The sequence below is a fragment of the Streptomyces sp. NPDC107521 genome (assembly GCF_055598485.1).
In genome coordinates, this window is record NZ_JBVKAT010000019.1 from 1 (window position 1) to 115,343 (window position 115,343).

A 115,343-nucleotide genomic window follows, 5' to 3' on the forward strand; every position below is an offset into this window, starting at 1 on the left:
GGCGGACGCGGTGGTGGAGAAGTTCGGCGGCGACAGCGTGGCCGAGACCCGCCGCAACGTGCGCTCCTACCTCGACCACCTGGCCATCCGGTGAGCCGCCGGTGACCCGCTGAGCCCCGCGTCCGCCCGCCGGGAGCCGGGCGGACGACGGGCGGGGGACGGATGGGAACCGGATCGGAGACGGGTGGCGCCGGGTGGGCGCGCACGGCCGGCCCTCTGCGGGCCCGGCCGGACGCCCGCGCCCCGCCGGACGCCCGTGCCCCTCACGGCCGGTCCGCCGCCCCGGCCGTCCGGCCGCCCCCGTCGCCGCCGGACGCCGCCGTTCAGCGCATCCAGGGCAGGTCCGCGCCCGCTCCCCCCGGCTGCAGTCCCTCGGCGAGGATCCGCGTGATCTCGCCGAGGGACTTCTGCTGTTCCGGGGTCAGCCGGTCGAACATGGCCTGCCGCACCGCGTTCACATGGCCGGGCGCGGAACGGCCCAGCACCTCGAAGCCCTCGTCGGTGAGGACGGCGAACTGGCCCCGCTTGTCCGAGGAGCACTCCTCACGGCGGACCCAGCCGTTCTTCTCCAGCCGGGCCACGGCGTGCGAGAGCCGGGAGCGGGTGATCTTCGCGAACTTGGCCAGTTCCGTCATCCGCAGCCGCCGACGCGGCGCCTCCCCGAGCCTGACCAGGAGGATGTAGTAGATGTGCGGCATGCCGGCGTCTCGTTGGAGCTGGCGGTCGAGGTGGTCCTCCAGCAGGGTCGTGGCCTCTATGTAGGAGCGCCACACGCGCTGTTCCTCGTCGGTGAGCCAGCGGGGCTCGTCGGCGGGGGCCGGAATGGGTGCCGTGTTCATGGGACCACTCTACGGAATGACTGTTTGAAAGTTAAACAACGTTGGCGTAGATTGAGTGCGTCCAATCATTTGAAGGTTCAAGCAATTGGATCGAGCCGAGCCGAGGAGCCGCCGTCATGTCCGCCGCACACCAGGAGCGCATGCCCGCCCTCTACCTCAGCCACGGCGCACCGCCGCTCGCCGACGACCCCGTCTGGCCCGGTGAGCTGGCCGCCTGGGCCGCCGGTCTGCCGCGCCCCCGGGCGATCCTCGTCGTCTCCGCCCACTGGGAGGAGGCCCCCCTCGCCCTCGGCGCCGTCCGCACCGTCCCCCTCGTCCACGACTTCTGGGGCTTCCCCGAGCACTACTACCGGGTGCGCTACGGGGCCCCCGGCGCCCCGGACCTCGCGGACTCCGTGCGCAAACTGCTGCGCGCCCCCGGCACCCCCGTGCAGGACGTGCCCGAGCGCGGCCTCGACCACGGCGCCTACGTCCCGTTGGTCGAGATGTACCCCGACGCCGACATCCCCGTCCTCCAGGTCTCCATGCCCACCCTCGACCCCGCCGGGCTCATGGAGATCGGCCGCCGGCTGGCACCGCTGCGCGACGAGGGCGTCCTGATCGTCGGCTCCGGCTTCTTCACCCACAACCTCGCCGCGCTGCGCCACTCCGGCGTCCCCGCCTGGTCCTCCGAGTTCGACGACTGGGGCCGGCGCGCCCTGGACGCCGGGGACGTCGACGCGCTGCTCGACTTCGCCCGTACCTCTCCCTCGGGCGCGCTGGCGCACCCGCGCACCGAGCACTTCGCCCCGCTCTTCGTCACCCTGGGGGCCGCCGACGCCGCCGGTGAGCTGGACCGGGGCCGCTCGGTGATCGACGGCTTCTGGATGGGCCTGGCGAAGCGGTCGGTGCAGTTCGGCTGAGCCCCCGGCGCTCCGCCCGCGCCCCGTACGCCCCGCCCCCGCCCGTGCCCCGCACGCCCCGGTGGCCCGCTCCGTGGCCCCCGGCGATCCGCCCGTGCCGCGTGGCAACCCCCGGCGCGCGGGAGCCGTCCTCTCCAAGGGGAGCGGCCGACGGACGCCGGGGCTGTGAGGGGCGTCACCCTCCGCCCGTGCCGGGGAGGGGCGGAAGGGCCCGGCGGGGGCCGTCGCGGACACCGCCGACCCGGGTCCGACCAGGGGCTCCGCGGGGTCCGGGGACCGCGCTGGTCGTCATGCGCCGGCACAGGGTACTGCATGATCAGAAAAATCGGAGGGCGGGTTGGGAATTCTGTCCGGATTCCAGTCGTTGTTTCCATCGGATGCAGGGCACCCGAAGAGCGTCCGGAGCAGAGTCCGGGCCGGCTCGGAGGATGCCGTACGTCCAAGGACCACCCGCTGATCCACCATCGCAAGGGAGCACGCATGGCAACCCGTGCCGTCGCCCGTCGCAAGTCCGCCTCCCGCGGGACCTCCGACGCGGCAACCAGCGTCCGCGCCAGCGGCGGCGAGCTCGCCGACCGCGATCTGGTCGGCATGTACCTCGACGAGATCGCGCGGACCCCGCTGCTCGACGCCGCCAAGGAGGTCGAGCTGTCCCAGACCATCGAGGCGGGCGTGTTCGCACGGCAGGTACTCGAAGGCTACGAGGAGACCGGGGCGGACGCCACCCGTGAGGAGCTGCGCGCCCTGATCGAGGAGGGCGAGCGGGCGAAGGACGTCTTCATCCGTTCCAACCTCCGCCTGGTCGTCGCGGTCGCCCGCCGGTACCCGCGCAGCGGCCTGCCGCTCCTCGACCTCATCCAGGAGGGCAACGCCGGCCTGGTCCGCGCGGTCGAGAAGTTCGACTACCGCAAGGGCTTCAAGTTCTCGACGTACGCCACCTGGTGGATCCGCCAGGCCATCACCCGGTCGATCGCCGACCAGTCGCGCACCATCCGCCTGCCCGTCCACCTCGTGGAGGAGCTGGGCCGGATACGCCGTGTGCAGCGCGAGTTCAACCGCGAGCACGGCCGCGAGCCGGAGCCCGCCGAGATCGCCGCCGAGCTGGGCTCGACGCCGGAGCGCGTCACCGACGTGCTCGACTGGGCCCGCGACCCGGTCTCGCTGAACATGGCGGTGGACGACGAGGGCGAGACCCAGTTCGGCGACCTCCTGGAGGACACCTCCGCGGTCTCGCCCGAGCAGTCGGTGCTGACCCTGCTGCGCAGCGAGGAGCTGGACGACCTGATCGGCCGCCTCGACCCGCGCACCGCGTCCATCATCAAGATGCGGTACGGCATCGACGACGGCCGCGAGCGCACGCTGACCGAGGTCGGCAAGCAGCACGGGCTCACCCGTGAGCGCATCCGGCAGATCGAGAAGCACGCGCTGCTGGAGCTGAAGAAGCTGGCCCGCGACACCGGCTTCGAGGCGGCGGCGTAACCGACGGACCGGACGGGGGCCGCCCGGCCCCGGCCCCGGCAGGGCGGTAGCGGGACGGCGAGGACCGACGGGGGCGGGCGGCGTCCCCGGGCCCCGGATCCACGGCCCATGGCCCGGTCGGGGGTGCGCGCCGGGGCGTCGGCGCCCCGAGGGCGACGGGCTCCCGGCCCACCGTGCCGCCCGTACCCGGGCTGCCGGGGTGGAGGGCGGATCCGCGGTGTGCCGCGCGGCGTGGAACGGGGGAGCGGCGTCCACCCGAGGTGCCGTGGGACTCGGACGCACCCCGGGGCGTGGCGTGCGCCCGGTGCCCCGGCCCCGCGTGAACACGGCCGCCGACGGTGCTTCAACCCGCGCCTGCCGGGAACAAGAACTCCAGGCCCCGGACGCGGGCCGGGGAGCGGGACTCCACCGCTCCACCGCACGGGCCGGGCAGTGCCCGCCCCCCATGGACCACGTCCCGACGCACTCCCCCCGGTGCCGGGACCTTCCCGAGCCGGGCGCGGCGCCTTCCCCCGGGCGCCGTGGCCCGGCCCTCCGCGTGACGGCCGAAGGGCGGGGCACCCCGGACCTGAACCCCGGGGTGGCCCGCCGGATGACAGATTTTGCCACAGCGGCATAACCTGCCGACGTGAGCACCACCCCGTCGTCCGATCCGCCCGGTTCGGCCCCCCTCTCCCTGACCGAACGGCGCAAGTCCGAGACCCGCGCGGAGATCGCCCGCGCCGCGGCCCGCCTCTTCGTCCAGCACGGCCTGCGGGCCACCCGCGCCGAGGACATCGCCCGCGCCGCCGGGGTCGCCCCGCGCACCTTCTACCGGTACTTCGCGACCAAGGAGGAGGCCGTCGCCCCGCTCTACGCCCTCGGCGCCGAACGCTGGGCCCACGCGGTGCGCACCGCCCCCGGCGAGCTGTCCCCGACCGAGGCCCTGGAACACGCCGCGCGGCACACCCTGACCCCGGGCGCCGGGGTGTCGGCGGTCTCCTGGGAGTGGGCCCGCACCCTCGTCCGGCTGGCCGACGGCAGCCCCGCGCTGCGCAAGGTGTGGGCCGACGTCTGCCACCTCGCCGAGGGACGGCTGACCGAGGCGCTGGCGGCACGGCTCGCCGGGGAACATGGGGCACCGGGGGACGACGTTGCCGCCCGCGCGGCCGCCTCACCCGACCTGCGCTTCGCGGCGGCCGTGGCCGGCACGGCGGTACGGGCCGCCGTGGAGCACTGGGCCGCCGCCGAGGTCGCGCCGGCGTCCGGCGGTCCCGGGGGCCCCCGCGCGCTCGCCCTGCGCAACCTCGCGGTGCTGCGGGGCTTCGACTGGGCGGCCGCGCTGCGCTGACCGGCGCGCCCCGGTCACCACGCGCCGCCCCCGCCCGGTCGTCCCGTCCACCGCCCCGGTCACCACGCGCCGTCCTCGCCCGGTCGTCCCGTCCACCGCCCCGGACACCCGCCGCTCCCCGTCGTCCACCGTCCCCGGCCGTGCGCCGCTGCCCGCCGGGGATGCCGCTCGCTCCCGGTCGCCCTCCGCGGCCGCCCGGCGCCTTCGCTTGTCCGCCCGGACGCTCGTCACCCCCGGGGTTCGCGGGCCCGGCGCCCGCCCGCCTCTCCACCCCCGGTGCGCGCTTCCGGCGCAGGTCACTCCCCCTCCACGGCCCCGGACAGCCGGGCCGCCAGCTCGCGGATCCGGGCCACCAGCTCCGGCGGCTGCCGGACCCGGAAGTCCACCCCCAGCATCGCCAGCCGGACGGCCGTCCAGTCCAGCGAGTCCGACGTGGTCACCCGCAGCACACAGGAACCCCCGTCGCCCTCCGGCTCCGGAACACCGAGCCGGCCCGGCAGCCGGGCCGCCACCGCCTCGGCCGGGGCGGCGAAGGCGACCTCCAGGTCGTAGGCGTCCCCGCGCCGCCGCATCGACCGCCGCAGGAACTCCGCCGCGCTTCCCGTCGGCAGCTCCCTCGGGGCGAACCGCGTCCCCGTCGCCATGGGCTCGCTCACCCGGTCCACCCGGAAGGTCCGCCAGTCCTCGCGGTCGAGGTCGTAGGCGACCAGGTACCAGCGCTGTCCCGTCGACACCAGCCGGTACGGCTCCGTCAGGCGCCGCGAGGCGGTGCCGTCCCCGGCGCGGTAGGCGAACCGCAGCCGCTCCCGGCCGGCCACCGTGGAGGCCATCGTGGTCAGCGTCCCGGGGGCGATGCTCGGCCCGTCACCGCTGGTCAGCGGAGTCGTCGCGGCCTGTAGGGTGGAGACGCGGTGGCGCAGCCGGGCCGGGAGCACCTGCTCCAGCTTGGCCAGCGCCCGTACCGACGCCTCGTCCACGCCCGCCAGCGCGTGCCCCGCACCGGCACGCAGCCCCACGGCGATGGCCACGGCCTCCTCGTCGTCCAGCACCAGCGGCGGCATCGCCTTCCCCGCGACCAGCCGGTATCCGCCGTCGGCCCCCATCGTGGCCCGCACCGGATAACCCAGCTCACGCAGCCGGTCGATGTCCCGGCGGACCGTGCGTCGCGAGACCCCGAGCCGCTCGGCGAGTTCACCGCCGGGCCATTCCCGGGGCGTCTGGAGGAGGGACAGGAGCGTCAGCAGCCGTGCCGGTGTGTCCGTCGTCATGGCGACGAGCATCGCGCACCAGTAGGACCGGATCAGACCTATACGGCCCCTAGGTTTCCCCATGACCTTCCCGGGGGCCCGGAGCCGGCGCGGACCACGCGGGCACCGGCCCCGGAACACGGGGACGGACGGCGGACACGGGACGGACGACGGAGATGACGTACACGGCAGCGACGGGGCCCCCGAGCGGACGGGCCCGGGGGAGCGGACGGTGACGGAGAGCACGGCGGCCGGGAGACCGGCCGCGGGAGAGACGGCGGAGATGGCGGAACCGGCGGAGCCGGCGGAAGCGGGACAGCGGACGGACACCGCGGACGCGGTGGGACCGCGGAGGCCGGCGGTGGAGACGACGGAGGCGACGGGACCAGTGGAGAAGACGGCAGCGGCGGAGGACCCCGGGGTCTCCGGGACGAGGACGCCCCCGACGGCGGGGGCGCGGCCGGCGGGGACGCCCCTGACGACGGGGGCGCGGACGGCGGCGGAGGCGCCCGGAACGGCCGGGACACCGCAGGACACCGGGACCGCGGACGCCGCGCCGCCCGCCGGGGGCGACCGGCGCCGCTGGTTCGCCCTCGCGATCGTGATGACCGCGGCCTTCATGGACCTCGTCGACGTCACCATCGTCAACATCGCGATTCCCTCCATCCAGCGGGACGCCGGTGCCACCTTCGGCCAGATCCAGTGGATCACCGCCGGATACGCCCTCGCCTTCGCCGCCGGTCTGATCACCGGCGGACGGCTCGGTGACATCCACGGCCGCAAGCGCCTCTTCCTCATCGGCATAGGCGGCTTCACCATCGCCTCCGCCCTGTGCGGGTTCGCCGTCGGCCCGGAGATGCTGGTCGTCTCCCGGCTGCTCCAGGGCACCATGGCCGCGCTGATGGTGCCGCAGGTGCTCTCGATCGTGCACGCGACCTTCCCCGCCCACGAGCGCGGCAAGGTCTTCGGACTGTTCGGCGCCGTCGTCGGCCTGGGCGCCGTCTCCGGCCCCCTGTTCGGCGCGCTGCTCACCCAGTGGAACCTCTTCGGGCTCGAATGGCGGCCCATCTTCCTGATCAACCTGCCCGTCGGCATCGCCGGCCTCGTCCTCGGCAGGCGCTTCATCACCGAGTCCAAGGCCCCGCGCGCCCTCAAGCTCGACCTTCCCGGCGTCGCCCTGGTCACCCTCGGCCTGCTGATGCTGCTCTACCCCCTCACCCGGGGCCGCGAGCTGGGCTGGCCCCTGTGGGGATACGCCTCCATGGCCGGCGCCCTGGCCGTCTTCGCCGTGCTGGTGGCCTACGAGCGGCGCAAGGGCGAGCGGGACGGCTCACCGCTGATCGAACTCTCGCTGTTCCGCGTCAAGAGCTTCGCCGCCGGCATCGCCGTCCAGACGGTGTTCGGACTCGGCCTCGGCATCTACTTCCTGGTGTGGACCCTCTACATGCAGCAGGGCCTCGGCTGGAGCGCCCTCAAGGCCGGTCTGACCGGTGTGCCGTTCTCGGTCGCCGTGTCGGCGGCCGCCGGGGTGTCGGTGCAGCTCCTCGTCCCCCGCTTCGGCCGCAAGGTGCTCCAGGCGGGCGCGCTGGTCATGGCGGCCGGAGTGCTCCTCTACCTCTGGGAGGCCGGACGCCACGGCCTCGGCATCGGGGTCTGGCAGATGGTGCCGCCGCTGGTGGTCATGGGCATCGGCATGGGCCTGATCGTCGCCCCGCTGACCGACGCGGTGCTCTCCGAGGTGCCGCGCGAGCACGCCGGAGCCGCGTCCGGACTCATCAACACCGTGCAGCAGATGGGCAACGCCCTCGGCCTCGGCCTGGTCTCCGTGGTCTTCTTCGGCGGCATCGGTGACCGGCTGGCCCCGGCCGACATCGGCCCGGCGTTCGTGAACGGCTTCCAGAACTCGCTCGGCTGGGTCGCCGCCGTCCTCGGCGCCATCTTCCTGCTGATGTTCGCCCTGCCCAAGCGCCCCGCCCAGCACATGGAGGGCGCCGGCGGGGACACTGCCGGAGGAACGCCCGACGGCGACGCCACGGACCGCGACAGCCGGGAGGGCACGAAGGAACCCGCCCTGGTCTGACGACCCGGCGGAACCCGGGGGCGGCGGGCCCCGCACCTCCACGTGCGGGGCCCGCCGCCGTGTCAGGGGACCTGGGCCGCGCGGCGCTCCATCGCCCCGCGCGCCTCCGCCTCGCTGGAGTACACCTCGCACATGTGCCGCCCGTCCGGCGTCGCCGTGTGCTCGACCTCCCACAGGGAGATCTCCCGCCCGTCGAACAGCAGGAACGCGTGCTCGTACAGCGCGTACGGCAGCTCCGCCCGGACCGGACGGCCGAAGGCCTGGGTGATCTGGTGCGCGGACGCCGTGGCCAGCAGCGCGGCCGTGTCCGTGCCGGGACGGTCCGTGTTCTCCGCGCGTCGCAGCAGCCGCCGGGCGTGGTCCGCCGAGCCGCCCCGCACATAGGCGTGCCGGGGCGCCGGGATCGTCGACAGCGGGGCCGGCACCGGCAGCTCGAACTCCGGGGTCTCCGGCGGTAACGCCAGCCGCGAGGTCGCGGCCCGCACCTCGTCCTCGTCCGCGTACACCTCGTGCTGGGCCTCCCCGCCGGGCACCGTGTTGTGGACCAGCTCCCAGAGCGTGACCGCCGTCCCGTCCGCCAGCAGCCATGTGTGCCGATACGTTTCACGGTGCAGCCCCGCGCTGTGGTGCGCGGAGTGCAGCGAGGTGTCGTGCGCCAGCGCGCGGTCCAGCGGCCGTACCGTCTCGTCGGGCAGCTCGAACGAGTTCAGGCTGCGTCCGAGCAGCCGCATGAGATGCTCCTCCGGAGTCTCCGGCGACCCGGAGGGTTCGTCCGCTGCCGTCTCGTACGGAACGCTCAAGGCTTCTCCCGGCGTTGCTGCATGTCACCTAGTGGGTGCATACCGTAGCCCCTCGGTCGGACATCGTGTTCGGGAACCGGGAAAACGTCCGCACGAAAAACGCGCCGCCCGCGCGAGGAGTTCCCGTACGACCCGACGAACCGTCAAAAAAGCCTGGTCAAACGGCACTTGCCGCGTGCCGTTCGTTCCCGGCCATGTTCCACCCGTTCAAGCCGTTCAAACCGTTTCCCGGAAAGACGGTGCCCCGGGAGCCGCCGGTGCCCGTCATCCGGTGTCGTCCCGGCCGTCACCGGGAGTTGGCCCGGCCGTCTCCGGGGCCGAGCCCCCGCCCGATCGCGGATGTCGCCGCGGGGGAGGGTGCAAGAATCGGTGAACACTTCGGGGCGAAGTGTTCACCGATCCCCACACCCCCGCCCCACCCCCTCGGCCCACGAGACCGAGATCCCCTCAACCGGCCCCGTCGGGGCGCGGGAGCCGAGACGGACGACGCCGGAGGCCGACGGTCCGGGTCCCGGTCCGGCCCCGGTGCCGTACGCGCGGTCCGCCTCAGCCCCCGTACAGCTCCCCGTACGACGGCCAGGTGCCACCCGGGCCGGAGACCGGCCCGGCGGCCCGAACGGCGCGCACGATGGCCCGGGTCACCACGTCCGCGCCCACCGCCAGCAGCGCGTTGAGCGCCAGGGGCTCCCCGTCCGGCAGGGCGTGCGCACCGGTCGCCAGGGCGAACACGGTGTCCCCGTCGTTGAGCAGGTGCACCGGCCGCACGGCGCGGGCGATGCCGTCGTGCGCCGTGCCGGCCAGCTTCTGCGCCTGGGCCTTGGACAGGTCGGCGTCCGTGGCGACCACCGCGAGCGTGGTGTTGAGCGGCGGCACGCCGGTCACCGCCTCCGCCTCGGCGATCCGCCGCAGCGCCGCCCCGTGTGTCCGCGCCGTCGGGTACTCCACCCGGCGTCCCTGGAACAGCTCCCCGTACAGCACCCCCGTTCCCGGGTCCACCGCCGAGCCCGCCGCGTTGGCCACCACCAGCGCCGCCACGGTGACGCCCGAGTCCAGCAGGACGCTCGCCGTGCCGACCCCGCCCTTCAGCGGGCCCACCGCGGCCCCCGTGCCCGCCCCGACGCACCCCTCGGCCACCGGCGCCCCGGGCGCACTCGCGTCGGCCGCATCCACCGCCGCCCGCCCGGTGGCCGCGTCCGGCCGGGCCCGGAAGTCACCCCCGCGCCCCAGGTCGAAGACGCAGGCCGCGGGCACCACCGGGACGACCTCGGCCGGACCGGGCCCCACCCGCACCCCGCGCCCCCGCTCCTCCAGCCAGGCCATCACCCCCGACGCGGCGTCCAGCCCGTACGCGCTGCCGCCGGTCAGGACCAGGGCCTCGACCCCGCGCACCACGTTGCGCGGATCGAGCGCGTCGGTCTCCTTGGTGCCGGGGCCCCCGCCGCGCACATCCACCGCGGCGACCGCCCCGCCCTCGGGGGCGAGCACCACCGTCGTGCCGGTCAGCCATCCGTCGCCGGTGCGCGTCGCGTGCCCGACCCGCACCCCGGCCACGTCCGTCAATGCGTCCACTGTCATGACGCCAGTGTCGTCCAGCCCCCGCCGCCCTCCCGGGCACCGCCGCCCGTCCGCCCGCCTATCCCGCCCCCGCCGGCGCGCCCCGGCCCCCGGCGCGGCCGCGCGCGGTCAGCGTCACCCCCGTCGCCACCGCCAGCGCCAGGACGATCCCCGCCCCGAGCACCGCCCACCGCCCGAGGAACGTGCAGCAGATCACCAGCAGCGCCGCCGTCGGCAGTACCGCCTGCTGGGTGACGCCCACCTTGAAGTGCCGCGCGTGCAGCAGCCACACCATCAGCAGGTACAGCGCCGTCGGCAGCGTCACCGCCGCCGCCGCACCCAGCGCGGTCACATGCCCCGCGCCGACCGCCCGCTCCACCGCCACCTCCAGGCCCGCCCCGATCGCGGCGGCCGAGGCGAAGACCAGATAGTGGCCGTAGCCCCACAGGAACGCCCGGCCACTGGAGCGCAGATGCCCGTGGACCGGCACCACGAAGTAGATCCACCACGCGGCGAAGACGATCAGCAGCCCGCCCGCCGCGATCGGCAGCATCTCCCCGAGCGCGTCGTGCTCGTCGATGCCCGACTTCACCGCCACCGTGGCCGCGGCGATGGTCTCGCCCAGCACGATGATCGTGAACAGCCCGTAGCGTTCCGCGATGTGGTGCGGGTGCCACGCCGAGGTCTGGCTGCGCTCCGCGTACGCCGGAACGCACATCTCCAGCAGGGCCATCCCCAGGAACAGCCACATCCGCCCGCCCTGCGGCAGGAGCAGCAGCCCCAGCCAGCCGATCTGGCAGAGCAGCACCCCGAAGGCGTAGCGGCGGGCCATCGAGCGCTCCGCCGGTCCGGAGCCCCGGGCCGCCCGGAGCCACTGCGCCGCCATGGCGATCCGCATGATCGCGTAGCCCAGCCAGACGGCCAGGAAGTCGTGCCGCTCGAACGCCCGCTGCACGCCCGCCGCCAGCACCAGGACGCCCGCGATCTGCACCAGGGTGACGAGCCGGTAGAGCACGTCGTCGTTGTCGTACGCCGACGCGAACCACGTGAAGTTCATCCACGCCCACCAGATGGCGAAGAAGACCATCGCGTAGTTGAGGATGCCCTCGCCCCCGTGCCCCTCGGCCACGGAGCGCACCAGCTCGGCCCCCGCCTGGGCGATGGCCACCACGAAGCACAGGTCGAAGAGGAGCTCCAGCGGGGAGGAGACCCGGTGCTCCTCGTGCGGGGCGCGGGCGGCGAGCCGGCGCACCGGCCGGTGGCCGCCGGGCGGCCCGGAGGGTCCCACTGTGGGGGATGAACTGGACATCATGGACACCAGCAGACCAGACCCGGCCCGGAAGTCCCGGTAACGGGGCGGCTGGTGCCGTGCGGGGGAGCACTCCGCCCGCCGTGTCGGGCACGCCACCGACGGCGACCGCGGCGGGAACGCGACCGCGGCACGGGTGGCGCACCCGGCGGGGAGGACGGACCTGACGGGGACGCGGTGCGGGCAACGGCGGTGCGACGGGCCGGTCGCCCGCAGGCCCTTCCACGACGGCGCGCGCCGGGGCGGGCCGTACTCTGGGGGCATGAGCAGCATCGCCCCCCGTCCCGAGCCGAGCGCGCCCAAGCCCGAGCCGAAGCTGGTCTTCGGCGACCCGCTGGACCAGCAGTCCTCGGACGACACCGACCGGGGATGGGGCGACCGCCCCGAGCCCGACGCCGCCGGGGACCTGAGGCGCTTCCTGGACGAGAAGCCGCCCCACCACCTCTGAGCCGCCCCGGCCGCCGCTGACCGGCCCACCGCCCACCACCGGACCACGAACGGGTCCCGGGACCGTGTCACGTGCCCGGCCCACGGCACGGGCCCTGAGCGCCGCGCCCGCTCGGCGCGCGGCGTCCCGGTGTCGTCGGCGCCGCCGGGCGGCGGCCCGCGACGGGCCGGACCCGGTCGCGCGGGTACCGCGGTTACTCGCGGTCGTGGCCCGAGCCGCGCTGGGCGATCAGGGCGTCGCGGATCTCCTTCAGCACCTCCAGCTCGCTGATCTCCACGACCTCCATCGTGCCTTCCTTGGCCTTGCGCCGGGCCTCCTGGCGGGCCAGGTACTTCGACATGGGCAGGACCATCAGGAAGTAGACGACCGCCGCCGTGATCACGAACGACAGGGTGGCGCCGAGCACCGAGCCCCACAGGATGCGGACGCCGGTCGCGCTGTCGCCGCTGCCCGAGCACGGGCCCTTCAGACACGAGCTGTAGCTGTCCAGGTTCTGCGTCCCGAACGCGCCGACCAGCGGGTTGATGATGCCCTTCACCACCGAGTTCACGATGTTGGTGAAGGCGGCGCCGATGACCACCGCGACGGCCAGATCGACGACGTTTCCGCGCATCAGGAAGGTCTTGAAACCCTGCAGGACGCTCGGTCCCTTGTTGTCGCTCACCTCGGGGGCACTCCTTGTGTGGACGGATCGTGGAACAAATCGCTCCGCAACCTACGCCGAGGTTGGGCCATCCTGTCCAATCGGCTCCCTCGAACGAGGGACTTGACCGCTCTACCACAAGGTCACCGCCAGCGGCGTCAGCGCACCCGTCCCGACCAGGCGGTGCGCGGTGGCCCGCGGCACCGACAGCACGACCAGCGCCCCGGCCCCGTTCTCCCCGGCCCCGATTCCGGCTCCGTCCCGGACCCCGGCACCGGACCCCGGCCCGGCCGCATCCCTGTCCTCCGGCCCCGGCACCCGTGCCACCCGGGCCCCGCGCGCGATCACGGCGATGCCGCCGTCCCCGCTCCCCGCGCCTCCGCCCGGAGCCACCGCACCGACCCCACCCGGCCCGCCGCCCCCGGCGGCCACCACATCGACCCGGTCGCCCGGCCTGAGCAGCCGCACCGTGGCCGCGTCCGCGATCCGCACCGGCGCCGCGACCAGATCCGACGGCGGACGCCGTCCCTCTTCCCCGGCCGCCGGACGGCCCCGCGCCCGCTCCAAGTCCCGCGCGCCGGTGCCCGGCAGCGGCCCGGCGGCCACCAGCGCCGCGGCGGCGACGGCGAGCCCCGCGGCCAGTGCCCGCCGACGGTGGCGCAGCAGCCGGTGCGCCCCGTGGCGGCCGCCGCGCACCCGCACCGGCGCGAACTGCGGCACCTCGCGGACGGGAGGGGCGTCGTGGGAGAGGACGGGGGGAGCGGAGCGGAAGGACACGGGGACCACCACCTGTGACGGGGAACGGCTTGCGCTCCCCACGATGGGGCCTCGCGCCGATCCCCGCCGGAGCCTGTGGGCCACCACGCGGTTGTGGACAACTCCCTCACCCGAACGGGACGTTCCGCCCGCCGGCCCGCCGGCCCGCCGGCCCGCCGCCATCCGTCGGCGCCCCGGAACCGCGCCCCCGACCCCTACGGCAACGTGATCCCCGGATCCATCCCGCCCAGCGCCGCCCCGCAGTCGCAGTCCCGCTCCCCGGTCGCCGGCAGCCCGGCGAGGGTCTCGAACAGCACGCCCCGCAGCCGGTCCACGTTGGCGGCGAAGACCCGCATCACGTCCGCGTGGGAGACCGCCTCACCGCTCTCGGCACCGGCGTCGAGATCGGTGACCAGAGTCAGCGAGGTGTAGCAGAGCTCCAGCTCACGGGCGAGCGCCGCCTCGGGGTGACCGGTCATGCCCACCACCGACCAGCCCTGCGCCCGGTGCCACCGCGACTCCGCCCGGGTCCCGAAGCGCGGGCCCTCCACGACGACCAGGGTGCCGCCGTCCACGGGCTCCCAGTCCCGTGCCCGGGCCGCCCGGAGCACCGCAGCCCGCCCGGTGGGGCAGTAGGGGTCGGCCAGCGACACGTGGACCACGTGCGGCACCGTGCCGTCCGGCAGCGGCAGCCCGTCGAAGTACGTCGAGGAGCGGGTGAGGGTGCGGTCGACGAACTGGTCCGGCACCAGCAGCGTGCCGGGCCCGTACTCGGGGCGCAGCCCGCCCACCGCGCACGGCCCGAGGACCTGGCGCACCCCCAGGGAGCGGAGCGCCCACAGGTTGGCCCGGTAGTTGATCCGGTGCGGCGGCAGATGGTGGCCGCGCCCGTGCCGGGGGAGGAAGGCGACCCGGCGCCCGGCGACCTCGCCGAGGAACAGGGAGTCGCTGGGCGGCCCGTACGGGGTGTCGACCTCGACCTCGGTCACGTCGTCGAGGAAGGAGTAGAAACCGGAGCCGCCGATGACACCGATCTCGGCATTCGCCTTGTTCGCCATGCCCGCACCCTAAGTGCTCGCCCCCCGCCCCGTCCCGGGACGGTGACACGGCGAGGACCCCGTCGTCGCCCGACGACGGGGTCCCGCGGAGAAGAGGTGCCTAGGCGGCGGTGGTGCTGCTGCTGGTGGTGCTGCTGCCGGAGCCCGACGGGGAACCGGAGGACCCGGAGCCCGAGGAGGACGCCGAGCCCGACGACGAGGACGCCGGCGACGAGCCGGAGGACGATCCCGACGAGGACTTGGACGTGGCCGTCGAGCTGCTCGACGAGGAGCCGCGGCTGTCGTTGCGGTAGAAGCCGGAGCCCTTGAAGACGATGCCGACCGCCGAGAACACCTTCTTCAGGCGGCCCTCGCAGTTCGGGCACTCGGTCAGGGCGTCGTCGGTGAACTTCTGCACCGCCTCGAGGCCCTCGCCGCACTCGGTGCACTGGTACTGGTAGGTCGGCACTGTTGATCCTCCTGGCACTCTGACTCGATGAGTGCTAACGACGCTCCATAGTGACGCATTCCCCGGCGTCAGTCCACTGCGGCGGGCGCGCGGTGACCGACACCACGTGCGACCGTACGCCCCCCGGACGGGGCCGCCAGACGCGAGCGCAGCGCCACCAGCACCGCCAGGGCGAGCACCGTGGCGCCCATCGGCACCAGGAACCCGGCGCCGTCCCAGAGCCGGTCCTCCAGCTGTCCGGCGACGGTGACCGCCATCGCCTGGCCCAGCGCGACGGCACCGGTCAGCCAGGTGAACGCCTCGGTGCGGGCCCCGGCCGGGACCAGGTCGTCGACCAGGGTGTAACCGGTGACCAGGGCGGGGGCTACGGCCATGCCGACGAGCAGTCCGAGCCCTGCCAGGAGCGGCGCCGAGTGCGCGGCCCACAGCCCGGAGGCGGTGAGCGCGAGGGCGGCGTAGCCGACGAGGAGGCGCTGCCGGGGGGCGGCCCGCCAGGCGACGGCCCCGCAGACGAGGCCGGAGATCATGTTGCCCGCGGCGAAGACCCCGTACAGGGCGCCGTTCAGCCCCGGCCGGCCGATGGACTCGGTGAAGGCGGCCAGCGAGACCTGCATGCCGCCGAAGACGGCGCCGATGCCGAGGAAGGTCACGATCAGCACCCGCACTCCGGGCACCCGCAGCGCCGGGGGGTGCTCCTCGCGCGCGGGGCCGCCGTCCCGCCGGAGCCCGGCGGGCGGCTCGGTGCCGCGCTGGGCGGCGAAGAGCAGACCGCCCACCAGGGTCAGCCCCGACTCGGTGAGCAGACCGGCGGCCGGGGCGACGCCCGTGCACAGGGCGGTGGCCAGCAGCGGGCCGAGGACGAAGGTCAGCTCGTCCGTGACGGACTCGAAGGCCGCGGCGGTGCTCATCAGGGGGGAGCCCTTGAGCTTCACGCCCCAGCGGGCGCGCACCATGGGCCCGATCTGCGGGACCGAGGCGCCGGTCGGCACGGCCGCCGCGAACAGCACCCAGAGGGGTGCGTCGGAGAGCGCCAGGAAGGTCAGGGCCAGACCGGACAGGGTGTGCACGAGGACGCCGGGCAGCAGGACGGCCCGTTGCCCGTGGCGGTCCGCGAGGCGCCCGGCGAAGGGGGCGAACAGGGCCATGGAGACGCCGGTGACGGCCGCGACGGCCCCGGCGGCGCCGTAGGAGCCGGTGGTGTGCTGCACCAGCAGCACGAGGGAGAGCGTCAGCATCGCGAAGGGCTGGCGCGCGGCGAAGCCGGGGAGCAGGAACGTCCAGGCGCCGCGGGTGCGCAGCAGTTGCCCGTATCCGGGCCGGTCGGCGGTGCGCCGCGGGCCCCGCGGGGGCTTCGCCGAAGGGGTGACCGTGGATGCCACGGCCCGTGCCTTTCCGCCGCCTGGTGGCCCCGTCCCGCCGGACCGGCCGGGGCCGGGCATGGTGGCGGGCAGCGCCGAGAGCTGTCCTCTTGCGCGGACTGCGGTAGATACCGGCGCCCTACGCGATGGGAGGCGTTCCGGCCGCCATACGGTCGCGCCAGCTCTGCTTCAGGCAGAGTTGGTTCGATCAGGTTGCCGCCCCCATCGTACAGGCGCGACGGGTTCCCGCCCGCTGTGAGAGGGAGCACCGCGGCACCCGGGGGAGGGCCGCGGACCAGGCGACGGGAACCGGTTCCGGGGCCGCGGGGCCCCGCCCCGCCGAAGCCCCCGGCCTCCCGCCGGAACTCCCCGCGGCCCCGCCGAGCCCCGGCCTCCCGCCAGAGTCCCCCGTGGCCCCGCCGAATCCCCGGCGCCCGCCGAATCCCCCGCGCCCCGCCGAAGCCCCCGCCCCCGCCGAGGGCCGCCTCCGCCGGAAGCCCCCTCACCCCCGCGTACGGCCCGCCCGGGTGCCCCCTCTGCCGGGCCTGCCGCCCCGCTCACCGCCCCCGGCACCGGCGCCGGGGGCCGCCCCCTGTCCGGCCCCCGGCTCCGCCCCCGTGCCCAGCCATCCGGCGAGCTTGCCGCCGCGGCCGACGGCCCGCAGCCGCGCCTCGGCGGAGTCCCGGACGGGGTCCGTGGCCACGACGAGGAGTTCGTCCCCCCGGCGCAGCTCCGTCGACGGCAGCGGGACGAACGACGTGCCCTCGCGCACGATCAGCGTGACCGCCGATCCCGCGGGCAGCCGCAGTTCGCTGATCTCGACGCCGTGCATCCGGGAGTTCCCGGGGACCGTCACGGACAGCAGGTGCCCGCGCAGCCGCTCCAGGGGGGCCGATTCGACGCCCAGGTCGGCGGTCTCCTCGCCCTTGCCGAGGCGCAGCTTGTGGGCCAGCCACGGCAGGGTCGGCCCCTGGAGCAGGGTGTAGACGATGACCAGGACGAAGACGATGTTGAAGATCCGGCGGCTGCCCTCCACGCCCTGCACCATCGGGATGGTCGCCAGGATGATGGGCACGGCCCCGCGCAGCCCCGCCCAGGACATCAGCGCCTGCTCCCGCCACGGCACCCGGAACGGCGTCTGGCACAGCACCACGCTCAGCGGACGCGCCACCATCGTCAGGACCAGCCCGATGACCAGGGCGGGGACGATGTCGTCGCCCAGTTCGTGCGGGGTGACCAGGAGGCCGAGCAGCACGAACATGCCGATCTGGGCGATCCAGCCGAGCCCGTCGGCGAAGCCCCGGGTGGCCGGCCAGTGCGGCAGCCGGGCGTTGCCCATCACCATGGCGGCCAGGTAGACGGCGAGGAAGCCGCTGCCGTGCGCCATGGCGCCGGTCGCGTAGGCGGTGACGGCGATGGCCATGACGGCGATCGGGTAGAGGCCGGAGGCGGGCAGCGCCACGTGCCGCAGCCCCCAGGAGCCGAGCCAGCCCACCGTGAGGCCGATGGCCGCGCCGATGGCCAGCTCCAGGGCGATCTCGCCGAGCAGCACGTACCAGTGGTCGATCGGCCCGGCCGCGGAGAACGCGACGACGAGGATGACCACCGGGGCGTCGTTGAAGCCGGACTCGGCCTCCAGAGTGCCGGTGATGCGCGCGGGCAGCGGGATGCGGCGCAGGACGGAGAAGACCGCCGCGGCGTCCGTGGAGGACACCACCGCCCCCACGATCAGCGCCTGGCGCCACTCCAGCCCGATCAGGTAGTGCGCGCCGGTGGCCGTGACGCCGACGCTCACCGCCACCCCGGCCAGCGCCAGGACGGCGGCCGACGGGAGGACGGGCCTGATCTCCTTCCACTTCGTGCCCAGGCCGCCCTCGGCCAGGATCACGACCAGGGCCGCGTACCCGATGACCTGGACCAGTTCGGCGCTGTCGAACTTGATGTGGCCGATCCCGTCCTGGCCCATGGCGATGCCTATCGCCAGGTACACGAGCAGGCTGGGCAGCCCGCTGCGCGAGGAGATCCGGACCGCGGCGACGGCGATCAGCAGGACCAGTGAGCAGACGAGCAGAAGCTGGTTGAGGTGGTGGACGGTCAGCGGCCCTTCCCTTCTCCCCGGCACAGCGCGCGCACCTCCCCCGTGGGAGCGCGCTTCCATGGCACACGAGCCGCGGGACCCCGCGGCCGACTACTTCGTTACCTTACCTAACTCTTGACGCTTTCTTGACGCCGTTCAGGCCAGGATCGAACGGCCGTGCGCGCCGGGAGGCGACTCCGCGTCAAGGGGGACCGGGCCCTGCGCCTAGAGTTGGCCCAGCGTTGAGTACGAAGCACAGCCCGCCCCTGCCGCTCGTGTTAGGACAGCAAGGACAGCGATGCCCCCCACCACAACCGCCACCCAGGCACCGCAGACCGGCACGTCCGGCAGGAGGAGGGGACGCAAGCTGCGTCTGCTCGTCCTCGTGCTGGTCCTGGCCGTCATCGGCGGCCTCGTCTACGGGGCGTACTGGTCCGTCAGCACGGTGCGGGCGTCGTTCCCGCAGACCAAGGGGTCGATCACGCTGCGGGGCCTGTCCGGCCCGGTCGACGTCAAGCGCGACGGCTACGGCGTCCCGCAGGTCTACGCCTCCTCCGAGGAGGACCTGTTCATGGCGCAGGGCTACGTCCAGGCGCAGGACCGGTTCTACGAGATGGACGTGCGCCGCCACATGACGGCCGGGCGCCTGTCGGAGATGTTCGGCAGGAGCCAGGTGAAGAACGACGGCTTCCTGCGCACCCTCGGCTGGCACCGGGTGGCGCAGAAGGAGTACGACGAGAAGCTGTCGGCGTCCACGAAGAAGTACCTCCAGGCGTACGCCAAGGGCGTCAACGCCTATCTGGACGGCCGCGAGGCGGAGGAGATCTCCCTGGAGTACGCCGCCCTCGGCTTCACCAACGACTACCGGCCCGCCCCCTGGACGCCGGTCGACTCGGTCGCCTGGCTCAAGGCCATGGCCTGGGACCTGCGCGGCAACATGCAGGACGAGGTCGACCGGGCGCTGATGACCAGCCGCCTGGGACCGAAGCAGATCGCGGACCTGTACCCCCAGTACCCGTACGACCGGAACCGGGCCATCGTCCAGGAGGGCCAGTACGACGAGCTGACCGGCACCTTCGACGGGGGCGGCGGCCCGGACGGCGGCACGGACGGCACCGGTGACGGGACCGGCACCGGAACCGGTCTCGACGGCACGGGAACCGGTACGGGCACGGGCCTCGACGGGACCGGCACGGGCACGGGGGTCGGCGCGGGAACCGGGACCGGCACGGGTGCCGGGGACGCGCTCCAGAGCCAGCTCATGGGCCTCCAGGACGCCCTGGCCGACCTGCCCACCGCCGTCGGCGTCAACGGCAACGGCATCGGCTCCAACTCGTGGGTCGTCTCCGGCGAGCACACCATCACCGGCAAGCCGCTGCTCGCCAACGACCCGCACCTGTCCCCGGCGCTGCCCTCGGTCTGGTACCAGATGGGCCTGCACTGCCGAAGCCTCTCCGCGACCTGCCAGTACGACGTCAGCGGCTACACCTTCGCGGGCATGCCCGGCGTCGTCATCGGCCACAACAAGAACATCGCCTGGGGCCTGACCAACTCCGGCGTCGACGTCACCGACCTGTACCTGGAGAAGATCACCGGCGAGGGGTACCAGTACGGCGGCAAGGTCCGGCCGTTCACCACCCGCGAGGAGACCATCAAGGTGGCCGGCGGCCGGTCGAAGAAGATCGTCGTCCGCGAGACCGGCAACGGCCCCCTGATCTCCGACCGCGACAGCGAACTCGTCAAGGTCGGCAAGAAGGCCACCGTCAACACCGCCGCCCCCGACCGCGGCGACGGCTACGCCGTCTCCCTGCGCTGGACCGCGCTGGACCCCGGCACCACCATGGACGCCGTCTTCGCCATCGACCGCGCCAAGGACTGGGACGGCTTCCGCGAGGCCGCCGCCCTGTTCGAGGTGCCCTCCCAGAACCTCGTCTACGCCGACACCGAGGGCAACATCGGCTACACCCTGCCCGGCCGCATCCCGGTCCGCGCCGAGGGCCACGACGGCTCCGTGCCCGCCCCGGGCTGGGACCCCGGGTACCGCTGGACCGGCAAGTACATCGGCGACGACGAACTGCCCTACGAGTACGACCCAGACCGCGGCTACATCGTCACCGCCAACCAGGCCGTGGTCGACAAGGCCGCCTACCCCCACACCCTGACCACCGACTGGGGCTACGGCACCCGCAGCCAGCGCATCACCTCCCTGATCGAGCAGAAGATCAAGGACGGCGGCAAGATCTCCACGGACGACATGCGCCAGATGCAGCTCGACAACAGCAGCGAGATGGCCAAGCTGATCGTGCCCCAGCTGCTGAAGATCGACGTCGCCGACAAGGACGTCCGCCAGGCGCAGAAGCTGCTGGAGGGCTGGGACTACACCCAGGAGGCCGACTCGGCCGCCGCGGCCTACTTCAACGCCGTCTGGCGCAACATCCTCAAGCTCGGCTTCGGCAACAAGCTCCCCAAGGAGCTGCGGGTCAAGGGCCAGTGCCTGTGGGTCGACCCGGTCAACACCACCGGCCCCGCCGACGAGGCCGTCAAGGTCCTCGAATGCGGCCAGCGCGACGCCGATCAGGCCCAGCCCGACGGCGGCGACCGCTGGTTCGAGGTCGTGCGCACCCAGCTGGAGAACCCGAAGAGCGACTGGTGGACCACGCCCGCGCGCGGCACCCGCAAGGGCGCCGACCACAACCGGGACGACCTGTTCAAGCGCGCCATGATCGAGGCCCGCTGGGAGCTGACCGCCAAGCTCGGCAAGGACATCGACACCTGGAGCTGGGGCCGGCTGCACCGCCTGTTCCTGAAGAACCAGACCCTCGGCACCGCCGGACCCGGCTTCCTGAAGTACGCCCTCAACCGCGGTCCCTGGGAGCTGAGCGGCGGCGAGGCGGCCGTCAACGCCACCGGCTGGAACGCGGCCGGCGGCTACGAGGTGGTCTGGGTGCCCTCCATGCGGATGGTCGTGAACCTCGCGGACTTCGACAAGTCCCGCTGGATCAACCTCACCGGCGCCTCCGGGCACGCCTTCAGCGCCCACTACACCGACCAGACCGACAAGTGGGCCGCCGGTGAGCTGCTGCCCTGGTCCTTCACCGCGAAGGCGGTCGACGAGGGCACCGGCGACACCCTGGTCCTCAGACCGTGACCGCACGCCGCACCGCGTGAGAACGGCCTCCCCGCGCACGCGGGGAGGCCGTTCCCGTGTCCGGGGGAGCGCCCCGGCGGCCACCGGGCCGGGCCCCGGCTCAGCGGAACGCGCGCACCCCCGACGGCGTCACCACCGCGTCCACCGGCCGGTCGTGCGGCTCCGCCGGCACCCGCGCGACGACCTCCCCGTCGTACAGCAGCACCAGCAGCGCCGGACGGGCCCCCGCCCGCTCCAGCCGCGCCAGCACCCGGTCGTATGAGCCCCCGCCGCGGCCCAGCCGCATGCCGCGCCCGTCGACCGCCAGCCCCGGCAGCAGCACCACGTCCGCCTCCGCCACCGCCTCCGGCCCCAGCCGCCCGCCCGAGGGCTCGGACAGCTCCATCCGCCCGCCGTGCCGCACGCGGACGAGCGAAGCGGCCCCGGCGTACACCCCCCAGTCGAGGTCGTCGTCGGGCAGCAGGACCGGCAGCAGCACCCGCACCCCCCGCGCGCGCAGTGCGTCCAGGAGCGCGAGGGTGCCCGGTTCGGCGCCCACCGAGACGTAGGCCGCCACCGTGCGCGCCCCCGCCACGGCCGGCAGCCCGAGGGCCCGGCCGGCCAGCGCGGCGGACGATTCCCGCAGCTCATCGGCGGTCAGCGCGGCCCGTGCCGCGAGCAACTCGCGCCGCAGCGCCCGCTTGTCCGGCTCCGCCGGGGGTCCGTCGTGCGTCAAGGATCGCTCCTGTCCTGTTCTCGTACGCTCATATGAGAGTCGGCTCCCCACGTCACGGATTCTCCCCAAAGGCACCGGATAGGGTGGCGGTCATGACTCAGTCCCACCCAAGGATCAGCAAGGCTGTCATCCCCGCAGCCGGGCTTGGTACCCGGTTCCTGCCGGCCACCAAAGCCACTCCCAAGGAGATGCTGCCGGTCGTCGACAAGCCGGCGATCCAGTACGTGGTCGAAGAGGCCGTCGCCGCGGGTCTCGGAGACGTCCTCATGGTCACGGGCCGCAACAAGCGCCCCCTGGAGGACCACTTCGACCGCAACTACGAGCTGGAGTCCGCCCTCCAGAAGAAGGGCGACGCCGGCCGGCTGGCCAAGGTCCAGGAGTCCAGCGACCTCGCCATGATCCACTACGTCCGCCAGGGCGACCCCAAGGGCCTCGGCCACGCCGTGCTGTGCGCCGCCCCGCACGTGGGCGACGAGCCCTTCGCGGTCCTGCTCGGCGACGACCTGATCGACCCGCGCGACCCCCTGCTCCAGCGCATGATCGACGTCCAGGAGCAGTACGGCGGCAGCGTCGTCGCCCTCATGGAGGTCGCGCCCGAGCAGATCCACCTCTACGGCTGCGCCGCCGTCGAGCCCACCGGGGACAGCGACGTCGTCAAGGTCGGCGGCCTCGTCGAGAAGCCCGACGCGGCCGAGGCCCCCTCCAACTACGCCATCATCGGCCGCTACGTCCTCGACCCGCACATCTTCGGCATACTGCGCACCACCGAGCCCGGCCGCGGCGGCGAGATCCAGCTCACCGACGCCCTCCAGCAGCTCGCCGAGGACGAGAGCGTCGGCGGACCCGTGCACGGCGTCGTCTTCAAGGGCCGCCGCTATGACACCGGAGACCGCGGCGACTACCTGCGTGCCATTGTCCGGCTCGCATGCGAACGTGAGGACCTGGGCCCGGACTTCCGGACCTGGCTCCGCAGTTACGTAGCCGAGGAGATGTAGCCCCTTGAGCAGCGCCGCGCCCCGCGACCTCGGCCGCGACCGCCCCGGTCACGGCCCCGCCGGTGACGACAGCCGCCTGTGGTCGGTCCAGGACCACCTGGAGGACGTCCTCACCACCGTCCGCCCCCTCGAACCCATCGAGCTGAACCTCCTCGACGCCCAGGGCTGCGTCCTCGTCGAGGACATCACGGTGCCGGTCTCCCTGCCGCCGTTCGACAACAGCTCCATGGACGGGTACGCGGTACGGGTCGCGGACGTCGCGGGCGCGAGCGAGGAGTTCCCCGCCGTCCTGGAGGTCGTCGGGGACGTGGCGGCCGGCCCGTCCGACCCGCCCGAGGTGGGCCCGGGCCGGGCCGCCCGCATCATGACCGGCGCCCCGCTGCCGCCCGGCGCCGAGACCGTGGTGCCCGTCGAGTGGACCGACGGCGGCCTCGGCGAGGGCCCCGTCACCGGGATGCGCGCCCGCAGCCTCGGCCCCGAGGGCGCCGAGGGCGAGGTCCGCGTCCACCGGCCGGCCGGGCCCCGCGCCCATGTGCGCGCGGCGGGCAGCGACGTCCGGGCCGGCGACCGCGCCCTGGAGGCCGGCACCGTCCTCGGCCCCCCGCAGATCGCCCTGCTCGCCGCCATCGGCCGCGGCCGGGTCCGGGTGCGCCCGCGCCCGCGCGTGGTGGTCGTCTCCACCGGCAGCGAACTCGTCCAGCCCGACGAGAAGCTGGCCCACGGTCAGATCTACGACTCCAACAGCTTCGCCCTGACCGCCGCCGCCCGGGACGCCGGAGCCATCGCCTACCGGGTCGGCGCCGTCGAGGACGACGCGGAGACCCTGCGCTCCACCATCGAGGACCAACTGGTCCGCGCCGACCTGATGGTCACCACCGGCGGCGTGAGCGTCGGGGCGTACGACGTGGTCAAGGAGGCGCTGGCGCACGTCGGCGACGAGGACGAGCCCGGCGGCGGCGTCGACTTCCGCACGCTCGCCATGCAGCCCGGCAAGCCCCAGGGCTTCGGCTCCATCGGCCCCGACCACACCCCGATCCTCGCCCTGCCGGGCAACCCGGTGTCGTCCTACGTCTCCTTCGAGCTGTTCGTCCGCCCCGCCATCCGCACCCTGATGGGCCTCCCGGACGTCCACCGGCCCACCGTCACCGCCACCCTGGTCACGGAGAAGGCGCTGACCTCGCCCAAAGGGCGCCGCCAGTTCCTGCGCGCCACCTGCGACGGCGGCTCCGTCCGCCCCGTCGGGGGCTCCGGCTCCCACCTGGTGGCCGCCCTCGCCCACGCCGACGCGCTGATCGTGGTGCCCGAGGAGACCGAGTCCGTCGAACCCGGCGCCGAGGTCCGGGTGCTCCTGCTCCGCTGACCGGGCCCCGCCCGCGATACCGTGTCGCGCACAGCAGGCCCGCGCGCCGCACCGCGCCGGGCCCGGACCGGGAGCGCCACACAGCATGAGCACGCAGGACCGACCCACACCGGACACGCCGGACACAACGGACGGGCAGGCCGCGCGGGCCACCCCGGCACGGCTGACGCACCTCGACGACGCGGGCGCCGCCCGGATGGTCGACGTCACCGGCAAGGACGTGACCGCCCGCACCGCCCGCGCCACCGGCCGGGTCCTCGTCGCCCCCCGGGTGGTCGAACTGCTGCGCGGCGAGGGCGTCCCCAAGGGCGACGCGCTGGCCACCGCGCGGATCGCGGGCATCATGGGCGCCAAGCGCACCCCCGACCTCGTCCCGCTCTGCCACCCGCTGGCCCTCTCCGGTGTGACACTGGACCTGTCGGTCGCGGACGACGCGGTGGAGATCACCGCCACGGTCCGCACGACGGACCGCACGGGCGTCGAGATGGAGGCCCTCACCGCGGTCTCCGTCGCCGCGCTCACCGTGGTCGACATGGTCAAGGCGGTCGACAAGGGGGCGGTCATCACGGACGTGCGGGTGGAGGAGAAGAGCGGCGGCGCGTCGGGCGACTGGAGCCGGGCATGACAGAGCCGACCACACCCGGGGCCGCCCTCTCCGCGCCCTACGCGGCCCTCGTCGTCACCGCCTCCCACCGCGCCGCCGCCGGCGTCTACGAGGACAGGAGCGGCCCCCTGCTGGCCGACGGGCTGCGGCGCCTCGGCTTCGCCGTCGACGGCCCCCTGGTCGTCGACGACGGCGCCCCCGTCGAGGAGGCCCTGCGCGCGGGCACCGCCGCCGGGTACGACGTGATCGTCACCACCGGCGGCACCGGACTCTCGCCCACCGACCGCACCCCCGAGGCCACCCGCGCGGTCATCGGCCACGAGGTTCCCGGCATCGCGGAGGCCATCCGCGCCCGGGGCCGGGAGAAGGTCGCCACCGCGGCGCTCTCCCGGGGCCTGGCGGGCGTCGCCGACGGCACCCTGATCGTCAACCTGCCGGGTTCCACCGGCGGGGTGAAGGACGGCCTGGCGGTCCTGGAGCCGCTGCTCCGGCACGCCGTGGACCAGCTCCGCGGCGGTGACCACCCCAGGCCCGGCGTCGACGGGGGTGCGCGCTGAACGGCCCCTCCTGGCCCGCCGAACTGGTGGACGGCGACCTCGTCCTCCGGCCGATAAGGCTGCGCGACCAGCGCGCCTGGCGCGAGGTCAACCGCCGCAACCGCGACTGGCTGCGCCCCTGGGAGGCGACCATCCCGCCGCCCGCGCCCGGCGCCCCCGCCGGTCACCGGCCGACCTACCGCCAGATGGTCCGTCACCTGCGCTCGGAGGCGGGCGCGGGCCGGATGCTGCCGTTCGTCATCGAGCACCGGGGCGAACTGGCCGGGCAGTTGACGGTGGCCGGGATCACCTGGGGCTCCATGTGCTCCGGGCACATCGGCTACTGGGTGGACGAGGCGCTGGCCGGCCGGGGGGTCGTGCCGACGGCCGTGGCGATGACCGTCGACCACTGCTTCCGCACCGTCGGGCTGCACCGCGTCGAGGTCTGCATCCGTCCCGAGAACCGGCCCAGCCGCCGGGTGGTGGAGAAACTCGGTTTCCGCGAGGAGGGACTGAGGCCGCGTTACCTCCACATCGACGGGGGATGGCGCGACCACCTGGTCTTCGCGCTCACCGCGGAGGAGGTCCCCGAGGGGCTGCTCCGCCGCTGGCAGCGGACACGGAGCCGGAGCGCGCGCAACCCGGGGAATCCGACCCGTCCGGGAACCGGAATGGAATAGGTGTTCGATATAAAAGCCAATCCAGCGGTCTTCTGATCACATCAGTCATAAAAAAAGTGAGAAATATCAGCCAGATCGTGCGACACACCGGCTCAATTGGCGGATGGCCTCGTGCGAACCCCTCTACCGTGTGAGGCGTGAGCAGCAGCGGCCTCATCTACGCAGTCATTGTCGGGGCCTGGGCCGCCTACTTGGTGCCGATGTGGCTCCGTAGGCAGGACGAGCTGAACGAGGCCCGTCCGACGGAACGCTTCAGCACGGCCATCCGGTTGCTGTCCGGACGGGCGGGGATGGAGCGCCGGTACGCCAAGGACCTGCGGTCACGCCCGGCCTCCGAGGCGGAGCCGGACGCCGACGCGCCGGACGCCGCCACCGATTCGGTGGACGTCCGGGCGTTCGCCGTGTCCAGGACCGGACGCCAGTCCCGGGCCGAGGCGCGGCCGTCCGCGCCCGAGCGGTCCGCGGCACCGCCGCCGGCCGAGCGCCCCGGGGCCCGGCCCGCCGCCGGACGCCCCTCGGATCGGCCTTCGCAGGAGCGGTCCTCGGATCGCCCCTCGGATCAGCCCTCGCCGGAGCGGTCCGGGCCGGAGCGGTCCGGGCCGGAGCGGTCCGCGCCGGAGCGCCGACGGGGGCCCGCCGCCCGGCCCGCCCCCGGTTCCCCGGAGGCCGCGGCCCGCGCCCGGCGCTCCCAGGTACTGGCGCGCCGCCGGCGCACCACCGTGGTCCTCTTCCTGGCCTTCACGCTCGGCTCGGGCGTCGCGGCCGTCGGCGGGCTGGCGTTCCTCTGGGCCCCCGCAGTGCCCGCGGTGCTGCTCAGCGCGTACATCGCCCATCTGCGCTCCCAGGAGCGGCGCCGGTTCACCTTCCAGATGGACCGCCGTCAGGCCGAGGCCGCGGCGCAGCGCCTGCGGGACCGCGACGGGCGGACGCGGCGCCGCGCCCCCGCCGACCTCCCGGGCGACCCCGGCGCCGACGAACCGGACGACGCGCCCGAGGCGGAGGCCGACTCCGGGCTCTCGGCCCTGGCCGCCGACCGCCGGGCCCTGGTGGAGCAGACCGACCACGCCGAGTGGGTCGACCAGCAGCGCGAACGGCAGCGGCGGCCCGGCCGCGGAGAGAGCTGGGACCCGGTCCCGGTGCCGCTGCCCACCTACGTCACCGCGCCGGTGGCCCCCCGCGCCACCCCGGACATCGACCTCGGGGCGCCGGACGCCTGGAGCTCGGCCCGCTCCAGCGCGATGACCCCGGACCGCGAGACCCCGGCGGTCCCGTCCCCCGCCGGTCCCTCCCCGGCGTCCGGCGCGGGCTCCGCCTCCGGTTCCGAGGGGCGCGGCGCCCACCAGGACCGCCCGTCCCCCGGGGCCGAGGAGCGCCCCGAGGCGCCCCGGCGCAGCGGTGCCCGCCGGGCCGCCTCCGCCCGCCGCTCCCGCGAGCGCGGCCGGACCCCGCTCTTCGACCAGTACGAGGACGGCGACCGTCCCCGCGCGGCCAACGAGTAGCCGGCCCCGCACGGCCCCTCGCGGGACCCTCCCGGGCGGCACCGGGAAGTGATTTTTGAGCAGGCCGGTCGGGGTGCTAAAGTTTCACTCGTTGCAAGGGCCTGTGGCGCAGTCTGGTAGCGCACCTCGTTCGCATCGAGGGGGTCTGGGGTTCAAATCCCCACAGGTCCACGCACATTGTTTCTGAGGAATCCTCAGAAGCGTTGACGAGATCCCGTCCGATCACATGATCGGGCGGGATCTTCGTCGTTCCGGGGAGTTTTCGGCGGGCGTCCGGGCCGATGCCGTCGTCCTTCCGGTCCGGCGGGGGCCGCCGGGGAAGTCGCGTGCTCCGCCGGGGTCGGGAGCGGCCCTGCTCGCCCGGGTCCCGGCGGCGGCTCCTCCCGGAGTGATCCGGCGAACTTAGGCTAGCCTAAGTTCATGTCGGTTGCTGTCAGTCGCACGCGCGCCGCGGACGTCCTCCGCTGGACCGAGCCCTTCCCGGGCGGTGCCCTGGTGGTCGAGCCCTATCTGCTGACCACGGCGGTCCTCGGCGGACCGGAGGCGGCCGCGTTCTCCGGCGGGGCGCACACCCACGCCGACGCCCTGCTGGCCTGGCCGCACCTCGGGCCGATGACGGTGCACACCCCCGACGCGGTGCGGCACCTCGTCCCGGGCCAGGGCCTGTGGCTGCCGCCCGGGACCCCGCACGCCTGCCGGCCCGAGGCGGACAGCGTGAGCTGCTTCACGTACGTCACCCGGAAGGCGATCCCGCCGCACCGCACCTTCCCGCACAGGGTGCGGGTCGGCCGCGCCCTGCAGGAGATGCTGCTCCACCTCGACGCCACCGCCATGCCCGACGGTCTGCGGCTGCGCACCCAGCGCGTGGTCCTCGACATGCTGGAGGAGGACCCGGGCACGGTGATCGAGGTCCCGGTGCCGGAGGACCGGCGCATCCGCGCGCTGGCCGAGGACGTCATGCGCGATCCGGAGAGCGGCCTCTCGCTGGAGCAGTGGGCCGCGCGGCACGCGCTGAGCGTGCGCACGGTCACGCGGGCCTTCGTCCAGGACGTCGGCATGCCCTTCGCCCGGTGGCGCTCACTGGTGCGGATGTCCCTGGCCACCGGCCTGCTCGCCCGGGGGCACGGGGTGAACCTGGTCGCCCACCGCTGCGGCTACACCACCACCAGTGCCTTCTCCGCGGCCTTCCGCCGGGTGACCGGCGTCAGCCCGACCGAGTACCTGCGGCGGCACGCGGCCGCGGTCCCCGCCCGCGACTGACGGACGGGCACGGCCCGCACCCGCGACTGACGGACGGCACGGTCCCCGCCCGCGGCTGACGGACGGGCACGGCCCGCACCGGGGCCGACGCGCGCGGCGGGGTCCCGCGCCCCGTCCGGCGTTCCCGGCACCACCCCGGTATCCCTGGCGCCCCCCGCCCCCCGCCCCGCGCCGAGCCCCGTGCACCCCGGCCGGCCCGTCACCCGTCACCCGTCCCGTGGCCGCCCGTCGCCCCGTCCCGTCGTCGCCCGCCGCCGCGTACCGGGGCGGCCGCCCTCCCGCGCGCCGTGGCTCCATCGCCCCTCATCGCCGTCTCCGTGGCTGATCCGCGACGCGGTCTGGCCGGATCGCGCCCCTCGCCTCCGTCGGTGCCCCATAGCTTTCACTCAAGTGAGGGTTACCTAACCAGCGCGGCGGGGGCCTCCGTGCGCCCGTCCGCCGGGCCACCGTGCGGGACCGCGCGGGCCCTCGCCCCGCCCCGTCCCGGGCATCGCCCCGCACGCCCCCGCCCCGATCCAAGGAGAATCATGTCCACATCCCTCCCGGCACGACGCGGAGCGGGACCCCTGGTCCGCGTCCTCGCGCTCACGATCGCCGCCGTCGTGCTCCTCGCGGGCTGCGGCTCCGGGACCGGGAAGGCCCCGGAGGCCGGTGCCGGGAAGGGCGGGAGCGGGGCCGCCGCGAGCTTCCCGGTGACCATCGAGCACGCCCACGGACGCACGACGGTCAAGGAGAAGCCCCGTCGCGTCGTGGCGATGAGCTGGATGTCGCTGGACGTCGTCGCCGCCCTGGGCACCGTCCCCGTCGGCGTCGACGAGCAGTGGGGCGGCGACAAGGAGGGCCACACCCCCTGGTTCCGCGACGCGGTGGAGGAACTCGGCGGCCCGATGCCCGAGATCCTGCGCTACGGAGAGTCCGGGGAGATCGACTTCGAGCAGATCCTCGCCCTGGAGCCCGACCTGATCATCGGCCTCTACTCCGGCATCACGGACGTCGACTACCAGCGCCTCACCGAGATCGCCCCCACCCTCCCGTACCTGAAGAAGCCCTGGGACGGCGGGACCTGGCAGGAGATGACCCGCACCATCGGCAGGGCGATGGGCGAGGACGCCAGGGCCCGGGAGCTGGTCACGGACGTGCAGGGGCGGCTCGCCGCCGTCGGCGAGAGCCACCCGGAGTTCAAGGGCACCACCTTCGCCTACGGGGTGGCGCTCTCGTCCGGCTCCACCGAGGTCGGCCTGTACCTCGACTACGACGCGCGGGTACGGCTGCTGACCGAGCTGGGCTTCGAGAACACCCCCTCGATGGAGCGGATCGCCTCCACCGCCAAGGGCACCAACTGGTACGGCGGGGTCAGCCTGGAGAAGCTCGACACGATCGACGCCGACATCTTCGTCGCCTGGGCCAACGGGCCCGAGGACGTCAAGCACTCCCTCGACGACCCGCTGTTCCGGCGCTGGAAGCCGATCGCCGGCAAGCGCTACGCCTTCGTCCAGGACCCGACCCTGGGCATGGCCACCAGCGGCCCCTCGGTGCTCTCCATCCCCTGGGCGATCGAACGCTACGTGCCGATGCTCGCCGCCGCCGTCGCGGGCCGGGGCACCACCGGCGCGGGCGCCTGACCACCGGCTCCCGCCCCGGTGACACCCCCGAGGACCCCCATGAAGACCGCACCGCCCCCGCCCGCCGCCCGCGCGGCGCGTGACGAGCCGGGCCCGCCCGCCGCCGCGGGCCGGGCCCGGCGGGACCGGCTCCGCCCGCTGGTCCTGCTCGCCGCCCTCGCGCTGCTGCTCGCCGCCGCCGTGCTCAGCGTCATGACCGGCGCCCGCCCGCTCGCCCCCGGCACGGTGTGGGACGCGCTGTTCCACCACGACGATTCCGCCGCCCACGCGACCGTGCGCGAACTGCGGCTGCCGCGCACGGTGATCGGACTCGTCACCGGCGCGGCCCTCGGCCTGAGCGGGGCGCTGATCCAGGCGTTCACCCGCAACCCGCTGGCCGACCCCGGCATCCTCGGCGTCAACGCGGGCGCGAGCCTCGCCGTGACCTTCGCGGTCGCCGTCCTCGGGATCACCTCCCCGGGCCGGTTCATCTGGTTCGCCCTGGCCGGGGCGTTCGTCCTGACCGTGCTCGTCTACGTCCTCGGCTCGATCGGCGCCGACCGCGGCTCCCCGGTCAAACTCACCCTGGCGGGCGTCGCGTTCGGCGCCGTGTGCGGCGGGATCACCTCCGCCATGGTGCTCCGGAGCACGACCACCCTCGACGTCATGCGGTTCTGGGCGGTGGGGTCCATCGGCGGCCGGTCGCTCGACGTCCTCGCGGTCGCCCTGCCCCTGGTCGGCGCGGGCCTGGCCCTGGGCCTGCTCAGCGCCGGACCGCTGAACGCCCTCGCGCTCGGCGACGACGCCGCCCGGGCGCTCGGCACCCGCCCGGCGGCGACCCGGCTGGCCGTCGTCCTCGCGGTCACGCTGCTCGCGGGCACCTCCGTCGCCGTCGCCGGGCCCATCTCCTTCGTCGGGCTGATGGTGCCCCACGCGGTCCGCTGGTGCGTCGGCCCCGACCAGCGGTGGATCCTCCCCGTCACCGTCCTCGCCGCGCCCGCCTTCCTGCTCGTCGCCGATGTCGTCGGGCGCGTGGTGCTGCCCTCCGGGGAGCTGCGGGTCGGCCTGGTCACCTCGCTGGTCGGCGCCCCCGTCCTGGTCGCGCTGGTCCGCCGCCGGAAGGCGAGCGCCCTGTGACCGCCGAGCCCCGCGCGCACCCCGAGCCCCGCGCGCACTCCGAGCCCCGCGGGTCCGCGGGCCGGGTGGACTTCGGGCGCGCCGTGTGGGTCCGGCGCACCGGTCCGCTGGCCCTGCTCGTGGACCGGCGGTCCGTGCTGGTCTGCGCCGCCCTGGCGGCCGCGGTGGCCGTGCTCGGCGTGCTCACCCTCGGCTCCGGCTCCCTCCCGCTCACCCCCGCGCAGGTGCTCTCCGCCCTCCTCGACCCGGACGCCGACCACCGCGTGCGGCTCGTCGTCGTCCACTGGCGGCTGCCCCGGCTGCTGCTCGCGCTGCTCTGCGGGGCGGCCCTGGCCGTCAGCGGGGCGATCTTCCAGTCGCTGACCCGCAATCCGCTCGGGTCGCCCGACGTGATCGGCTTCACCTCCGGCTCGTACGCGGGCGCCAGCGTCGTCCTGCTGCTGCTCGGCACCGCCGACCACCTCGCCGTGGCGTCGGGGTCCCTGACCGGCGGGGCGGTGACCGCCCTCGCGGTGTACCTGCTGGCCCACCGGGGCGGAACGGACCCCTTCCGCCTCATCATCGTCGGCATCGCCGTCGGCGCCTTCCTGTCCTCCCTCACCTCGATGCTGCTGCTGTCGGTCAGCCCGCAGCAGGCGATGCTGGCGGCCACCTGGGGCGCCGGGTCGCTCAGCGGGCTCGGCTTCGCCCAGCTCGGCCCCGCCGCGGCCGTCCTGGCCGTCCTGCTGGTCTGCTCCGGCGCCGTGGTACGGCCCCTGGTCCATCTGGAGGCGGGCGACGACACCGCCGTGGCACTGGGCGTCCACGCGCGGCGCACCCGGCTCCTCGCCACCCTCACCGGCGTCGCGCTCACCGCGCTGGTGACCGCGGTCGTCGGCCCGATCGCCTTCGTCGCGCTGGCGGCGCCGCAGATCGCCCGGCGCCTCACCCGGAGCTGCACCACGCTGCGGATCGTCCCGGCGGCCCTGACCGGCGCCGCGCTGCTGGTCGCGGCCGACCTCGTCGCCCAGCGGGTCGAGGTCCCGGTCGGCGTCGTGACGGTCTCCGTCGGCGGGCTCTACCTCGCCTGGCTCCTGGCCCTCCAGTACAGCGGACGGCGCCGATGACCCCGGCCCCGCCGCCCCCGCCGTTCCGCCCGACCGCCGCCCCGTGCCGCCCGCCGGCACCGGACCCCGACCCGACAGGAGCCCCCGTGACCGCCCGCACCGCCCGGCCCGCCCGGGAAGAGCCCGCCCCGGCCCGGCCGGAGGCGACCGACGCCGCCCCCGGCCACGCCCGGCGGACCGTCCCGGAGCACCCGGAGCACCCGGAGCACCCGGAGCACCCGGAGCACCTGGTGCACCTGGTGCACCCGGACCCCACCGATCCGCACGGTTCCCCCGTCGCGGTGCCGCACGACCGGAGCCGGGCCGCGCGCCCCGCCGGCCGACCCGTCGCCCCGCGCGCCGGCCTGGTCGTCGCCGGCGGCGCCCCCTGGGAGGCCGTCACCGCCGAACGGGTGGAAGAGGTGTGCGGGCCGCCCTGCGGGACCGTCCCCGGCCCGGCCGTCCCGGCGTCCGCGGCCGTCCCGGCGTCCGCGGCCGTCCCGGCGTCCGCGGCCGTCCCGGCGTCCGCGGCCGTCCCGCAGGCCCGTCCCCGGAGCACCCGGTGACCCGGGGCGGGACCGGCGTCCGCGACGAGGGGTCCGTCCCCGCGCTGTTCCGCGTCGCGCTGCTGAGCGGGGGGCGGGCCCGGCTGCTGGTGCTGACCACGCTCGGGTTCATGCTGCACCAACTCTGCGAGGCCCTGGTGCCGGTCCTGATCGGCGTCGTCATCGACCGGGCCCTGGCCCCGGGGGACCGCACCGCCCTGCTCGGCTGGCTCGCCGTCCTCGCCGGGGTGTTCGCCGTCCTCTCCCTGTCCTACCAGCGGGCCGCCGCCGCCATGGTGACCGTCTACGGTCACGGCGAACACGCCCTGCGCCAGCGCGCCGTGGAACGGCTGCTGGACCCGCGCGGACTGCGCGGCGCCCCGGGGACCGGCGAGGCGCTCGCCCTGGTCTCGTCGGACACCTACCGGGTGGCGGGCGTCTCCTGGAGCGTCGTCCAGCAGGCGTCCACCCTCACGGCGATCCTCACCGCCTCCACCGCCCTGCTGATCGTCTCGGTGCCGCTGGGCCTCGGCGTCATCGTCGGCACCGTACTGATGCTGGCCCTGATGCGCCGTCTGTCGGCGCCGCTGGAGGCACGGGGCCTGGCCGAGCAGGGATCGGCGGCGCGGGCCGGCGAGGTGGCCACCGACATGATCACCGGACTGCGGGTGGTGATCGGCATGAACGCCCGCGCCGAGGCCGCCCGCCGCTACCGCGCCGCCAGCCGGGACTCCCGGGACGGCGCCGTCGCCGCCGCCCGCGCCGTCCTCGCCTACGGCGGCCTCAGCAGGCTCCTGTCGGGGGTGTTCCTCGCGGCCCTCGCCACCGCCGCCGGACTGCTCGCGCTCGACGGGCGGCTGACCATCGGCCGGCTCGTGACCGTGCTGGGCCTCGCCCAGTACCTTCAGGGCGCCCTCGCCCACGTCGGCACCTTCGCCTCCAACTGGGCGCACAAACGGGCCTCCGCCCGCCGGCTCGGCGCCCTGATCGGACGGCCGCCCCTGATCGCCGCCGTCCCCGGCACGGTCCCCGGCACCCCACCGGACCCGCCCCGGGAGTCCGTCCCCGGCGCCCCGCTGCTGCGCTGGCACCCGCCCGGCACCACCGGGCCCGTGGACGTCCGCCCCGGCGAACGCGTCGGCGTCGTCCCGCGCGACGCCGCGCACGCCCGGGAGCTCTCCGACCGCCTCGGCCACCGGATGCCGCTGGACCGCGGCGAACTCCTGCTGGACGGCGCCGACGCGGTCGACCTCGGACCGGACCGGGTCCGGGCCCGGATCGTCGCCGCCCCCCACCACGGGACGGTGTTCTCCGGCACCCTGCGCTCCAACGTCGTCCCCCCGGGCCGCGACCCCGATCCCGCCGTGTTCCGGGCCGCCCTGCTCGACGACGTCCTCGACCACGTCGGCGGCGACCTGGCCGAGGTCGGCGAGCGGGGCCGCAGGCTCTCCGGCGGACAGCGCCAGCGCCTGCTCCTCGCCCGCGCCCTGCACACCGGCGCCGACCTCGTCGTCCTCGACGAACCCACCACCGCCGTCGACCCCTCCACCGAGCGGCGCATCGCCCGGGGCTTGCGCGAGCTGCCCGGCACCATCCTGCTGATCACCACGAGCCCCCTCCTGCTCGCCGCCTGCGACCGGGTGGTCGACCTCGGCGGGCCGGACCACGAACCGGAAGGAACACCCCGGTGAGCGCCTGGAACGACACCCCGGTCGGCGACGGGGAGGACACCCCGGTGGGCGACGGGGAGGACACCCCGGTGGGCGACGGGGGAGACACCCCGGTGGAGGCCGGGGAGGACGCCCGCGCGAGTGCCGGGAAGGTGACCCAGGCGGGCACCGGGAAGGACGCCCCGTCCGGTGCCCGTCCGCCCCGCGCCCTGCCGGTCGCCGGTCCGCGCCGCACCCGGCGCGAGGTGCGGCGACGGCTCGGAGCGCACCGGGGGCGGCTCGCCGCGGCCCTGCTCACCCTGGTCGCCGGCACGGCGGTCACACTCACCACCCCGCCGCTGCTCGGCGCCGTCGTGGACGCGGTCGTCGACCGGGCCGCGCCGGGCCGGTTCCTCGTCCTCGGTCTGCTCCTGGTGCTCGCCGCGGCGGCCGGGGCGCTGTCGGCCCTCGTGGGCGGGCGGATGCTGGCCGCGCTGGTGCAGGACGTGCTGGCGGAGCTGCGCGAGGACGTCTTCCGGACCGCCGTCCACCTGCCCGCCGACCTGGTGGAGTCCTCCGGCAGCGGCGACGTCGTCTCCCGGGTCACCCGGGACGTCGAGGCGGTCTCCGAGGCCGCCTCCGACGTGCTGCCCGACGTCACCGCCGCCGGACTCACCGTCGCCCTGAGCGTGGTCGGGCTGGCGGTCCTCGATCCCCGGCTGGCCCTGGCCGGACTCGTCTGCCTGCCCGTCCACGTCCTCGCCACCCGGCGGTTCCTGGCCCGTTCGCACGCGGTGTACGGGGACGTCCGCCGCCTGGAGTCGGAACGCGGGCAGTCCGTCGTGGAGTCCGTGCAGGGCGCCGAGACGGTGCGGGCCCACCGGGAGCAGGACCGGCGGCTGGCGGAACTGGCCCGGCGCAGCCTGCGGGCGGTCGAACGGCAGCGGGACGGGGCGCGGCTGCGGAACCGCTTCACCGGTCTGCTCAACGCGGCGGAGTTCCTCGGCCTCGCGGCGGTGCTCACCACCGGCTTCGCGCTGGTGCGCTCGGGACAGGTCTCGCTGGGCGCCGCGACCGCCGCCGCCCTCTACTTCCACCGGCTCTTCGACCCGATCGGCGCGCTGCTGCGCAGCCTCGACGACATCCAGCGGGCCACGGTGGGCCTGGCCCGCCTGGTCGGGATCACCGATCTGGGCGTCCTGGGCGTCCCGGGCGACGGGGACCCGGGCGACGGGGACCCGGCGGCGCCCCGGGAGGCGGTGCCGGGCACGGGGATAGGGGTGGAGGACGTCTCGTACACGTACGACGGGGTGCGTCCGGTGCTCCGCGGCATCCGGCTGGAGGTGCCGGCGGGCACCAGCCTCGCCCTCGTCGGGGCCAGCGGCTCGGGCAAGAGCACCCTGGCCCGCCTGATCGCGGGGCTGGACGAACCCACCCGGGGCCGGATCACGGCCGGCGGCGGTGCCCGCTACCTGGTCACCCAGGAGACCCATCTGTTCGGCGGCACCCTCGCCGACAACCTGCGGCTGGCCCGGCCCGGCGCCACCGACGCCGAACTCGCCGACGCCCTGCGCGAGGTGGGGGCCGACTGGGCGCTGACGGGGGAGTACGGGCTCGGCACGGTGCTCGGTCCCGGCGGGGCGCCCCTGGACGACGGCGCCGTGCAGCACCTCGCGCTGGCCCGGGTGCTGCTCGCCGATCCGCCCGTCGTCGTCCTCGACGAGGCCACCGCCGAGTCCGGGCCCCGCACCCAGGCGCTGCTGCGGTCCGCCCTCGCCCGGGCCGTCCGGGGCCGCACCGCCGTGATCGTGGCCCACCGCCTGGAGCAGGCCAGGGACGCGGACCGGGTCCTCGTCCTGGACCGGGGCGAGACCGCCGGGTACGGCAGCCACGCCGAACTCCTCGCCCGGCCGGGCGAGTACGCGGCCCTGTGGGAGGCGTACACCTCCACCGGAGCCGTCCCCGGGCCCCGTCCGCCGGGGGGTGCGGGGGGTGCGCCTTCCGGGACCGTCGACGGGACTCCCGGTCCCGGCGACGCGCCTTCCGGTCCCGGCGGGGCGCGGCCGGGCTCGGACGCCGCCGGTACCGGGTCGGGCGACGCGCACCCCGGCTCCGGTGACGCCGGGACCGGGGCCGGGGAGTCCCGTACGGGGTCCGGAGGGTCCTGTACGGGTTCCGGTGGCGCCCGGCCCGGAGCGGGGGAGGCCCGGACCGGGGTGGTCGACGTCCGCCCCGTGCCCGGTGGCGCCCGCCGCCGGTCCGAGGAGGCGCCTGCCGGGTCGGCCGACGCGCCTTCCGGGCCCGGCGGCGTGCCCCGCGCGCCCGGACCCGTCCACCCGCCGTCCGCACCGTCCGCAGGACCGGGGGCGAGAGGCCCCCGTACGAAGGAGCAGCACCCATGACCATCCACCGCGCCGTCGTCTCCCGCGTCCGGCGGGTCTCCCCGGCCATGGCCCGGGTCACCCTGCACGGAGAGGGCCTCGCCGGCTTCGTCTCGACGGGGATCGGCGACGAGTACGTACGCCTCTTCCTCCCGCACGGCCCCGACCACCGTGACGTCTCCCTGCCCGAGGCCACCGGGGACGGCGGCTGGCGGAACCCCGAGGGACGGCCCGCCGCCCCGATGCGCACCTACACCGTGCGGGCGGTCCGCCCGGAGGCCGGGGAGATCGACATCGACTTCGTGCTGCACGACCACGGGGTGGCGTCCGGCTGGGCCGCGGCGGCCCGCCCCGGGGACGTGCTCGGCCTCACCTCCCCCACCGGGCTCTACGATCCCCCCGCCGACCTCGCCTGGCAGGTCCTGGTCACCGACCTGACGGGCCTGCCCGCCGCGGCCCGGATCGTCGAGCAGACACCGGCGGGGATCAGGACCCGGGCGGTCGTCGAGGTGCCCGACCCGTCCTGCGCGCAGCCGCTCCCGGACCGCCCGCATTTGCGGACGACCTGGGTGTACGGGGGCAACGGCCACGGACCGAGCCGACTGGCCGAGCTGGCCGCCGCGGCGGTCCCGCCGGGCACCGACCCGACCGGCGGGTACGTGTGGGCCGCCGGGCAGACGACGGCCTGCCGGGGCGTACGGCGCCATCTGCGGCGGGATCTCGGGCTGCCCGCGGAACGGTTCAAGGTGGTCGGCTACTGGATGCCGGGGGCCGAGACCTGGACCGAGCGGTACGGGGCGCTGCCCGCCCTTGTCCGCGCGGAGCTGGAGGCCCTCTGGGACGACCCGGCCCGGGAACCGGAGGACATCGCCGTGGAGTACGAGTCCCGCCTCGGCGCGCACGGCCTGTGAACGGCGGGGGCGGAGGCCCCCGCGGCGGAGGCTCCGGTGGGGGAGGGGGCCGTACGCCGTGGGTACGGGGCGGGTGTCCCGGAGTCCGGGAGCGGGCGGGTCCGCGCCGGGGGAGCGGTGCCGTCGGCACGTCCTGGCCTTCGTCGGACCTTCGTCGGGCCTTCGACCGGGCATGCCCGCCCGCGTCCTCGGGTGACGCGCCCCGGCCGTGAGCCCCGTACCCGGCCCCGGCTCCGAGCCGAGGGACGGGGGCGACCGTGAGCCGACGTCTCCCCGGCCCTGATGTCCCCGGCCCCGGTTCCAGGCGCCGGGGTGGGGCCGGGGTTCGAGGTGGCCGGGGGCCAAGGGGCCTGGGTTCGAGGCGGCCGGAGGCCGCCGTGAAGCCCGGCCCGCGCCCCGCCCGGCTACAGCGCCTTCGCGTAGCAGAGGCTCTCGTCGTGGAAGCGGTAGTAGCCGAACTTCTCGCAGGGCGCGTAGCCGCTGGAGGCGTACAGGGACACGGCCTCGGGCTGCTTGGTGCCGGTCTCCAGCACCATGCGGACGCGGCCGGCCGCGCGGGCGTCCTCCTCCAGGAGGGCCAGCACGCGCCGGGCCAGGCCCCGGCCGCGCGCCCGCTCGACCACGAACATCCGCTTCAGCTCGGCGTCCCCGTCCCGGTTGCCCTCCTCGTTGGTGTCCCTGCGGCGCCAGCCGCCGGAGGCGACCGGGACGTCGTCCTCGTCGTACACGAGCAGGTACAGGCCGTTCGGCACCGCGAAGTCGGCCGCGTCGAGGTGGGTGGCGTCCCCGCCGTCGCCGTAGCGGACGTCGTACTCGGCCTGGACCTCGTCGTTGAGCTTCATGGCGTCGGGGTGGTCGAAGGGAACCCGGCGGATATTCATGCTTTCTACCGTATTTCAATGCATCGTGACACGGGACATCGTCCAGTGTGCCGGTATGGTGCCCTGTTGTTCACCGTGACCTTCGTCAAGGTCCGGGGTGCGGGTGTGAGGGCAGGGAGAGTGCGTTGCTGACAGTGACCTCCGTCAACGTGAACGGTCTGCGTGCCGCCGCGAAGAAGGGCTTCGTGGAGTGGCTGGCGGGCACCTCGGCCGACGTGCTGTGCCTCCAGGAGGTGCGCGCCGAGCCGGAGCAGCTCCCCGGGCACGTCCGCGCCCCCGAGGGCTGGCACGTGACGCACGCCCCCGCCGCCGCCAAGGGCCGCGCGGGCGTCTCCCTCTACAGCCGCCGCGAGCCGGACGCGGTGCGGATCGGCTTCGGGTCGTCCGAGTTCGACACCAGTGGGCGGTACGTCGAGGCCGACCTGCCGGGGGTGACGGTCGCCTCGCTCTACCTGCCGTCCGGCGAGGTCGGCACCGAGCGGCAGGACGAGAAGATCCGCTTCATGGACGCCTTCCTCGCCCATCTCAAGGAACTGCGCGAACGGGCCGCCGCCGAGGGCCGCGAGGTCGTGGTCTGCGGCGACTGGAACATCGCCCACCAGCGGGCCGACCTGAAGAACTGGCGCGGCAACACCAGGAACTCCGGCTTCCTGCCCGAGGAGCGCGACTGGCTCACCCGGGTCCTCGACCCGGCCGAGGGCGGCTACGCCGACGTGGTGCGCGCCCTGCACCCGGACGTGGAGGGCCCGTACTCGTGGTGGTCGTACCGGGGGCGTGCCTTCGACAACGACACGGGCTGGCGCATCGACTACCACATCGCGACGCCCGGCCTGGCGGCGAAGGCGGTCAAGGCCACGGTGGAGCGCGCCGCGACCCACGCGGACCGCTGGTCCGACCACGCCCCGGTGACGGTGGTCTACGACCACTAGCGGCCAACACCCGCCGCGTCCGCGTCCGCGTCCACGGCACGACGCGAAAGGAAGCCCTGGCCAAGCTCACCGAGAAGATCGCCGCCAGCAACCGCGGTCTCCCCATCCCTCTGCGCAGGGCAGCCTGGCCGCATACCTGACGTACTGGCTGGAGAACGTCGCCGTCTCCCAGCTCCGCGAGAACACCCACACGCGATACGCCGCCTGCGTCGACCGGTACCTGATTCCCGGCCTGGGTAAGAAGAAGCTCACCGTCAAGGACATCTGTACCTGGCTCAACCAGCTCCGCACCACCTGTCAGTGATGCACGCGCGGCATCGACGCCCGGCGTGAACAGTCCCGCTGCTGGGCCGCTGGCCGGTGCGGAGCCAAGCTGCTCTCCCCGCTGACGCTCACCTACCTCCATTCCGTGCTCAAGTCCGCCTTGGAGCACGCCGTCCGCGAGGAGGAGACCCCGCGCAACGTCGCCCGCAACGTCCGCACCGGCACCCCACGGCCCCGGCGCTTCGAACCCCTCACCGTCGACGAAGCCCGCCAGTTCCTCACAGCCGCGCGCAGACACCGGCTCCATGCCCTGTTCGAACTCGCCCTCCACACCGGACTCCGTAAAGGCGAACTCCTTGGCCTTCACTGGGAAGACCTCCATCTCAACGGTGGAACCGCCACCATCCACCGCTCCCGCCAGCGCACCTGCAGCCAGGGCCTGACCGTCCTGAAAGCCAAGAACCTCGCCTTCGCACGCCGCATCGCCCTCCCCGCCGCATGCATCAGCTCCCTCAAGATCCACCAGGAACGGCAACAGGAAGAGCGCAGGCCGCCGGAACGGACTGGGCGGACAATGGGCTCCTCTTCACCACCCCGAAGGGCAGGCCGCTCGACCCCACCAACCTCACCCGCCACTTCCGCCGCCTCATCCACAGCGCAGGACTCCGGACGATCCGCTTCCACGACCTTCAACACTCGACCGCCACCCTGCTCCTGGAACAGGGCGTCGACCTCGTCGTCATCAAGGAACTCTTCGGCCACGCCCACATCGGCGTCACCGCCACTGTCTACGCCCACGTCCGACTCCGCCTCCAACGCGACGCTATCGATATCCTCGGCCACGCCCTCCGCAACCCAGCCGAGAGTGCAGGCCAGCCCGACTGCGGTGACGACCCACCGCTCTGCGCAGCCCCCGTCCGCTGACGTTGCCGTCAACTACTGCCGTCAGACCGTGCTGAAGCCCCGCCAGGACATACCTGACGGGGCTTCAAATTCCCATCTGCGTGCGGGCTCTATCGCCCCCAGGCAGACTCACGGAACCGCCGCACCTGAGAGGTGCTCGTCGACCACTCAGAGATCCGGTTTCCATCCTCGTCGACCGACGATCGAGCCTCTACGTACCGCCACGGCTCCTGCGGGTTGAACTGCTCGCTGAGTTCGTCCAGGAAGATGATCGAGTTCTGCACGTAGACCTCTTCCCCGTCCCGATACATCGGCCAACAGGAGATGAAGTTACTGGCCGCCGGATCGGTGATTGAGGCGATGAGGCAGGAGGTTGAATTATCGGCCTCTTCTAGCTTCCTCAGCGCACCATTCCAGCTTCGGCGATAGTCATCCACCGTCCAGAAACTCAGGTCCATCAGGAACGTCTCCGTGAACTCGCCGACCCTGATCCTGCCGACCGCCTCAGAGGGCAGCGAACTCGTACCCTCTGAGGTCGGGCAATCGATCACCTCGATCACGAAGTTGTCATTCCTTGAGGTAGTTGAGATCTGGGTCATAGGTTCCGATCCGTTGTCCCTTGCGATTGAACATCTTCCAGCCATCCGACACGTTATGCCCGTCGACATCAGGCGTGATGTAGTTCTTTCCGTTAGAGAAGACCACCTGACCGTGCGAATTGAACGGTGCCTTCTGTGCGGGAATTCTTGTTCTATACCCGAGCGCACCTGCCCGATCGGCCACGGTCCCAGCGTATAGCTCTCGACTCTGCCGACTACGCTCAGCCACCGTATCCGGATGGTAGGGGTCACCCTTGAGCGCGGGGGAAGAGGTATACCCCTCCGGGAGGTCACAGTTGCTGTTGTGAACCAGGACCGGAGTCTCACCCGCCAGCACGTAGTACGTGTGCAGGTCATCGACCGTGAGGTTGTAGGTGCGGGCGTGGTCCGTGTAGGGGCGGTTTCCGGTGACGATGACCGTTTCGCCGGTGTCCGTGCGCAGGGTCATGCCCGGCTTGAGCCTGCCCGCGGGGATCCAGTCGCTTTCCGAGGGGGACCAGAACGGGTGCTCGTGGGTCGCGGTGAGTTTGTCGATGCCGTCCGGGGTGGCGATGGACAGCTCGTTGAACTGCTTGTCGTCCTCGGTGATGATCAGGTGCGTGACCTGCCGGGCCGCGGTTTCGCCGGTCTTCGGGTCGGTGGCGAGGACCTTGTCCCCGACCCTGACGTCCTCGATGTCCTTGGTGCTGCCGTCAGCCATCAGAACATCCGTTCCTGCGAGGAAGCACCTGTTGCACTTCTTATTGCTCTTGATCAGGTCGTCGACCCAGTTGGTTCCCTTCTTGACAGCGGAGTCCGGAATGAACTTCAAGGGCTTGGCCATGGGCAGATCCATGGCGGAGTTCACGCAGTGCTTCGTCCCGTCGCCGGAGATGCACCGGTACCATTCCCGGGGGTCGGGGAGCAGCAGCGAGGTGACTACTCCTGTGGCCTTCTTCTCCGTTTTGAAGTTGTAGGGCTTGAACTTCGTCTTCCCGCTACCGGACGGCTGGTCCGGCCCCTCCCTTACGACGCTGTGAAGGTCGCCCCCCGCAGTGAAGTTGTAGCTGGTGTATTCGTAGTGGGGCTTCCAGGTGCCGTTGGCCGAGGGTGTCAGCCAGTCGCGATACGTGTAACTCCCGTCCTGGCACCCGTACTCGCACAGGCCGATGGGTCGCAGCCCGTCGGGGTCGCTCATGCTGACCGGGCTGTTGTTGGCGTAGCTGTACCCGTTCATCGACTCCGGCTGTTCCGGACTCAGGACGGGGTCGACGCTGATGAACTGGCCGATGGACGGGTCGTACTGGCGGGCGCCGATGTGGGTGAGGCCGGTGGTGGCGTCACGGGTCTTGCCGAGGAAGCCCTTGTCGTCGGGCCACGGGCCGAACTGGGGTGTGCCGCGGTCCGCGCCGAAGGGGGTGGAGTAGCGCTTGGTGAACTGCTGGTCGAGCCGCTCGATGGCGAGGCTGGAGGTGCCGTGGTGGTCGCCGGTGAGGAAGGTGATCTTCTCGGTGCCGGTCTGGTTGGTGCGCAGCCCGGCGGTGATCCCGTCGGCGGCGTAGTAGCGCTGGGCCCAGGTGGTGCCGTTGGCGCGCAGGTGCAGTTCCGTGCTGCCGGCGTAGAGGACGCGTTCGCCGTTCTGGGTGGCGCGGATCAGCAGGTTGCCGTCGGCGCCGTAGAGGTAGTCGGTGGACTTGCCGCCCTCGGTGAGACGGCTGAGGCGGCCCTCATCGGACCAGGTCAGGCTTTGGGTGCTGCCGCTCGCGACGCCGGGGCGCTTCGTGGTGTTGCCCGTGGTGTCGTAGGTGTAGGTGCGCTGGGGACTGGCGCAACTGCTGCCGGTGGTGGTGCCGGTCAGGGTGTGCGGCTGGGCGGTGCTGGTGTAGCAGTAGGTGGTCTGGGTGTTTCCCGTGCCGGTGTGCTGGGTCTCGGTGGTGCGCTGGCCCGCGGTGTTGTAGGTGTAGCTGGTCCAGTAGGGGGCCGGGCCCGAGAGCGCGGTGGCGCTGCGGGCGTCGGCGCACTTCCTGGAGGAGGGGGTCCACGCCTCGGTCAGACGCTGGTGGGCGTCGTAGGCGAAGCACTGGGTCTCGGCGCTGCTGGTGCCGCCCAGGGTCGTGGGGTCGCCGATCGAGGTGACGTTGCCGGTCTGGTCGTAGCTGTAGTTCAGGTCCTGCAACTGGTAGGGGTGGGTGAGGTCCTGGGTGTAGCTGCGGGTGAGGCGGCCCGTGCCCTCCTCGAAGGTGTTGGCCACGTAGACGCGGGCCGCGCCGGTGCCCCTGGTGAGCATCTGCGGCTGGCCCAGGGCCGAGTAGTCGATCGCCGAGAGGTAGACGCCGATCTCGGTGAGGTTGCCCAGGCCGTCGTACTCCAGGCCGAGGATCTCGGAGGCCAGCCCGCCCAGTGCCGGGGCCTTGGTCTGCTGCACCTGGCCCGGGATGTTGTAGTGCGTCTCGAACGCCAGCGTGGCCGGCTGTCCGGCGACCACGAACGGGTCGCTCGCGGGCAGCCGCAGCTCGCTCTTGATGGCGCGGCTCATGCTGTCGTAGGCGGTGACGGCCTGGGTGTAGGCGGCGCCGTTCTTCCCGCCGACGTAGCGGGTGGACGTGGTGGGCAGGCCCTTGAGCAGGGTGTCGTAGGTGAAGCCGGTGAGCTGGTTGGCGTCGGTGCGGGAACCGGCCCAGGTGCCGGTGACGCGGTCGGCCTCGTCGTAGGCGCTCAGGACCGTCTTGCCGCGCGAGTCGGTGGTCCCGGTGACCCGGTCCAGGGTGTCGTACTGGGTCGTCGACGTCCCGGTGTCCGGGTCCTGGGCGCTGGTCCGCCGGCCGAACAGGTCGTAGCCGTAGGCCCACTGGGCGCCGTCCGGGCCGGTGATGCCCTTCTGCCTGCCGTCGACGGCGTAGGTGAACTTCGTCGCCCGGTGGGAGACGCCGGGCCCGGTGCCGAAGTCGGCGTCGGCCGGGTTCACGCCCGCGTAGGAGCGGGTCTCCACGGTCCGGCCGCGGATGTCGGTGACCGTGCGCTGAGCCGAGCCGCCGGTCAGGCCGGTGGTGGCGGTGGAGTCACCGGTGTGGCTGGTGGTGGTCGACCACTTCTTCGTGCCGTTCACGTAGAGCGTGCTGACGGTCGGCCGCCCGGCGCCGTCGAAGACCGTCTCCGCCTGCCGGGGCGCGCGGCCGTACTCGGCGCGGGTGTAGGTGCCGTTGGGCGTCTTGGTGTTGTCGAAGATGTCCGCGTAGGTCTCGTGGGCGAGGCCGCGGGTGTCGTACCGGGTGTCCGTCAGCAGCCTGCCGCCCTGGGGGGTGGGTGACTGGGTCTGCAACGGTCTGAACAGCGAGTCGTAGATCGCGTAGCTGGTGTTGAAGGTCTCGCCGTCGTTCTTCAGGGTGCCGGTCGACACCCAGGAGGGACCGGTCTTCCTCAGCAGGTAGCCGAACTTGAGGTTCGGGGTCTGGACCCCGGCGGACCGGTTCGGCAGCCACACGTCGGTGACCCGGCCGAGCGCGTCGTACTGCTGCTCGGTCTTCTTCAGATTGGGGTCGTAGACGCGCAGGGGGAGTCCGCGCCGCGGGTCGATGTAGCTGACCGTGCGGAACTCCTTGGGGTCGGTCGTGATCGTCCTCGTCAGCGGCCCCGCGTCCTCGGGGGTGTAGGCGGTGGACGTGGTGCGGCCGGCCGTGTCGGTGACGGTCAACGGGCGCCCGAGGGTGTCGTACGTGGTGGTCGAGACCGTCTGCCAGCCGGAGGCCGCGCGCCGCCCGTCGGTCCCGGCGGTCGCCGCGTAGCCGGTGGCACGGCCGGCCCAGGTGACGTGGCCCTTGGTCGGAGTCTGGGTGGCGGACCAGGCCGTGGCGGTGGGGCTGTCGTACACGGAGGCCGTGTCGGACAGGACGTCTCCCGCGGAGCCGCTGCCGGTGGGCAGGTTCAGGCTCGCCTCCGCCGTCGAGCACTGCTTGGCGACGGTGCGGGTGCGGGAGACGAGGGAGGTGATGCCGAGGGCGGGGTTGCGGGCGTACCAGGTCAGCGTGCAGGACTCGTCGCCGCTCAGACCGCGCTGGCCGAAGTCGTCGGCGGAGACGACCATGCCGAGGTCGTCGTAGCTCTGACTGGTCACGGCCGTTCGCCAGCTCTGGGAGCCGGTCAGGTACGTGCTCGTGTACACCGAGGACGGGCGGACCCACAGCGCCGGCTGGGCGGCCGCGCCCGGAACGGTCTGGGTGGCGGTGTTCTTGTAGGTGTAGTTGTGGAAGACGCTCTCGATGGGCTGGCTGCCGTTGTAGGTGAGCTGCTGGCGCAGAGCCCCCTTGTAACGGTCGCTGTCGGTCACGGAGACGAAGTCGACGTCCGTGTCGAGCAAGGGCGCGACGGAGACGGACTTGGTGGTGCCGTCCTTGTTCTTGTCGCCGTGCATGCCCTGCAGATAGAGCGAGACGGTCTTGGAGCGGGTGCCCCCGGCCGCTCCGGTGTACGCGGTGACCTGACGGTAGCCGCGCCAGTCGGACCAGGTCCGTTCGTCGCTCGGTACGAACGGTTCGTCGTTGTGGTGCCAGGCCGCGCCGCTGTAGGAGTAGGCGTACTCCACGGCCGGGTTCGTGGCGGCGGCGTCGTGGACGCCGACGGCGGTGACGCGGTACTTGTGGAACCAGTCGATCGCGGCGTCCTGCGCGCCGTTGATGTTCCAGAACTGCGGGTAGCAGGAGCGGGTGTTGCTGTCCGGCGCGGCTCCCAGGACCTCGCTGCGCCGGCACTCCGGGGCCGACAGGGTGACCTCGGTGACGGCGCCGGTCTCCGAGGTGATGGTGGAGACGCGCGGACGGGTCAGGGGGAGGATGTCGTCGGTGCCGTCGACCCGGTTGGGCCGCAACTGGTAGGTGAAGGCGATCGGTTCGAGGGCGATGCTGGTGTCGCCCGCCTTGGCGGTGCGCTTGAGCGACTTCAGGGTGAGGACCTGGTCGGAGCTGTCCCCGATGTCACCGCCGTCCAGGAACGCCTCGGTCAGCGACCAGGAGTCGACCGGGTCGTAGGCGCTCGTCGTGGCGTTCAGGGAGAAGGTGCTGATGCCGGTCAGCCGCTTGCGGGAGAAGAACGAGGGGCCCGCGCTGTCGCACGTGTCCGCGTCCTTGGCGCAGATCGCGTCGAACGGCACGTCCGGCCAGTTCTCCGAGGTGGCCTTGGTGAGGCTCGTGCAGTCGGCGGCGGTGCAGCGCTCGGCGTGGGTGAAGGTGACCTTCGCGTCGGCCTGGTCGGTGAACAGGGCGCCCTTGCGCAGTCCGTACTCGATGCGGGCCAGATAGCCGCCTCGGGTGTAGGAGGCGCTCGCCTTGGCCGACTTGTTCTTCTTGTAGTAGTTCGATTCCTTGGTGTACCAGTACGTGGCCGCGTTGCCGCCGGTGTCCTCCACGTAGTCGAGGTTCCAGCGCCAGGCCTGGGTCAGGGAGCGGTTGGCGAAGGCGCTTCCGGCGGAGTAGCCGGGTTCGCCGGAGTCGTCGCCGAAGACCGGCACGGTCCAGGTGGAGTTGGTGCGCTGGTCCGCGGCGCCGTCCAGCTTGTTCCGGCCGAAGACGTACGTGGTGCCGTCCCCGGTGACGACGGTCCAGTACTCGCCGTCGTCGTCGCCGTTGACCGCGCCCGTGGACCGGGTCACGGTGGAGGCGTCGTCGTTCTCCAGGTGCCAGACACCGCTGGTGTTGTCCTTGATCAGGCGGGTGGACCGGCCGTTGAGGACCAGGCGCGCGTTGTCGTACTTCCAGCACTTGTCGAAGACGTCGGCGTGGCCGTCGTCGTCGCAGGACTGGTAGGTGCGCTCGATGTAGGACTCGGTGAGCCCGAAGCCCTCGCCCACCGTGGTGGTCTGGTTGTTGCTGGTGGCGGTGCGGCCGTCGACGCCGCCCGAGTCGTACGACAGGGTCAGCGGGGGCACGGGGCCGGCCGCCGGGGGAGGCATCGTGAAGTCGTACGACCAGGTGAAGGAACCGGAACTGCTGCCGGCCTGCCAGGAGGAGGACTCCGCCAGCTTCGTCGCGGAGTAGTCACCCGTGCCCTTGGGGGACTGGCCGCCGCCGGCCGGGGCGGCCGTCACCGCCAGGACCGTCGCGCCGGAGGCGGTGTCCGCGCCGCCGGTGAGCCGGGCGGTGGAGGCGCCCGGTGCCGCGCCGAGGGGGACGGTCGCCGAGACGGTCCGCCCGGCGAGGCTGTTGTCGGACGCCAGGGGGGTCTGCTCGCGGCACTCCGCTCTGCCCGGCGTCGTCAGGGCGCAGTCGGGCAGTCGCACCAGCCGCAGCCGCTGCGACCAGCCGCCGCCCACGGCCGAGGCGAAGCCGCCGTAGTTCACGCGGACCCGGGCGGTGCCCGGGGACCCGGCCGCGGCGGTCAGCAGCACGCCGGTGATCCCGGCGGCGCGGGCGGCCCTCTGGTCCAGGACGGTGACGCGGGCCTCGCCCGCCGCCGCGGGGGCCGCCGCGGCACGGGACGCGGGAGCCGCTGCCGGGACCAGGGAGACCGGGAGGCCGCCCGGCTCCGCCCCGCGGTGTGCGCCGGGCTTCAGCGTCACGGTGGCGCTGCCGCCGCCCGGCCAGCCCGCCCGGCGCTCCTTCCCCGCCCGCTCGGCCTGCCGCTCGTTGGCCGCGCGCTCCTTGTCGGCCCTGGCCCGCGCCGCGTTCGCGCCGGTGGTGTCGAAGGCCCTGACCTTCGTCACCGGGGACGCGGGGATCCCGGGACGGTCCAGACCCTCCGGTTCCGCTGCCCGCGCCACCTGGGCCAGCCCGGTCGGCACCACGAGTGCCAGGACGAGGGACTGCGCCAGGAGGCGGCCCCTGCCGCGCCGGGCGGCGTGCCATCGTCTCCTGCCCGCCTGTGATGTGTATATGCCAAATGACATGGTTATGTCCCCATCCTTCGATCGAAGAACACGCACACGCCGGTCCGTCGGCGCCGGCTTCCGTTCATCCGTTCATCCGTTCCGGCGGGGCGGCCGTCGGCACGGCCGCCCCGCCGGAACGCCGTCAGTCGCCCACTGTCTCGGCGACCTGTTCATGGGTCGCCATGGCACCGGCCCACAGCCGTGCCTCGCTGATCCGGGCGGGCAGGAAGTGCTGCCAGGACCCCGCGGTGAACCCCTTGCCGACGGCGAGGTCCCCCGTGCCGGCCTTCGCGGTGAAGACCCGCGGGGCCCCGTCGCGGACACTGCTGAGATAGAGGCTGACCGTTTCCTCCCGGGCGTCGAGTACGCCGGTCAGCCGGACCGTGCCGTCCATCGCCGCCTCCTCCACGGAGGACGCCGCGCTGAACGTGCCGTTGGCGTTGAGGCGTCCGAAGCGCCAGAAGCCCTTGGCGACGCTCTTCTCCGTCAGCGTCTGCTCGTCGAACACGGTCGCGCTGCCCGTCCGCTCGTACCAGATCCCCCACGCCGAGCCGTCCGCGGTCCGCTGCCCGATGACCTGCCCGGTGTACCCGACCGGCTTGGCGAGGAGCTTGTCGCCGTCCAGCGCCGCCAGCGCGGTGACCGTGAACGGGCCGGTGTCGTCCACCACCGGCCCGGAGGCGGTCGCCGCGTCGTTCACGCCGTCGAGGACGATCGACTCGCCGTCCAGCGCGGCGCCGCCCGCCAGCGTCAGCGACCTGCCGTAGCCGGAGGTGGTGTCCGCGACGGTGGTGCCGCTGCCCCGGTCGGCCGACCAGTCCGCCACCAGCTCCACGGCCGCCCGGCTGGGCGAGTTCAGCGGCTGGGCCTCGTCGGCGATCAGGTCGTCGGTGAGGGCCTGCTGCCAGGCGGTGACCTCGTCGATCGACCCGGCGAAGTGGTCCGTGTAGCCGCCGCGCCACAGCACCCGGCCGATCTGCAGCGGCCCCTCGGCCGCCCAGGCCGCGGCGACCGTGGTGGCGCCCTGCTTCCGGCCGTTGACGTACAGACGGATCTGCTTGGCCGGCGCGTCGTACACGGCGGCCAGATGGGTCCAGACCCCGCGCGCGGCGGGCTGGGTGGCCGTCACCTTCTGCGCGCTGATGTTGCCGCCGGTGTCGTCACTGGGCGACGTGCTGAGCGACCAGGTCTGGTCCGCCTCCCGGTAGGTGAGGTAGAAGCCGCTGTAGAAGGACCCGTTCTGGCCCAGGACGGTCTGGTTGGCCGCGACCCCGGGCTTGAGCAGCGCCCAGGCGGAGACCGTGTAGGAGGCGCGGGTGTCCAGCACCGGGCCGCCGGTGGCGGCGTAGGCGGTGGTGCCGTTCAGGGCCAGGCCCTTGTCGGTCACCGGGACCGCCAGCTCGGTGTCGTCCGGCTTGTGGGTGATCACCCCGCGTCGGCCCCGGCCGTCCCGGGTCGCCCCGCCGGTCAGCGTGGCGTCGTCGCTGCCGTCGACGGTGGCGGAGTCGAGCGCGGCCCCCGACGCCTCGTCGAAGTGGTACAGGCCGACCGGCCCGTCACCCGAGTCGACCATGAAGTCGGTGACGGACTGCGCGCCCCAGCCCAGTGAGTCCTTGGCCCGCACGTAGACACGGTGCAGACCGCCGCGGGTGGGCGTGATCCTCGCCGTGGCCGTCGCCCCCGTCAGCTCCGCCGACCAGGCGGCACCCGAGGACAGCTTGTACTGGTACGCGCTGTTGACGTCCCCCGTGGCGGGCTTGAAGGTGAAGGTGCTCGGCACCCCCGGTCCCCCGTGCGGGGCGCAGGCGTTGGTGGTGCACTCGGTGTACGGGCTGCCGACGGTGACCTTCGGCGGCTTCGGCGGCTGGGAGTCCACCCGGAAGTAGCAGTAGCCGTCGGAGACCTCGCTGTCCAGGTGGCTGGAGCCGTAGTACGACCAGGTCCACGCGTGGTACCGGTACAGCTTGCCGTCCGTCAGCGGTGACCAGGTCAGCGACAGGGCACGCCCGTTGGCCACGTATCCCGTCGACGGGCCGAGCGAACCGGCGGCCGGAGGGGTGACGTCCGACCAGGACGCGTCGGCGTTCCGCACGTCCACGTCGAAGTAGACGCGCAACTGGGCACCGGACTCGCCGCCCGGCTTGGTCCGGGCCGTGGCCTTCAGCGTGGGCGTGGGGTCGGAGACGATCGCCGGGTCGGCGGCGCTGCGCTCGCACACCGGGGTCGTGCTGCTTCCCCCGCCCTGGAGGCCGAGGCCGGTGGGCTTGTCCGGGAGCCCGACGAACGAGACGGAGAGCACGGCGTCGTTCTTGAACCGCTTCCACGCCGAGGTGTCCGTCTCGTCGTGCGCGCGGATCTCCAGGGTGAGCCGGGAGAACTTGCCCGCCGCGAAGTCCCGCACGGTCGGGGTCAGGTTCTCGTCCGGCTCCTCCGGGTTGTCCTTGAACTCGATCGGGGCGTCCGGGGAGTCGGGGTCGCACAGCGAACCGCGTCCGGCCGACACGTACCGGTCGCCCATCCAGTCCAGTTCCTTGGGCCGGGAGGCCCAGGTCGTGGCGGCGGAGATGTTGTTGGTGCGGACCAGGTCCACCCAGCGCGGCGCGCACTGGAACGCCCACGGCTCCGTGACCCGGAACACGGCGTCCAGCACCTTCTTGCCCTTCAGCGTGGCGGGCGAGAACTCGAAGTAGAGCCGCTGCACATAGCCCGGACCGCAGTAGTAGCCGGACCACGTGCCGCACTTGCCCGCGCCCTTGCCCTGGCCGTCGTCGCCGTTGCCCCAGGCGTAGGACTCGTAGCCGTCGCTGCGCAGGAGGGTGCGCTCCGCGCTTCCCCAGCCGACCGGCGGGTCGATGAACAGCGGGAAGGCGTCGGGGGCGGTGGAGGCGAGCATGTCCGCGTCCGGGACCAGCGAGAGCGAGGCCGGCGCGACCTCGACGCGCATGCGGGCCACGGTGTCGCCCTGGCCCGGCTCCAGCCCGGAACCGGACGGCGCGCCCTCCGCCGGGTCGCCGGGCGCGTCCGCCGGAGGACCGGCCGTCGTGCCCCGTGCGGCGGGCTCCCCGGGCACCGGGGCGCCCGCCGTGGCCCGCCCCGCCGAGTCCCACATCCGGGCGGGCGGCGCCCTGAACACCGTGGTGCCGTTGCCGTCGACGGCGGCCAGACCGCCGCCTGCGTTCTCCCGGACCGCCAGGTTCTCGGTCTCCAGGGCGAAGGTGAGCCTCTTCAGCTCCTCGCTCGCCGCCGCGGCGGGGGTCTTGACGACCAGGACGTGCTGGACGCTCTCCGGAGTGGCGGTCAGCCGCAGGTCGACGTCCGGCAGCACCTCCGGGTAGACGGCGGTCGGGCCGTCCAGGACCGGGGCGGGCAGGATGCCCGGCCAGTCCAGCGCCAGCGACGCGCCCTCGTTCCCGATCCGGGCCAGCGGCACGCCGGCACCGCCGCCGGAGAACACCATCCGCACGGCGGCGCCCTTCGGGCCCACCGTGCCGTCGGCCCGCCGGACGAGGGTCGCGTCCGGTGCCTGCCAGCCGCCCTCCGGCGTCCTGGCCCGCACCGGGACCGCCGACTCCTCCAGGGTGAACGTCTCACCGTCCGGGTTGGCGAACACGGTGGTCCGCTCCGTGCGCTCCCCGGTCACCTCCACCCGCTGCCCGGACTCCCGGGCCTCTCCCAGGGCCCGCTGACCTTCCGTCAGCGGCGTCGGCGGCGGTGCCGTGTCGTCGGCCGCCGCCACCGTCCCCGGGACGAGGGCCGCGAGCAGCGCCGCGCAGAGCACCGCCACGGTGCCCGCGGCCCGCGGGCCGCCCCGTCCGCCCGCACCTCTCCCCGGGACGGGCCTCCGCCCGGTCCGCCCGTCCCCCCGCCGGGTCCACATCTCCACCACACCTCGTTCATCAGATTCTCATCTTGTTGCCCTCGGTAACTAACTCTGTACGGAGGGGCGAGGTCAACGGGAATAAAACGGTCACAGGGGAGATGGGTTCCGAGACGGACTGTGAAGAAGTCGACGTTTGGGCGAGGTTGCACTCCACGTGATCACGTTTTGGTCACATGATCGACTTGGCGGGGTCGTCGCCCTCCCTCGCGATGCCCGGCTCCCGAGGTTCCTGGGTCCCCGGCCGCCGAACTCCGGTGCCCTTCGCGGGCGTTCTTCGCGGGGCGCCGCTCACGGGGTGTCGTGGCCGGTGGTGCGCAGGCGGCGGTCCAGGGCCAGGGAGAGTTCCGCCTCGACCACGCTGCGGGCCAGCGGGCGCAGGCGGCCCGGGTCCCGCTCGGGGGCGTGGCGGAGGATCAGGTCGGCGAAGAGGGCGGCCAGGGCCTCGGCGTGGTCGCGGACGCGGCCGCCGGCTTCGAGGACCTCGGTGAGCGGGACGCCCTCGCGGACCAGTGCCGAGGAGGCGTCCAGCAGGCGGCGGCTGATGTGGACGAGTTCGTCGCCGTCGGTGCCCAGGTATCCGAGGCGCATCGCCGCGGCGAGGTTCTCCGGGGTGACCCCGCCCTCGAAGCGGGCGGCCAGCTCCTCGGGGGTGAGGCGGACCGGGGTCTCCTCGGTCGGCTCGCCCATGCCCAGCAGGTCGCCCACGTCGCGGCCCTGCTCGAAGGCGTCGGCCAGCTCCGCGATGCCGCTCAGGGTGTGCCCGCGCTCCAGCAGTGCCGCGATGGTGCGCAGCCGGGCCAGATGGCGGTCGTCGTACCAGGCGACGCGGCCCTCGCGGCGGGGCGGCGGGAGCAGCCTGCGCTCCCGGTAGAAGCGCAGGGTGCGCACCGTGACGCCGGCCAGCCGGGCCAGCTCCTCCATGCGGTACTCGCGCTTCTCGGTCACGCCCCGACCTTAGAACGTACCGGCGGTAACTTTCGCCGGACGGACCCCTACCCATCGGTACGGGGCTGCCCTACGCTCCCATTGTGCCAGTATTCACTGGCAAGGTTCTGGGAGACCCCGGGAGGCTTCGGAATGGCCGAGCACGCACAGGTCCACGGACATGTGAGGGTGGCGGTGATCGGCTCCGGCTTCGGCGGCCTCGGAGCCGCCGTCCGCCTGCGCCGCGAGGGGATCACCGACTTCGTCGTCCTCGAACGGGCCGACGCCGTCGGCGGCACCTGGCGGGACAACACCTACCCCGGATGCGCCTGCGACGTACCGTCCCACCTGTACTCCTTCTCCTTCGCGCCGCACCCCGACTGGCCGCGCTCCTTCTCCGGGCAGCGGCACATCCGCGCCTACCTGGAACGCGTCGCCGACACCTTCGGCCTCCGCCCCCACCTCCGCCTCGGCACCGACGTCCGCCGCCTGGCCTGGGACGCCGCACACCTGCGGTGGGAGATCGACACCTCCCGCGGCGGCCTCACCGCCGACGTCGTCGTCTCCGCCACCGGACCGCTCTCCGACCCCCGCGTCCCCGACATCCCCGGCCTCGGCACCTTCCCCGGCAAGGTGTTCCACTCCGCCCGCTGGGACCACGGCTACGACCTCACCGGCAAACGCGTCGCCATGGTCGGCACCGGCGCCTCCGCCATCCAGATCGTGCCCGCGATCCAGCCCGACGTCGCCCGCCTCACCCTCTTCCAGCGCACACCCCCCTGGGTCATGCCCCGCGCCGACCGGGCCATCGGCGGCGCCGAACGCGCCCTGCACCGCGCCCTGCCCGCCACCGCCCGGCTGCGCCGCGGCCTGCTCTGGGGCATCCGCGAACTCCAGGTCCAGGCCTTCACCAGACACCCCGGCCAGCTCGGCCTCGTCGAACGCGTCGCCCGGCGCAACATCGCCGCCGCCATCGACGACCCGGCGCTGCGCGCCCGGCTCACCCCCCGCTACCGCATCGGCTGCAAGCGCATCCTGCTCTCCAGCACCTACTATCCGGCGCTCGCCCGGCCCAACGTCGACGTGGTCGCCGGGCTCGCCGAGGTGCGCGGCTCCACCGCCGTCGCCGCCGACGGCACCAGCGCCGAGGTCGACGCCATCATCCTCGGCACCGGCTTCCACGTCACCGACCTGCCCATCGCCGAGCGGGTCACCGGCGCCGACGGGCACACCCTCGCCGAGAGCTGGAAGGACGGGATGGAGTCCCTGCGCGGCGCCTGCGCCGCCGGCTTCCCCAACTTCCTGACCGTCATCGGGCCCAACACCGGCCTCGGCAACTCCTCCATGATCCTCATGATCGAGTCCCAGCTGAACTACCTCGCCGACTACCTGCGCCAACTCGACGTCCTGGGCGGCCGGGTCGCCCTCGACGCCCGCCCCGCCGCCGTCCGCCGCTGGAACGAGCGGGTCCAGCGGCGCATGGAGCGCACCGTCTGGAACACCGGCGGCTGCACCAGCTGGTACCTCGACGCGAACGGCCGCAACACCACCGTCTGGCCCGGCACCACCAGCGAGTTCCGGCGCGCCACCCGCCGGGTCGACCTCGCCGAGTACCGGGTGCTGCGCGCCCCGGCCGGAGCCGCCCCCGCACCGCGCACCGCCCCGCCCGCCGCGCAGGACGACGCCGGGGTGAGCGCGTGAACCGCCCGCCCTCACCCGCGCCCGGCCCGCGTGTCCCCGGCCCGTACGCCCCGCCCGCGCCCGCCCGAGAGCTGACCGCCCTCTCCTTTGGCGGCGCCCGCCTCCACGTCGAGGTCCACGGCCCCGACCGCGCCCCCGCCGTCGTCCTCGCCCACGGCTGGACCTGCTCCACCGCCTTCTGGGCCGCGCAGATCCGCGCCCTCGCCCCCGCCCACCGCGTCATCGCCTACGACCAGCGCGGCCACGGCCGCAGCCCCGCCCACCCCGTCACCGGCCCCGGAGCCCTCGCCGACGACCTCGAAGCCGTCCTCGCCGCCGCCCTCGCCCCCGGCGAACGCGCCGTGATCGCCGGGCACTCCATGGGCGGCATGACCCTCATGGCCGCCGCCGGCCGCCCCGCCCTGCGCGAGCACGCCGCCGCCGTCCTGCTGTGCAGCACCGGCAGCTCCCGCCTGGTGGAGACGGCGACCGTGGTGCCCCTGCGGGAGGGCCGCGTCCGCACCCGGCTGACCCGGGGCCTCCTCGGTTCCCGCGCGCCCCTCGGCCCGGTCACCCCCCTGTCCCGGCGCCTCCTCAAGTACGCCACCATGGGCCCCGGTTCGCCCCCGCATCTCGTCGACGTCTGCGCCCGCATCGTCCACGCCTGCCCGCGCGGGGCCCGGCACGCCTGGTCCCGCATGTTCGACGGGCTCGACCTCGACCGGGGCGCGGGGGAGTTGACGATGCCCGCCGAGGTCCTCGTCGGCACCGCCGACCGGATGACCCCGCCCGCCCTCGCCCGCGCCCTGGCCGCCACCCTGCCCCACTGCGCGGGCCTCACCGAACTGCCCGGCACGGGCCACATGACCCCCGTCGAGGCCCCGGAGGCGGTCACCGGGCGCATCCGCGCCCTCGCCGCGGCCCATCTGCCGGGCGCGCCCCGGCCGGACGGCGACCCGGGCCCCGCCCCCGGACACCCCGCCCCCGGACACCCCGCCGCGCCGGGCCCCACCCCCGGGGCCGGTCCCGCACCCGCCGAGGAGAGTGCCCCATGAGCAGGAACAGCCTGGACGGACGGGTTGCCGTCGTCACCGGTGCCGCACGGGGCGTGGGCGAGCTGCTGGCCCGCAGACTCTCCGCGCGCGGCGCGACCGTGGCGCTCGTCGGCCTCGAACCGGACGCCCTCGCGGAGACCGCCGCCCGCCTCCACGGCCACGGCGGCCACTGGCACGCCGACGTCACCGACCACGACGCGATGACCCGCGTCGCCCGCGAGGTCGCCGAACGCTTCGGCCGGGTCGACGTCGTCGTCGCCAACGCGGGCGTCGCCGTCGGCGGCCCCTTCGCCGACTCCGACCCCGACTCCTGGCGGCGGGTGATCGAGGTCAACCTCATCGGCTCCGCCGTCACCGCCCGCGCCTTCCTGCCCGCCCTCACCGGGAGCCGCGGCTACCTGCTCCAGATCGCCTCCCTCGCCGCCATCACCCCCGCCCCGATGATGACCGCCTACTGCGCCTCCAAGTCCGGCGTCGAGGCGTACGCGCACAGCCTGCGCGCCGAGGTCCGGCACCTGGGGGTCGGCGTCGGCGTCGGCTATCTCTCGTGGACCGACACGGACATGGTGCGCGGGGCCGACCGGGACGAGGTGATGCGGGAGCTGCGGCGACGGCTGCCCTGGCCCGCCAACCGCACCTACCCGCCGGGCCCCGCCGTCGACCGGCTCGTCGAGGGCATCGAACGCCGCTCCGCCCATGTCTACGGGCAGTGGTGGCTGCGCGGCGTGCAGGGCGTGCGCGGCGCGCTGCCGGCCCTCGTCGGCACCGTCGGCCCGCGTGAGGTGCGCCGCTTCGGGGACCGGCTGTCCGGCGTGCGCACCGGCCTGGTCGGCGCGGGCGGAACCGCCGACGAGCGGCACCGCTCGGGGTCCGCCACGGTGCGTGACTGATCGACGTGCGGGCGGTCACCGGCCGTGTGAGTCTGATCGGGCCAGGCCGCTCCGGCCGGGCCCGACACCCCCACAGAGGTGAACCCGCATGGGCATCAGGGAACAGTTCCAGGACAAGGCCGAGCGGCTCCAGCAGCAGGGGCGGCAGCGCGCGGAGCAGGCCCGCGACCAGTCCCGGGACCAGGCGCGCGACCGCGCCCGCCGCCGCGACGAGGACGAGGGCGAGCAGCCGTCCGGCCGTGACGCCGAGGACCGGTTGAACAGCGACTACGACGCCTGACGCGCTCGTCCCGGGGGCGCCCTCCCGCCAGCGGAGGGCGCCCTTCCCCATGCCCGGGGGCCCGGCGGCGGGAGCGGCGCGGGCCGGACCGGCCGGTGAGCGGAACGCCGGGGAGCGGAGCCGCGGGGGAGCGGACCGTGAGACGGCGGAGCGCGAGACGGCGGAGCGCAGGGGAGCGCGGGCCGGAGGACGCCGACGCCGGACCGTGGCCGGCCCGGACCCGTCGCCGCCGGTCCCCGGCGTGCCCCGGCGGACATCGGCGCATCCCGGCGGACCCCGGTGGCTCGGCTCCCCGGGGCGCGGGGGGAGAGGCGCCCGGGCGAGCGGGTCCCGGGCCCCTCACCCCCTGGGCGGCAGCGGCGGGCGGGAGCGGTCCGGCACGTCCCCGTAGTCCGGGGGCGTCGCCGGCGGACGCGTCTCCAGCAGCTCCAGGGCCAGCCGCACCGCCTCGTCCAGCACCGGATAGCGCCCCTCCGCCCAGTCGAGCGGGGTGCGCAGCACCTCCACGTCCGGGGCGACCCCGTGGTTCTCCACGGACCAGCCGTACGCGTCGAACCAGGCCGCGTTCATCGGCACCGTGATCACCGTGTCGTCGCCCAGCCGGTGCCGCCCGGTCATCCCGACCACACCGCCCCAGGTGCGCTGCCCCACCACCGGCCCCAGCTCCAGCAGCCGGAACGCCGCCGTGATCATGTCGCCGTCGGAGGAGGTCGCCTCGTCCGCCAGCGCCACCACCGGCCCGCGCGGGGCGTTGGAGGCGTACGACTCGGGCTGGGCGTCCCGCGTCAGGTCCCAGCCCAGGATGGTGCGGGTCAGCTTCTCGACCACCAGCTCGCTGATGTGGCCGCCCGCGTTGCCCCGCACGTCGACGATCAGCGCGGGGCGGGACACCTCGCGGCGCAGATCCCGGTTGAACTGGGCCCAGCCCGAGCCGCCCATGTCGGGGATGTGCAGATAGCCGCACCGGCCGCCGCTCAGCTCCCGTACCACCGCCCGCCGTCTGGCCACCCAGTCCTGGTAGCGCAGCGGACGCTCGTCGGTCAGCGGGACGACCGCCACCCGCCGGGAGGGGCCCGGCCCGCCCTCCGCCGGGGCGAAGGTCAGCTCCACCGTGGTCCCCCCGGCACCGGCCAGCAGTGGGGCGGGCCCCGCCACCGGACCGACCGGGCGGCCGTCCACCTCGGTGAGGACGGCCCCCTCGCGGATGCCCGTGCCCGCCAGCGGCGAACGCGCCCGGGAGTCCGAGGAGTCGCCCGGCAGGATCCGGCGCACCACCCAGCGCCCGTCCCGGCAGACGAAGTCGGCCCCCAGCAGCCCCTGCGGGCGCTGGTAGTGCACGGGGCCCTCGTTGCGCCGGGCGGCGGTGACATAGGCGTGCGAGGTGCCCAGCTCGCCCAGCACCTCGCGCAGCAGATCCGCGAACTCGTCCGGCGAGGCCACCCGTTCGACCAGCGGGCGGTACTGCGCCAGCACCCCGTCCCAGTCGATCCCGCACATCCCCGGGTCCCAGAAGTAGGCGCGGGTCAGCCGCCCCGCCTCCGCGAACGCCTGGCGCCACTCCGCCGCCGGATCGGTCTCGTGCAGGACGCGGCGCAGATCGATCCAGGTGGTGGAGTCCCCGTCGGCGGGCTCCGCCGCGGGCACCGCCCGCAGGTCGCCCTCGTCCAGCACGACCAGCCGGGTGCCGTCACCGCTGACCCGGAACCAGTCCAGGTGGTCGACCAGTTCGGACTTGCGCGCCGTGGCGAGGCCGAAGTGCTCCAGGGTGGGCCGCTCGCTCGGGTCGGCCGGATTGGCGAAGGTCTCCCCGAGCGCCCCCGAGATCGGCCAGCGCAGCCAGACCAGCCCGCCGCCGGCCACCGGGTGCAGCGCCGAGTACTTGGAGGCCGTCACCGGGAACGGGGTCACCCTGCTCTCCAGCCCCTCCACCTCGACCGTCACCGCACCCCCCTCGCCGGGCCCCTCCTCCAGCGGGTCCAGCCCCCCGGCCGCCGGCCGCCCCTCGGGGTTCAGCGCGAACGGGGACGGTGTCGCCGACGACAGCGGCACCAGATAGGGGCGGCAGCCCAGCGGGAAGGACAGGTCGCCGGTGTGCACGTCGTAGACCGGGTCGAAGCCGCGCCAGGACAGGAAGGCCAGATAGCGGCCGTCACGGGTGAACACCGGGTTCTCGTCCTCGAACCGGCCGTCGGTCACATCCACGACGAGGGGACCCGCGGGATCGTTCAGCCGGGCCATCCGGATCTGCCGCAGCGACCGCCCGATCCCGGGATGGGACCACGTCAGCCAGGCCCCGTCCGGGGAGAACGCCAGGTCCCGCACCGGCCCGTTCGCCGACCGGACCAGCTCGACGACCTCCCCGCCCGCGTCCCCCCGGGGCGCGCCCGGCGCCCCCGGGTCCGTCGGCTCCGTCGGACGGCCCGTGGCCACCGCGTCCAGCGCCTCCGCGACCTCCGCGTCGCCCTCCGACACGTCGAGCAGCAGCAGCCGCCCGTCGTGCGAGGCCACCGCCAGCCGCTCGCCCTCCGGGTCCGACACCATCTCCAGCACCCGGCCCAGCCGCCCCGACGCCGTCCGCCGGGGCGCCCGCCCGCCGGTCGCCCGGGGCAGACCGGCGATCTCCACGGCGTCCTCCCCGTCCGCGTCCGTCACGTACGCCACCCGTCCGCTCGCCCCGAGCATCTCCGGCAGCCTGACCCGTACGCCGGGGGTGTCGGCGATGGCGCGCGCCGGACCGTCGCGGTGGGTGAGCCAGTACAGGCTGCCCCGCACGACGACGGCGCTCGCCCGGCCCGTCTCGTCCACCGAGACACCGCCCACGTGCCGCGCGGCGGGCACCTGGTAGGTGCGGCGTCCCGCGCGCGGTCCGCTCAGCCGGACCTCCAGGCGGCGCGGCCGGGCGTCCGGCGCGAGGTCGTCCACGAGCCACAGGTCGCCCGCGCACTGGTACACCACCCTGGTGCCGTCGCTCGCCGCGTGCCGGGCGTAGAAGGCGTCGTGATCGGTGTGCCGGCGCAGACTGGAACCGTCGTGGGCGCAGGAGTAGAGGTTGCCGACGCCCTCGTGGTCGGAGAGGAAGGCGATCCGGTCGCCGACGAACATCGGGGCCTCCAGATGCCCGCCGAGGTCCGCCAGCAGCCGCCGCCCGTGCAGCCAGAGCCTGCCGGTGGCGCCGCCCCGGTAGCGCTTCCAGGCCGCCGGTTCGTGCGGCGGGGTGCCGGTGAGCAGCAGGGTGCGGCGCTCGCCGCCGAGGTCCGCGGTCTGGATGTCGGTGACCGGGCCCCAGGGCAGCCGGCAGCCCGGCCCCGCGCCGGGGACCAGCTTGTACGCCCGGGTCAGATGGGAGAACGGCTCCCCCTGCGAGGCCACCGCGAGCACGGCGCCGTCCCCGGGGCCCGGTCCGGGCGGCGACCAGCCGCAGACCCGGGTGTCCGGGGTGCCCCAGTGGGTGAGCTGCTGCCCGGGACCGCCGTCCACCGGTACCAGACGGACCTCCGGGGCCGGGCCGCGCCAACTCGTGTACGCGATGTGGCGGCCGTCGGGGGAGAAGCGGGGCGGGCCCGTCCTGGCCCGGTCGACCGTCAGCCGCCAGGCGCGGCCGGAGCCGTCGAGCGGGGCGAGCCAGAGGTCGTCCTCGGCCACGAAGCACAACCGGTCGCCGCTGAGGTGCGGAAGGCGCAGATAGCTCACCCGTCCCATGCTTTGCCGGGGCGGTGGCCCCGGCAACTCCGGAGTACTTACGGGTAGCCGACAACCGTGACCCAGAACACGTACGAAACCGTTTCGTTTCGCTTGGGGGCTGGGATACATTACTCCTGTGCGCGACGGAACCGTCCGCACACGAGCCGGACACGGAGGGGAGAACCGGATGGCCGAGGCCACGACCGCACGCCGCACCCGGATCACCCCCGAGCGCGAGGCCGAACTCTACGAAGCCGTGCTCGACCTGCTCCGCGAGGTCGGCTACGACGCCCTGACCATGGACGCCGTCGCCGCCCGCACCCGCTCCAGCAAGGCCACGCTCTACCGCCAGTGGGGCGGCAAGGCCGAACTGGTCGTCAGAGCCATCCGGCACAACAAACCCGGCGAGATCAGCGAGGTCGACACCGGCTCGCTCCGCGGCGACCTGCACGGCCTGATGGCCCGCGAGGACGACTGCACCATGGCCCGCAACTCCGCGCTCATGCGGGGCGTGGCCATGGCCCTCCACCAGAACCCGGACCTGCGCCAGGCGTTCCGGGAACAACTGGTCGAACCCGAGATGGCCGAGTTCCGGCGGCTGCTGCAACGCGCCGTCGACCGCGGCGAGATCAGAGCGGACTGTCCCGCCCTGGACTTCCTCGTGCCCATGCTGGTCGGCGGTTTCGCCACCCGCACCCTGCTTGAGGACCAGCCGCCGACCCGCGCCTTCCTGGCCTCCTACATCGACGCCGTGATCCTCCCCGCCCTCGGCGTCCGCACCCTCTGACCCACCCCCAGCTCAGCCCCACCTGACGCCCATCTGACGCCACCGCTCACGTCGTCGGGCCGATCCCCCCTGCCCCGAACCTCACGACCTGACCGGGAGATCGCCTCCGTGGCCACGTTCCTCTACAAACTCGGCCGGCTCGCCTTCCGGCGACGGCACTTCGTCGCCCTCCTCTGGGTGGCGCTGCTGACCCTCGCCGGAGTCGGCGCCGCCAGTGCCCCGCCCGCCGGCTCCACCTCCTTCTCCATCCCCGGAACGGAGGCCCAGAAGGCCTTCGACCTGCTGGAACAGCGCTTCCCCGGCATGAACGCCGACGGCGCCACCGCCCGCGTCGTCTTCAAGGCACCCGCCGACGGGAAGATCACCGACCCCGGACACCGGGCCACCGTCGAGAAGACCGTCGGCGAACTCACCAAGGGCGCCGAGGTCACCTCCGTCGCCGACCCCTACACCGGTGACGCCGTCAGCCAGGACGGCACCATCGCCTACGCCTCCGTCAAGTACGACGTCTCCGGCATGGAACTGGAGGAGTCCACCAAGGACGCCCTCCAGGACGCGGCCCAGCACGCCCGCGACACCGGGCTGACCGTCGAGATCGGCGGCGACGCCCTCCAGGCCGTCCCCGAGACCGGCGCCACCGAGGTCATCGGCATCGCCGTCGCCGCCGTCGTCCTCGTCATCACCTTCGGCTCCCTCGTCTCCGCCGGGCTGCCTCTGCTCACCGCCCTCATCGGCGTCGGCATCGGCGTCTCCACCATCACCGCGCTCGCCGGGGTCCTGGAACTGGGCTCCACCACCTCCATCCTGGCCATGATGATCGGCCTCGCCGTCGGCATCGACTACGCCCTGTTCATCGTCTCCCGCTACCGCGCCGAACTGGCCGAGGGCCGCGAACGCGAGGAGGCCGCCGGGCGCGCCGTCGGCACCGCGGGCTCCGCCGTCGTCTTCGCCGGCCTCACCGTGGTCATCGCCCTGGTCGGCCTGGCCGTCGTCAACATCCCGATGCTCACCAAGATGGGCGTCGCCGCGGCCGGCACCGTCGCCATCGCGGTCCTGATCGCCCTCACCATGATCCCGGCGCTGCTCGGCTACGCGGGCCGCCGCGTCAAGCCGGCCGGTGACGGGATCCGGCTGCTCCGTCGCCGGGGTACGACACCCGACGCGTCCGCGCGGCCGGCCAGGGCCAACATGGGCACCCGCTGGGCCCGCTTCGTGGTCCGCCGTCCGGTCGCCGTCCTCCTGCTCGGCGTCGTCGGCCTCGGCGCCGCCGCGGTCCCGGCCGCCTCCCTCGAACTCGGCCTCCCCGACGACGGCTCCCAGCCCGTCTCCACCACCCAGCGCCGCGCCTACGACCTGCTCTCCCAGGGTTTCGGCCCCGGCTTCAACGGCCCCCTCATGGTGGTCACCGACGCCGAGGCCAGCGACGATCCCGAGGCCGCGTTCGCCGACGTGTCCGCCGCGATCAAGGACATCAAGGGTGTCGCCGCGGTCACCCCCGCCCAGCCCAACAAGTCCGGCGACACCGCGATCATCACGGTCGTCCCCGACTCCAAGCCCTCCTCCGTCCAGACCGAGGAACTCGTCCACGCCATCCGCGGCGCGGGCGGCGACATCACGGCGCAGAACGGCTCCGAGGTCCTGGTCACCGGCGCGACCGCCATGAGCATCGACGTCAGCCAGAAGCTCAACGACGCGCTCGTGCCGTACCTCGTCCTCGTGGTCGGACTCGCCTTCCTCCTGCTGATCGTGGTGTTCCGCTCGGTCCTCGTCCCCCTGAAGGCGGCCCTCGGCTTCCTGCTCTCCGTGCTCGCCGCCCTCGGCGCGGTCGTCGCGGTCTTCCAGTGGGGCTGGCTGTCCGGCCTGATGAACGTCGAGGAGACCGGCCCCGTCATGTCGATGATGCCGATCTTCATGGTGGGCGTCGTCTTCGGACTCGCCATGGACTACGAGGTCTTCCTCGTCACCCGCATGCGGGAGGCGTACGTCCACGGTGAGAAGCCCGGCGAGGCCATCGTCACCGGCTTCCAGCACGGCGCCCGGGTCGTCACCGCCGCGGCGGTCATCATGATGGCGGTCTTCGCCGGCTTCATCGGCTCCAGCGAGTCCATGGTCAAGATGATCGGCTTCGGCCTCGCGATCGCCGTCTTCTTCGACGCGTTCATCGTGCGGATGGCCATCGTCCCCGCCGTACTCGCCCTGCTGGGCAAGCGGGCCTGGTGGCTGCCGAAGTGGCTCGACCGCGCCCTGCCGAACGTGGACGTCGAGGGCGAGGCGCTGGCCAAGGACAGCGGCGAGAAGCGGGAACTGGTCGACGCGTGATCTGACGCGCGAGGCCGTCCACCGTCGCGGGTGGGTGCGGGCCGCTCCCGGTCACCGGGGGTGGCCCGTGCCCGGTTTCCGGACCTTGGGGGTTTTCCGCACCGTACGGGTTTTCCGCACCGTACGGGGTTTTGCCGGGTCGGTGGCTTCGGGGGTGGTCGTGGGGGGCCGCCCGCTTCCCTGCCAGGGTCGTGCTTCCGCGGGCCGCGTCAAGGGCGCTGCGCGTCGCCTGCGGCGATGGGCCTACGGCCCACCCTTGACCCGGCCCGCTCCAGCACGGGGAAGAAGCGAGCGGGCGGCCCGGGGAAACGGGTGTCCCACCGCCGGCCACCCCCGGCCCCGGTCACAGGGCACCGGCGACACGGGACGCGACCGCGCCTCGCCAGCACGCCACGCCGTCTCAGCGACTCCCCACCAGTGACAGCACCGGTCACACCCCCGTGAGCAGCGGTCAGGAACCATCGGCTGGAGGGTCCGCCGGCCGGGAGTCCGCAGATGGCTCCTGGCCGGGTTCACCGGTCGTGAGCCATGGACGGCCCCGTCCTCCGGACCCTGGCCATACGGCCCTCCACGGCCCTTCGGTCCCTTCGGGGGATCGTCCCGGAGAGGAGTTGGCCGAGGGGTGCTGAGGGGCTCGGCCTTCGGGGGCCGTGCGAGCGAGGACACTGGGGGCTGCGGCAGGTGTCTGAAATCGGTGAACACTCGGGGGCAAAGTGTTCACCGATTTTTCCCACCCCCTCCCCGCGCCCCCTCACTCTCCCCGCCGCGCCCTTCCCGAATTGCAGGAAGGCCGGGCCAACGGACTCTCCGGGACCGGACCATCTCGCGGCTCCACGGCTCCACGGCTCCACAGCCCCGTAGCCCCACAGCCCCGTAGCCCCACAGCCCTGGGACTCCGCTCCCCGCCTGAAGAAGGGCATAGAGGTTCGGGGCCGGTGGGGTGTCGCTGAGACGGCGTGGCGTGCTGGCGAGGCGCGGTCGCGTCCCGTGTCGCCGGTGCCCTGTGACCGGGGCCAGGGGTGGCCGGCGGTGGGACACCCGTTTCCCCGGGCCGCCCGCTCGCTTCTTCCCCGTGCTGGAGCGGGCCGGGTCAAGGGTGGGCCGTAGGCCCATCGCCGCAGGCGACGCGCAGCGCCCTTGACACGGCCCGCGGAAGCACGACCCTGGCAGGGAAGCGGGCGGCCCCCACGACCACCCCCGAAGCCACCGACCCGGCAAAACCCCGTACGCCCACCTTGCAATCTCCCATGTCGCCATCTCCCACCACTCCATCTCCCTCCCGCCTCGCCGCCTCCCTCTCCACCCCCCTTCTCCGTCCACTCGTCCACCCGTCGCCCACCCCCGCCCCGCCAACCCGCTCGCCCACCCCCGCCACCCCCGCTACCGTGCCCGGCATGACGACCACGAACGACGGCACCGACGTCCACCCCCGCTTCGCCGAAGCCCTCCGCGGACTGGGGCTCGACGGACTGACCGGGCAGGTGCGGCGCTTCCCGGAGGCCACGCGGACCGCCGCCGAGGCCGCCGCCGCGATCGGCTGCGAGCTGAGCCAGATCTGCAAGTCCCTGATCTTCGCGGCGGACGGCGTCCCCGTCCTGGTCCTCATGGACGGCGCCTCCCGTGTCGACCTGGACCGGGTCCGCGAGGAACTGGGCGCGGCCCAGGTCACGCGGGCCAGGGCCGAGACGGTGCGGGAGACCACGGGGTACGCCATCGGCGGCGTGCCTCCCTTCGGCCACCTGACCAGGACCCGTGTCCTGGCGGACCGCTCGCTGCTGGCGCACGACCTCGTGTGGGCCGCCGCGGGGACTCCGCACACCGTCTTCCCGATGGCCCCCGAGGAACTGATCACCCACGCGGGCGCCGACCTCGTGGATGTGCGCGAGCACACCGGGTGACCTCCGCGCCCGTCCCGGCCGGGCACCGCCCCGTGTGGGTGCGTGCGGCGGGCGACGGGCGCACCCTGGAAGCAGGAGTTGTGGAGGTGAAACGCCATGATGCACACCGCAGTGGGGTGGCATGTGGAGCTGGAGTTCACGGAGGACGACCGGCACACACGGGCGGCCGCGATGGTCCGCCTGCCCGACGGCACCGAGGTACGCGCGCACGGACGCGCCACGCGCCACACGGTCGACACCAACCAGCCGAGAGTCGGCGAGGAGGTCGCCGCGGCACGGGCGTTGAACGAGTTGGCGATGACACTGCTGACCAAGGCGCACGGTGAGATCGACGAGGCGTCGGGGAGGGTGTCCCACCCGATCCATGCCTGACCCGTGCCCGGTCCGCGTCCGTACCGCGTCCGTACCGCGTCCGGTCCGCGCCCGGCCCGCGTCGGCGCCACACGGCCCCCGCGGTGCGTCTACCGTGCCGCGAGGGCCGCGCGCACCGCCCGGATCAGCGCCTGCGGGCGCGGGTCCGCGGTCACCGACCTGCGGAAACCGTTGGTGACATAGCCGAAGGCGATGCCCGACTCGGGGTCGGCGAAGCCGAGGGAGCCGCCGCGGCCGGGGTGTCCGAAGGAACCGGGGCCGAGCAGCGGTGACGCGGCGCCGTGCAGCATGTAGCCGAGACCGAAGCGGGTGGGGACGATCAGGACGCGGTCCGGGCCCGCCGATTCCCCGGCGCGGGCGGCGGCCAGGGTCGCGGGGGTGAAGAGGCGGACGCCGTCGACCTCGCCGATGAGCGCCGCGTAGAAGCGGGCCAGTCCGTCGGCCGTCGCGACGCCGTTCGCGGCGGGCTGGGCCACCGCCCGGTACGCGGGGTCGTTCTGGTCGGGGGCGGGACTGGTCGCGGCGAAGGCCCGGCGGGTCAGGGACCCCGGGTCCTTGTAGGCCGCGCTGATGGACGGCTTGGGGCGCAGCCGCGGACCGGTGGCCGGTGCCGGGTCGTCCGGGAGATCGCCGACGCGGCCCGCCCGGCCCGCCGTCTCCTCCGCGGCCGGCAGCCCCAGCCACAGATCGAGGCCCAGGGGCCGGGCGATCTCGTCGGCGGCCCACGCGCCGGTCCCGGTGCCGCCGGTGACGCGGCGGACCAGGCCGTCGACCAGCCAGCCGTACGTCAGGGCGTGGTAGCCGTGGTCGGTGCCCGGCTCCCAGGCGGGGGCCTGGGCGGCGACGGCCTCGGGACCGCGCAGCGGGTCGAGGGACTCCTCGGGGGTGAGGGGGGTGTCGAGGACGGGGAGTCCGGCCCGGTGGCCGAGGATGTGCCGGACCAGCAGACGTTCCTTGCCGTGGGCCTTGAACTCGGGCCAGTGGGTGCCGACGGGAGCGTCGAGGTCGAGTTCCCCGCGCTGGTGCAGCAGCAGCGCGACGGCCGCGGCCACCCCCTTGGAGACGGAGCGCACCACCTGGGCGGTGCCCCGCTGCCAGGGCTCGGTGCCGTCGACGTCCCTGGTGCCGGCCCACAGGTCGACGACCCGGTGTCCGTCGCGGTAGACGGTGACCGCCGCTCCCCGGTCGCCCAGCGCGGTGAAGTTCCGGGCGAACGCGTCCCGGACCGGCTCGAAGCCGTCGGCGACCGTGCCGTGCACGTCCACCGTCCTGTCGGTGCCCACCCTGGTACGCCTCTCCTCGGATCCCGGCCTGCGACAGTGGGTGCAACAACCGCCCCGTGCCGGGGATTCCTCATGCCCGGGTGGCCACCGCCCGCGGGTCGAAGCCGAAGGGGAGCTCCAGGCGGTGCGCGCGCATCAGCTCCGCGTCGGAGAGGAGGTCGCCGGTGGGGCCGTCGGCGGCGATGACGCCGTCGCTGAGGACCAGGGCGCGGGGGCACAGCTCCAGGGCGTAGGGCAGGTCGTGGGTGACCATCAGGACGGTGACGTCGAGGGAGCGCAGGATGTCGGCCAGTTCGCGGCGGGAGGCGGGGTCGAGGTTGGAGGAGGGTTCGTCGAGGACGAGGATCTCCGGTTCCATGGCGAGGACCGTGGCCACGGCGACCCGGCGGCGCTGGCCGAAGGAGAGGTGGTGCGGGGGCCGGTCCTTGAAGCCGTCCATGCCGACGAGGGCGAGGGCGCGGTCGACGCGTGCCTCCAGCGCGGCGCCCCGGAGTCCGGCGGCGGCCGGGCCGAAGGCGACGTCCTCGCGCACGGTCGGCATGAACAACTGGTCGTCGGGGTCCTGGAAGACGATGCCGACCCGGCGCCGGATCTCCGCCATGTCCCGTCGGCCGACCGGCAGTCCGGCGACGGTGACGGTGCCGGCCCCGGCGGTGAGGATGCCGTTGAGGTGGAGCACGAGGGTGGTCTTGCCGGCGCCGTTGGGGCCGAGCAGGGCGACGCGTTCGCCGCGGCCGACGCGGAAGTCCACGCCGAAGAGGGCCTGGTGGCCGTCGGGGTAGGCGAAGGCGAGGCCGGAGACCTCCAGGGAGGCGGGGGCGTCCGGCGGATCGGTCAGGGGTTCGGTCACAGGGTCCATCCCAGCAGACGGACGGCCAGGGCCGCGCCCGGCAGGGCCATGGCGTACGACCACTGGGCGCGGGAGGCGGTCACTTCGTCGATCACCGGCATGGCACCGGCGTAGCCGCGGCTGATCATGGCCAGGTGGACACGTTCGCCGCGCTCGTAGGAGCGGATGAACAGGGCTCCGGCGGACTGGGCGAGGACGCCCCAGTGGCGGACGCCCCGGGCCTCGAAGCCGCGGGACTCGCGGGCGATCCGCATCCGGCGCATCTCGTCCGTGATCAGGTCGCCGTAGCGGATCATGAAGGAGGCGATCTGCACCAGCAGGGACGGCAGCCGCAGGCGCTGCAGGCCGAGCAGGAGTTCGCGCAGTTCGGTGGTGGCGGCGAGGAGCACGGAGGCGGCGACGCCCAGGGTGCCCTTGGCGAGGACGTTCCAGGCGCCCCAGAGGCCGTTGACGCTGAGGGAGAGGCCGAGGACCTCGGTGCGCTCGCCCTGGGCGACGAACGGCATGAGGACGGCGAACGCCACGAACGGGATCTCGATCAGCAGCCGGGTGAGGAGGAAGCCGGGCGGGACGCGGGCCGCCGCTGCCGCCGACGCGAGCAGGAGGGCGTACAGGCCGAAGGCCCACATGGCCTCGCGCGGGGTGGAGACCACCACCACGACGAAGGCGAAGACCGCGGCGAGCTTGGTGTGCGGGGGCAGCCGGTGCACCCGGGAGTGCCCGTGCCGGTAGAGCCTGTGCGCGTGCCCGGCCCCCATCTCAGTCGCCCGCGGTGCCGGTGGGGGCGGCCGCGGTGGCGTCCGTCGGGGAGGTGGCGGCCGGGGAGGTGTCGGCCGTGCGGCGCCGGCGCACGGACCAGAAGACGGCGGTGCCCGCGACGACGGTGGCGCCGACGCCGATGATCCCGGCGAGGCCGCCGGAGACGCGGGCGTCGGCGATGTCCTTGACGCCGTAGTCCGCGAGGGGGGAGTCGGCGGTGGCGTGCTCCCGGGCCTTCTCGTCGATGCCCTTGTCGGCGGCGACCTTCTCCAGCCCGTCGGGGCTGGCGGAGGCGTAGAAGCTGACGAAGCCGGCGAGGACCAGGGAGGTGACGACGCCGGCGATCCAGAGGGGGCGGTGCGATCCGGCGGGGGCGGCCGGGGCGGGCTCGGTCTCCCGGGCGTCGACGAGTTCCCCGCCGACCCGCAGCCGCAGGCGCCGGCGGAGCCCGCGGGCCCCGTGCACCAGGTCCGGACGGACGGCGAGCACGGCGCCGACGGTCAGGGCGGTGATGGCGGCCTCGCCGATGCCGATCAGGAGGTGCACCCCGATCATCGCGGTGGCGACCCTGCCGATGGCGACGTCGGTGGTGCCGCCGATCCAGTACAGGAGGGTGAAGGCCGCGGCGGCGGCCGGGACGGAGAGCAGCGCGGCGGCGAAGGAGGCGGCGGTGACCGACCGGCGGGTCCCCGGCAGCACCGCCACCAGTCCCCGGAAGAGCACGTGGGCGACGACGGTGGTGACGACCGCCATGACGCTGATGTTGACGCCGAGCGCGGTCAGGCCGCCGTCGGCGAAGAGGACGCCCTGCATCAGCAGGACGACGGAGACGCACAGGACCCCGGTGAAGGGCCCGACGAGGATCGCGGCGAGCGCGCCGCCGAGCAGATGCCCGCTGGTGCCCGCGGCGACCGGGAAGTTGAGCATCTGCACCGCGAAGATGAACGCCGCGACCAGCCCCGCGAGGGGTGCCGTCCGCTCGTCCAGTTCGCGCCGCGCGCCGCGCAGGCTGACCGCGATGGCGGCGGCCGCGACCACTCCGGTCGCGGCGGACGTCGGGGCGTCGATGAATCCGTCAGGTACATGCACAGTCCGCATCGTGGTCTTCTTGCGAAGGCTGCGCAAGAGCGAGTGCTTGGTTATCTCATGAATGAGATAACAGCCGCCCGGAATGTGTAGCTCCGGGAATTGCGGACACCCTGGAGTGCCAGGGGGCGGAACGCAGGGCTTCCGCACCGGTGGCAGAGCGTAAGGGGCGATCCGATGTCCGTAGTCGAGCAGCACGCGCGGGCCCGTGTCCTCACGGACGCCGATCTCCCCGGCGAGGACGGCGGCGGTTCCCTGCCGGTCGTCTTGCGCTACGACCCCGACGCCGACCCCCGCGCCGTGCGGATCGGCTTCCCCGGCCGCGGCCCGGCCCCCGGCCCGCGCGAGTGGACCTTCTCCCGGTCGCTGCTGGAGCGGGGCCTCAGGTCACCCGCGGGCAGCGGCGACGTGCGGGTCTGGCCGTGCGGGCGGGTGCAGGCCGTCATCGAACTGCACTCCGCCCAGGGCACGTCGGTGGTCCAGGTCGAGAGCAGGGCCCTCACCCGCTTCCTGCGCCGCACCTACCGCGCCGCGGCGGCCGGGCCGGTGCCCGGACCGGGCGCGGCCGGGCCGCCGCGCGGCGAGACCGTCGCGCACGGGGGCGGAGGCTGAGCCTCCCCGTGGCGTGTTGTCGACCCTGCCCGACCGGGGCCGTTGACCGGGTGAGCGGCGGGGCGGTTTGCTCTGCTGCGCGCGCGGCGGGCGCCCGGGTCCGGGCGGGCCGCGACGGCGCGCGTCGGTGCGGAGCAAGGGGAGGACGGCCATGGCCGGTGGAGCGTTACGGGGGACGGACGGGGACGCGGGCGGCGGCCGGGCGCGGGCCCGGCGGGCGGCGCGCGGCGGCGGGGTGCTGGCGGCGGCGGCCCTGGTGGGCGCGGTGACGGTGCTGCCCGCGGCGGCTGATCCGGGGGCGGCCGCAGGGGCGGCGGAGGGCGTGGCGACGGTGCCGGGGATCACCCGGCAGGTGTCCTACGGGCCGGGCGGCAGCCCGCTCGACGCCCCGTCGCGGGGCGGCGGTGTGAGCCGGGACGGACGGTTCGTACTGTTCTTCTCGGCGGCGGACGACCTGGTGCCCGGGGACACCAACGGCATCGAGGACGGGTTCGTGCGGGACACCTGGACCGGGCGCGTCCAGCGGGTCACCCTCGGGGACCGCGGCAGACAGCTCACCGCCGACGGTTTCGGCAGCGCCTCGCTGAGCGCCGACGGACGCTACGTCGCCTTCGACTCGGACGAGCCGGGCCTGGTGGACGAGGACACGGACACCCGGAGCGACGTCTTCGTCCTCGACCGGCGCACCGGCCGCACCGTACGGGTCACCCCGGGTCCCGAGGGCGGTGGGTCCGACCCGGCGATCAGCGGGGACGGCCGCTACGTCGCCTACTCCTCCGCCCGCAGGCTGCCGGAGCTGCCGGGGGGCGAGAAGAGCCGCCAGCACGTCTTCGTCCTCGACCGCACGACCGGCGTCACCCGTCTGGCCAGCCGCGGTGCGGACGGATCGGTCGGCAACCAGCCCTCCCGGGCGGCCTCCATCAGCGACGACGGGCAGCGCGTCGCCTTCGTCTCCCGGGCCGGCAACCTGGTCGGCGGCGGCGATGAGGAGCCCGGGGACGGCACCGGGGAGGACCCGGGCGGGGACGCCGGGGAGGGCGGGGCCTCCATCCTCAAGCCGCGGCTGTACCCCTTGTTCGTCTACGACCTGCGCACCGACCGGGTCGTGGGCGGAAGCGTCGGACCGGAACGGCTCCTGGGGGTGTCCGACGGCCGGATCACGCCGGACGGACGGCACGTCGCCTTCATCGGCTGGGAGATCGACCGGCGGCCCGAGGCGCCCTCCGGCGGCCTGCTCCCGCACCGCTACATCGCCTACGTCCACGACCTGCGGTCCGGGCGGACGACCCAGGTGGGCCTGACCGCCGACGGCGAGGACGGCAACGGCCAGGACACGTGGATCACCACCAGCGGCGACGGCCGCTGGGTCTACTTCGCGTCCTCCTCGGACGGCCTGGTCCCCGGTGACACCGACCGGCGGTACGACCTCTTCCGCCACGACCTGCGCACCGGGCGCACCGGGATGCTCTTCGACCTCGGCGACGACGCGCGGAACGAGGTCGGCGCCGTCACCGGTGTCGACCGCCTCGGCACCACGCTGGTCGTCACGGGGCCGGACGGCGCCTTCGGCCACCCCGGGGACACCAACGGGTACGACGACGTGTTCGTGCGCCGCGTGCTCCCCTGGTGACCCCCGGACCGCCCGCGCGGGGCGGGCGCCCCGCGCGGGCGGTCCGGCGTCAGCCGCCGGCCCGCAGCACGTCCGCCACGATCGGGCCGGCCGCGTCGCCCCCGTGGCCGCCGCCCTCGGTCATGGCCGCCGCCGCGACGTCGTTGCGGAAGCCGGTGAACCAGCTGTTGGCGACGGACTGCCCGTCGACCTCCGCCGACCCGGTCTTGGCGCCGATGTCGCCGCCGAGCCCGGCCATCGCCCGCTGGGCGGTGCCCTGGGTGGCGGTCAGCCGCATCATCTCCTTGAGCTGGGCCGCGGTCCCCGGCGGCAGCCCCTGCGCGGTGGCCCGCGGCCGGTCGTCCAGGCCGTCCGGGACCAGATGGGGCTGGCGGAAGGCGCCGGTGATCGCGGTCGCCGTCACGGACGCCATGTTCAGCGGGTTCATCTGCACCTGGCCCTGCCCGATGGCGCCCGCCGCCCGGTCCGGTCCCCCGGCCACGGGCACCGTGCCGTCGGCGGAGACGATGCCCGTCCGCCAGTCCTTGCCCAGCCCGAACCGGTCCTCGGCCTCCCGCGCCAGCGAGGCGTCGGTGAGCGGCTCCTCGTCGACGAGCTTGATGAAGCCCGTGTTGCAGGAGCGCAGGAAGGTGTTGGCGAGGGTGGCGTTCTCGTTGGGCTCCATGCCCCGCAGGTTGTGGAAGGTCTGGCCCTGCCACACGGCCTCCGCGGGACAGGGCGCCGGGCCGTTCATCGAGGTCACGCCGTTGTCGATGAGCATGGCCGCGGTGACGATCTTCATGGTGGAGCCGGGGGCCACCTTGCCCTGGAAGGCCGCGTCGAAGCCGTCCGCGCGGTTGTTCGCGACGGCCAGCACCTCGCCGGTGCTCGGCCTCACCGCCACCACCGAGGACTCGCCGAACCGCCGCACCGCCCGCTCCGCCGCCGCCTGCACCGGGGCGCTGAGCGTGGTGCGCAGCCTGCCGGGCCGGCCCTCGGACAGCACCAGCAGCGGGGTGTCGGCGGTGTTCGCGGCGGCGTGCCGGACGGCCAGCTCGACGCCGGGGGTGCCGCCCGTCTTCTCGCCGTAGCGCTCGCGCAGGGTGTCGAGGACGGGGCCGAGGGAGGGGTATTCCTTCCGCGTCAGCACGGTGCCGTCGCGGTCGACCGCCTCGATCCGCGGGGCGGCGGACTCCCCGGTGACCAGGGTGTCGCCGTCGCGCAGCTCCGGATGGACGACGGACGGGCTCCAGTCCACCAGGGCCCGCCCGTCCTCCGCCCCGCGCACCACCCGCAGTTCGCCGCGGTACGCCAGTGCCTCGGACTTCCCGTCGTACGACACCGTCGCGCGCACCGAGAACGGCACGGTCGTCCCGGCCGGGGTGCCGGGCGTGATCCGGGCGGTGATCCCGGCCTCCCCGGCGTAGGACTCCAGCAGACCGGCGGCGGCCCCGCTGTCGGTCGTGTAGGAGGCGGCCGTGGCGGCGTCGCCCTCCGCCCAGGCCGTGAGGAACTTCCGCGAGGTCTCCGCCACCTCGTCGGCCTCCGGCGGCCCGGTCCTCCGCTCCGGCTCGGCCCGCGACGAGGTGCGCGTGCCCTCGGTCAGTGCCGAGGCGATGTTGTAGACGCCGTAGCCGCAGCCGCCCACCATCACGGCGAACACCCCGCCGATGACGCCGAGTTTGACCCCCCTGCTCATGGTGAGTCCCCTCCCCGTGGTCCCCGTTGCCCCCGCCCGCGCTCTTGAACGCGTTCAGAAGTAGATGTGCGGTGCAGCCTATGCGGGGAGGGTGGCCGGTGGCGCGGATGTGTCCGGATGTTGGCCGAATGGAGACCGGCCCCGTCCGGCCCCCGAACCGGGACCGGAAGAGGCCGGAAGAGGCGCCCGCCCGGCTAGACCCAGGTGTCCAGCCACATGCGGGCGCGCCAGTCGTCCATGGGGATGGTGGTGCCGGTGTAGAGGGGCCAGAAGTAGATGAAGTTCCAGGCGATCAGCAGGACCAGCACGCCCGCCGCGGTGGCCCCCGCCGTGCGGCGGGTTTCGCCGGAGCCGGGCCGGCCCACCACCGCCCCCAGCATCATCGCCACCGCCAGGCACAGGAACGGCAGGAAGACCACGGCGTAGAAGAGGAAGATCGTCCGCTCCTGGTAGAGGAACCACGGCAGATAGCCGGCGAGCAGCCCGCACGCGATCGCCCCGGCCCGCCAGTCCCGGCGGAACAGCCACCGCCAGAGGACGTACAACAGCGCGAAGCAGCCCGCCCACCACAGCAGCGGGGTGCCGAGGGCCAGCACCTCGCGGGCGCACTTGTCGCCCACGGCCGCCGTGCAGCCCCGGGTGCCGGGCACCGGCGACTCGTAGAAGTAGGAGACCGGGCGGCCCAGGACGATCCAGCTCCAGGGGCTGGACTGGTAGGTGTGCGGCGACGTGAGGTGGGTGTGGAACTCGTACACCTGCGACTCGTAGTGCCACAGGCTGCGCAGCCAGTCGGGGAACAGCCAGCTCCAGGAGCTGCCCCGGCCGTCGTTCGCCGCCCAGTTGCGGTAGTAGCCGCCGGTGCCGTCGGACGGGGAGAGGATCCAGCCCAGCCAGGACAGGACGTAGGTGGCGACGGCCACCGGCACGGTCGCCAGGAACGCCCAGCCCAGGTCGTGGCGGAGCACCGCCCGGCGCGGGTGGCGGGCGCCGGCGACCCGGCGCGTGCCCACGTCCCAGAGGACCGCCATCACGCAGAACGCCGCCAGGATGTACAGGCCGTTCCACTTGGTGCCGATGGCCAGGCCCAGCATCAGCCCCGCCGCCCAGCGCCACGGCCGCGGGCCCAGCCGGGCCGTCCGGGCGGTCTCCGCGTCCGGGCGGACCCGCCCGTCGCCGTCCACCGGCAGCGCGGCGGCCAGTCTGGCGCGGGCCCGGTCGCGGTCGACGACCAGGCAGCCGAAGGCGGCCAGCACGAAGAACATCAGCACGCTGTCCAGCAGCGCGGTGCGGCTCATCACGAAGTGCAGCCCGTCCAGCGCCATCAGCGCGCCCGCCAGGCAGCCCAGGAGCGTCGAGCGGAACAGCCGCCGCCCGATCCGGCACAGCAGCAGCACCGAGAGGGTGCCGAGCAGGGCGGTCATGAACCGCCAGCCGAACGGGTCGAAGCCGAACATCAGCTCGCCCAGCCCGATGACGTACTTCCCGACCGGCGGGTGCACCACGTACGCGGCGTCGGTGGGGATGGGGACGTCGCCGCCGGACTGGAGGACCAGATCGTTGGCGTTCTTGTCCCAGTTGACCTCGAAGCCGCGGTGGACCAGCGCCCACGCGTCCTTCGCGTAGTACGTCTCGTCGAATATCACCGCCTTCGGGCTGCCCAGGTTCCAGAACCGCATCACGCCCGCCATCAGCGTCACCAGCAGCGGCCCGCCCCAGGCGGACCAGCGCACGATCCGCTCCGCGAGGTGGGCCGGCACCCCGAGGAAGGCCCACAGCCGGGGGGCGGGACGGGCGTACGGCGGCACCAGCCGGTCCCGCACGTCGTCCGCGGGCCGCCCCGCCGTATAGCCGAATCCGCGCAGCCGTTGCCCCCAGGTGGGCGCCTGGTCGCGCGGGGCCTGGTCCTGCCGGTTGTCCGTGGACGCGGTACTGGTCACCGCGCCATCGTAGGGAACCGTTCTGTGCGCGTCCCGCGCATGGCCCCTACCGGTCCGGTTGCGTCCCGGTCCGTCCGCCCCTGGGAGGATGGGAGGGTGACTGGAACCCTTGTACTGGCGGGCACCCCCATCGGCGACGTCCGGGACGCCCCGCCCCGGCTCGCGGAGGAACTGGCCGGCGCCGACGTGATCGCCGCCGAGGACACCCGGCGGCTGCGCCGCCTCACCCAGGCGCTCGGCGTCACCCCTCGGGGCCGGGTGGTGTCGTACTTCGAGGGCAACGAGTCCGCCCGGACCCCGGAGCTGGTCGAGGAGCTGGCCGGCGGGGCGCGGGTGCTGCTGGTCACCGACGCCGGGATGCCGTCGGTGTCCGACCCGGGCTACCGGCTGGTCGCCGCCGCCGTCGAGCGGGACGTCCGGGTCACCGCCGTGCCCGGCCCGTCGGCGGTGCTGACCGCGCTGGCCCTGTCGGGACTGCCGGTCGACCGGTTCTGCTTCGAGGGGTTCCTGCCCCGCAAGGCGGGCGAGCGGCTGTCCCGGCTGCGCGAGGTCGCCGGGGAGCGCCGGACCCTCGTCTACTTCGAGGCCCCGCACCGCCTCGACGACACCCTCGCCGCGATGGCCGAGGTGTTCGGAGCGGAGCGGCGGGCGGCCGTCTGCCGGGAGCTGACCAAGACGTACGAGGAGGTCCGGCGCGGCGGGCTGGGAGAGCTGGCGGCCTGGGCCGCGGAGGGGGTGCGCGGCGAGATCACCGTCGTCGTCGACGGCGCCCCGGAGGCGGTGCCCGGGGACGTGGGCCCCGAGGAGCTGGTGCGCCGGGTCCGGGTGCGCGAGGAGGCGGGGGAGCGGCGCAAGGAGGCCATCGCCGCCGTGGCCGCCGAGGCGGGGCTGCCCAAGCGGGAGGTGTTCGACGCGGTGGTGGCCGCGAAGCACTCCGGCGCGTGAGCCGGCGGCCCCCCGGACCATGGGCGGGCAAACGCGCCCGCCCGCCGGGTAAAGAGCGGACCGGCCCGGGGGCGGGTTCGGCAAGGACGGACCAAAACAGGCCCAATACTCGGCAGAAAACGTGCTTTCGCTCCGGCCGAGGAGTCCACTGGAAGAAGGAAGGGGACGCCTCCCCGCGCCCCTTCCGCCCTCGTCCAGCGGACATCGGGAGCCGGCATGAGTGAGGCCATCCGTTCGACCGGCCCGGGGGGCGGCGGCATAGCCGTCGTCCACGAGTCGTATTCCTTCGCCTGTATGCGCTGCGGGTACGGCTGGGAGCAGTCGTACGAGATCGAGCACTACCGGGGCGCGGACGGCCGTGCCTTCGTGCGCTACGTGGCCGACGGGCTGCCGGTGCCGTCGCCGCTGACCCGGCCCACCTGCCCGAGCTGCGACCACCACGTCGTACGGATCATGGGCGCGGGGCGGGTCGCCTCCGTCCGCGGTACTCCGCACGGGGTGCACCGGGTGCCGTCGGCCGGGCCGGTCGAGGTGCCCGGGGTCCCGGAGGCGGCGGACCGGCGCCCGGACCACGGGGTCCGGCACTGGCACCTGTCCGATCTGCTGCGGGTCCTCCGTCTGCGGCACCGGGTGGGCTGAGCGAACGGGTTTTCCGAAAGCGTGAACACTTCGGCCCGAAGTGTTCACGCTTTCGGAAACCTCCCCACCTGCCCCGGCCCCCCGCGCCCCGTCCCCGGCCGGGCGGCCTTCCGTAGGATCGGCGCATGTCTTCGAACGCCTCCGGCCGGTCCGGCAGGAACGAGCCACCGCCGCCGCCCGTCCCCCTGCGGGTACCGGTCGCGGACTCCCACACCCACCTCGACATGCAGGAGGGCACCGTCGAGGACGCCCTCGCCAAGGCCGCCTCCGTCGGGGTCACCACCGTCGTGCAGGTCGGCTGCGACCTCGCGGGGTCGCGCTGGGCGGCCGAGACGGCGGCGGCGCACGACGCCGTCCACGCCGCCGTCGCCCTGCACCCCAACGAGGCGCCGCGCATCGTGCACGGCGACCCCGACGGCTGGTCGCGCCAGGGAGCCAGGACCCCGGGCGGCGACGCGGCCCTGGACGAGGCGCTCGCCGGGATCGACCGGCTGGCCGCGCTGCCCCACGTCAGGGGCGTCGGCGAGACCGGCCTCGACCACTTCCGCACCGGACCGGAGGGCATGCGGGCGCAGGAGCGGTCCTTCCGCGCCCACATCGAGATCGCCAAGCGGCACGGCAAGACCCTCGTCATCCACGACCGCGACGCCCACGCCGACGTGCTGCGCGTCCTCGGTGAGGAGGGGGCGCCCGAGCGCACCGTCTTCCACTGCTACTCCGGCGACGCGGCCATGGCCGAGGTGTGCGCCCGCGCCGGGTACTACCTCTCCTTCGCGGGCAACGTCACCTTCAAGAACGCCCGGAACCTCCGCGACGCCCTCGCGGTCGCGCCGCTTGACCGGGTCCTGGTCGAGACCGACGCGCCGTTCCTGACCCCGGCGCCGTACCGGGGGCGGCCGAACGCCCCCTATCTGGTGCCCGTGACGGTCCGGGCGATGGCCGCCGTCCGGGGCATCGGGGAGGACGAGATGGCCACCGCCCTCGCGGCGAACACGGCCCGCGCCTTCGACTACTGACCTAGCCGGGGTGCCGGGGTGCCGGGGTGCCGGGGCGATGACAGGGGGGCGAGGGCGACGGGGGCCCGGCGGCCCCGGATACCCTTGCGGAGTGAGTAGCCCCGCCCCCCAAGACGCCCTGCTGGGCCCCGCCGACATCCGTGAACTCGCGGACGCGCTCGGTGTCCGCCCCACCAAGCAGCGCGGCCAGAACTTCGTGATCGACGCGAACACGGTCCGCCGCATCGTCCGCACCGCCGAGGTGCGCCCCGACGACGTGGTGGTCGAGGTGGGACCCGGGCTCGGCTCGCTCACCCTGGCCCTGCTGGAGGCGGCCGACCGGGTCACCGCCGTCGAGATCGACGACGTCCTGGCCGCCGCCCTGCCCGCCACCGTCGCCGCCCGCATGCCCGCGCGCGCCGACCGCTTCACCCTCGTCCACTCCGACGCGATGCGGGTGACCGAACTGCCGGGCCCCGCCCCGACCGCGCTGGTCGCGAACCTCCCGTACAACGTCGCCGTACCGGTGCTGCTGCACATGCTCGAGACCTTCCCGAGCATCGAGCGCACCCTCGTGATGGTGCAGGCCGAGGTGGCCGACCGGCTCGCCGCCGGCCCCGGCTCCCGGGTCTACGGGGTGCCCTCCGTGAAGGCCGGCTGGTACGCCGAGGTCAAGCGGGCCGGTGCCATCGGGCGCAACGTCTTCTGGCCCGCGCCCAACGTGGACAGCGGCCTCGTCTCCCTCGTCCGGCGGACCGGGCCGCCGGCGACCACCGCCTCGCGGCGCGAGGTCTTCGCCGTCGTCGACGCCGCCTTCGCCCAGCGCCGCAAGACCCTGCGGGCCGCCCTCGCCGGGTGGGCCGGATCGGCGGCGGCGGCCGAGGCCGCCCTCGTCGCGGCGGGAGTGTCGCCGCAGGCGCGTGGCGAGGCGCTCACCGTGGAAGAGTTCGCGCGTATCGCCGAACACAAGGAGTGACAGACACGTGAGAGCCACGGTCCGCGTCCCCGCCAAGGTCAACGTCCAGCTCGCCGTCGGCGCCGCCCGCCCCGACGGCTACCACGACCTGGCCAACGTCTTCCTCGCGGTCTCCCTGTACGACGAGGTCACCGCCACCCCGGCCGCCGGGCTCCGGGTCACCTGCGAGGGCCCCGACGCCGACCGGGTCCCGCTGGACCGCACCAACCTCGCGGCGCGCGCCGCCCTGGCCCTGGCCGGGCGCCACGGCCGCGCCCCCGACGTGCACCTGCACATCGTCAAGGACATCCCCGTCGCCGGGGGCATGGCGGGCGGCAGCGCGGACGGCGCCGCGGCGCTGCTGGCCTGCGACGCCCTCTGGGGCACCGGCGCCTCCCGGGCGGAGCTGCTGGAGATCTGCGCCGAACTGGGCAGCGACGTGCCGTTCAGCCTGGTCGGCGGCGCGGCGCTGGGCACCGGGCGGGGCGAGCGGCTGACGGAGCTGGAGGTGGGCGGCGACTTCCACTGGGTCTTCGCCCTGGCCGGGCGCGGGCTGTCGACCCCGGCGGTGTTCCGGGAGTTCGACCGGCTGGCCGAGGGCCGGGAGATCCCCGTGCCCGCCGCCGACCGGCCGGTCCTGGACGCGCTGGCCAAGGGGGACCCGGCGGGGCTCGCCGTCGCCCTCACCAACGACCTCCAGCCCGCGGCGCTGTCCCTCTTCCCGGAGCTGGCCGACACCCTCGCGGCGGGCAGGGCGGCGGGCGCGCTCGCCGCCCTCGTCTCCGGCTCGGGCCCCACCACGGCGTTCCTGGCCACCGACGCCCGCTCCGCCTCCGACATCGCCGGTGTCCTGCGCGCCTCCGGCACCTGCCGCGACGTCCGCACCGCCACCTCCCCGGCGGAGGGGGCGACCCTCCTCTGACCGGGGCGCCCGGCGCGGGCGCCGCCGACGGGGGCGACGGCCGTCCGCCGCGCGGGGCGGTCGCCCGGAGGGCCTACGCTGGAACGCTGAGCGATCCCCCAGGCAGGAGAGAAATGGCCGTCAATCTGGTCAATGTCGAGAACATCAGCAAGGTGTACGGCACCCGTGCGCTGCTGGACGGTGTGTCGCTCGGCGTGTCCGAGGGGGACCGGATCGGGGTCGTCGGACGCAACGGCGACGGCAAGACCACCATGATCCGGATGCTGGCCAGACTGGAGGAGCCGGACACCGGACGGGTCACCCACTCCGGCGGGCTGCGGCTCGGGGTGCTCACCCAGCACGACTCGCTGGACCCGGCGGCCACCGTCCGCCACGAGGTGATCGGTGATCTCGCCGACCACGAGTGGGCGGGCAACGCCAAGATCCGGGACGTGCTGACCGGGCTGTTCGGCGGGCTGGACCTGCCCGGCTTCCCGCAGGGCCTGGACACCGTCATCGGGCCGCTCTCCGGCGGCGAGCGGCGCCGCATCGCGCTGGCCAAGCTGCTCATCGAGGAGCAGGACCTGATCGTCCTCGACGAGCCGACCAACCACCTCGACGTCGAGGGCATCTCCTGGCTGGCCCAGCACCTGCGCGAGCGCCGCTCCGCCCTGGTCTGCGTCACCCACGACCGCTGGTTCCTCGACCAGGTCTGCACCCGGATGTGGGACGTCCAGCGCGGCACCGTCCACGAGTACGAGGGCGGCTACTCCGACTACGTGTTCGCCCGCGCCGAGCGCGAGCGGATCGCCGCGACGGAGGAGGCCAAGCGGCAGAACCTGATCCGCAAGGAGCTGGCCTGGCTGCGGCGCGGCGCCCCCGCCCGCACCTCCAAGCCCCGCTTCCGCGTCGAGGCGGCCAACGAGCTGATCGCGGACGTGCCCCCGCCCCGGGACAGCGGCGAGCTGATGAAGTTCGCCTCCTCCCGGCTCGGCAGGACCGTCTTCGACCTGGAGGACGTGACCGTCCAGGCCGGTCCCAAGGTGCTGATCGAGCACCTCACCTGGCAGCTCGGCCCCGGCGACCGCATCGGTCTGGTCGGCGTCAACGGCGCCGGGAAGACCTCCCTGCTGCGGGCCCTGGCGGACGCCGCGTTCAGCGAGGGCGAGCAGCAGCCCGTCGCCGGGCGGGTGAAGGTCGGCCGGACCGTCAAACTCGCCTACCTCTCCCAGGAGGTGGCCGAACTCGACCCCTCCTGGCGGGTGCTGGAGGCCGTGCAGCAGGTCCGCGAGCGCGTCGACCTGGGCAAGGGGCGCGAGCTGACCGCCGGGCAGCTCTGCGAGACGTTCGGCTTCGGCAAGGAGAAGCAGTGGACGCCGGTCGGGGACCTCTCCGGCGGTGAGCGCCGCCGCCTCCAGCTGCTCCGGCTGCTGATGGACGAGCCCAACGTGCTCTTCCTCGACGAGCCGACCAACGACCTCGACATCGAGACCCTGACCCAGCTCGAGGACGTCCTCGACGGCTGGCCCGGTTCGATGATCGTCATCTCCCACGACCGGTTCTTCGTCGAGCGCACCACCGACCGGGTCTTCGCCCTGCTCGGCGACGGCGCCCTGCGGATGCTGCCGCGCGGCATCGACGAGTACCTGGAGCGCCGCCGCCGGATGGAGGAGGCCGCCGCCGCGAGCACCCCGGCCCCGGCCGCCGCCGCGGCCCCCGCGACGTCCGAGCGGAGCGCCGCCGACGTGCGCGCGGCCAAGAAGGAACTCCAGCGGATCGAGCGCCAGTTGGACAAGGTCTCGGAGAAGGAGACCGCCCTGCACGCCCGTATCGCCGAGAACGCGACGGACTTCGCGAAGGTCGCCGAGCTGGACGCCGAGCTGCGCGCGCTGGCCGGGCAGCGGGAGGAACTGGAGCTTCGCTGGCTGGAACTGGCCGAGGACGCCTGACCCCCGCGGACGCCTCCCGCACACCCCCCGCGCGCCTCCCGCGCAGGGGGAGGGAGGGTGGCGTGAAGGCGGCGTGAAGACGCGTAACAGAGGCATCACGGGCCGGTCCGCCCTTGGGAACAGGGGTGGACGCGGCCCGCTGTGCGGTCCGGACCGGGTGATAGAAAGGCCGTCCGAGAACTGTCCGAACGACCGCCCGAAGAGGCTCCGGGGCCGCGCGCACATCCCGGGACGTGGCGAAAAATCAGTGAACGAGGGGGGACGCGCTGATGAGCCAGCCGCCCAGTCAGCCACCGCAGCCGGGGGGCTTCGGAGCACCGCAGGACCCGCCGCCCGGAGGCGGTTTCGGAGCGCCCCAGCCCCCGCCGGCCGGTGGCTTCGGGGCACCCCAGCCCCCGTCGGCGGGCGGTTTCGGAGCGCCGCAGGGCCCGCCGCCCCCGCAGGGCCCGCCCTCGTCGCCCCCGCAGCCCGGCTACGGCCACCCGCAGCAGCCCGGCCCCTACGGGCAGCCGGGTCCGTACGGTTCCGGCCCCTACGGACAGCAGCCGGGCCCGTACGGGCCGCCCGGACAGCCTCCGACCCAGCCACAGTTCCCCGCCGGTCCGCCGCCCGGCGGCCCCGGCTCCCGCAACCCCTTCAAGGGCAGGCCCGTCCTGGCCGCCGTCGCGGGGGCCGCGGCCCTCCTGCTGGTCGGCGGCGGGGTGTACGCGGTGGCCGCCGGGGGCGACGACGACGGCGGGAAGGAGCCCGTGGCCCGGCGGAGCGAGGCGCCCGAGCCCTCCGCGTCCGGCGGCAGCGCCCCCGTCCGGCCGGTGGACCCGGTCGACCCCGGTGACGGCAAGGGCGACCGCGGCGACGACCCCGAGGATCTCAACGAGGGCCGCAAGCCCGGCGAGTCCAGGGTGCTCTGGTACAAGGAGGCGCCCGACGCCCCCGGTTCCGGCGCCGACGCCGAGGGCATGTGGATCACCGACCGGTCCGCGGTGAAGGCCGCGTACAAGCAGGTCGTCGCCTACGACGTCGACGGCGGCAGGCCCAGCTGGGAGCCGGTCGTCTTCCCGCAGAAGATCTGCGCGACGACCCCCGTGAAGAGCGCCGAGGACACCGTCGTCGTGGCGTACATGAGCGGCACCAGCGACCGCGCCAAGTGCAACCGGCTCCAGCAGATCGACCTCGCCACCGGGAAGAAGGGCTGGGAGGCCAAGGTCGCCGACGGCGAACTCTTCGACTCCGTCCTCTCCGTCGAGCTGAGCATCGCCGGGAACACCCTGATGGTCGGCCGCTCCCAGTCCGGCACCGCCTACGACGTGCGCACCGGCAAGCAGATCTACGACAAGAAGCGCTACGGCGACACCTGCTTCCCCGCGGGCTTCGCCGGGGGCACCCGGCTGGTCCAGGTCGCCTCCTGCGGCGCGGGCGGCGCCAACGCCCACGACGAGGTGCAGGGTCTCGACCCGGGGACCGGCCGCGTCCTGTGGACCCACAAGTACGGCAAGGGCTGGCGCGTCGCCCGGACCTACTCCGTCGACCCGCTGGTCGTCTACGCCACCAACGAGGACAAGAAGGCCTGGAACATCGCCTCCTTCTCCGACACCGGCGCCCTGCGCGCCCAGGTGTCGGTCGACGAGGACTTCGCCCCCGACTGCGGCTGGGCCATCCTCGAACGCGACCTCCAGGGCTGCTCGGGCGTCGCCGTCGCCGACGACACCCTGTTCCTGCCGACCAAGGCCGCCTCCGGGCCCAACGAGATCGTCGCCGTCAGCCTCGCCACCGGTGGCGAGAAGTGGCGGGTGAAGTCCCCCACCGGCAAGTCCATGGTCCCGGTCAGGGCCGGGGACGGCGCGCTCGTCGCCTATGTCCGGCCGTCGTACGACGCGGGCGGCCAGATCATCTCCATCCCCATCGCCGGAACCTCCCACAGCCCCGCGAAGCTGCTCCAGAACCCGCAGGGCACCGCGTCCATCGAGAACGGTTTCTTCTCCAAGGAGATCGACTGGGTCGACGGCCGCTTCTACATCTCCACCACCCGTCTGACCGGCAACGACGAGTCGAGGGAGAAGCTGATGCTCGCCTACGGCAAGTGATCCCGCCGCCCGCGTCATCCGCCCGCGCCGTCCGCGCGCCCGCCCGTCCCCGCCGGCTTCCGCTTCACGAGGTACTCACGCCATGACCCAGCCGCCCCCGCCGCCCCACCAGCCGCCGCCGGGCGGTGGCTTCGGACCGCCCGAGGACCCGCCGCCGCAGCCGCCGTCCGCCCCGCAGGGCGGCACGCCCGACCTCGGCAAGGGACCGCGGCCGGAGCCCGGCTACGGCTATCCGCAGGCGCCGCCCGCCGGGCCCCCGGCCCCGCCCCCGGGCGCGCCGCAGGCCGGCTACGGCCACCCGCAGCCCCCGCAGCCGCCCCAGCCCGGCTACGGCTACCCGGGGCAGGCCCAGCCCGGCCCCTACGGGCAGCAGCAGCCCGGCCCCTACGGCCAGCCGCAGCAGCCGTACGGGCAGCAGCAGCCGGGGCCCTACGGCCAGCCGCAGCAGGCGTACGGCCAGCCGCAGCCGGGCCCCTACGGGCAGCCGCAGCAGCCCTACGGGCCGGGCACCGTGCCCATGGCCGTCCAGCCGGGCGGCCCCGGCGGCGGCCGGAAGAAGGTCAACTCCCAGGTCGCGATCATCGTCGCGGCCGTCGCCGCCATCGCGCTGATCATCGGCGCCGGGGTCTGGTACGCGGGTTCCGGCAAGGACGACGACAAGCAGACCACCGCCGACGGCGGCAAGGGCGGCAAGGGCGACGAGCGGGACGGCGGCAAGGAGAGCAAGGGCGGCGCCGGGGAGACCGGCGGGGAGGGCGGCGACGACGGCGACGGCGGCGCGTCCCCCGGCGGCAGCCGGGAGAAGGCGCCCGGCGACCCCGCCTCCCGGGTCCTCTTCCAGGTACCGCAGCCCGCCGTGGGCAAGGACGCCCGCAGCGTCGTCGTCGCCGGCTCCTGGCTCACCGACTCGGTCTACGCCAAGAGCGGCATCGCCGAGATCGTCGGCTACGACCCGGTCAAGGGCGGCAAGCTGTGGACGATCAAGCTGGACGGCCCGGTCTGCGCCGCCTCCCGGCACGTCACCGCCGACGGCAGGACCGTCATCGCCCACCAGCCCGCCATGCCCACCAAGGCCGAGCCCTCGCGCGGGTGCACCCAGGTCGCCGTGATCGACCTCGCCGCGGGCAAGAAGGTCTGGACGAAGACCGGCACCGCCGGTGACCGGCCCATCTCCTTCAACAACGTCACCCTCAGCGGGGAGACCGTCGCGGCCGGCAGCACCGAGGGCGGCGTCGCCTTCGACCTGGCCGACGGCAGCGTCCGCTGGTCCCCCAAGCGGACCGACAGCTGCTACGACGCCGGATACGGCGGCGGCCCCAAGCTCGTCGCGGTCCGCAAGTGCGGCAGCTACGGGGCCCGCCAGCTCAACATCCAGACCATCGACCCGAAGACCGGCAAGGTGCTCTCCGAGTACCGGATGGCCAAGGGCATCGAGTACGCGGGCGTCGTCTCCACCGACCCGCTGGTCGTCGCCGCCGACGTCGGCGACTCCGCCAAGGACGGCAGCGGCATCTCCGACTTCTTCTCCATCGACAACAGGACGGGTGAGCTGCGCACCCGCATCTCCGCGCCGGGCAAGCAGTTCGCCGCGAGCTGCGACTCCATCACCAAGCCCGAGCAGTGCCAGGGACTCGCCGTCGGCAACGACCGCCTCTACATCCCGACCGAGGAGCACGAGGGCGGCGGCGAGGGCTACAGCCGGACCAACGAGGTCGTCGCCTTCGACCTCGGCACCGGCCGGCAGACCGGGCAGCGCGCCGACGCCGGCGAGAACTACCGGATCACCCCGCTGCGCATGGACGGCGGCAACGTGATCGCCTACAAGCGCCCGCCCTACGACAAGGGCGGCCAGGTCGTCAGCATCGACGGGCAGACGTTCAAGCAGACCGTCCTGCTGGAGAACCCGGCGACCGAGGGGGTGCGGGACGCCGAGGCCCGCATGTCCCCCCAGTACTCCGAGATCATCTACTCCCAGGGCCGCCTGTACATGTCGCAGGTGTTCGCGAGCGAGCTGATCAGCAAGAACCGCAAGGAGTACCTGGTGATCGCGTTCGGCCGGGGGGACTGACGGTCCCGTCCCGCGCCGCGGCCGCCGACGGCCCCGCCCCTCTTCCCGGGGGGCGGGGCCGTCGCCGTCGCGCGGGGCCTTCCGGGGACGGCGGCGGGGCCGGGAGGCGGTCATCCGGTGTCCGGCGCGGTCGTGGTTCCCTCCGTGTTCCGGCCGGACGTTCCGCGCGGTGCGGCGTTCTTGCCGGTAGGGGGAGCGCGGGGTGGGGCGAGCGTGTAGCTTCCCCGCATGGAGGACGGGGGCGGTGGCCGGGGGCGGCCGGGGGAGTGGGGGCGAGCTGTGGGAGTACGGCTGATGGTGGTCGACGACCACCGGCTGCTGGCCGAGGCGCTGGCGTCGGCGCTGAAGCTGCGGGGGCACCGGGTGCTCGCCGCGGCGGCGCCGACGGCGGGGGCGGCGGAGCTGGTGATCAGCCGGGCGCCGGAGGTGTGCGTACTGGGGACGGCCGTCCCGGCGGAGCCGGGGATCTTCGATCCCGTGGTCCGGATCAAGCGGGAGCGGCCCCAGGTGGCGGTGGTGGTGCTCGGGCCGGTGCCGAGCCCGCGCGGGATCGCCGCGGCCTTCGCGGCGGGGGCGTCGGGGTACGTGCGGCACGACGAGCGCATCGAGGGGGTGGAGCGGGCGATCGTCAAGGCGCGGGCCGGGGAGGCGGCGGTGGCGCCGGGGCTGTTGCAGGGGGCGTTCGGGGAGCTGCTGAACCCCGCCGCGCAACCGGACGACGAGGGGCAGCGGCTGCTGCGGCTGCTCACGCCGCGGGAGGTCGAGGTGCTGATGCGGGTCGCGGACGGGCAGGACACGCGGGTGATCGCGGCGGGGATGGGGATCGCGCCGTCGACGGCGCGGACGCATGTGCAGCGGGTGCTGATGAAGCTGGGGGTGGGGTCGCGGCTGGAGGCGGCGGCCCTGGCGGCGCGGACGGGGTTGCTGGACGCGGCCGGGGGGTGAACGGCGGGGGCGCCGTGCCCGCGGTGTGGCGGCGCCTTGCCCGCGGTGCGGGGGTGCCGTGGGTGCGGTGCGGGGGCGCCGTGCCTGCGGTGCCGTGGGGGGCTGCGGTACCGGCCAGGGGGGTGCCTCGGTGACGGGGCCGGTGCCGGTGGGGGGTGTGCGGGGGATGTCCGGCGGTCTGCTTCCGTGGGTGGGGGGTGTGCCTGCGGTGCAGGTGGCGGGTGGTTGTGGGGGTGCCTGCGGCGCATCTCTTGGTTGGTGGGGGTGTGTGTTGCGCCTTGTCCTGGTGGGGGGTTGGGGCCGGGGCGGGGGTGGTCGTCCTCGGAACGGCGCGGAATGGGGTGGCGATGGGGCGCAGCCCGTTGACGCGCCAACCTCTGCGGGCGACCACCCCCGCCCCGTCCCCTTCCCGCCGTGTGCGGGTGCGGGGCCACGCCCACTCTCCTGTGCCGGATTCCGCCGTGTGCGGCTGCGGGTATCCGCCCGCTCTCCTGCGCCGGGTTCCACCGTGTGCGGCTGCGGGCAGCCGGCCACCCTTGCCTCCCGGTTCCCGCCGGGGGCGGGTGCGGGTTCCGGCCACCCTTGCCTTTCGGTTCCCGCCGTGCGCGGGTGCCCGCCCTCTTCCGCCCGCACTCGCCGTCGCGGGTGCGGGGCCACGGGGATCGTCGTCGGGTGTGGTTACCGGTCGGGGTCGGTCGGGGGTGGGGGCGGCGGTGGGGTGGGGCTCAGTCTCAGCCAGATCAGGAAGAAGAGGCCGAGCAGGAGCATGGCGAGGCCCGTCCACAGGTTGATGTTGACGCCCTGCGCCTTGGCGATGTCCTCGTCGGACGCCAGGATGCCCGCGGTCGTCACGATGACGCCGTAGACCACGAAGAGCCCGCCGATGATGCGGCGGATGTCGAAGAGGCGCGCGGCCGTCGTGGATCTGCTCTCCAGTTCGGAGACCTCGCGCTGGATGTCGTGCTCGGACATGTCTCTCCTTCCGTACCGGTCAGAGTGAGAACGGGAGGTAGCAGGCCGCGGCCAGGAGCACCGCGCCCCAGCCCAGCAGCGCCGGCCGGCGGTACCAGGCGTCGTCGCCCTCGGCCGGCGGTTCGGGCCTGCCGGGGGAGCGGGTGCCGTGGACCAGGCCCTGGAGTTCGGCGGCGGGCCGGGGCGCCGTGAAGAGGGAGACGGCGACCATGACGACCCCGCCCGCCACGAACCCGGCGATGGCGGAGACGAAGTTGGCGCCCTGGTCGGTGGGGATCGCGACGACGCCCTGCCGGTAGAGGACGAAGTAGTTGACCATCGCCGCCGTGGTGCCCGCGAGCAGGCCCCAGAAACCGGACTTCACGGAGGCGCGCGGCCAGAACATGCCGATGACGAAGACCACGAACATCGGCACGTTGAAGAAGGAGAACAGGGCCTGGAGGTAGGCCATGATGTTCGAGAAGGACGACGCGAGGAACGCCGTGCCGATGGAGGCGAGGACGCCCGCCGCGGTGATCAGGCGGCCGAAGCGGACGTAGTAGGCGTCCTCGCGGCCCCGGACCGCGTACTTCGCCCAGATGTCCGTGGTGAGCACGGTGTTGAAGGACGAGATGTTCGCCGCCATGCCCGCCATGAACGCCGCGAGCAGTCCGGTCACGGCGATGCCCAGGACGCCGTTGGGCAGCAGCTCCCGCATCAGATAGGGGATGGCGTCGTTGTACTGGAGGTCCGAGCCGGGGGTGCCGATCGCGGGGACCAGGGCGGCGGCGACCAGTCCCGGGACCATCACCAGGAAGACGATGAAGATCTTCGGGAACGCGGCGATCAGCGGGGTGCGCCGGGCAGCGGAGAGGTTCTTCGCGGACAGCGCCCGCTGCACCTCGGCGAAGTTCGTCGTCCAGTAGCCGAAGGACAGGACGAAGCCGAGGCCGAGCACGATGGTCAGCCAGTTGGCGCCGAGCGGGTTGGGGCTGCTGATGCCGGTGCCGCCCCAGGCGGTCATGAAGTCGGGGCCGCGGGTGCGGGTGAGGCTGTCGGAGAGGCCGTCCCAGCCGCCGGCCCTCCTGAGGCCGAGGAAGGCGATCGGGACGAGGGCCGCCAGGATCACGAAGAACTGGAGGACCTCGTTGTAGATGGCGGAGGAGAGGCCGCCCAGGGTGATGTAGGCGAGGACGAAGAAGCCCGCGACGACGATGGCGACCCATTCGGGCCAGCCGAGGAGCGCCTCGACGACGATGGCGAGGGCGTAGAGGTTGACGCCGGCGATCAGGACCGCCGCGAGGGCGAACAGGACCGAGCTGAGCAGGTGCGCCGCCCGGTCGAAGCGGAGCAGCAGGAACTCGGGGACCGAGCGGACCTTGGAGCCGTAGTAGAACGGCATCATCACCAGGCCGAGGAAGACCATCGCCGGGATCGCGCCGATCCAGTACCAGTGGGTGGTGTAGACGCCGTACTGGGCGCTGTTGGCGGCCATGCCGAGGATCTCGGTGGCGCCCAGGTTGGCCGCGATGAAGGCGAGCCCGGTCACCCAGGCGGGCAGGGAGCGGCCGGAGAGGAAGAAGTCCAGGCTGGTGCGGACCGAGCGGCGGGCGGCCAGTCCGATGCCGAGGACGACGGCGAAGTAGATGCCGAGGATCGTGTAGTCGAGCCAGTTGGTGGGGAGGCGGAGTCCGGCGGCCAGCGGTGTGGGGGTGTGCATACGCCTCGCTTCGTTGCGTGGACCGGTCTGAGCGGAACCTACGCCGCGTGGGCGCCGCCGGAACGCACCCCGACGGAGTTCTTCGGTGAGCGACGAGGCACTGGGGGTGGTGGGTTGTGCCGTGTAATGTTTGATTCTGTTGTGACGTTGGGGGTGCGCGGTGACGGCGTGCCTCCCGGGGGCGGAGGAGCGCGTCGGTGAGGAAGACCTCGACCCGGCTGGCCGACGGCCGTGAGCTGGTCTACTACGACCTGGACGACGCCGTCGTGCGGGACGCCGTGGACCGCCGGCCGCTGGAGCCCACCGTCACCGCCTCGGAGATCCGCCGGGACCCGCTGCTCGGGGACGCGGTCGCCGTCGCCTCCCACCGCCAGGGCCGCACCTACCACCCGCCGGCCGACTCCTGCCCGCTGTGCCCCTCGCGGGACGGGCGGCCGAGCGAGATCCCGGACTCCTCGTACGACGTGGCCGTCTTCGAGAACCGCTTCCCCTCGCTGGCCGGCGACTCCGGCCGCTGCGAGGTGGTCTGCTTCACCCCGGACCACGACGCCTCGTTCGCCACGCTGACCCCGGAGCGGGCCCGGCTGGTGCTCGACGTCTGGACGGACCGCACCGCGGAGCTGTCCCGGCTGCCCCGCGTGGAGCAGGTGTTCTGCTTCGAGAACCGGGGCGCCGAGATCGGCGTCACCCTGGGCCATCCGCACGGCCAGATCTACGCCTACCCCTTCGTCACCCCGCGCACCGCCCGCATGCTGCGCTCGGTCGCCGCGCACCGCCGGGCCACCGGGGAGAACCTCTTCGACGCCGTCCTGGCGGGGGAACTGGCGGACGAAAGGGTCGTCCTGGAGGGTGAGCACTGGGCGGCCTTCGTGCCCCGCGCGGCGCACTGGCCGTACGAGGTCCACCTGTACCCGAGGCGCCGGGTGCCCGACCTGACGGCGCTGGACGGGGCGGCGCGCGCCGAGTTTCCTCGCGTCTACCTGGACCTGCTGCGGCGCTTCGACCGGATCTTCGGCCCGGACGAGCCCCCGACCCCGTACGTCTCCGCCTGGCACCAGGCGCCCCGGGGCCCGCTGGCGGAGGCGGGCGGGGTGACGCGCGAGGACTTCGCGCTGCACCTGGAGCTTTTCACCATCCGCCGGACATCCGGCAAGCTGAAGTTCCTCGCGGGTTCGGAGTCCGGCATGGACGTCTTCGTCAACGACGTGCCGCCCGAACGCGCGGCCGGGCGACTGCGGGAGGTAGCGGGTTCATGAGCGGCACGTATCTGGTGACGGGCGGCGCGGGTTATGTCGGCGGGGTCGTCGCCCGGCACCTGCTGGAGGCCGGGCACGAGGTCGTCGTCCTCGACAACCTCTCCACGGGCTTCCGCGAGGGCGTGCCGGAGGGCGCCGAGTTCATCGAGGGCGACATCCGCGACGCCGCCCGCTGGCTCGGCCCGTCCTTCGACGGCGTGCTGCACTTCGCCGCCTTCTCGCAGGTCGGGGAGTCGGTGGCGAAGCCGGAGAAGTACTGGGAGAACAACGTCGGCGGCACCATGGCGCTGCTGGCGGCGATGCGCGGGGCGGGCGTGCGGCGGCTCGTCTTCTCCTCCACGGCCGCCGTCTACGGCGAACCGGCCGGGATCCCCGTCGCGGAGGACGCGCCGACCGCGCCCACCAACCCGTACGGCGCCTCCAAGCTCGCCGTCGACCACATGATCCGCGGTGAGGCGGCGGCCCACGGGCTCGGCGCGGTCTCCCTGCGGTACTTCAACGTCGCCGGGGCGTACGGCGCGCACGGGGAGCGGCACGACCCCGAGTCCCATCTGATCCCGCTGGTGCTCCAGGTGGCCCAGGGGCGGCGCGAGGCCCTCTCCGTCCACGGCGACGACTACCCGACGCCGGACGGCACCTGCGTCCGCGACTACATCCACGTCGCCGACCTGGCCGAGGCCCATCTGCTGGCCCTCGACGCCGCCGTCCCCGGCGAGCACCTCGTCTGCAACCTGGGCAACGGCAGCGGCTTCTCGGTCCGCGAGGTGGTCCGGACGGTGCGCCGGGTGACGGGCCGTCCGGTCCCCGAGGTGACGGCGCCGCGCCGGGCCGGTGACCCGGCGGTCCTGGTGGCATCCGCCCGCGCCGCCCGGGAGCGGCTCGGCTGGCGTCCCTCCCGCCCGGATCTGGAGGGCATCGTCGCCGACGCGTGGGAGTTCGCGCAGCGCCGCGAGGCGGAGCGCGCGGCGGAGTGCGCGGCGGAGCGCGCGGCGGAGTGCGCGGCGGAGCGGGAGGAGGACCGCGGGACGGAGCGCGCGGCGGGGGACGTGCCGGCCGGGCAGGGGGCCGCGCGGTGAGCGCGGGCGTCGCCGAGCGGTTCCGGGAGCTGTACGGGGCGGGGCCCCGGGGGGTGTGGGCGGCGCCCGGCCGGGTCAACCTCATCGGGGAGCACACCGACTACAACGACGGCTTCGTGATGCCCTTCGCCCTGCCGCAGAGCGCGCTCGCGGCCGTCTCGCCCCGTGACGACGGGATGCTGCGGCTGCACTCGGCGGAGGTCGGCGGCGACCCCGTCGTGCTGCGGGTGGACGCTCTGGTGCCGGGGGAGGACCGGGCCTGGACGGCGTACCCGGCGGGCGTGGTGTGGGCGCTGCGCGAGGCGGGCCACCGGATCACCGGCGCCGACGTGCATCTGGCGTCGGAGGTGCCGCCGGGCGCGGGGCTGTCCTCGTCGGCGGCGCTGGAGGTCGTGACCGCCCTCGCCCTGAACGACCTGTTCGGCCTGGGCCTGACCGGCGCCGGGCTGGCCCGGCTGTGCCGCCGCGCGGAGAACGCCTACGTCGGCGCCCCCGTCGGGATCATGGACCAGACGGCCGCCGCCTGCTGCGAGGCCGGGCACGCCCTCTTCCTCGACACCCGCGACCTCTCCCGGCGGCAGATCCCGTTCGACCCGGCCTCCGGGGGGCTGCGGGTCCTCGTCGTCGACACCCGGGTCGCGCACGCGCACAGCGCCGGTGAGTACGGCAGGCGGCGGGCCGGGTGTGAGCGGGGCGCCGCCCTGCTCGGCGCGGCCGCGCTGCGGGACGTCCGGTACGGGGACCTGGACGCCGCGCTGGAGCGGCTGGACGGCGAGCCGGAGGTGCGCCGCCTGGTCCGGCACGTCGTCACCGAGAACCGGAGGGTGGAGCGGGCGGCGGCGCTGCTGGAGTCGGGCGACCTCCGGGCGGTCGGGCCGGTGCTGACCGAGGGGCACGCGTCCCTCCGGGACGACTTCGGGGTGTCCTGCCCGGAGCTGGACCTCGTGGTGGACACGGCGCTGGCCGCCGGTGCCCTGGGCGCCCGGATGACCGGCGGCGGTTTCGGCGGCTCGGCGGTCGTGCTGGCCGGGGAGGACGCGGCGGAGGGCATCGCCGGGGCGGTCCGGGAGGCGTTCGCCGGGGCTGGGTTCCGCGCGCCCGGTGTCTTCGGGGCGCTGCCGTCGGCGGGGGCGCGGCGGGTGGCGTAGGGCGCGGTCGGGGGCGGGTCCGCGTGGGCCCGGAGGCTCCGGGAGGCTCCCGACGGGCGGGGCGCGCGACCGGGACACGGGGGCGGGTGCCCCCGCGGCGCCGGGTGAGCGGGGTACGGCCAGGTGCCGGATGAGCGGGGTACGGGCGGGCGGGGTGCCCCCGTGGCGCCGGGCGGACGGGGTGCCCCTGCGGCGCCGGGCGGCGGCGGGGTACGGGCGGAGGGGTGCCCCCGTGGTGGCGGGCGGGGTCGCGCCCGGTGGTGCGCGGGTGGGCGCCCGGGGGTCAGGCCAGGCGCTTGGTCAGGGTGTACTCCGTGATGCCCGGCGGGTAGTCGGGGATCACGCTCACCACGTCGTAGCCCCGCCCCCGGTAGAAGTCCGGCGCCTGGAAGTCCCAGGTCTCGACCCGGGCCGCGGCGCAGTCCCGCTCCTCGCGGGCCACCCGCTCCGCCCGGTCCAGCAGCGCGGTGCCCAGGCCGGTGCCCCGGTGGGGATCGTCCACCCACAGGTAGGTGACGTGCAGCCAGGACGCCCAGGTGTGGCCGACCAGCCCGCCCGCCAGGGCTCCGCTTTCCCCCAACGCCCAGATGTGCAGCGGGTGTTCGCGTTCCTGCGGGGTGCCGCGCAGGGCACGCAGCACCGGGGAGAGGGCGGTGTTGGTGTTCCGCAGCCGGACGCGCAGTTCGTCGCGCCGTGCCTTGTCCACTTCTGTCACCAGACGAAACATGCGGCTCACGATAAACGCCCGGGACTGTCAGTTCCGCAAACCGCCTTCCGCATCCGGCGGCCGTCCGTACTCTGATGAACAGCACCGGTGGGGGCCGGTGCCGATCAGGGGCGGGACGGCCGGGTACGGCGCCCGGAGCGGGTAGCGGTTACTGCACGGCGGCGACCGCGCCGGGCCGGCGACCGCCCCGTTCCCCAGGTGCCGGGGCGCGCGGACGAACGAGGGGTTCCGGGCGCCGTCACCCTGCCCGTGCCGTCTTCCGACGATGACTGTTCCCCTGCTCCTCGGGAGCCTGGGGGAGGGGGGTTCCGTGGTGCGTGTCCGAGTCCTGGTCGTCGACGACCACCGCATCTTCGCCGAGTCGCTGGCCGCCGCGCTGGCCGCCGAACCCGACGTGGAGGTCACCGCCGCGGGCAGCGGGCCCGCGGGGCTGCGCTGTCTGGACCGGGGGGCCGCCGAGGGGCGGCGCTTCGACGTGGCGCTCGTCGACTCCGACCTCGGCGGCCGGGCGCCCGGCGCCCGCCCCGCGGTGCCGGTGCGCGAGGGGCAGGAGGAGGGGCTGGTCGACGGGATATCGCTGGTCGCGGGCATCCGGGCGGCCCATCCCGCGGTGCGGATCGTGGTGCTCGCGGAGCGGGACGACCCGCGCCGGGCCGCTCTCGCGCTGGGGGCCGGGGCCTGCGGCTGGGTGGCCAAGGACTGCTCCCTGTCGCGGCTGCTGGGCGTCATCCGGGGGGTGCTGCGCGACGAGACGCACCTGCCGCCCGCCCTGCTCACCGGAGTGCTGCGGGAGCTGACCGCCGCCCGCAGGCACCGCACCGAGAGCGAGCGGCTGGTGGAGTCGCTGACGCCGAGGGAGCGGGAGGTGCTGCGCTGCATGGTCGCGGGGCTGGGCCGCAAGGCCGTCGCCGAGCGGCTGTTCCTGTCCCCGCACACCGTGCGCACCCATATGCAGAACGTCCTGGGCAAGCTGGGCGTCCACTCCACCCTGGCGGCGGTGGCCCTGGCCCGGCGCGCCGGGATCGGCCCCGCCGAGCTGGAGCCCGTCGTCTGGAGCCGGGCCCAGGGCGGCGGCAGCGCCTGACCGGGGCGGCGGCGCGCCCGGCCGGAGGGGGTGCGGAGCCCGCCCCGGAGGCGTTCGGGCACCGGGAGCGGTCCGGTGGCCGCTCGGCGCCGTCCGGTCGTCCCCGGCGGGCGTGCGGCGACGGCCGGGGGGCGCCCTGCGGTGTCGCCGGAACCTCCGGACCCAGGCCGGCCCCGTGCGGAACCCGGCCGTACCGCCGCCCGGCGGCATCCCGCCGTGCCGCCGCGATCCGCCGCCCGGCGGCATCCCGCCGTCCTCCCGCGCACCACCGCCCTACGGCGCCCCGCGTCCGGCGCCGCACCACCGGCCCCCCGGCCCCCGGCCCTCCCGGTCCACCGGGACCCCGGAGCGGCCCTCAGCCCGGGACGTTGTCGAACGGTGCCGTCAACTGCCGCAGCAGCGCCGCCAGTTCGGCCCGCTGGGCGTGGGACAGCTCCCCGAGGATCGCCCGCTCCTGGGCCAGCAGCCCGGCCAGGGACTGGTCGGCCCGGTCCCGGCCCTCGTCGGTGAGCCGGACCAGCACGCCCCGCCGGTCGCTCGGGTCGGGCAGCCGCTCCACCAGGCCCTTCTTGGTCAGGCGGTCGATGCGGTTGGTCATCGTGCCCGAGGTGACCAGGGTCTGGGTGAGGAGCTGGCCGGGGGAGAGCTGGTACGGGCTGCCCGCGCGTCGCAGCGCGGTCAGGACGTCGAACTCCCACGGCTCCAGGTGGTGTTCCGAGAAGGCCAGCCGGCGTGCGCGGTCGAGGTGCCGGGCGAGCCGGCTGACCCGGCTGAGCACCTCGAGCGGTTCCACGTCGAGGTCCGGGCGCTCCCGGCGCCACGCTGCGACCAGTCGATCGACCTCGTCCTCCATGACGATCAGTGTAGTGGTTGTGTCGACGTGAAGTCTCTTGAAGTCAATTATCTTGACATGGAGATAACGCGGGGCGAGGCTGAGGGGGAGGCGACCACCACCGACACCGGAGGCGCCATGCCGACCGATCCTCCCACGGCGGGCCCGCCCGCTCCGGGTGCCCGCTGGGACCCCGCCCAATACCTGCGCCACGCGGACCACCGAGCCCGCCCCTTCACCGACCTGCTCGCCCGGGTCCCCGCCCTGCCCGGCCGCCCGCCCCGCGTCGCGGACCTCGGCTGCGGCCCCGGCACCCTGACCGCCCTGCTCGCCGCCCGCTGGCCCGGCGCCCGTGTCACCGGCTACGACAACTCCCCCGAGATGCTGGCCCGCGCCGCCCGCCACGCCGGTCCCACGCCGGGCAGCGGCCACCTCGGCTTCGCCCGCGCCGACGCCCGCACCTGGACGCCCGCCGGGCCGTACGACCTGATCGTCAGCAACGCCGCGCTCCAGTGGGTCCCCGGCCACCTCGGCCTGCTGCCCGGCTGGATCGCCGCCCTCGCCCCCGGCGGCACCCTCGCCCTCCAGGTACCGGGCAACTTCGACGCCCCCAGCCACCGCCTGCTGCGCGAGCTCGCGGAGGGGCCCCGGTGGCGCTCCCGCCTCGCGGGCGTCCTGCGCCACGGCGACGCCGTCCACGCCCCCGCCGCCTATCTGGACCTGCTGACCGCCGAGGGGTGCGCCGCCGACGTCTGGGAGACCACCTACCTGCACCTGCTGGCCGGCGAGGACCCCGTCCTCGACTGGGTCGCGGGGACCGCGCTGCGGCCCGTGCTCACCGCGCTGGAGGACGACCCCGGGGCCCGCGACGCCTTCGTCGCCGCCTACCGCGCGGCCCTGCGCGCCGCCTATCCGGCGGGCCCGCACGGCACGGTCCTCCCCTTCCGGCGCGTCTTCGCCGTGGCCGTCAGGGACGGCGGCGGGGCGGCGGGCGCGGGGGAGGACGGAGCCGGGTAGCGGCGGGCCCCGGGGAGATCCGGGCCGGGCCCGGGGAGGAACGCGCCCCGGGGCGGACCCGGCCGGGAGGCGCGCGGCGGGGAGCGGGCGCCGGGCGCGGGCGCCGGAGGCGCCGGGCCGGGTGCCCGCCCGCGCGGCAGGACCGGCGCCCCGGCGACCCGGCCCGGCGGCGCGGCCGGCTACGCCTTGCGGTGGCCGATCAGGCGCGGCCGGGGCTCCAGCCCGTCCAGGCCGTGCCAGGCCAGGTTCACCAGATGCGCCGCCACCTCCGCCTTCTTCGGGCGGCGCACGTCCAGCCACCACTGCCCGGTCAGCGCGACCATGCCGACCAGCGCCTGGGCGTACAGCGGGGCGAGCTTGGCGTCGAAGCCGCGGTTCTTGAACTCGCGGCCGAGGATGTCCTCCACCTGGGTGGCGATGTCGGAGATCAGCGAGGCGAAGCTCCCCGTCGACTGGGGGATGGGCGAGTCCCGGACGAGGATGCGGAAGCCGTCCGTGTACTCCTCGATGTAGTCCAGCAGCGCGAACGCCGCCTGCTCGCACAGCTCCCGGGGGTGCCCCGCCGTCAGCGAGCCGGTCACCATGTCCAGCAGCCGGCGCATCTCGCGGTCCACCACCACCGCGTACAGCCCCTCCTTGCCGCCGAAGTGCTCGTACACCACCGGCTTGGAGACCCCGGCACGGGCCGCGATCTCCTCCACCGAGGTGCCCTCGAAGCCCTTGGCGGCGAAGAGGGTCCGACCGATCTCCAGCAACTGCTGGCGCCGCTCCGCACCGGTCATCCGGGTGCGGCGCGCACGCCGCGGCTTCTCATTGCTCGGGGTGCTGGAGTCGGTCGCCACAGCGCCCATCATGCCGCCTCGACGGTTTCCTTCCGGCGGCGGGCGCCGTCTTCCTCCGTCCTGCGGCGGGAATCGATACGCGAGCGTGACGGCCAGCGCACGTCGTACGCCCAGCCGAACGCCTCGAACCAGCGGATCAGCCGCGCCGAGGAGTCCACCTGCCCGCGCATCACCCCGTGCCGCGCCGAGGTCGGGTCGGCGTGGTGGAGGTTGTGCCAGGACTCGCCGCAGGAGAGCACCGCCAGCCACCACACGTTGCCCGAGCGGTCGCGCGACTTGAACGGGCGCTTGCCGACGGCGTGGCAGATCGAGTTGATCGACCAGGTCACGTGGTGCAGCAACGCCACCCGGACGAGTGACCCCCAGAAGAAGCCGGTGAAGGCACCCCACCAGGACATCGTGACCAGACCGCCGATCACGCCGGGCAGCGCCAGCGAGACCACCGTCCAGAGGACGAACTGGCGGGAGATCCGGCGCAGCGCCGGGTCCTTGATCAGATCGGGCGCGTACTTCTCCTGCGGGGTCTGCTCCTCGTCGAACATCCAGGCGATGTGCGCCCACCACAGGCCCTTGATCAGGGCCGGCACCGTCTCGCCGTACCGCCAGGGGGAGTGCGGGTCGCCCTCGGCGTCGGAGAACTTGTGGTGCTTGCGGTGGTCGGCGACCCAGCGGACCAGCGGCCCCTCGACGGCCATCGAGCCCGCGATGGCCAGCGCGATCCTCAGCGGGCGCTTCGCCTTGAAGGAGCCGTGGGTGAAGTAGCGGTGGTAGCCGATCGTGATGCCGTGGCAGCCCAGGTAGTAGAAGAACACGAGCAGGCCGAGGTCCAGCCAGCTCACGCCCCATCCCCAGGCCAGCGGCACCGCCGCCGCCAGTGCCAGGAACGGGACGATGATGAACAGCAGCAGCGTGATCTGTTCGATCGACCGCTTCCGCTCACCCCCCAGGGTCGCGGAGGGTGTGGAGGCGTCCGGTGCCTCTGGGGCGTCCGGAACCACGTCGGAACTGGAGGTCATGCGTGTCCCCTGGGGGGTCGAGGGTCTGGGGCGGTGCCGGGTCGCGGAGCCGCCCGCACTTTCCTACGGGTCCGTAACCTACGGCGACGTAAGTATGGCAGCGCGCCCCCCCGCGGCAAGAGCCCCAGAGCCTGCGCGTCCCGGCCGACACCTATCCTGGAGACCGGTCGGACAGCGCGGTCCGCTCTGAATACTTCCCGGACGTCCCGCCCCGTATGCGGTGCCCGCCGCGCGAGACGCCGTCCGGGTCCCCTCCCAGACGAGCTTCACCACTGCAAGGAGCCGCACCTGTGAGCAGTGCCGACGACCAGACCACCACGACGGCCAGCAGCGAACTGCGCGCCGACATCCGACGGCTGGGCGATCTCCTCGGAGAGACCCTGGTCCGTCAGGAGGGCCCCGAGCTGCTGGAACTCGTCGAGAAGGTGCGCCGCCTCACCCGCGAGGACGGCGAGGCAGCCGCCGAGCTGCTGCGCGGCACCGAGCTGGAGACCGCGGCCAAGCTGGTCCGCGCCTTCTCCACGTACTTCCACCTCGCCAACGTCACCGAGCAGGTGCACCGCGGCCGTGAACTGCGCGCCCGCCGCGCGGCCGAGGGCGGGCTGCTGGCCCGTACGGCCGACCGGCTCAAGGACGCCGATCCCGAGCACCTGCGCGAGACCGTCCGCAACCTGAACGTGCGGCCGGTCTTCACCGCGCACCCCACGGAGGCCGCCCGCCGCTCCGTCCTCAACAAGCTGCGCCGGATCGCCGCCCTGCTCGACACCCCGGTCATCGAGTCGGACCGGCGCCGCCACGACATCCGCCTCGCGGAGAACATCGACCTCGTCTGGCAGACCGACGAGCTGCGCGTGGTGCGCCCCGAGCCCGCCGACGAGGCCCGCAACGCCATCTACTACCTGGACGAGCTGCACGCGGGCGCCGTCGGCGACGTCCTGGAGGACCTCACCGCCGAGCTGGAGCGCGCCGGGGTCCGGCTCCCCGACGACACCCGGCCGCTGACCTTCGGCACCTGGATCGGCGGCGACCGCGACGGCAACCCCAACGTCACCCCCCAGGTCACCTGGGACGTCCTGATCCTCCAGCACGAGCACGGCATCAACGACGCCCTGGAGATGATCGACGAGCTGCGCGGCTTCCTCTCCAACTCCATCCGCTACGCCGGGGCCACCGGGGAACTCCTCGACTCCCTGAGCGCCGACCTGGAGAACCTCCCGGAGATCAGCCCCCGCTACAAGCGGCTCAACGCCGAGGAGCCCTACCGGCTCAAGGCCACCTGCGTGCGCCAGAAGCTGGAGAACACCAAGCAGCGCCTCGCCAAGGGCACCCCCCACGAGGACGGCCGGGACTACCTCGGCACCGGCGAGCTCCTCGCCGACCTGCGCATCGTGCAGACCTCGCTGCGCGAGCACCGCGGCGGGCTCTTCGCCGACGGCCGCCTGGCCCGCACCATCCGCACCCTGGCCGCCTTCGGCCTGCAGCTCGCCACCATGGACGTCCGCGAGCACGCCGACGCCCACCACCACGCCCTCGGCCAGCTCTTCGACCGGCTCGGCGAGGAGTCCTGGCGCTACGCCGACATGCCCCGCGAGTACCGGGCCAAGCTGCTCGCCAAGGAGCTGCGCTCCCGCCGGCCGCTGGCCCCCACCCCGGCCCCGGTGGACGCCGCCGCGGAGAAGACCCTCGGCGTCTTCCAGACCGTGCGCCGGGCCCTGGAGGTCTTCGGCCCCGAGGTCATCGAGTCCTACATCATCTCCATGTGCCAGGGCGCCGACGACGTGTTCGCCGCCGCCGTCCTCGCCCGCGAGGCCGGCCTGGTCGACCTGCACGCCGGCTGGGCGAAGATCGGCATCGTGCCGCTGCTGGAGACCACCGACGAGCTGAAGGCCGCCGACACCATCCTGGAGGACCTCCTCTCGGACCCGTCCTACCGGCGCCTGGTCGCGCTGCGCGGCGACGTCCAGGAGGTCATGCTCGGCTACTCCGACTCCTCCAAGTTCGGCGGCATCACCACCTCCCAGTGGGAGATCCACCGCGCCCAGCGCCGGCTGCGCGACGTGGCCCACCGCTACGGCGTGCGGCTGCGCCTCTTCCACGGCCGCGGCGGCACCGTCGGCCGCGGCGGCGGCCCCACCCACGACGCGATCCTCGCCCAGCCCTGGGGCACCCTGGAGGGCGAGATCAAGGTCACCGAGCAGGGCGAGGTCATCTCCGACAAGTACCTCATCCCGGCGCTGGCCCGGGAGAACCTGGAACTGACCGTCGCGGCCACCCTCCAGGCCTCCGCCCTGCACACCGCGCCCCGCCAGTCGGGCGAGGCGCTGGCCCGCTGGGACGCCGCCATGGACCTCGTCTCCGACGCGGCCCACTCCTCCTACCGCAAGCTGGTGGAGGACCCCGACCTGCCGGCGTACTTCTTCGCCTCCACCCCCGTCGACCAGCTCGGCAACCTGCACCTCGGCTCCCGGCCGTCCCGCCGCCCCGACTCCGACGCGGGCCTCGACGGACTGCGCGCCATCCCGTGGGTGTTCGGCTGGACCCAGTCCCGGCAGATCGTGCCCGGCTGGTACGGCGTGGGCTCCGGCCTGAAGGCGCTGCGCGAGGCCGGCCTGGACACCGTCCTGGACGAGATGCACCAGCAGTGGCACTTCTTCCGCAACTTCATCTCCAACGTCGAGATGACGCTGGCCAAGACGGACCTGCGGATCGCCCAGCACTACGTCGACACCCTGGTGCCGGACGAGCTGAAGCACGTCTTCGACGCCATCAGGACCGAGCACGAGCTGACCGTCGCCGAGGTCCTGCGGGTCACCGGCGAGACGGAACTGCTGGACGCCGACCCCGTCCTGCGCCAGACCTTCACCATCCGCGACGCCTACCTCGACCCGATCTCCTACCTCCAGGTCGCCCTGCTCGGCCGCCAGCGGGAGGCCGCCGCGGCCGGCCGGGAAGCCGACCCGCTGCTCGCCCGGGCCCTGCTGCTCACCGTCAACGGCGTCGCCGCCGGCCTGCGCAACACCGGCTGACCGGCCCGCCCCGCACACGGCGGTGCCCCCGCGCTCCCGGTGGGCGCGGGGGCACCGCCGTGTCGTGGGCCGGTGCGGGGCTCAGAGCGCGAGGAAGGCCGCCGTCAGCAGGAGCGCCCCGGCCCCGGCCAGCACCTGGGCCGCCCGGGTGCGGCGCAGGCCGCCCGCCACCACCACCGACGCCAGCAGCAGCGCCCCGCCCAGCGGCACCCAGGCGTGGAGCACCCCGGCCGGGCCCGAGCGGACCACCTGATCGCTGCCCGGCTTGACGACGACCGAGTACGTCCGGTCCGGCGCCACCGCCACCGAGTCCTCGATGACCACGGCCGACCGCTCCCGCGAGCCCGCCGACACGGGCGTGTAGCGGCCGCTGCACACGCCGTCGACGCACCGGGTCACCTCGACGGTGCCGTGCTCGCGGCCCTTGGTCAGCATCACGTGCTGCGCCGTCCCCCACGACGCCCACACCCCGGCGACCAGGATCAGCGCCGTGACCACCGCCATCGACGCGACCCGGCCGAACCGCAGCGCGGCCCGCGAGACCCGGACCGCCCGGCGCGGCGCGGCCCGGCGGGTGCGGTGCGCCGCCCGGCGGGGACGGGGGACGGCGGCGGACGGGGAGGGCGGGGGCATGGCCGGGATCATTGGCCATGCCCCCGCGCCCGGTCAACCCGCGCGGGGCGACCGGAACGCACCGTCAGGAGTTGTACGCGCTCTGCGCCCGCTCCAGCCCCTCGGTCACCAGGCACTCCACCGCGTCGGCCGCCCGGTCGACGAAGTAGTCCAGCTCCTTGCGCTCGGCCGCCGCGAAGTCCTTCAGGACGAAGTCGGCCACCTGCATCCGCCCCGGCGGGCGGCCGATGCCGAACCGGACCCGGTGGTACTCCGGGCCCATCGTCTTCGTCATCGACTTCAGACCGTTGTGCCCGTTGTCGCCGCCGCCCAGCTTCAGCCGCAGCACGCCGTAGTCGATGTCCAGTTCGTCGTGGACCGCCACGATGCGCGCCACCGGGACCTTGTAGAAGTCCCGCAGCGCGTTCACCGGGCCGCCCGACAGGTTCATGTACGACATCGGCTTGGCCAGGACCACCCGGCGTCCGGCGGGTCCGGGCGGGCCGATCCGCCCCTCCACCACCTGGGCCTGTGCCTTGCCGTGCCGCTTGAACCGGGCCCCGAGCCGCTCGGCCAGCAGGTCCGCCACCATGAAGCCGACGTTGTGCCGGTTCATCGCGTAGTCCGGGCCCGGGTTGCCGAGTCCGGCCACCAGCCAGGGGCCGTCCGCGTCCGTCGTCACGTCCATGTCTCCTTCACACAGCAGGTCGGCCGCTGCCCTCGCGCGAGAACAGCGGCCGACCGAACGGTGAGCGCGGGCGGATCAGGCCTCGTCGCCCTCGGCGTCGGCGGAGGACTCCTCGGCCTGCGCGGCCAGGACCTGGAGGACGACCTCGTCGCCGTCGACGGCCAGGGTCACGCCGGCGGGCAGCTCGATGTCCTTGGCCTGGATCGCGGCACCGGCCTCCAGACCCGCCACCGACACCGTGAGGTAGTCGGGGATGCGGGTGGCCTCGGCCTCGACCGGCAGCGCGGAGAGCACGTGCTCCAGCAGGTTGCCGCCGGGGGCCAGCTCGCCCTCGGCCTGGACCGGGATCTCGACCTGGACCTTCTCGCCGCGCTTGACCATGAGCAGGTCGACGTGCTCCAGGAAGCCCTTCAGCGGGTCGCGCTGCACGGCCTTGGGGATGACGAGCTGGCTGCGCTCGCCGTCGATGATCAGCTCGATCAGGACGTTCGGGGTGCGCAGCGCCAGCGCCAGCTCGTGGCCCGGCAGGGACACGTGCAGCGGCTCCAGGCCGAACTCGTAGACGACACCCGGGACCCTGTTCTCGCGGCGGACGCGGCGGGCGGCGCCCTTGCCGAACTCGCTGCGGGTCTCGACGGCGATCTTCACCTCGGACATGTTCACTCCTCGTGGAAAGCGGAACGGACGTGGTCACCCGGCCACGAACGGCCTGCTACGAAGAGCGCGTCGATAACGGACCGCCGCCCCCGCCGGAATCCTCCGGAACGGGTACGGCCTCCCTCGCCGAGCAACTGGGGCAGTCTACTCGGAGAGGGAGGCCGTACCCAAAACGATCACGGGCCGCAGCAGAACCCTTACTGCTCGTCGAACAGGCTCGTCACCGAACCGTCCTCGAAGACCTCGCGCACGGCGCGGGCGATCGTCGGCGCGATCGACAGCACGGTGATCTTGTCCAGCTCCAGCTCGTTCGGAGTCGGCAGGGTGTCCGTGAACACGAACTCGCTCACCTTGGAGTTCTTCAGCCGGTCCGCCGCCGGACCGGACAGCACGCCGTGCGTCGCGGTCACGATGACGTCCTCGGCGCCGTGCGCGAACAGGGCGTCCGCCGCCGCGCAGATGGTGCCGCCGGTGTCGATCATGTCGTCGACCAGCACGCAGATCCGGCCCTCGACGTGGCCGACGACCTCGTGCACCGTCACCCGGTTCGCCACGTCCTTGTCGCGCCGCTTGTGCACGATCGCCAGCGGCGCGCCCAGCCGGTCGCACCAGCGGTCCGCCACCCGCACCCGGCCGGCATCCGGGGAGACCACGGTCAGCTTGGCGCGGTCCACCTTGGCGCCCACGTAGTCCGCCAGCAGCGGCAGCGCGAACAGGTGGTCCACCGGACCGTCGAAGAAGCCCTGGATCTGGTCCGTGTGCAGGTCCACGGTCAGGATGCGGTCCGCGCCCGCCGTCTTCATCAGGTCCGCGATCAGACGCGCCGAGATCGGTTCGCGTCCGCGGTGCTTCTTGTCCTGGCGCGCGTACCCGTAGAACGGCACGATCACGGTGATGGAGCGGGCCGACGCGCGCTTCAGCGCGTCGATCATGATGAGCTGCTCCATGATCCACTTGTTGATCGGCGCCGTGTGGCTCTGGATCAGGAAGCAGTCCGCGCCGCGCGCCGACTCCTGATACCGCACGTAGATCTCACCGTTGGCGAAATCGAAGGCCTTCGTCGGTACGACCCCGACACCAAGCTGGTGGGCGACCTCCTCGGCAAGCTCGGGGTGGGCGCGGCCGGAGAAGAACATCATTTTCTTCTGGCCGGTCGTCTTGATCCCGGTCACAGCACTTTCTCCTCAGAGGTGGGTGGGGGGTGCGGGTGTGCACATATCACGGTACGCCCCGATCGGGACGACCGTTTCCGGTCAGCTCTCGCCGGCCGGCTCCCGGGACGCCGCCTCGGCCGCCTTCGCCGCCGCGCTCCCGGGACGTTTGCGGGCCACCCAGCCGTCGATGTTGCGCTGCTGACCACGGGCCACGGCCAGGGAGCCGGGCGGAACGTCCTTCGTGATCACCGATCCGGCGGCGGTGTAGGCGCCGTCCCCGACCGTGATGGGCGCCACGAACATGTTGTCCGAGCCCGTCTTGCAGTGCGACCCGATGGTCGTGTGGTGCTTGCTCTCCCCGTCGTAGTTCACGAACACGCTCGCCGCGCCGATGTTGGTGTGGTCACCGATCGTCGCGTCCCCCACGTAGGAGAGGTGCGGGACCTTCGTCCCCTCCCCGATCGAGGCGTTCTTCGTCTCGACGTACGTGCCGATCTTCGCCCCCGCGCCCAGCCGGGTGCCGGGCCGCAGATAGGCGAACGGCCCCACCGACGCCCCCGGGCCGACCTCGGCGTCCAGCGCCACCGTGTTGTCCACGCGGGCGCCCGCGCCCACCGCGGTGCCGGTCAGCCGGGTGTTCGGCCCGACCTCGGCGCCCTCGGCCAGCCGCGTCTCCCCGAGGAGCTGGGTGCCCGGGTGGACCACCACGTCCTGCTCGAAGGCGACCGTCACGTCGACCCAGGTGGTCGCCGGGTCCACGACGGTCACGCCGGCCAGCATCGCCCGCTCCAGCAGCCGGTCGTTGAGGGCCCGGCGGGCCTCGGCGAGCTGCACCCGGTTGTTGATGCCGGCGATCTCCCGGTGGTCGGCGGCCACGCAGGCGCCCGCGCGGTGGCCCGCCTCGCGCAGGATGCCGAGCACGTCGGTGAGGTACTCCTCGCCCTGGCTGTTGTCGGTGCGCACCTTGCCCAGCGCCTCCGCGAGCAGCCGCCCGTCGAAGGCGAACACCCCCGAGTTGATCTCGCGGACGGCGCGCTGCGTCTCCGAGGCGTCCTTGTGCTCCACGATCGCGGTCACCGCGCCCGAGGCCCCGTCGCGCACGATCCGGCCGTAGCCCGTCGCGTCCGGCACCTCGGCGGTCAGCACGGTCACCGCGTTGCCGTCGGCGGTGTGGACGTCCGCGAGGGCGCGCAGGGTCCCGCCGGTCAGCAGCGGGGTGTCGCCGCAGACCACGACCACGGTGCCGTCGACGGTGCCGCCGAGCGACTCCAGGGCCGTCCGCACGGCGTGCCCGGTGCCGTTCTGGGTCTCCTGCACGGCGGTGCGCGCGGCGGGGTGGGCCGCGGCGAGGTGCGCGGTGACCTGCTCACGGGCGTGACCGACGACGACGACCAGGTGCTCCGGCTCCAGTTCGTCCGCGGCGGCGAGCACGTGTCCGACGAGGGACCGGCCGCACAGCTCGTGGAGGACCTTGGGTGTGGCCGATTTCATGCGGGTGCCCCCACCCGCTGCGAGAACGACGACGGCTGCCGGGCGATTGGCGCTCACGGGATGCCCTTCGGCTTCGGGGGGAGGGGTCGGACATCCGCAGGATACCGGGGTGGTCCGGGCCGGGTACGCGTGCGGGCCCCGGGCGGCGCGGGGCGCCGCCCGGGGCCCGGACGGGGAAGGGGTGTGCGGTGGCTCCCCCGCAAGGATTCGAACCTTGTCCTGCTGGTACCAAAAACCAGTGTGCTGCCAGTTACACCACGGGGGACGGCGCCTCAGACCTTACCGGAGTCGCGCCCGCGTGTATGTCACGATTCCCGCCCCCGCGCACCCGCCTCCCGGGCCGCCCCGGGAGGTGCCCGCGGGGTCCCCGCGACGGCGGTGGCCGGTTCGCGGGCTATCGCGTCGTATCGCTTCGGGAAAGTCATCGGAAAGCGGTGGGGAGCGCCCGTAGGGTGGGTGTATGACCACGACGGGGGAACACCACGCACCGGCCCGTGGCGGGCCCTGCTGGTGGGGCAGGCGGCGCGCGGCGGCACTGGATCTGTGCCTGGGGGCCGCGTCCGCCCTGGAGTGCGGGTGGCAGGGGGTCTCCTTCGCGCGGGACGCCGGGATCCCGGTGGCGGCGGGGGTCGCCTTCGGCGCGCTGGCCGGGTCGGCGCTGGTGCTGCGGCGCAGATGGCCGATCGCGGTGGTGCTGGTGGCCATCGCCATCACCCCGGCCGAGATGGGCTTCCTGCTGGCCGTCGTCGGCCTCTACACCCTGGCGGCCTCGGAGCTGCCGCGCCGGATCATCGGCTCGCTGGCGGGGATGTCGCTGCTGGGCACGCTGATCGTGACGTTCGTGCGGGTGCGGCAGGACATGGCGCACGAGGGCCTGGACATCGGCGACTGGTTCGTCCCGTTCGCCTCGATCACCACCTCGCTGGGGCTGACCGCCCCGCCGCTGCTGCTCGGCATGTACGTGGGGGCGCGGCGGCGGCTGATGGAGAGCCTGCGGGAGCGCGCCGACAGCCTGGAGCGGGAGCTGCAACTGCTCGCGGAGCGGGCCGAGGAGCGGGCGCAGTGGGCCCGCAACGAGGAGCGGACGCGGATCGCGCGCGAGATGCACGACGTGGTCGCCCACCGGGTGAGCCTGATGGTGGTGCACGCGGCGGCGCTCCAGGCGGTGGCCCGCAAGGACCCGGAGAAGGCGGTGCGCAACGCGGCCCTGGTGGGGGACATGGGGCGGCAGGCGCTGACGGAGCTGCGGGAGATGCTCGGGGTGCTGCGCAGCGGCGGGGACGGTGTGCGCGCCGAACGCCCGGCGGTGCCGCTGGCCGCGGTGGGCGCGGCGGCCGCCGCCGCGGCGTCCCGGGCGGCGGGCGGCGGCGCCCCCGCCGACGGGCCGTCGCTGGCGGAGCTGGAGGAGCTGGTCGGGCAGTCGGCGGCCACGGGGATGGTGGTCGCCCTGTCGGTGGAGGGGGCGCAGCGCCCCTACGCGCCGGAGGTCGAGCAGACCGCGTTCCGGGTGGTGCAGGAGGCCCTGACCAACGTGCACAAGCACGCGGGGGGCGCGAGGACGTACGTCCGGCTGGCGCACCGGGTGTCGGAGATCGCCATGCAGGTGGAGAACGAGCCCCCGCCGGACGGCGCGTCCCCCTCGGCCGGGCTGCCCTCGGGCGGCAACGGGCTGGTGGGCATGAAGGAGCGGGTGGCCGCGCTGGGCGGTGTCTTCGTGTCGGGCCCGACCGACGCGGGGGGCTTCCGGGTGTCGGCGGTGATCCCGGCGTCGACGATCCCGGCGTCGGCGCCGTAGCCCGGCCGGCGGCTTGCGCGGCTTGCCCGGCGTGCGCGGGTCCCGGGAGCCGCGGTGCGGGGCCGGTGCGGGTCCGGGCCGGTCGTCCGGCGCCGGGTCAGGCCGTGGTGAGGCGGGTGGGCCGGGCCCCGGCCACCAGGGCGGTCAGGGCGGTGTCGATGTCGGGGCCGAGGTACCAGTCGCCGGTGTGGTCGAGGGCGTAGACCCGGCCCTCCCCGTCGACGGCGAGGAGGGTCCCGCTGCCGGGCTCGGCGCCCAGCGGGCACGTCTGCGTGCCGAGCGCGCGCCCGAGGTCCCCGAGGGTGCGCGCCATGTGCAGGCCGTGCAGGGGGTCCAGGTCGAGTTCGGCGGGGGCGATCCGCCGGCCGGGCCCCGTGGGGGTGAGGCGCAGCCCGCCGAACTCGGCCCACGCCTCCACCGCGGCGGGGAACACCGCGTGGCGGTGCCCGGCGGGCGAGGTGTGGTCGCGCAGGGTGTCGGCCCAGACCTCGGCCTGCTTGATGTCCCAGCGGCCGGGCTGCCATCCCGCGTCGCGCAGCGCGGCGTCGACGGGGACGGGGAAACGGGTGGTGGAGGTGCGGTCGGCGTGCATCTGCCCTGGTTCGTCAGAGGTGGTGGGGGGAGGCGGCGGGGGCCCGGGGCCCGGTCGGTCAGCCGGCGCCGTCGGCCGGGTCGACGACGCGGACGCCGAAGTGGTCGCTGAGCGCGGTGCAGGCGCGGCAGGGGGAGGCGAAGGCGCCGTGCAGGGGGTCGCCGTCCTCGCGGATGCGGCGGGTGGTGAGCTTGGCGTGCTTGAGCGCCTTGCGGGCCTCGCCGTTGGTCATCGGCTTGCGCGAGGCGCGCTTGCTGCGGGCGGCGTCGGCGGTGGCCAGGTGCCGGGAGATCAGCACCGTCTCGGCGCAGCGCCCGGTGGAGCGGTCGCGCTGCCCGCTGCTGAGGGCGTCCAGGAAGTCCTGCACCAGGTGGTGCAGGACGGGCGGCGCGTCGGCGCGGGAGGCGGTGCCGGTGAGGGTGGTGCCCCGCACCGAGAGGGCGGCGGCGACCGTGGGGAGGATGCCGTCGCGGCGGTGGCGCAGGACGGGCGCGGGCGGGACCTCGGGAGCGCTCCAGCCGATGCGGGGGTCACCGGTTCGAGGGTCGTCGGCCCTGCCGGTGTGTGGTCCCGTCTGCGTCGCACTCATGGTCGTCTTCCCCTCCTGGGCATCCCCCCGGACCGTCCAGGGTGCCAAATCGCGGGGCCGGTGGGGAAGCTGGGGCGGGGCGACACGCCACCAAGGGGGCGGTCCGTCACGACAGGGTGACGGCTGGTCACGGTGGCGGCGGGGCGGTCCCCGGCCGGGTCGGCCGGTGCCGGTGACCGGCTCCGCCGTACCGCTTAGGCTGTCGTCACCGCCCCTTGGTGCGGCGGTGACGACCAGTGCAGACAGACAGACGCCGCAGGGGGCAACCGCCATGACGACAGGTCGGCCCGGGGGACGAGCCGCGCCGCCGAACGCGGCCTACGCCGGACAGGTGGTCCACTTCCCGGACCCGGTGCGGGCGGCCCGCCACCCCCGAGGGGTGCGGGTGGACGAGGGCGGCCACCCCGGGTTCTCGCCGTACGCCCGCGCGGTGGCGGAGATCGCCGAGCCGCCGGAGGGCTTCGGCGTCGACGAACTGCGGCTGACGGACTACGTGTCGGCGAACGCCGCGCTGTCGGCCTCGGGCCACGAGCTGTGGGCCACGGTCCCGGCGGTGGCGACGCCGCACGGCTGGACCTGGCACCACGTGGCCGGGACCCGGCGGCTGGAGCTGGTCCCGGTCGAGGTCAAGGCGCTGCTGCGGCACCACGGCGGGATCGCGACGACAGCGGTGGACCACGGCAAGCGGGGCACCCGCCCGCTCCAGGACACCCGTCCCGCGCACTTCGGACTGCCGAAGTCGGGGGTGGCGGTGACGGAGCAGCAGGTCCAGGGGGTCGAGGAGGACCTCGGCTACCGGCTGCCCGGCGCCTACCGGTCCTTCCTCAAGGCGGCCGGCGGCTGCGCCCCGGTGGGCACCGCCCTCGACGCCGAGCTGGGGCTCCTGGTGGACCAGCCGTTCTTCACGGTGCGCGAGGAGGCGGCGGTCAACGACCTGGTGTACGTCAACAAGTGCCTGCGGGACCACCTGACCAAGGACTACCTGGGCGTCGCGTTCGTCCAGGGCGGGCTGCTCGCCGTGAAGGTGAAGGGCGAGCGGACCGGTTCGGTGTGGTTCTGCGCCTACGACGACGCGCGGGACGTGGACCCCTCGTGGCCCCCGGCGGAGCGGGTGGAGCGGCTGCTGCTGCCGTGCGGTGACGACTTCGACGCCTTCCTGTCCCGGCTGGCGGGCTCCCCGCCCGAGCTGGAGACGGTGGCGAACCTGATGGTGGACGGCGGATTCGCGCGTGTGGTGCCCATGGCGTCGCCCGTGGGGGAGTGAGCTGACGATGGTGACGTTCGCGCAGGCGCAGGAGCGCGCCGAGGAGTGGGTCAACGGCGACGTGCCCGCGTACCAGCACCGCGAGGTGCGGGTGCGGGAGTTCGGCCTGGGGTTCGTGGTGTGGGCCGAGGACCGGCCCGAGGGGCCGCGTTCCGACGGGGGCCTGCAGCGGCTGGTGATCGCGCGGGACAGCGGCGAGGCCACGCTGTGGCCGGCCCTGCCGGTGGGCGAGGTGATCCGCCGGTACGAGGAGGAGTACGGCCGTGCCGAGGAGGCCGGGGAACCGGCTCCGGCACCGGTGGCCCGGATGGACCTCAACCAGACGTCGTTCCTGCTGAGCCCCCCGGAGTGGCTCCAGGAGGCGGCGGACAAGCTGGGCATCCCGGACCGCGGGCGCGGGGACCGCGACACCCGGGACGACGCCCGGGACGACGGCACCGGGGACCGCGGCGCCGGGGAGCGCACCGGCGGGACCCCGGGCGGCGACGCCCCCGGCGGCGCGGATCCCGGTCTCGCCGAGACCCTGGCGGGCGTGCCCATGGGCGGCACCCCTGCTCCCGGCACCCCTGCTCCGGGCACCCCGGCTCCCGGCGCGCCGGAGAGCGGCTCGGCCTGGCCGTCCGCCGCACCGGCCGCCGACGGCGGCGCGGACACCGGGGCCCCGGGCGCCCCGGCGGTTCCGGGCGCCCCGGGGGTGCCCGCCGGGGCGACGCCCTGGGCCGGGACGGACACCACCACCGCCGACGCCGGTGAGGACCGCTCGGTGCCGCTGCCCGAGACGGTGTTCTCGCCGCCGCTGTCGGTGCTCGGCCCGCAGGACACCCCGCCGCCGGGGTCGGAGGCCAGGACGACGCTGATGTCGGGCGGCAGCGGGCTCCCGGCGACGGCCCTGTCGCCCGCGCTGGACGACCCCGACGCGCCGGGAGCACCGGGTGCGCCGGGCACGTCCGGAGCGCCGGGTGCCGGCACCGGTGCCGTGGGCGGGGGCGCCGTGCCGTCCGTGCCCGCCGCGCCGGGCACCCCGCCGCCGGGCCCCGTGCCCGGGTCCGCGGCGCCCCCGCCGGTCGCCCCCGCGGTGCCCGGCACCCCGCCGCCCGGGGCCGGACAGGACCCCGCCGCCCGTCACCCGGCGCCGAACGCCGGGGACATCGCCGACGCCGCGACCAGCAGGGCGGCGCCCCCGCCGCGCCGCCCCTCGGGCGTCCCGCATCCGCCGGGCGCCCCGGGCGTTCCGGGCGCGCGGCCGGACGGCACCCCGCCCCCGGCGCCCGGCGCGCCGGCCGGCGGCTACGCGCCGACCCAGCTCGTCTCCTCCCTCGGCCCCGGCGGACCGGGCACGCCCCCGCAGGGCACCCCGCCGCCGGGCGCGCCCCGGCCCCCGGCCGCCCCCGGCACCCCGCCGCCCCCCGGGGCTACCCCGCCGGGCGGGGCGCACCACGCCGCCACGATGCTCGCCGACCCGGGCCGCCCCGGCGGCGTGCCCGCGCCGCCCGGCCGCCCGGCCGCGCCCGGCGCCTCCGCGGGCGGTGCGGGAGGTGCCGTGCACCACGCGGAGACGATGCTCGCCGCGCCCCCCGTCCCCGGGCCCGCCGTGCCGCCGCCGCCCCCGGCCCCCGGGGTCCCGGCGGGCGCCGTCCCGCACGGGGCGCCGCGGCCCGCGCCGCCCGGCGCGGTGCCGCCGGGCTACGGCTACCCGCAGCCGCCGCCCGGCCTGCCGATCGTCGGCCCCGGGTACCAGGCGGTGCTGCGCTACCGCGCCCAGGACGGGTCCGAGCAGCAGCTCATCCGGCGCTCGGCGCCGGGCACACCGCACCCGGAGTGGCAGATCTTCCACGAGCTGCGCGCCATGAACGTGCCGCCGGACCAGGTGCTGGAGCTGCACACGGAGCTGGAGTCCTGCGAACTGCCGGGCGCCTACTGCGCGCGGATGATCCGGGAGCAGTGGCCGCAGGCGCGGATCACCTCCATCGCCCCGTACGGCACCGACCACGCGAGCCGTCAGCAGGGCATGGCGCAGCTCCTGGCCCACCAGGGCGAGCTGCACCAGGTGGCCGACGGACCGGCCCGCCCGGCGCCGGTGCGCGCGCCGCTGCCCCCGGTGCAGCCGGCGCCGCCGGTCCCGCCGGAGGGCATCGGGCAGGAGCTGGCGGGTGCCTTCGGGCCGGGTGTCTTCCGGTTCGAGCAGGCCGCCGTCTCCCGCCAGGGGGTGCCGCCGGTGGTGGCGCACACGCTGGTCGCGGCGGGGCTGCCGATGGACATGGGCCCCTTCTTCTGGGCCCAGGCCCAGCCGGGCCGCCCGGTGCCGACGCTGGCGGAGCTGGCGGCCGAGCGCGGGGTGCAGCCCGCCCCGGACGCGGGCTCCTACCTGGTCGTCGGCAGCGACTTCGGCCGGGCGGTGTGCGTGCAGTACGGCACGGCGAACATCGTGGCGGTGCCGGTGGAGGCGGGGCCGGGCGGAGCGCCCGTGCCGCCGCAGTTCGTGAACACCGGGCTGCCGGAGTTCGCGCGCTGCCTGGCGCTGCTGGGCCGGATGTGGCGGCTCCGGTTCGGGCTGAACCAGGAGCAGGCGGGCCGCTGGACGGTGGACTTCCAGGCGCAACTGGCCTCGCTGGACCCGGCGGCGCTGGGCTCGCCGGAGAGCTGGTGGTCGGTGCTGCTGGAGCAGATGTGGGACGGACTGCTCTGACCCGCCCCCGCTGACACCCCGACGGGGCCGGTCCCGGCCACTCCTCCGGCAGGAGACCCGGGCCCGTCCCCGTCCCCGTCCCTTCTCCTCCGGCCCCGGCCGTTTTCCGCCCCCCCGGCCGTTTCCGGCACCCCGGTCCCGTCCTCTTCTTCCCGGGGTTCCCGCCGCGCCCCCCGCAGGGATGCCGTCGCAGGGCCGGCCGCCCACCGCCCTCGTGCGGGCCGTCCCTCACGGCTCCCCGTGGGGGGCCACTCCCGCGGCGGTACGGCTCCCCGTAGGGCCACCCCCGCGGCGGTCCCCCGTACGGCCGGGCCTGTCCTCCCTCCGGGCGACGGCCCCCGCGGTGCCGTCCCGCCCCGCCCGTACGGGGTGTCCCCGGCGGGTCCGGCGCCCCCTCCGGGAGGGGGCCGGGGCGGTGTGCCGACCGCGCGCGGGTTCCGTGCGCCCCGTCGTGCTCCGCCTTCCGCGCTTCCTCGCGCCCCTCTCACCCGGAGTGTCGGATTATGCGTGCTTGATCCGCTCCGCCAAGATATCCGCTGATTGTCATGGAATCGGGTGAGGCAGTAGTCGCGACGGGCGGAACAGGGGTACCGGCATGAGCAGCGCATCGGCGTCGCCGCACGGATTCACGGCCGTACGGGGGCGCGGTTACCGGCCCGACCGGGTCGACGCCCGCTTCGGGGAGATGTCCCTGGCGCGGGACGCCGCCTGGGAGCGGGCCGCCCGGCTGACGGTGCTGGCCCGGGAGATGGGCGAGGAGCTGGACGGGCTGCGGGAGACGGTCGCCGGACTCGCCCCGCAGACGTACGAGGGGCTGGGGGAGCGGGCGCGGCGCCTGCTCGCCCTGGCCGAGGAGGAGGCGGAGGCGCTGCGCGAGGACGCCCGCCGTGCCGCGCGCGAGGCGCGGGAGGAGGCCGGGGCGTACGCCGACGCCGTGCTCGGGGCGGCGGAGGCGGACGCCGCCGCGGAGCGGACCCGGGCCGACGAGTGGGCCCGGCAGCGACTGCTCGCGGCGCGGACCGAGGCCGACGCGCTGCGGATCACCACCCGGCGCGAGGCGAAGGCCGGGCGCCGGGAGGCCCTGGCGCTGGTGCGCGAGGCCCGGCGGCGGGCCGGGAGCACCCTCTCCGGGCAGGGCCGGGAGCACGCCGAGGCGCTGGCCGGGGCCGAGCGGGCGGACGCCAGGCGGGTTG

At 74.4% G+C, this 115,343-nt stretch carries 87 protein-coding genes, 2 tRNA genes and 1 pseudogene (1 of these 90 running past the window's edge); 52 read left to right on the forward strand and 38 right to left on the reverse strand.

Going from position 1 to position 115,343, the window contains the following annotated elements:
* Positions 1-323: 323 nt before the first annotated feature.
* Complete coding sequence (locus tag ACZ7LB_RS24795) at positions 324-839, reverse strand: MarR family winged helix-turn-helix transcriptional regulator (protein ID WP_471471274.1); 516 nt, start codon at positions 837-839, stop codon at positions 324-326.
* Positions 840-979: 140 nt separating this feature from the next.
* On the opposite strand from ACZ7LB_RS24795, the gene ACZ7LB_RS24800 reads away from it, so the two are divergent.
* The 3 genes from ACZ7LB_RS24800 to ACZ7LB_RS24810 all read left to right on the forward strand — a co-directional run bounded on the left by ACZ7LB_RS24800 (position 980) and on the right by ACZ7LB_RS24810 (position 4,550).
* Positions 980-1,741, forward strand: a complete 762-nt coding sequence (locus ACZ7LB_RS24800; protein ID WP_471471473.1) for a dioxygenase family protein — start codon at positions 980-982, stop codon at positions 1,739-1,741.
* A gap of 480 nt (positions 1,742-2,221) precedes the next feature.
* Positions 2,222-3,220 carry a sigma-70 family RNA polymerase sigma factor gene (locus ACZ7LB_RS24805; protein WP_471471276.1) on the forward strand — a complete coding sequence of 333 codons (999 nt, stop codon included), beginning with the start codon at positions 2,222-2,224 and terminating at the stop codon, positions 3,218-3,220.
* 628 nt (positions 3,221-3,848) lie between these two features.
* Positions 3,849-4,550, forward strand: a complete 702-nt coding sequence (locus tag ACZ7LB_RS24810) for a TetR/AcrR family transcriptional regulator (protein ID WP_471471277.1) — start codon at positions 3,849-3,851, stop codon at positions 4,548-4,550.
* Positions 4,551-4,846: 296 nt separating this feature from the next.
* On the opposite strand, the gene ACZ7LB_RS24815 is transcribed toward ACZ7LB_RS24810, so the two are convergent.
* Positions 4,847-5,818, reverse strand: coding sequence for a helix-turn-helix transcriptional regulator (locus ACZ7LB_RS24815; RefSeq protein ID WP_471471475.1), 972 nt, complete (start codon positions 5,816-5,818; stop codon positions 4,847-4,849).
* Positions 5,819-6,401: 583 nt separating this feature from the next.
* Here ACZ7LB_RS24815 and ACZ7LB_RS24820 point away from each other — a divergent pair.
* Positions 6,402-7,877 (forward strand): MFS transporter, encoded by a 1,476-nt coding sequence (locus ACZ7LB_RS24820; protein ID WP_471471476.1) that lies wholly within the window; start codon positions 6,402-6,404, stop codon positions 7,875-7,877.
* A 62-nt stretch (positions 7,878-7,939) separates the two neighbouring features.
* Here the strand turns inward: ACZ7LB_RS24820 and ACZ7LB_RS24825 are convergent, their stop codons facing one another.
* The 3 genes from ACZ7LB_RS24825 to ACZ7LB_RS24835 all read right to left on the reverse strand — a co-directional run bounded on the left by ACZ7LB_RS24825 (position 7,940) and on the right by ACZ7LB_RS24835 (position 11,543).
* Positions 7,940-8,677, reverse strand: coding sequence for a DUF6227 family protein (locus tag ACZ7LB_RS24825; protein WP_471471279.1), 738 nt, complete (start codon positions 8,675-8,677; stop codon positions 7,940-7,942).
* A 546-nt stretch (positions 8,678-9,223) separates the two neighbouring features.
* On the reverse strand, positions 9,224-10,252 hold the full coding sequence (locus tag ACZ7LB_RS24830; RefSeq protein ID WP_471471281.1) for a P1 family peptidase: 1,029 nt from the start codon (positions 10,250-10,252) through the stop codon (positions 9,224-9,226).
* Positions 10,253-10,310: 58 nt separating this feature from the next.
* On the reverse strand, positions 10,311-11,543 hold the full coding sequence (locus ACZ7LB_RS24835; RefSeq protein WP_471471283.1) for a low temperature requirement protein A: 1,233 nt from the start codon (positions 11,541-11,543) through the stop codon (positions 10,311-10,313).
* Positions 11,544-11,802: 259 nt separating this feature from the next.
* Here ACZ7LB_RS24835 and ACZ7LB_RS24840 point away from each other — a divergent pair, with 259 nt between their 5' ends.
* On the forward strand, positions 11,803-11,988 hold the full coding sequence (locus ACZ7LB_RS24840; protein ID WP_471471285.1) for a hypothetical protein: 186 nt from the start codon (positions 11,803-11,805) through the stop codon (positions 11,986-11,988).
* Positions 11,989-12,181: 193 nt separating this feature from the next.
* Here the strand turns inward: ACZ7LB_RS24840 and mscL are convergent, their stop codons facing one another.
* The 6 genes from mscL to ACZ7LB_RS24870 form a co-directional block, all read right to left on the reverse strand.
* On the reverse strand, positions 12,182-12,652 hold the full coding sequence (gene mscL, locus ACZ7LB_RS24845; RefSeq protein WP_161224071.1) for a large conductance mechanosensitive channel protein MscL: 471 nt from the start codon (positions 12,650-12,652) through the stop codon (positions 12,182-12,184).
* Between the two features lie 111 nt (positions 12,653-12,763).
* The gene (locus ACZ7LB_RS24850) at positions 12,764-13,408 is read right to left on the reverse strand and encodes a hypothetical protein (protein ID WP_471471287.1); all 645 of its coding nucleotides are present in this window, start codon (positions 13,406-13,408) and stop codon (positions 12,764-12,766) included.
* A 194-nt stretch (positions 13,409-13,602) separates the two neighbouring features.
* Complete coding sequence (locus ACZ7LB_RS24855; RefSeq protein ID WP_471471289.1) at positions 13,603-14,445, reverse strand: S-methyl-5'-thioadenosine phosphorylase; 843 nt, start codon at positions 14,443-14,445, stop codon at positions 13,603-13,605.
* Between the two features lie 100 nt (positions 14,446-14,545).
* Entirely contained in the window at positions 14,546-14,893 is a 348-nt protein-coding gene (locus ACZ7LB_RS24860) for an FmdB family zinc ribbon protein (RefSeq protein WP_471471291.1), read from the reverse strand.
* 68 nt (positions 14,894-14,961) lie between these two features.
* Positions 14,962-16,272 (reverse strand): MFS transporter, encoded by a 1,311-nt coding sequence (locus ACZ7LB_RS24865; RefSeq protein WP_471471293.1) that lies wholly within the window; start codon positions 16,270-16,272, stop codon positions 14,962-14,964.
* A 481-nt stretch (positions 16,273-16,753) separates the two neighbouring features.
* The gene (locus tag ACZ7LB_RS24870; RefSeq protein WP_471471295.1) at positions 16,754-18,409 is read right to left on the reverse strand and encodes a potassium/proton antiporter; all 1,656 of its coding nucleotides are present in this window, start codon (positions 18,407-18,409) and stop codon (positions 16,754-16,756) included.
* A gap of 217 nt (positions 18,410-18,626) precedes the next feature.
* On the opposite strand from ACZ7LB_RS24870, the gene ACZ7LB_RS24875 reads away from it, so the two are divergent.
* The gene (locus tag ACZ7LB_RS24875) at positions 18,627-21,476 is read left to right on the forward strand and encodes a penicillin acylase family protein (RefSeq protein ID WP_471471297.1); all 2,850 of its coding nucleotides are present in this window, start codon (positions 18,627-18,629) and stop codon (positions 21,474-21,476) included.
* Between the two features lie 100 nt (positions 21,477-21,576).
* Here ACZ7LB_RS24875 and ACZ7LB_RS24880 read toward each other — a convergent pair whose 3' ends face one another.
* Positions 21,577-22,191: a 5-formyltetrahydrofolate cyclo-ligase gene (locus ACZ7LB_RS24880; RefSeq protein WP_471471299.1), complete on the reverse strand. Its 615-nt coding sequence runs from the start codon at positions 22,189-22,191 to the stop codon at positions 21,577-21,579.
* A gap of 92 nt (positions 22,192-22,283) precedes the next feature.
* Here ACZ7LB_RS24880 and galU point away from each other — a divergent pair, with 92 nt between their 5' ends.
* The 15 genes from galU to ACZ7LB_RS24955 all read left to right on the forward strand — a co-directional run bounded on the left by galU (position 22,284) and on the right by ACZ7LB_RS24955 (position 38,434).
* Entirely contained in the window at positions 22,284-23,186 is a 903-nt protein-coding gene (gene galU, locus ACZ7LB_RS24885) for a UTP--glucose-1-phosphate uridylyltransferase GalU (RefSeq protein ID WP_161224078.1), read from the forward strand.
* Between the two features lie 4 nt (positions 23,187-23,190).
* Positions 23,191-24,546, forward strand: coding sequence for a molybdotransferase-like divisome protein Glp (gene glp / locus ACZ7LB_RS24890; RefSeq protein ID WP_471471301.1), 1,356 nt, complete (start codon positions 23,191-23,193; stop codon positions 24,544-24,546).
* 85 nt (positions 24,547-24,631) lie between these two features.
* A complete protein-coding gene (gene moaC / locus ACZ7LB_RS24895) occupies positions 24,632-25,171 on the forward strand; it encodes a cyclic pyranopterin monophosphate synthase MoaC (protein ID WP_471471303.1) in 540 nt (179 codons plus the stop codon).
* Positions 25,168-25,707, forward strand: coding sequence for a MogA/MoaB family molybdenum cofactor biosynthesis protein (locus ACZ7LB_RS24900; protein ID WP_471471305.1), 540 nt, complete (start codon positions 25,168-25,170; stop codon positions 25,705-25,707). The genes moaC and ACZ7LB_RS24900 overlap by 4 nt, the downstream gene beginning before the upstream one ends.
* A gap of 26 nt (positions 25,708-25,733) precedes the next feature.
* Positions 25,734-26,366, forward strand: a complete 633-nt coding sequence (locus ACZ7LB_RS24905; RefSeq protein WP_471471307.1) for a GNAT family N-acetyltransferase — start codon at positions 25,734-25,736, stop codon at positions 26,364-26,366.
* Positions 26,367-26,503: 137 nt separating this feature from the next.
* The gene (gene sepX / locus ACZ7LB_RS24910) at positions 26,504-27,865 is read left to right on the forward strand and encodes a divisome protein SepX/GlpR (protein ID WP_471471309.1); all 1,362 of its coding nucleotides are present in this window, start codon (positions 26,504-26,506) and stop codon (positions 27,863-27,865) included.
* 97 nt (positions 27,866-27,962) lie between these two features.
* Positions 27,963-28,036 (forward strand) — tRNA-Ala (locus ACZ7LB_RS24915).
* A gap of 249 nt (positions 28,037-28,285) precedes the next feature.
* Entirely contained in the window at positions 28,286-29,125 is an 840-nt protein-coding gene (locus ACZ7LB_RS24920; protein WP_471471311.1) for a helix-turn-helix domain-containing protein, read from the forward strand.
* Between the two features lie 527 nt (positions 29,126-29,652).
* The gene (locus ACZ7LB_RS24925; RefSeq protein ID WP_471471313.1) at positions 29,653-30,747 is read left to right on the forward strand and encodes an iron-siderophore ABC transporter substrate-binding protein; all 1,095 of its coding nucleotides are present in this window, start codon (positions 29,653-29,655) and stop codon (positions 30,745-30,747) included.
* Between the two features lie 39 nt (positions 30,748-30,786).
* Complete coding sequence (locus tag ACZ7LB_RS24930; RefSeq protein ID WP_471471315.1) at positions 30,787-31,863, forward strand: FecCD family ABC transporter permease; 1,077 nt, start codon at positions 30,787-30,789, stop codon at positions 31,861-31,863.
* Complete coding sequence (locus tag ACZ7LB_RS24935) at positions 31,860-32,969, forward strand: FecCD family ABC transporter permease (protein WP_471471317.1); 1,110 nt, start codon at positions 31,860-31,862, stop codon at positions 32,967-32,969. Before ACZ7LB_RS24930 ends, ACZ7LB_RS24935 begins: the two co-directional genes overlap by 4 nt.
* Positions 32,970-33,055: 86 nt before the next feature.
* Positions 33,056-33,514: a hypothetical protein gene (locus tag ACZ7LB_RS24940; protein WP_471471319.1), complete on the forward strand. Its 459-nt coding sequence runs from the start codon at positions 33,056-33,058 to the stop codon at positions 33,512-33,514.
* Entirely contained in the window at positions 33,511-35,184 is a 1,674-nt protein-coding gene (locus ACZ7LB_RS24945) for an ABC transporter transmembrane domain-containing protein (RefSeq protein WP_471471320.1), read from the forward strand. Before ACZ7LB_RS24940 ends, ACZ7LB_RS24945 begins: the two co-directional genes overlap by 4 nt.
* Complete coding sequence (locus ACZ7LB_RS24950) at positions 35,181-37,544, forward strand: ABC transporter ATP-binding protein (RefSeq protein WP_471471322.1); 2,364 nt, start codon at positions 35,181-35,183, stop codon at positions 37,542-37,544. Before ACZ7LB_RS24945 ends, ACZ7LB_RS24950 begins: the two co-directional genes overlap by 4 nt.
* Complete coding sequence (locus ACZ7LB_RS24955; RefSeq protein ID WP_471471324.1) at positions 37,541-38,434, forward strand: siderophore-interacting protein; 894 nt, start codon at positions 37,541-37,543, stop codon at positions 38,432-38,434. Before ACZ7LB_RS24950 ends, ACZ7LB_RS24955 begins: the two co-directional genes overlap by 4 nt.
* 404 nt (positions 38,435-38,838) lie before the next feature.
* On the opposite strand, the gene ACZ7LB_RS24960 is transcribed toward ACZ7LB_RS24955, so the two are convergent.
* Positions 38,839-39,315 (reverse strand): GNAT family N-acetyltransferase, encoded by a 477-nt coding sequence (locus tag ACZ7LB_RS24960; protein ID WP_265295719.1) that lies wholly within the window; start codon positions 39,313-39,315, stop codon positions 38,839-38,841.
* Between the two features lie 125 nt (positions 39,316-39,440).
* Here ACZ7LB_RS24960 and ACZ7LB_RS24965 point away from each other — a divergent pair, with 125 nt between their 5' ends.
* Positions 39,441-40,244 carry an exodeoxyribonuclease III gene (locus ACZ7LB_RS24965; protein WP_471471326.1) on the forward strand — a complete coding sequence of 268 codons (804 nt, stop codon included), beginning with the start codon at positions 39,441-39,443 and terminating at the stop codon, positions 40,242-40,244.
* A pseudogene (locus tag ACZ7LB_RS24970) lies at positions 40,241-41,432 on the forward strand (tyrosine-type recombinase/integrase); the annotation flags it as partial. The gene ACZ7LB_RS24965 and the pseudogene ACZ7LB_RS24970, both read left to right, overlap by 4 nt.
* An 89-nt stretch (positions 41,433-41,521) precedes the next feature.
* On the opposite strand, the gene ACZ7LB_RS24975 reads toward ACZ7LB_RS24970, so the two are convergent.
* The 4 genes from ACZ7LB_RS24975 to ACZ7LB_RS24990 all read right to left on the reverse strand — a co-directional run bounded on the left by ACZ7LB_RS24975 (position 41,522) and on the right by ACZ7LB_RS24990 (position 53,670).
* Positions 41,522-41,971 carry a hypothetical protein gene (locus ACZ7LB_RS24975; protein WP_471471328.1) on the reverse strand — a complete coding sequence of 150 codons (450 nt, stop codon included), beginning with the start codon at positions 41,969-41,971 and terminating at the stop codon, positions 41,522-41,524.
* Between the two features lie 7 nt (positions 41,972-41,978).
* Positions 41,979-48,863, reverse strand: a complete 6,885-nt coding sequence (locus ACZ7LB_RS24980) for a polymorphic toxin-type HINT domain-containing protein (RefSeq protein ID WP_471471330.1) — start codon at positions 48,861-48,863, stop codon at positions 41,979-41,981.
* A gap of 124 nt (positions 48,864-48,987) precedes the next feature.
* Complete coding sequence (locus ACZ7LB_RS24985; RefSeq protein ID WP_471471478.1) at positions 48,988-52,623, reverse strand: laminin G domain-containing protein; 3,636 nt, start codon at positions 52,621-52,623, stop codon at positions 48,988-48,990.
* A 390-nt stretch (positions 52,624-53,013) separates the two neighbouring features.
* A complete protein-coding gene (locus ACZ7LB_RS24990; protein WP_471471332.1) occupies positions 53,014-53,670 on the reverse strand; it encodes a MerR family transcriptional regulator in 657 nt (218 codons plus the stop codon).
* Positions 53,671-53,802: 132 nt separating this feature from the next.
* On the opposite strand from ACZ7LB_RS24990, the gene ACZ7LB_RS24995 reads away from it, so the two are divergent.
* From ACZ7LB_RS24995 to ACZ7LB_RS25010, 4 genes are all read left to right on the forward strand, one after another.
* Entirely contained in the window at positions 53,803-55,350 is a 1,548-nt protein-coding gene (locus ACZ7LB_RS24995) for a flavin-containing monooxygenase (RefSeq protein WP_471471334.1), read from the forward strand.
* The gene (locus ACZ7LB_RS25000) at positions 55,347-56,384 is read left to right on the forward strand and encodes an alpha/beta fold hydrolase (RefSeq protein WP_471471336.1); all 1,038 of its coding nucleotides are present in this window, start codon (positions 55,347-55,349) and stop codon (positions 56,382-56,384) included. The genes ACZ7LB_RS24995 and ACZ7LB_RS25000 overlap by 4 nt, the downstream gene beginning before the upstream one ends.
* Positions 56,381-57,274, forward strand: a complete 894-nt coding sequence (locus tag ACZ7LB_RS25005; protein WP_471471338.1) for an SDR family oxidoreductase — start codon at positions 56,381-56,383, stop codon at positions 57,272-57,274. Before ACZ7LB_RS25000 ends, ACZ7LB_RS25005 begins: the two co-directional genes overlap by 4 nt.
* 88 nt (positions 57,275-57,362) lie before the next feature.
* Complete coding sequence (locus ACZ7LB_RS25010) at positions 57,363-57,554, forward strand: hypothetical protein (protein WP_471471340.1); 192 nt, start codon at positions 57,363-57,365, stop codon at positions 57,552-57,554.
* A gap of 339 nt (positions 57,555-57,893) precedes the next feature.
* On the opposite strand, the gene ACZ7LB_RS25015 is transcribed toward ACZ7LB_RS25010, so the two are convergent.
* Positions 57,894-61,253 (reverse strand): S41 family peptidase, encoded by a 3,360-nt coding sequence (locus ACZ7LB_RS25015; protein ID WP_471471341.1) that lies wholly within the window; start codon positions 61,251-61,253, stop codon positions 57,894-57,896.
* Positions 61,254-61,422: 169 nt separating this feature from the next.
* Between ACZ7LB_RS25015 and ACZ7LB_RS25020 the strand changes: the two genes are divergently transcribed.
* The 4 genes from ACZ7LB_RS25020 to ACZ7LB_RS25035 all read left to right on the forward strand — a co-directional run bounded on the left by ACZ7LB_RS25020 (position 61,423) and on the right by ACZ7LB_RS25035 (position 66,611).
* The gene (locus ACZ7LB_RS25020) at positions 61,423-62,022 is read left to right on the forward strand and encodes a TetR/AcrR family transcriptional regulator (RefSeq protein WP_471471343.1); all 600 of its coding nucleotides are present in this window, start codon (positions 61,423-61,425) and stop codon (positions 62,020-62,022) included.
* A gap of 108 nt (positions 62,023-62,130) precedes the next feature.
* Entirely contained in the window at positions 62,131-64,341 is a 2,211-nt protein-coding gene (locus ACZ7LB_RS25025) for an MMPL family transporter (RefSeq protein ID WP_471471345.1), read from the forward strand.
* 1,394 nt (positions 64,342-65,735) lie between these two features.
* Positions 65,736-66,239 carry a YbaK/EbsC family protein gene (locus tag ACZ7LB_RS25030; RefSeq protein WP_471471347.1) on the forward strand — a complete coding sequence of 168 codons (504 nt, stop codon included), beginning with the start codon at positions 65,736-65,738 and terminating at the stop codon, positions 66,237-66,239.
* 96 nt (positions 66,240-66,335) lie between these two features.
* Positions 66,336-66,611 (forward strand): DUF1876 domain-containing protein, encoded by a 276-nt coding sequence (locus ACZ7LB_RS25035; RefSeq protein WP_471471349.1) that lies wholly within the window; start codon positions 66,336-66,338, stop codon positions 66,609-66,611.
* Between the two features lie 89 nt (positions 66,612-66,700).
* Here the strand turns inward: ACZ7LB_RS25035 and ACZ7LB_RS25040 are convergent, their stop codons facing one another.
* From ACZ7LB_RS25040 to ACZ7LB_RS25055, 4 genes are all read right to left on the reverse strand, one after another.
* The gene (locus tag ACZ7LB_RS25040) at positions 66,701-67,876 is read right to left on the reverse strand and encodes a serine hydrolase domain-containing protein (RefSeq protein WP_471471479.1); all 1,176 of its coding nucleotides are present in this window, start codon (positions 67,874-67,876) and stop codon (positions 66,701-66,703) included.
* An 88-nt stretch (positions 67,877-67,964) separates the two neighbouring features.
* The gene (locus tag ACZ7LB_RS25045) at positions 67,965-68,753 is read right to left on the reverse strand and encodes an energy-coupling factor ABC transporter ATP-binding protein (protein ID WP_471471351.1); all 789 of its coding nucleotides are present in this window, start codon (positions 68,751-68,753) and stop codon (positions 67,965-67,967) included.
* A complete protein-coding gene (gene cbiQ / locus ACZ7LB_RS25050; protein WP_471471353.1) occupies positions 68,741-69,502 on the reverse strand; it encodes a cobalt ECF transporter T component CbiQ in 762 nt (253 codons plus the stop codon). Before cbiQ ends, ACZ7LB_RS25045 begins: the two co-directional genes overlap by 13 nt.
* A gap of 1 nt (position 69,503) precedes the next feature.
* The gene (locus ACZ7LB_RS25055) at positions 69,504-70,592 is read right to left on the reverse strand and encodes an energy-coupling factor ABC transporter permease (protein ID WP_471471481.1); all 1,089 of its coding nucleotides are present in this window, start codon (positions 70,590-70,592) and stop codon (positions 69,504-69,506) included.
* A 174-nt stretch (positions 70,593-70,766) separates the two neighbouring features.
* Between ACZ7LB_RS25055 and ACZ7LB_RS25060 the strand changes: the two genes are divergently transcribed.
* A complete protein-coding gene (locus tag ACZ7LB_RS25060) occupies positions 70,767-71,201 on the forward strand; it encodes an SsgA family sporulation/cell division regulator (RefSeq protein ID WP_471471355.1) in 435 nt (144 codons plus the stop codon).
* A gap of 151 nt (positions 71,202-71,352) precedes the next feature.
* Positions 71,353-72,831 carry a hypothetical protein gene (locus tag ACZ7LB_RS25065; RefSeq protein WP_471471357.1) on the forward strand — a complete coding sequence of 493 codons (1,479 nt, stop codon included), beginning with the start codon at positions 71,353-71,355 and terminating at the stop codon, positions 72,829-72,831.
* Positions 72,832-72,880: 49 nt separating this feature from the next.
* On the opposite strand, the gene ACZ7LB_RS25070 is transcribed toward ACZ7LB_RS25065, so the two are convergent.
* Positions 72,881-74,509, reverse strand: coding sequence for a penicillin-binding transpeptidase domain-containing protein (locus ACZ7LB_RS25070; RefSeq protein WP_471471359.1), 1,629 nt, complete (start codon positions 74,507-74,509; stop codon positions 72,881-72,883).
* Positions 74,510-74,703: 194 nt separating this feature from the next.
* On the reverse strand, positions 74,704-76,446 hold the full coding sequence (locus tag ACZ7LB_RS25075) for a dolichyl-phosphate-mannose--protein mannosyltransferase (protein ID WP_471471361.1): 1,743 nt from the start codon (positions 76,444-76,446) through the stop codon (positions 74,704-74,706).
* 96 nt (positions 76,447-76,542) lie between these two features.
* On the opposite strand from ACZ7LB_RS25075, the gene rsmI reads away from it, so the two are divergent.
* The 9 genes from rsmI (at position 76,543) to ACZ7LB_RS25120 (ending at position 87,927) form a co-directional block, all read left to right on the forward strand.
* Positions 76,543-77,391, forward strand: coding sequence for a 16S rRNA (cytidine(1402)-2'-O)-methyltransferase (gene rsmI / locus ACZ7LB_RS25080; RefSeq protein WP_471471363.1), 849 nt, complete (start codon positions 76,543-76,545; stop codon positions 77,389-77,391).
* Between the two features lie 216 nt (positions 77,392-77,607).
* A complete protein-coding gene (locus tag ACZ7LB_RS25085) occupies positions 77,608-78,030 on the forward strand; it encodes a hypothetical protein (protein ID WP_471471365.1) in 423 nt (140 codons plus the stop codon).
* Between the two features lie 125 nt (positions 78,031-78,155).
* Positions 78,156-79,046 (forward strand): TatD family hydrolase, encoded by an 891-nt coding sequence (locus ACZ7LB_RS25090; RefSeq protein WP_471471367.1) that lies wholly within the window; start codon positions 78,156-78,158, stop codon positions 79,044-79,046.
* A 91-nt stretch (positions 79,047-79,137) separates the two neighbouring features.
* Positions 79,138-80,001 carry a 16S rRNA (adenine(1518)-N(6)/adenine(1519)-N(6))-dimethyltransferase RsmA gene (gene rsmA / locus ACZ7LB_RS25095; RefSeq protein ID WP_471471369.1) on the forward strand — a complete coding sequence of 288 codons (864 nt, stop codon included), beginning with the start codon at positions 79,138-79,140 and terminating at the stop codon, positions 79,999-80,001.
* A gap of 7 nt (positions 80,002-80,008) precedes the next feature.
* Positions 80,009-80,902 (forward strand): 4-(cytidine 5'-diphospho)-2-C-methyl-D-erythritol kinase, encoded by an 894-nt coding sequence (locus ACZ7LB_RS25100; protein ID WP_471471371.1) that lies wholly within the window; start codon positions 80,009-80,011, stop codon positions 80,900-80,902.
* A 113-nt stretch (positions 80,903-81,015) separates the two neighbouring features.
* Entirely contained in the window at positions 81,016-82,830 is a 1,815-nt protein-coding gene (locus tag ACZ7LB_RS25105; RefSeq protein ID WP_471471372.1) for an ABC-F family ATP-binding cassette domain-containing protein, read from the forward strand.
* Positions 82,831-83,099: 269 nt separating this feature from the next.
* Positions 83,100-84,914, forward strand: a complete 1,815-nt coding sequence (locus ACZ7LB_RS25110) for an outer membrane protein assembly factor BamB family protein (protein ID WP_471471374.1) — start codon at positions 83,100-83,102, stop codon at positions 84,912-84,914.
* An 82-nt stretch (positions 84,915-84,996) separates the two neighbouring features.
* Entirely contained in the window at positions 84,997-86,982 is a 1,986-nt protein-coding gene (locus ACZ7LB_RS25115; protein ID WP_471471375.1) for an outer membrane protein assembly factor BamB family protein, read from the forward strand.
* 279 nt (positions 86,983-87,261) lie between these two features.
* A complete protein-coding gene (locus ACZ7LB_RS25120) occupies positions 87,262-87,927 on the forward strand; it encodes a response regulator transcription factor (RefSeq protein ID WP_161227628.1) in 666 nt (221 codons plus the stop codon).
* A 678-nt stretch (positions 87,928-88,605) separates the two neighbouring features.
* On the opposite strand, the gene ACZ7LB_RS25125 is transcribed toward ACZ7LB_RS25120, so the two are convergent.
* Both ACZ7LB_RS25125 and ACZ7LB_RS25130 read right to left on the reverse strand, forming a co-directional pair.
* Positions 88,606-88,899, reverse strand: coding sequence for a hypothetical protein (locus ACZ7LB_RS25125; protein ID WP_471471376.1), 294 nt, complete (start codon positions 88,897-88,899; stop codon positions 88,606-88,608).
* Between the two features lie 19 nt (positions 88,900-88,918).
* Entirely contained in the window at positions 88,919-90,598 is a 1,680-nt protein-coding gene (locus ACZ7LB_RS25130) for a sodium:solute symporter family protein (protein WP_471471377.1), read from the reverse strand.
* Positions 90,599-90,795: 197 nt separating this feature from the next.
* Between ACZ7LB_RS25130 and galT the strand changes: the two genes are divergently transcribed.
* Genes galT through galK form a run of 3 tightly spaced genes read left to right on the forward strand, consistent with a single transcriptional unit; the run spans position 90,796 to position 94,078 of the window.
* Entirely contained in the window at positions 90,796-91,854 is a 1,059-nt protein-coding gene (gene galT, locus ACZ7LB_RS25135) for a galactose-1-phosphate uridylyltransferase (RefSeq protein ID WP_471471378.1), read from the forward strand.
* The gene (gene galE / locus ACZ7LB_RS25140; RefSeq protein ID WP_471471379.1) at positions 91,851-92,930 is read left to right on the forward strand and encodes a UDP-glucose 4-epimerase GalE; all 1,080 of its coding nucleotides are present in this window, start codon (positions 91,851-91,853) and stop codon (positions 92,928-92,930) included. Before galT ends, galE begins: the two co-directional genes overlap by 4 nt.
* Complete coding sequence (gene galK / locus ACZ7LB_RS25145) at positions 92,927-94,078, forward strand: galactokinase (protein ID WP_471471381.1); 1,152 nt, start codon at positions 92,927-92,929, stop codon at positions 94,076-94,078. The genes galE and galK overlap by 4 nt, the downstream gene beginning before the upstream one ends.
* A 283-nt stretch (positions 94,079-94,361) precedes the next feature.
* On the opposite strand, the gene ACZ7LB_RS25150 is transcribed toward galK, so the two are convergent.
* On the reverse strand, positions 94,362-94,817 hold the full coding sequence (locus ACZ7LB_RS25150; protein WP_471471482.1) for a GNAT family N-acetyltransferase: 456 nt from the start codon (positions 94,815-94,817) through the stop codon (positions 94,362-94,364).
* A 298-nt stretch (positions 94,818-95,115) separates the two neighbouring features.
* Between ACZ7LB_RS25150 and ACZ7LB_RS25155 the strand changes: the two genes are divergently transcribed.
* Positions 95,116-95,889: a LuxR C-terminal-related transcriptional regulator gene (locus tag ACZ7LB_RS25155; RefSeq protein WP_471471383.1), complete on the forward strand. Its 774-nt coding sequence runs from the start codon at positions 95,116-95,118 to the stop codon at positions 95,887-95,889.
* A 355-nt stretch (positions 95,890-96,244) separates the two neighbouring features.
* On the opposite strand, the gene tamR is transcribed toward ACZ7LB_RS25155, so the two are convergent.
* Complete coding sequence (tamR, locus tag ACZ7LB_RS25160) at positions 96,245-96,742, reverse strand: MarR family transcriptional regulator TamR (RefSeq protein ID WP_471471385.1); 498 nt, start codon at positions 96,740-96,742, stop codon at positions 96,245-96,247.
* Positions 96,743-96,859: 117 nt separating this feature from the next.
* On the opposite strand from tamR, the gene ACZ7LB_RS25165 reads away from it, so the two are divergent.
* Positions 96,860-97,738: a trans-aconitate 2-methyltransferase gene (locus ACZ7LB_RS25165; protein WP_471471484.1), complete on the forward strand. Its 879-nt coding sequence runs from the start codon at positions 96,860-96,862 to the stop codon at positions 97,736-97,738.
* Between the two features lie 179 nt (positions 97,739-97,917).
* On the opposite strand, the gene ACZ7LB_RS25170 is transcribed toward ACZ7LB_RS25165, so the two are convergent.
* Entirely contained in the window at positions 97,918-98,592 is a 675-nt protein-coding gene (locus tag ACZ7LB_RS25170; RefSeq protein WP_161228568.1) for a TetR/AcrR family transcriptional regulator, read from the reverse strand.
* Positions 98,589-99,596 carry an acyl-CoA desaturase gene (locus ACZ7LB_RS25175; RefSeq protein ID WP_471471387.1) on the reverse strand — a complete coding sequence of 336 codons (1,008 nt, stop codon included), beginning with the start codon at positions 99,594-99,596 and terminating at the stop codon, positions 98,589-98,591. Before ACZ7LB_RS25175 ends, ACZ7LB_RS25170 begins: the two co-directional genes overlap by 4 nt.
* 290 nt (positions 99,597-99,886) lie before the next feature.
* Here ACZ7LB_RS25175 and ppc point away from each other — a divergent pair, with 290 nt between their 5' ends.
* Positions 99,887-102,622, forward strand: coding sequence for a phosphoenolpyruvate carboxylase (ppc, locus tag ACZ7LB_RS25180; RefSeq protein ID WP_471471389.1), 2,736 nt, complete (start codon positions 99,887-99,889; stop codon positions 102,620-102,622).
* An 81-nt stretch (positions 102,623-102,703) separates the two neighbouring features.
* On the opposite strand, the gene ACZ7LB_RS25185 is transcribed toward ppc, so the two are convergent.
* From ACZ7LB_RS25185 to ACZ7LB_RS25210, 6 genes are all read right to left on the reverse strand, one after another.
* Entirely contained in the window at positions 102,704-103,267 is a 564-nt protein-coding gene (locus ACZ7LB_RS25185) for a hypothetical protein (RefSeq protein WP_471471391.1), read from the reverse strand.
* A gap of 52 nt (positions 103,268-103,319) precedes the next feature.
* The gene (gene pth / locus ACZ7LB_RS25190; RefSeq protein WP_471471393.1) at positions 103,320-103,922 is read right to left on the reverse strand and encodes an aminoacyl-tRNA hydrolase; all 603 of its coding nucleotides are present in this window, start codon (positions 103,920-103,922) and stop codon (positions 103,320-103,322) included.
* A gap of 75 nt (positions 103,923-103,997) precedes the next feature.
* Positions 103,998-104,579 carry a 50S ribosomal protein L25/general stress protein Ctc gene (locus ACZ7LB_RS25195; protein WP_471471395.1) on the reverse strand — a complete coding sequence of 194 codons (582 nt, stop codon included), beginning with the start codon at positions 104,577-104,579 and terminating at the stop codon, positions 103,998-104,000.
* A 197-nt stretch (positions 104,580-104,776) separates the two neighbouring features.
* Positions 104,777-105,751 carry a ribose-phosphate diphosphokinase gene (locus ACZ7LB_RS25200; RefSeq protein ID WP_471471397.1) on the reverse strand — a complete coding sequence of 325 codons (975 nt, stop codon included), beginning with the start codon at positions 105,749-105,751 and terminating at the stop codon, positions 104,777-104,779.
* 81 nt (positions 105,752-105,832) lie between these two features.
* Positions 105,833-107,281: a bifunctional UDP-N-acetylglucosamine diphosphorylase/glucosamine-1-phosphate N-acetyltransferase GlmU gene (gene glmU, locus ACZ7LB_RS25205; protein WP_471471399.1), complete on the reverse strand. Its 1,449-nt coding sequence runs from the start codon at positions 107,279-107,281 to the stop codon at positions 105,833-105,835.
* Positions 107,282-107,413: 132 nt separating this feature from the next.
* Positions 107,414-107,489, reverse strand: a tRNA-Gln gene (locus ACZ7LB_RS25210).
* A 195-nt stretch (positions 107,490-107,684) separates the two neighbouring features.
* Here ACZ7LB_RS25210 and ACZ7LB_RS25215 point away from each other — a divergent pair.
* Positions 107,685-109,019, forward strand: coding sequence for a sensor histidine kinase (locus ACZ7LB_RS25215; protein ID WP_471471401.1), 1,335 nt, complete (start codon positions 107,685-107,687; stop codon positions 109,017-109,019).
* A gap of 97 nt (positions 109,020-109,116) precedes the next feature.
* Here the strand turns inward: ACZ7LB_RS25215 and ACZ7LB_RS25220 are convergent, their stop codons facing one another.
* Positions 109,117-109,611, reverse strand: a complete 495-nt coding sequence (locus ACZ7LB_RS25220; protein ID WP_471471403.1) for an SUKH-3 domain-containing protein — start codon at positions 109,609-109,611, stop codon at positions 109,117-109,119.
* Between the two features lie 58 nt (positions 109,612-109,669).
* Positions 109,670-110,200, reverse strand: coding sequence for a YwqJ-related putative deaminase (locus ACZ7LB_RS25225; protein WP_471471405.1), 531 nt, complete (start codon positions 110,198-110,200; stop codon positions 109,670-109,672).
* A 271-nt stretch (positions 110,201-110,471) separates the two neighbouring features.
* Between ACZ7LB_RS25225 and ACZ7LB_RS25230 the strand changes: the two genes are divergently transcribed.
* From ACZ7LB_RS25230 to ACZ7LB_RS25240, 3 genes are all read left to right on the forward strand, one after another.
* On the forward strand, positions 110,472-111,464 hold the full coding sequence (locus ACZ7LB_RS25230) for an SMI1/KNR4 family protein (RefSeq protein ID WP_471471406.1): 993 nt from the start codon (positions 110,472-110,474) through the stop codon (positions 111,462-111,464).
* A gap of 7 nt (positions 111,465-111,471) precedes the next feature.
* Complete coding sequence (locus tag ACZ7LB_RS25235) at positions 111,472-114,150, forward strand: SUKH-4 family immunity protein (RefSeq protein WP_471471408.1); 2,679 nt, start codon at positions 111,472-111,474, stop codon at positions 114,148-114,150.
* 595 nt (positions 114,151-114,745) lie between these two features.
* On the forward strand, positions 114,746-115,343 hold the 5' portion of the coding sequence (locus ACZ7LB_RS25240; RefSeq protein ID WP_471471409.1) for a cellulose-binding protein. It continues 305 nt past the right edge of the window; 598 of the gene's 903 nt are visible here — the first part of the coding sequence; its start codon is at positions 114,746-114,748; the stop codon falls past the right edge of the window.

What these genes read in the sequence shown, in the direction of transcription:
- ACZ7LB_RS24795 (WP_471471274.1), bottom strand. Translation starts at nt 839, where the DNA reads ATGAACACGGCACCCATTCCGGCCCCCGCCGACGAGCCCCGCTGGCTC.
- ACZ7LB_RS24800 (WP_471471473.1), top strand. Translation starts at nt 980, where the DNA reads ATGCCCGCCCTCTACCTCAGCCACGGCGCACCGCCGCTCGCCGACGAC.
- ACZ7LB_RS24805 (WP_471471276.1), top strand. Translation starts at nt 2,222, where the DNA reads ATGGCAACCCGTGCCGTCGCCCGTCGCAAGTCCGCCTCCCGCGGGACC.
- ACZ7LB_RS24815 (WP_471471475.1), bottom strand. Translation starts at nt 5,818, where the DNA reads ATGACGACGGACACACCGGCACGGCTGCTGACGCTCCTGTCCCTCCTC.
- ACZ7LB_RS24820 (WP_471471476.1), top strand. Translation starts at nt 6,402, where the DNA reads ATGACCGCGGCCTTCATGGACCTCGTCGACGTCACCATCGTCAACATC.
- ACZ7LB_RS24830 (WP_471471281.1), bottom strand. Translation starts at nt 10,252, where the DNA reads ATGACAGTGGACGCATTGACGGACGTGGCCGGGGTGCGGGTCGGGCAC.
- ACZ7LB_RS24835 (WP_471471283.1), bottom strand. Translation starts at nt 11,543, where the DNA reads ATGATGTCCAGTTCATCCCCCACAGTGGGACCCTCCGGGCCGCCCGGC.
- ACZ7LB_RS24840 (WP_471471285.1), top strand. Translation starts at nt 11,803, where the DNA reads ATGAGCAGCATCGCCCCCCGTCCCGAGCCGAGCGCGCCCAAGCCCGAG.
- ACZ7LB_RS24855 (WP_471471289.1), bottom strand. Translation starts at nt 14,445, where the DNA reads ATGGCGAACAAGGCGAATGCCGAGATCGGTGTCATCGGCGGCTCCGGT.
- ACZ7LB_RS24870 (WP_471471295.1), bottom strand. Translation starts at nt 18,409, where the DNA reads ATGGAAGCGCGCTCCCACGGGGGAGGTGCGCGCGCTGTGCCGGGGAGA.
- ACZ7LB_RS24875 (WP_471471297.1), top strand. Translation starts at nt 18,627, where the DNA reads ATGCCCCCCACCACAACCGCCACCCAGGCACCGCAGACCGGCACGTCC.
- galU (WP_161224078.1), top strand. Translation starts at nt 22,284, where the DNA reads ATGACTCAGTCCCACCCAAGGATCAGCAAGGCTGTCATCCCCGCAGCC.
- moaC (WP_471471303.1), top strand. Translation starts at nt 24,632, where the DNA reads ATGAGCACGCAGGACCGACCCACACCGGACACGCCGGACACAACGGAC.
- ACZ7LB_RS24900 (WP_471471305.1), top strand. Translation starts at nt 25,168, where the DNA reads ATGACAGAGCCGACCACACCCGGGGCCGCCCTCTCCGCGCCCTACGCG.
- ACZ7LB_RS24920 (WP_471471311.1), top strand. Translation starts at nt 28,286, where the DNA reads ATGTCGGTTGCTGTCAGTCGCACGCGCGCCGCGGACGTCCTCCGCTGG.
- ACZ7LB_RS24925 (WP_471471313.1), top strand. Translation starts at nt 29,653, where the DNA reads ATGTCCACATCCCTCCCGGCACGACGCGGAGCGGGACCCCTGGTCCGC.
- ACZ7LB_RS24930 (WP_471471315.1), top strand. Translation starts at nt 30,787, where the DNA reads ATGAAGACCGCACCGCCCCCGCCCGCCGCCCGCGCGGCGCGTGACGAG.
- ACZ7LB_RS24955 (WP_471471324.1), top strand. Translation starts at nt 37,541, where the DNA reads ATGACCATCCACCGCGCCGTCGTCTCCCGCGTCCGGCGGGTCTCCCCG.
- ACZ7LB_RS24960 (WP_265295719.1), bottom strand. Translation starts at nt 39,315, where the DNA reads ATGAATATCCGCCGGGTTCCCTTCGACCACCCCGACGCCATGAAGCTC.
- ACZ7LB_RS24980 (WP_471471330.1), bottom strand. Translation starts at nt 48,863, where the DNA reads ATGTCATTTGGCATATACACATCACAGGCGGGCAGGAGACGATGGCAC.
- ACZ7LB_RS24995 (WP_471471334.1), top strand. Translation starts at nt 53,803, where the DNA reads ATGGCCGAGCACGCACAGGTCCACGGACATGTGAGGGTGGCGGTGATC.
- ACZ7LB_RS25005 (WP_471471338.1), top strand. Translation starts at nt 56,381, where the DNA reads ATGAGCAGGAACAGCCTGGACGGACGGGTTGCCGTCGTCACCGGTGCC.
- ACZ7LB_RS25010 (WP_471471340.1), top strand. Translation starts at nt 57,363, where the DNA reads ATGGGCATCAGGGAACAGTTCCAGGACAAGGCCGAGCGGCTCCAGCAG.
- ACZ7LB_RS25015 (WP_471471341.1), bottom strand. Translation starts at nt 61,253, where the DNA reads ATGGGACGGGTGAGCTATCTGCGCCTTCCGCACCTCAGCGGCGACCGG.
- ACZ7LB_RS25020 (WP_471471343.1), top strand. Translation starts at nt 61,423, where the DNA reads ATGGCCGAGGCCACGACCGCACGCCGCACCCGGATCACCCCCGAGCGC.
- ACZ7LB_RS25030 (WP_471471347.1), top strand. Translation starts at nt 65,736, where the DNA reads ATGACGACCACGAACGACGGCACCGACGTCCACCCCCGCTTCGCCGAA.
- ACZ7LB_RS25035 (WP_471471349.1), top strand. Translation starts at nt 66,336, where the DNA reads ATGATGCACACCGCAGTGGGGTGGCATGTGGAGCTGGAGTTCACGGAG.
- ACZ7LB_RS25045 (WP_471471351.1), bottom strand. Translation starts at nt 68,753, where the DNA reads ATGGACCCTGTGACCGAACCCCTGACCGATCCGCCGGACGCCCCCGCC.
- cbiQ (WP_471471353.1), bottom strand. Translation starts at nt 69,502, where the DNA reads ATGGGGGCCGGGCACGCGCACAGGCTCTACCGGCACGGGCACTCCCGG.
- ACZ7LB_RS25060 (WP_471471355.1), top strand. Translation starts at nt 70,767, where the DNA reads ATGTCCGTAGTCGAGCAGCACGCGCGGGCCCGTGTCCTCACGGACGCC.
- ACZ7LB_RS25065 (WP_471471357.1), top strand. Translation starts at nt 71,353, where the DNA reads ATGGCCGGTGGAGCGTTACGGGGGACGGACGGGGACGCGGGCGGCGGC.
- ACZ7LB_RS25070 (WP_471471359.1), bottom strand. Translation starts at nt 74,509, where the DNA reads ATGAGCAGGGGGGTCAAACTCGGCGTCATCGGCGGGGTGTTCGCCGTG.
- ACZ7LB_RS25085 (WP_471471365.1), top strand. Translation starts at nt 77,608, where the DNA reads ATGAGTGAGGCCATCCGTTCGACCGGCCCGGGGGGCGGCGGCATAGCC.
- ACZ7LB_RS25090 (WP_471471367.1), top strand. Translation starts at nt 78,156, where the DNA reads ATGTCTTCGAACGCCTCCGGCCGGTCCGGCAGGAACGAGCCACCGCCG.
- ACZ7LB_RS25105 (WP_471471372.1), top strand. Translation starts at nt 81,016, where the DNA reads ATGGCCGTCAATCTGGTCAATGTCGAGAACATCAGCAAGGTGTACGGC.
- ACZ7LB_RS25110 (WP_471471374.1), top strand. Translation starts at nt 83,100, where the DNA reads ATGAGCCAGCCGCCCAGTCAGCCACCGCAGCCGGGGGGCTTCGGAGCA.
- ACZ7LB_RS25115 (WP_471471375.1), top strand. Translation starts at nt 84,997, where the DNA reads ATGACCCAGCCGCCCCCGCCGCCCCACCAGCCGCCGCCGGGCGGTGGC.
- ACZ7LB_RS25125 (WP_471471376.1), bottom strand. Translation starts at nt 88,899, where the DNA reads ATGTCCGAGCACGACATCCAGCGCGAGGTCTCCGAACTGGAGAGCAGA.
- ACZ7LB_RS25130 (WP_471471377.1), bottom strand. Translation starts at nt 90,598, where the DNA reads ATGCACACCCCCACACCGCTGGCCGCCGGACTCCGCCTCCCCACCAAC.
- galE (WP_471471379.1), top strand. Translation starts at nt 91,851, where the DNA reads ATGAGCGGCACGTATCTGGTGACGGGCGGCGCGGGTTATGTCGGCGGG.
- tamR (WP_471471385.1), bottom strand. Translation starts at nt 96,742, where the DNA reads ATGGAGGACGAGGTCGATCGACTGGTCGCAGCGTGGCGCCGGGAGCGC.
- ACZ7LB_RS25165 (WP_471471484.1), top strand. Translation starts at nt 96,860, where the DNA reads ATGCCGACCGATCCTCCCACGGCGGGCCCGCCCGCTCCGGGTGCCCGC.
- ACZ7LB_RS25170 (WP_161228568.1), bottom strand. Translation starts at nt 98,592, where the DNA reads ATGATGGGCGCTGTGGCGACCGACTCCAGCACCCCGAGCAATGAGAAG.
- ACZ7LB_RS25175 (WP_471471387.1), bottom strand. Translation starts at nt 99,596, where the DNA reads ATGACCTCCAGTTCCGACGTGGTTCCGGACGCCCCAGAGGCACCGGAC.
- ACZ7LB_RS25185 (WP_471471391.1), bottom strand. Translation starts at nt 103,267, where the DNA reads ATGATCCCGGCCATGCCCCCGCCCTCCCCGTCCGCCGCCGTCCCCCGT.
- pth (WP_471471393.1), bottom strand. Translation starts at nt 103,922, where the DNA reads ATGGACGTGACGACGGACGCGGACGGCCCCTGGCTGGTGGCCGGACTC.
- ACZ7LB_RS25195 (WP_471471395.1), bottom strand. Translation starts at nt 104,579, where the DNA reads ATGTCCGAGGTGAAGATCGCCGTCGAGACCCGCAGCGAGTTCGGCAAG.
- ACZ7LB_RS25215 (WP_471471401.1), top strand. Translation starts at nt 107,685, where the DNA reads ATGACCACGACGGGGGAACACCACGCACCGGCCCGTGGCGGGCCCTGC.
- ACZ7LB_RS25220 (WP_471471403.1), bottom strand. Translation starts at nt 109,611, where the DNA reads ATGCACGCCGACCGCACCTCCACCACCCGTTTCCCCGTCCCCGTCGAC.
- ACZ7LB_RS25225 (WP_471471405.1), bottom strand. Translation starts at nt 110,200, where the DNA reads ATGAGTGCGACGCAGACGGGACCACACACCGGCAGGGCCGACGACCCT.
- ACZ7LB_RS25230 (WP_471471406.1), top strand. Translation starts at nt 110,472, where the DNA reads ATGACGACAGGTCGGCCCGGGGGACGAGCCGCGCCGCCGAACGCGGCC.
- ACZ7LB_RS25235 (WP_471471408.1), top strand. Translation starts at nt 111,472, where the DNA reads ATGGTGACGTTCGCGCAGGCGCAGGAGCGCGCCGAGGAGTGGGTCAAC.